The sequence below is a fragment of the Nocardia sp. NPDC088792 genome (assembly GCF_044750615.1).
Taxonomy (GTDB): Bacteria; Actinomycetota; Actinomycetes; order Mycobacteriales; family Mycobacteriaceae; genus Nocardia.
In genome coordinates this window covers 615,137-729,478 of the sequence record NZ_JBIVKC010000001.1, presented here as the reverse complement: position 1 = coordinate 729,478, position 114,342 = coordinate 615,137, and the positions used below count along the sequence as shown (strand labels likewise).

General features: G+C 67.7%; 103 protein-coding genes and 1 pseudogene (1 of these 104 running past the window's edge). 59 read left to right on the top strand and 45 right to left on the bottom strand.

The window, feature by feature from the left end; genetic code table 11:
• The 5 genes from ACIP5Y_RS03565 to trmD all read left to right on the top strand — a co-directional run.
• Window positions 1–602 carry the 3' portion of a hypothetical protein gene (locus ACIP5Y_RS03565; protein ID WP_400347219.1) on the top strand. Its footprint begins 535 nt before the window's first position, so 602 of the gene's 1,137 nt are visible here — the last part of the coding sequence; its start codon lies off the left edge, out of view; it ends in the stop codon at window positions 600–602.
• 190 nt (window positions 603–792) lie between these two features.
• Window positions 793–1,230, top strand: coding sequence for a 30S ribosomal protein S16 (gene rpsP, locus ACIP5Y_RS03560; RefSeq protein ID WP_400347217.1), 438 nt, complete (start codon window positions 793–795; stop codon window positions 1,228–1,230).
• Window positions 1,230–1,472 carry an RNA-binding protein gene (locus ACIP5Y_RS03555; protein WP_067574801.1) on the top strand — a complete coding sequence of 81 codons (243 nt, stop codon included), beginning with the start codon at window positions 1,230–1,232 and terminating at the stop codon, window positions 1,470–1,472. Before rpsP ends, ACIP5Y_RS03555 begins: the two co-directional genes overlap by 1 nt.
• Window positions 1,473–2,009: a ribosome maturation factor RimM gene (rimM, locus tag ACIP5Y_RS03550; protein WP_400347215.1), complete on the top strand. Its 537-nt coding sequence runs from the start codon at window positions 1,473–1,475 to the stop codon at window positions 2,007–2,009. It abuts the gene before it with no gap.
• Between the two features lie 4 nt (window positions 2,010–2,013).
• The gene (gene trmD, locus ACIP5Y_RS03545; RefSeq protein WP_400347214.1) at window positions 2,014–2,697 is read left to right on the top strand and encodes a tRNA (guanosine(37)-N1)-methyltransferase TrmD; all 684 of its coding nucleotides are present in this window, start codon (window positions 2,014–2,016) and stop codon (window positions 2,695–2,697) included.
• A 13-nt stretch (window positions 2,698–2,710) separates the two neighbouring features.
• On the opposite strand, the gene ACIP5Y_RS03540 is transcribed toward trmD, so the two are convergent.
• Window positions 2,711–3,961, bottom strand: coding sequence for a PQQ-binding-like beta-propeller repeat protein (locus tag ACIP5Y_RS03540; RefSeq protein WP_400347213.1), 1,251 nt, complete (start codon window positions 3,959–3,961; stop codon window positions 2,711–2,713).
• Between the two features lie 190 nt (window positions 3,962–4,151).
• Here ACIP5Y_RS03540 and ACIP5Y_RS03535 point away from each other — a divergent pair, with 190 nt between their 5' ends.
• Complete coding sequence (locus ACIP5Y_RS03535; protein WP_400349106.1) at window positions 4,152–6,524, top strand: Tex family protein; 2,373 nt, start codon at window positions 4,152–4,154, stop codon at window positions 6,522–6,524.
• A gap of 329 nt (window positions 6,525–6,853) precedes the next feature.
• On the opposite strand, the gene ACIP5Y_RS03530 is transcribed toward ACIP5Y_RS03535, so the two are convergent.
• Complete coding sequence (locus ACIP5Y_RS03530; RefSeq protein WP_400349104.1) at window positions 6,854–7,213, bottom strand: bleomycin resistance protein; 360 nt, start codon at window positions 7,211–7,213, stop codon at window positions 6,854–6,856.
• 230 nt (window positions 7,214–7,443) lie between these two features.
• Between ACIP5Y_RS03530 and ACIP5Y_RS03525 the strand changes: the two genes are divergently transcribed.
• From ACIP5Y_RS03525 to ACIP5Y_RS03455, 15 genes are all read left to right on the top strand, one after another.
• Entirely contained in the window at window positions 7,444–8,319 is an 876-nt protein-coding gene (locus tag ACIP5Y_RS03525; protein WP_400349102.1) for a hypothetical protein, read from the top strand.
• Window positions 8,320–8,343: 24 nt separating this feature from the next.
• Complete coding sequence (locus ACIP5Y_RS03520) at window positions 8,344–10,023, top strand: alpha-keto acid decarboxylase family protein (RefSeq protein WP_400347211.1); 1,680 nt, start codon at window positions 8,344–8,346, stop codon at window positions 10,021–10,023.
• A 173-nt stretch (window positions 10,024–10,196) separates the two neighbouring features.
• Window positions 10,197–10,538, top strand: a complete 342-nt coding sequence (rplS, locus tag ACIP5Y_RS03515) for a 50S ribosomal protein L19 (protein ID WP_400347209.1) — start codon at window positions 10,197–10,199, stop codon at window positions 10,536–10,538.
• A gap of 72 nt (window positions 10,539–10,610) precedes the next feature.
• Entirely contained in the window at window positions 10,611–11,429 is an 819-nt protein-coding gene (gene lepB / locus ACIP5Y_RS03510) for a signal peptidase I (RefSeq protein ID WP_400347207.1), read from the top strand.
• Window positions 11,430–11,537: 108 nt separating this feature from the next.
• Window positions 11,538–12,221, top strand: a complete 684-nt coding sequence (locus ACIP5Y_RS03505; protein WP_397003692.1) for a ribonuclease HII — start codon at window positions 11,538–11,540, stop codon at window positions 12,219–12,221.
• Window positions 12,222–12,264: 43 nt separating this feature from the next.
• Window positions 12,265–12,570 carry a DUF2469 domain-containing protein gene (locus ACIP5Y_RS03500; protein ID WP_011210678.1) on the top strand — a complete coding sequence of 102 codons (306 nt, stop codon included), beginning with the start codon at window positions 12,265–12,267 and terminating at the stop codon, window positions 12,568–12,570.
• Window positions 12,571–12,656: 86 nt separating this feature from the next.
• Window positions 12,657–13,013: a YraN family protein gene (locus ACIP5Y_RS03495; protein WP_400347203.1), complete on the top strand. Its 357-nt coding sequence runs from the start codon at window positions 12,657–12,659 to the stop codon at window positions 13,011–13,013.
• 1 nt (window position 13,014) lies between these two features.
• Window positions 13,015–14,523: a YifB family Mg chelatase-like AAA ATPase gene (locus tag ACIP5Y_RS03490; RefSeq protein ID WP_400347201.1), complete on the top strand. Its 1,509-nt coding sequence runs from the start codon at window positions 13,015–13,017 to the stop codon at window positions 14,521–14,523.
• Between the two features lie 359 nt (window positions 14,524–14,882).
• Window positions 14,883–16,055 carry a DNA-processing protein DprA gene (gene dprA, locus ACIP5Y_RS03485; RefSeq protein WP_400349100.1) on the top strand — a complete coding sequence of 391 codons (1,173 nt, stop codon included), beginning with the start codon at window positions 14,883–14,885 and terminating at the stop codon, window positions 16,053–16,055.
• A 70-nt stretch (window positions 16,056–16,125) separates the two neighbouring features.
• Window positions 16,126–17,853 carry an amidohydrolase family protein gene (locus ACIP5Y_RS03480; protein WP_400347199.1) on the top strand — a complete coding sequence of 576 codons (1,728 nt, stop codon included), beginning with the start codon at window positions 16,126–16,128 and terminating at the stop codon, window positions 17,851–17,853.
• Window positions 17,854–18,195: 342 nt separating this feature from the next.
• A complete protein-coding gene (locus ACIP5Y_RS03475) occupies window positions 18,196–19,119 on the top strand; it encodes a tyrosine recombinase XerC (RefSeq protein WP_400347197.1) in 924 nt (307 codons plus the stop codon).
• Window positions 19,116–19,931 carry an N-formylglutamate amidohydrolase gene (locus tag ACIP5Y_RS03470; RefSeq protein WP_400347195.1) on the top strand — a complete coding sequence of 272 codons (816 nt, stop codon included), beginning with the start codon at window positions 19,116–19,118 and terminating at the stop codon, window positions 19,929–19,931. Before ACIP5Y_RS03475 ends, ACIP5Y_RS03470 begins: the two co-directional genes overlap by 4 nt.
• Window positions 19,932–20,016: 85 nt before the next feature.
• Window positions 20,017–20,778, top strand: coding sequence for a siderophore-interacting protein (locus tag ACIP5Y_RS03465; protein WP_400347193.1), 762 nt, complete (start codon window positions 20,017–20,019; stop codon window positions 20,776–20,778).
• Window positions 20,670–21,056 carry a MarR family transcriptional regulator gene (locus ACIP5Y_RS03460; RefSeq protein WP_400349098.1) on the top strand — a complete coding sequence of 129 codons (387 nt, stop codon included), beginning with the start codon at window positions 20,670–20,672 and terminating at the stop codon, window positions 21,054–21,056. Before ACIP5Y_RS03465 ends, ACIP5Y_RS03460 begins: the two co-directional genes overlap by 109 nt.
• 62 nt (window positions 21,057–21,118) lie before the next feature.
• The gene (locus ACIP5Y_RS03455; protein ID WP_400347191.1) at window positions 21,119–21,493 is read left to right on the top strand and encodes a hypothetical protein; all 375 of its coding nucleotides are present in this window, start codon (window positions 21,119–21,121) and stop codon (window positions 21,491–21,493) included.
• A 39-nt stretch (window positions 21,494–21,532) separates the two neighbouring features.
• Here the strand turns inward: ACIP5Y_RS03455 and ACIP5Y_RS03450 are convergent, their stop codons facing one another.
• The gene (locus tag ACIP5Y_RS03450) at window positions 21,533–22,048 is read right to left on the bottom strand and encodes a DUF1990 family protein (RefSeq protein WP_400347189.1); all 516 of its coding nucleotides are present in this window, start codon (window positions 22,046–22,048) and stop codon (window positions 21,533–21,535) included.
• An 82-nt stretch (window positions 22,049–22,130) separates the two neighbouring features.
• A complete protein-coding gene (locus ACIP5Y_RS03445; RefSeq protein WP_400347187.1) occupies window positions 22,131–22,628 on the bottom strand; it encodes a M23 family metallopeptidase in 498 nt (165 codons plus the stop codon).
• Between the two features lie 117 nt (window positions 22,629–22,745).
• Between ACIP5Y_RS03445 and ACIP5Y_RS03440 the strand changes: the two genes are divergently transcribed.
• The 4 genes from ACIP5Y_RS03440 to tsf all read left to right on the top strand — a co-directional run bounded on the left by ACIP5Y_RS03440 (window position 22,746) and on the right by tsf (window position 25,521).
• Entirely contained in the window at window positions 22,746–23,093 is a 348-nt protein-coding gene (locus ACIP5Y_RS03440; RefSeq protein ID WP_400347186.1) for a YidH family protein, read from the top strand.
• A 34-nt stretch (window positions 23,094–23,127) separates the two neighbouring features.
• Window positions 23,128–23,460, top strand: a complete 333-nt coding sequence (locus ACIP5Y_RS03435) for a DUF202 domain-containing protein (protein WP_400347185.1) — start codon at window positions 23,128–23,130, stop codon at window positions 23,458–23,460.
• Window positions 23,461–23,694: 234 nt separating this feature from the next.
• Complete coding sequence (rpsB, locus tag ACIP5Y_RS03430; RefSeq protein ID WP_400347184.1) at window positions 23,695–24,588, top strand: 30S ribosomal protein S2; 894 nt, start codon at window positions 23,695–23,697, stop codon at window positions 24,586–24,588.
• Window positions 24,589–24,696: 108 nt separating this feature from the next.
• Window positions 24,697–25,521, top strand: coding sequence for a translation elongation factor Ts (gene tsf / locus ACIP5Y_RS03425; RefSeq protein WP_400347182.1), 825 nt, complete (start codon window positions 24,697–24,699; stop codon window positions 25,519–25,521).
• Between the two features lie 76 nt (window positions 25,522–25,597).
• Here the strand turns inward: tsf and ACIP5Y_RS03420 are convergent, their stop codons facing one another.
• On the bottom strand, window positions 25,598–25,858 hold the full coding sequence (locus ACIP5Y_RS03420) for a hypothetical protein (RefSeq protein ID WP_400347180.1): 261 nt from the start codon (window positions 25,856–25,858) through the stop codon (window positions 25,598–25,600).
• Between the two features lie 329 nt (window positions 25,859–26,187).
• Between ACIP5Y_RS03420 and pyrH the strand changes: the two genes are divergently transcribed.
• The 3 genes from pyrH to ACIP5Y_RS03405 all read left to right on the top strand — a co-directional run bounded on the left by pyrH (window position 26,188) and on the right by ACIP5Y_RS03405 (window position 28,601).
• Window positions 26,188–26,922 carry a UMP kinase gene (pyrH, locus tag ACIP5Y_RS03415; RefSeq protein WP_397002577.1) on the top strand — a complete coding sequence of 245 codons (735 nt, stop codon included), beginning with the start codon at window positions 26,188–26,190 and terminating at the stop codon, window positions 26,920–26,922.
• 39 nt (window positions 26,923–26,961) lie between these two features.
• Window positions 26,962–27,519, top strand: coding sequence for a ribosome recycling factor (frr, locus tag ACIP5Y_RS03410; protein WP_400347178.1), 558 nt, complete (start codon window positions 26,962–26,964; stop codon window positions 27,517–27,519).
• A gap of 122 nt (window positions 27,520–27,641) precedes the next feature.
• Window positions 27,642–28,601 (top strand): phosphatidate cytidylyltransferase, encoded by a 960-nt coding sequence (locus ACIP5Y_RS03405; RefSeq protein WP_400349096.1) that lies wholly within the window; start codon window positions 27,642–27,644, stop codon window positions 28,599–28,601.
• 1 nt (window position 28,602) lies between these two features.
• On the opposite strand, the gene ACIP5Y_RS03400 is transcribed toward ACIP5Y_RS03405, so the two are convergent.
• A complete protein-coding gene (locus ACIP5Y_RS03400; protein ID WP_400347176.1) occupies window positions 28,603–28,917 on the bottom strand; it encodes a lipopolysaccharide assembly LapA domain-containing protein in 315 nt (104 codons plus the stop codon).
• A gap of 154 nt (window positions 28,918–29,071) precedes the next feature.
• Here ACIP5Y_RS03400 and rlmN point away from each other — a divergent pair, with 154 nt between their 5' ends.
• Together rlmN and ACIP5Y_RS03390 are read left to right on the top strand one after the other, a co-directional pair.
• Window positions 29,072–30,184, top strand: coding sequence for a 23S rRNA (adenine(2503)-C(2))-methyltransferase RlmN (gene rlmN / locus ACIP5Y_RS03395; RefSeq protein ID WP_400347175.1), 1,113 nt, complete (start codon window positions 29,072–29,074; stop codon window positions 30,182–30,184).
• 119 nt (window positions 30,185–30,303) lie between these two features.
• A complete protein-coding gene (locus ACIP5Y_RS03390; RefSeq protein ID WP_400347174.1) occupies window positions 30,304–31,392 on the top strand; it encodes an RNA polymerase sigma factor in 1,089 nt (362 codons plus the stop codon).
• A gap of 36 nt (window positions 31,393–31,428) precedes the next feature.
• Here ACIP5Y_RS03390 and ACIP5Y_RS03385 read toward each other — a convergent pair.
• The 3 genes and pseudogenes from ACIP5Y_RS03385 to ACIP5Y_RS03375 form a co-directional block, all read right to left on the bottom strand.
• Window positions 31,429–32,241: pseudogene (locus tag ACIP5Y_RS03385) on the bottom strand (dolichyl-phosphate beta-glucosyltransferase); the annotation flags it as partial.
• A gap of 89 nt (window positions 32,242–32,330) precedes the next feature.
• On the bottom strand, window positions 32,331–32,981 hold the full coding sequence (locus tag ACIP5Y_RS03380) for an SHOCT domain-containing protein (RefSeq protein ID WP_400347173.1): 651 nt from the start codon (window positions 32,979–32,981) through the stop codon (window positions 32,331–32,333).
• A gap of 84 nt (window positions 32,982–33,065) precedes the next feature.
• Window positions 33,066–34,511 (bottom strand): MFS transporter, encoded by a 1,446-nt coding sequence (locus tag ACIP5Y_RS03375; RefSeq protein WP_400347172.1) that lies wholly within the window; start codon window positions 34,509–34,511, stop codon window positions 33,066–33,068.
• 39 nt (window positions 34,512–34,550) lie between these two features.
• Here ACIP5Y_RS03375 and ACIP5Y_RS03370 point away from each other — a divergent pair, with 39 nt between their 5' ends.
• From ACIP5Y_RS03370 to ACIP5Y_RS03360, 3 genes are all read left to right on the top strand, one after another.
• Window positions 34,551–35,579, top strand: a complete 1,029-nt coding sequence (locus tag ACIP5Y_RS03370; protein ID WP_400347171.1) for an Lrp/AsnC family transcriptional regulator — start codon at window positions 34,551–34,553, stop codon at window positions 35,577–35,579.
• A 67-nt stretch (window positions 35,580–35,646) separates the two neighbouring features.
• A complete protein-coding gene (locus ACIP5Y_RS03365) occupies window positions 35,647–35,871 on the top strand; it encodes a hypothetical protein (protein ID WP_400347169.1) in 225 nt (74 codons plus the stop codon).
• Window positions 35,872–35,944: 73 nt separating this feature from the next.
• The gene (locus tag ACIP5Y_RS03360) at window positions 35,945–36,604 is read left to right on the top strand and encodes a vancomycin high temperature exclusion protein (RefSeq protein WP_400347167.1); all 660 of its coding nucleotides are present in this window, start codon (window positions 35,945–35,947) and stop codon (window positions 36,602–36,604) included.
• Here ACIP5Y_RS03360 and ACIP5Y_RS03355 read toward each other — a convergent pair.
• Genes ACIP5Y_RS03355 through ACIP5Y_RS03335 form a run of 5 tightly spaced genes read right to left on the bottom strand, consistent with a single transcriptional unit; the run spans window position 36,510 to window position 42,433 of the window.
• Window positions 36,510–37,571, bottom strand: a complete 1,062-nt coding sequence (locus tag ACIP5Y_RS03355; protein WP_400347166.1) for an ABC transporter ATP-binding protein — start codon at window positions 37,569–37,571, stop codon at window positions 36,510–36,512. The two genes, ACIP5Y_RS03360 and ACIP5Y_RS03355, sit on opposite strands and share 95 nt — an antisense overlap.
• Window positions 37,561–38,649, bottom strand: coding sequence for an ABC transporter ATP-binding protein (locus tag ACIP5Y_RS03350; protein WP_400347164.1), 1,089 nt, complete (start codon window positions 38,647–38,649; stop codon window positions 37,561–37,563). Before ACIP5Y_RS03350 ends, ACIP5Y_RS03355 begins: the two co-directional genes overlap by 11 nt.
• A complete protein-coding gene (locus ACIP5Y_RS03345; protein ID WP_400347163.1) occupies window positions 38,646–39,656 on the bottom strand; it encodes an ABC transporter permease in 1,011 nt (336 codons plus the stop codon). The genes ACIP5Y_RS03350 and ACIP5Y_RS03345 overlap by 4 nt, the downstream gene beginning before the upstream one ends.
• Window positions 39,657–39,663: 7 nt before the next feature.
• A complete protein-coding gene (locus ACIP5Y_RS03340; protein WP_400347161.1) occupies window positions 39,664–41,403 on the bottom strand; it encodes an ABC transporter substrate-binding protein in 1,740 nt (579 codons plus the stop codon).
• 49 nt (window positions 41,404–41,452) lie between these two features.
• Window positions 41,453–42,433, bottom strand: a complete 981-nt coding sequence (locus ACIP5Y_RS03335) for an ABC transporter permease (RefSeq protein WP_400347160.1) — start codon at window positions 42,431–42,433, stop codon at window positions 41,453–41,455.
• Window positions 42,434–42,719: 286 nt separating this feature from the next.
• On the opposite strand from ACIP5Y_RS03335, the gene ACIP5Y_RS03330 reads away from it, so the two are divergent.
• Window positions 42,720–43,586 (top strand): LLM class F420-dependent oxidoreductase, encoded by an 867-nt coding sequence (locus tag ACIP5Y_RS03330; RefSeq protein ID WP_400347158.1) that lies wholly within the window; start codon window positions 42,720–42,722, stop codon window positions 43,584–43,586.
• 80 nt (window positions 43,587–43,666) lie between these two features.
• On the opposite strand, the gene ACIP5Y_RS03325 is transcribed toward ACIP5Y_RS03330, so the two are convergent.
• Complete coding sequence (locus ACIP5Y_RS03325) at window positions 43,667–47,173, bottom strand: serine hydrolase (protein WP_400347157.1); 3,507 nt, start codon at window positions 47,171–47,173, stop codon at window positions 43,667–43,669.
• Window positions 47,174–47,378: 205 nt separating this feature from the next.
• Here ACIP5Y_RS03325 and ACIP5Y_RS03320 point away from each other — a divergent pair, with 205 nt between their 5' ends.
• On the top strand, window positions 47,379–48,626 hold the full coding sequence (locus ACIP5Y_RS03320) for an NAD(P)/FAD-dependent oxidoreductase (RefSeq protein ID WP_400347155.1): 1,248 nt from the start codon (window positions 47,379–47,381) through the stop codon (window positions 48,624–48,626).
• A gap of 53 nt (window positions 48,627–48,679) precedes the next feature.
• Here ACIP5Y_RS03320 and ACIP5Y_RS03315 read toward each other — a convergent pair whose 3' ends face one another.
• Complete coding sequence (locus ACIP5Y_RS03315; protein ID WP_400347153.1) at window positions 48,680–49,618, bottom strand: serine hydrolase; 939 nt, start codon at window positions 49,616–49,618, stop codon at window positions 48,680–48,682.
• A 167-nt stretch (window positions 49,619–49,785) separates the two neighbouring features.
• On the opposite strand from ACIP5Y_RS03315, the gene ACIP5Y_RS03310 reads away from it, so the two are divergent.
• Entirely contained in the window at window positions 49,786–51,489 is a 1,704-nt protein-coding gene (locus ACIP5Y_RS03310) for an MFS transporter (protein ID WP_400347151.1), read from the top strand.
• Here ACIP5Y_RS03310 and ACIP5Y_RS03305 read toward each other — a convergent pair.
• Both ACIP5Y_RS03305 and ACIP5Y_RS03300 read right to left on the bottom strand, forming a co-directional pair.
• Window positions 51,392–53,077, bottom strand: coding sequence for a helix-turn-helix domain-containing protein (locus ACIP5Y_RS03305; protein WP_400347149.1), 1,686 nt, complete (start codon window positions 53,075–53,077; stop codon window positions 51,392–51,394). The two genes, ACIP5Y_RS03310 and ACIP5Y_RS03305, sit on opposite strands and share 98 nt — an antisense overlap.
• On the bottom strand, window positions 53,074–53,748 hold the full coding sequence (locus ACIP5Y_RS03300) for a TetR/AcrR family transcriptional regulator (RefSeq protein WP_400347147.1): 675 nt from the start codon (window positions 53,746–53,748) through the stop codon (window positions 53,074–53,076). Before ACIP5Y_RS03300 ends, ACIP5Y_RS03305 begins: the two co-directional genes overlap by 4 nt.
• A gap of 139 nt (window positions 53,749–53,887) precedes the next feature.
• On the opposite strand from ACIP5Y_RS03300, the gene ACIP5Y_RS03295 reads away from it, so the two are divergent.
• Both ACIP5Y_RS03295 and ACIP5Y_RS03290 read left to right on the top strand, forming a co-directional pair.
• A complete protein-coding gene (locus ACIP5Y_RS03295; protein WP_400347145.1) occupies window positions 53,888–55,039 on the top strand; it encodes a low temperature requirement protein A in 1,152 nt (383 codons plus the stop codon).
• Between the two features lie 10 nt (window positions 55,040–55,049).
• A complete protein-coding gene (locus ACIP5Y_RS03290; RefSeq protein WP_400347143.1) occupies window positions 55,050–55,694 on the top strand; it encodes a DedA family protein in 645 nt (214 codons plus the stop codon).
• Here ACIP5Y_RS03290 and ACIP5Y_RS03285 read toward each other — a convergent pair.
• Window positions 55,682–56,608: an MBL fold metallo-hydrolase gene (locus ACIP5Y_RS03285; RefSeq protein ID WP_400347141.1), complete on the bottom strand. Its 927-nt coding sequence runs from the start codon at window positions 56,606–56,608 to the stop codon at window positions 55,682–55,684. The two genes, ACIP5Y_RS03290 and ACIP5Y_RS03285, sit on opposite strands and share 13 nt — an antisense overlap.
• Before the next feature lie 112 nt (window positions 56,609–56,720).
• Between ACIP5Y_RS03285 and ACIP5Y_RS03280 the strand changes: the two genes are divergently transcribed.
• Window positions 56,721–57,584, top strand: a complete 864-nt coding sequence (locus ACIP5Y_RS03280) for a LysR substrate-binding domain-containing protein (RefSeq protein WP_400347139.1) — start codon at window positions 56,721–56,723, stop codon at window positions 57,582–57,584.
• On the opposite strand, the gene ACIP5Y_RS03275 is transcribed toward ACIP5Y_RS03280, so the two are convergent.
• Entirely contained in the window at window positions 57,581–58,939 is a 1,359-nt protein-coding gene (locus ACIP5Y_RS03275) for a nucleobase:cation symporter-2 family protein (protein WP_400347137.1), read from the bottom strand. The two genes, ACIP5Y_RS03280 and ACIP5Y_RS03275, sit on opposite strands and share 4 nt — an antisense overlap.
• A 232-nt stretch (window positions 58,940–59,171) precedes the next feature.
• Window positions 59,172–59,609, bottom strand: coding sequence for a hypothetical protein (locus ACIP5Y_RS03270; RefSeq protein WP_400347135.1), 438 nt, complete (start codon window positions 59,607–59,609; stop codon window positions 59,172–59,174).
• A gap of 132 nt (window positions 59,610–59,741) precedes the next feature.
• Between ACIP5Y_RS03270 and ACIP5Y_RS03265 the strand changes: the two genes are divergently transcribed.
• Both ACIP5Y_RS03265 and ACIP5Y_RS03260 read left to right on the top strand, forming a co-directional pair.
• The gene (locus ACIP5Y_RS03265; RefSeq protein ID WP_400347134.1) at window positions 59,742–60,152 is read left to right on the top strand and encodes a MarR family winged helix-turn-helix transcriptional regulator; all 411 of its coding nucleotides are present in this window, start codon (window positions 59,742–59,744) and stop codon (window positions 60,150–60,152) included.
• Between the two features lie 49 nt (window positions 60,153–60,201).
• Window positions 60,202–60,783 (top strand): TetR family transcriptional regulator, encoded by a 582-nt coding sequence (locus ACIP5Y_RS03260; protein WP_400347132.1) that lies wholly within the window; start codon window positions 60,202–60,204, stop codon window positions 60,781–60,783.
• A gap of 13 nt (window positions 60,784–60,796) precedes the next feature.
• Here ACIP5Y_RS03260 and ACIP5Y_RS03255 read toward each other — a convergent pair whose 3' ends face one another.
• Window positions 60,797–63,022, bottom strand: a complete 2,226-nt coding sequence (locus ACIP5Y_RS03255) for an MMPL family transporter (protein WP_400347130.1) — start codon at window positions 63,020–63,022, stop codon at window positions 60,797–60,799.
• Window positions 63,023–63,137: 115 nt separating this feature from the next.
• Between ACIP5Y_RS03255 and ACIP5Y_RS03250 the strand changes: the two genes are divergently transcribed.
• From ACIP5Y_RS03250 to ACIP5Y_RS03225, 6 genes are all read left to right on the top strand, one after another.
• On the top strand, window positions 63,138–63,833 hold the full coding sequence (locus ACIP5Y_RS03250; RefSeq protein WP_400347128.1) for a TetR/AcrR family transcriptional regulator: 696 nt from the start codon (window positions 63,138–63,140) through the stop codon (window positions 63,831–63,833).
• 136 nt (window positions 63,834–63,969) lie between these two features.
• Entirely contained in the window at window positions 63,970–65,649 is a 1,680-nt protein-coding gene (locus ACIP5Y_RS03245) for a metallophosphoesterase (RefSeq protein WP_400347126.1), read from the top strand.
• A gap of 166 nt (window positions 65,650–65,815) precedes the next feature.
• On the top strand, window positions 65,816–67,090 hold the full coding sequence (locus ACIP5Y_RS03240) for a lipase family protein (RefSeq protein ID WP_400349095.1): 1,275 nt from the start codon (window positions 65,816–65,818) through the stop codon (window positions 67,088–67,090).
• A gap of 149 nt (window positions 67,091–67,239) precedes the next feature.
• Complete coding sequence (locus tag ACIP5Y_RS03235; RefSeq protein WP_400349093.1) at window positions 67,240–68,196, top strand: cytochrome c oxidase assembly protein; 957 nt, start codon at window positions 67,240–67,242, stop codon at window positions 68,194–68,196.
• 200 nt (window positions 68,197–68,396) lie between these two features.
• Window positions 68,397–69,071 carry a hypothetical protein gene (locus ACIP5Y_RS03230; RefSeq protein ID WP_400347124.1) on the top strand — a complete coding sequence of 225 codons (675 nt, stop codon included), beginning with the start codon at window positions 68,397–68,399 and terminating at the stop codon, window positions 69,069–69,071.
• Window positions 69,072–69,336: 265 nt separating this feature from the next.
• Window positions 69,337–70,014, top strand: a complete 678-nt coding sequence (locus ACIP5Y_RS03225) for a hypothetical protein (protein WP_400347122.1) — start codon at window positions 69,337–69,339, stop codon at window positions 70,012–70,014.
• Between the two features lie 97 nt (window positions 70,015–70,111).
• Here the strand turns inward: ACIP5Y_RS03225 and ACIP5Y_RS03220 are convergent, their stop codons facing one another.
• Window positions 70,112–70,396, bottom strand: a complete 285-nt coding sequence (locus tag ACIP5Y_RS03220; RefSeq protein ID WP_400347120.1) for a DUF2631 domain-containing protein — start codon at window positions 70,394–70,396, stop codon at window positions 70,112–70,114.
• Between the two features lie 129 nt (window positions 70,397–70,525).
• Here ACIP5Y_RS03220 and dxr point away from each other — a divergent pair, with 129 nt between their 5' ends.
• A complete protein-coding gene (gene dxr / locus ACIP5Y_RS03215) occupies window positions 70,526–71,665 on the top strand; it encodes a 1-deoxy-D-xylulose-5-phosphate reductoisomerase (RefSeq protein WP_400347118.1) in 1,140 nt (379 codons plus the stop codon).
• Window positions 71,666–71,687: 22 nt separating this feature from the next.
• The gene (locus ACIP5Y_RS03210; RefSeq protein ID WP_400347116.1) at window positions 71,688–72,902 is read left to right on the top strand and encodes a M50 family metallopeptidase; all 1,215 of its coding nucleotides are present in this window, start codon (window positions 71,688–71,690) and stop codon (window positions 72,900–72,902) included.
• Here the strand turns inward: ACIP5Y_RS03210 and ACIP5Y_RS03205 are convergent.
• Window positions 72,877–73,575, bottom strand: a complete 699-nt coding sequence (locus tag ACIP5Y_RS03205; protein ID WP_400347114.1) for an endonuclease V — start codon at window positions 73,573–73,575, stop codon at window positions 72,877–72,879. The two genes, ACIP5Y_RS03210 and ACIP5Y_RS03205, sit on opposite strands and share 26 nt — an antisense overlap.
• A gap of 207 nt (window positions 73,576–73,782) precedes the next feature.
• Here ACIP5Y_RS03205 and ispG point away from each other — a divergent pair, with 207 nt between their 5' ends.
• The 3 genes from ispG to ACIP5Y_RS03190 all read left to right on the top strand — a co-directional run bounded on the left by ispG (window position 73,783) and on the right by ACIP5Y_RS03190 (window position 77,750).
• Window positions 73,783–74,916 carry a flavodoxin-dependent (E)-4-hydroxy-3-methylbut-2-enyl-diphosphate synthase gene (ispG, locus tag ACIP5Y_RS03200; RefSeq protein ID WP_400349091.1) on the top strand — a complete coding sequence of 378 codons (1,134 nt, stop codon included), beginning with the start codon at window positions 73,783–73,785 and terminating at the stop codon, window positions 74,914–74,916.
• A 68-nt stretch (window positions 74,917–74,984) separates the two neighbouring features.
• Complete coding sequence (locus tag ACIP5Y_RS03195) at window positions 74,985–75,848, top strand: GNAT family N-acetyltransferase (protein ID WP_400347112.1); 864 nt, start codon at window positions 74,985–74,987, stop codon at window positions 75,846–75,848.
• A 114-nt stretch (window positions 75,849–75,962) separates the two neighbouring features.
• On the top strand, window positions 75,963–77,750 hold the full coding sequence (locus ACIP5Y_RS03190) for a penicillin-binding transpeptidase domain-containing protein (RefSeq protein WP_400347110.1): 1,788 nt from the start codon (window positions 75,963–75,965) through the stop codon (window positions 77,748–77,750).
• Window positions 77,751–77,778: 28 nt separating this feature from the next.
• Here the strand turns inward: ACIP5Y_RS03190 and ACIP5Y_RS03185 are convergent, their stop codons facing one another.
• The 8 genes from ACIP5Y_RS03185 to ACIP5Y_RS03150 form a co-directional block, all read right to left on the bottom strand.
• Window positions 77,779–77,988 carry a hypothetical protein gene (locus tag ACIP5Y_RS03185; RefSeq protein WP_400347108.1) on the bottom strand — a complete coding sequence of 70 codons (210 nt, stop codon included), beginning with the start codon at window positions 77,986–77,988 and terminating at the stop codon, window positions 77,779–77,781.
• A gap of 208 nt (window positions 77,989–78,196) precedes the next feature.
• On the bottom strand, window positions 78,197–78,709 hold the full coding sequence (locus ACIP5Y_RS03180) for a peroxynitrite isomerase (RefSeq protein WP_397002481.1): 513 nt from the start codon (window positions 78,707–78,709) through the stop codon (window positions 78,197–78,199).
• 98 nt (window positions 78,710–78,807) lie between these two features.
• Window positions 78,808–79,629 carry an ABC transporter permease gene (locus ACIP5Y_RS03175; RefSeq protein WP_400347106.1) on the bottom strand — a complete coding sequence of 274 codons (822 nt, stop codon included), beginning with the start codon at window positions 79,627–79,629 and terminating at the stop codon, window positions 78,808–78,810.
• Window positions 79,629–80,462, bottom strand: coding sequence for an ABC transporter permease (locus ACIP5Y_RS03170; protein ID WP_400347104.1), 834 nt, complete (start codon window positions 80,460–80,462; stop codon window positions 79,629–79,631). The genes ACIP5Y_RS03175 and ACIP5Y_RS03170 overlap by 1 nt, the downstream gene beginning before the upstream one ends.
• A gap of 46 nt (window positions 80,463–80,508) precedes the next feature.
• Window positions 80,509–81,585, bottom strand: a complete 1,077-nt coding sequence (locus ACIP5Y_RS03165) for an ATP-binding cassette domain-containing protein (RefSeq protein WP_400349089.1) — start codon at window positions 81,583–81,585, stop codon at window positions 80,509–80,511.
• Window positions 81,586–81,617: 32 nt separating this feature from the next.
• A complete protein-coding gene (locus ACIP5Y_RS03160) occupies window positions 81,618–95,282 on the bottom strand; it encodes an amino acid adenylation domain-containing protein (protein WP_400347103.1) in 13,665 nt (4,554 codons plus the stop codon).
• A gap of 36 nt (window positions 95,283–95,318) precedes the next feature.
• Window positions 95,319–95,690 carry an AMP-binding protein gene (locus tag ACIP5Y_RS03155; RefSeq protein WP_400347102.1) on the bottom strand — a complete coding sequence of 124 codons (372 nt, stop codon included), beginning with the start codon at window positions 95,688–95,690 and terminating at the stop codon, window positions 95,319–95,321.
• 186 nt (window positions 95,691–95,876) lie between these two features.
• Window positions 95,877–96,740, bottom strand: a complete 864-nt coding sequence (locus ACIP5Y_RS03150) for a helix-turn-helix domain-containing protein (RefSeq protein WP_400347101.1) — start codon at window positions 96,738–96,740, stop codon at window positions 95,877–95,879.
• Between the two features lie 262 nt (window positions 96,741–97,002).
• Between ACIP5Y_RS03150 and ACIP5Y_RS03145 the strand changes: the two genes are divergently transcribed.
• From ACIP5Y_RS03145 to mraY, 3 genes are all read left to right on the top strand, one after another.
• Window positions 97,003–97,362, top strand: a complete 360-nt coding sequence (locus tag ACIP5Y_RS03145) for a DUF4254 domain-containing protein (RefSeq protein WP_397003680.1) — start codon at window positions 97,003–97,005, stop codon at window positions 97,360–97,362.
• Window positions 97,363–97,680: 318 nt separating this feature from the next.
• Entirely contained in the window at window positions 97,681–98,055 is a 375-nt protein-coding gene (locus ACIP5Y_RS03140) for a hypothetical protein (protein WP_400347099.1), read from the top strand.
• A 183-nt stretch (window positions 98,056–98,238) separates the two neighbouring features.
• Window positions 98,239–99,315: a phospho-N-acetylmuramoyl-pentapeptide-transferase gene (mraY, locus tag ACIP5Y_RS03135; protein WP_400349087.1), complete on the top strand. Its 1,077-nt coding sequence runs from the start codon at window positions 98,239–98,241 to the stop codon at window positions 99,313–99,315.
• 7 nt (window positions 99,316–99,322) lie between these two features.
• Here mraY and ACIP5Y_RS03130 read toward each other — a convergent pair whose 3' ends face one another.
• A complete protein-coding gene (locus ACIP5Y_RS03130; protein ID WP_400347097.1) occupies window positions 99,323–100,294 on the bottom strand; it encodes an alpha/beta hydrolase family protein in 972 nt (323 codons plus the stop codon).
• Between the two features lie 46 nt (window positions 100,295–100,340).
• Window positions 100,341–101,240, bottom strand: a complete 900-nt coding sequence (locus tag ACIP5Y_RS03125) for an alpha/beta fold hydrolase (RefSeq protein WP_400347095.1) — start codon at window positions 101,238–101,240, stop codon at window positions 100,341–100,343.
• Window positions 101,241–101,304: 64 nt separating this feature from the next.
• Between ACIP5Y_RS03125 and ACIP5Y_RS03120 the strand changes: the two genes are divergently transcribed.
• The gene (locus ACIP5Y_RS03120) at window positions 101,305–101,952 is read left to right on the top strand and encodes a CGNR zinc finger domain-containing protein (RefSeq protein ID WP_400347093.1); all 648 of its coding nucleotides are present in this window, start codon (window positions 101,305–101,307) and stop codon (window positions 101,950–101,952) included.
• A gap of 10 nt (window positions 101,953–101,962) precedes the next feature.
• Here ACIP5Y_RS03120 and ACIP5Y_RS03115 read toward each other — a convergent pair whose 3' ends face one another.
• The 10 genes from ACIP5Y_RS03115 to ACIP5Y_RS03070 form a co-directional block, all read right to left on the bottom strand.
• A complete protein-coding gene (locus tag ACIP5Y_RS03115; RefSeq protein ID WP_400347091.1) occupies window positions 101,963–102,130 on the bottom strand; it encodes a hypothetical protein in 168 nt (55 codons plus the stop codon).
• Window positions 102,131–102,142: 12 nt separating this feature from the next.
• Entirely contained in the window at window positions 102,143–102,964 is an 822-nt protein-coding gene (locus tag ACIP5Y_RS03110) for a MerR family transcriptional regulator (RefSeq protein ID WP_400347090.1), read from the bottom strand.
• A 26-nt stretch (window positions 102,965–102,990) separates the two neighbouring features.
• Complete coding sequence (locus ACIP5Y_RS03105) at window positions 102,991–103,482, bottom strand: VOC family protein (RefSeq protein ID WP_400347088.1); 492 nt, start codon at window positions 103,480–103,482, stop codon at window positions 102,991–102,993.
• 96 nt (window positions 103,483–103,578) lie between these two features.
• Window positions 103,579–104,376 (bottom strand): ABC transporter permease, encoded by a 798-nt coding sequence (locus tag ACIP5Y_RS03100; RefSeq protein ID WP_400347086.1) that lies wholly within the window; start codon window positions 104,374–104,376, stop codon window positions 103,579–103,581.
• A gap of 3 nt (window positions 104,377–104,379) precedes the next feature.
• A complete protein-coding gene (locus ACIP5Y_RS03095) occupies window positions 104,380–105,273 on the bottom strand; it encodes a 2-aminoethylphosphonate ABC transporter permease subunit (RefSeq protein ID WP_400347084.1) in 894 nt (297 codons plus the stop codon).
• Entirely contained in the window at window positions 105,270–105,488 is a 219-nt protein-coding gene (locus ACIP5Y_RS03090; protein WP_400347082.1) for a hypothetical protein, read from the bottom strand. The genes ACIP5Y_RS03095 and ACIP5Y_RS03090 overlap by 4 nt, the downstream gene beginning before the upstream one ends.
• Window positions 105,485–106,669: an ABC transporter ATP-binding protein gene (locus ACIP5Y_RS03085; protein WP_400347080.1), complete on the bottom strand. Its 1,185-nt coding sequence runs from the start codon at window positions 106,667–106,669 to the stop codon at window positions 105,485–105,487. The genes ACIP5Y_RS03090 and ACIP5Y_RS03085 overlap by 4 nt, the downstream gene beginning before the upstream one ends.
• A gap of 23 nt (window positions 106,670–106,692) precedes the next feature.
• Window positions 106,693–107,763 carry a 2-aminoethylphosphonate ABC transporter substrate-binding protein gene (locus ACIP5Y_RS03080; protein ID WP_400347078.1) on the bottom strand — a complete coding sequence of 357 codons (1,071 nt, stop codon included), beginning with the start codon at window positions 107,761–107,763 and terminating at the stop codon, window positions 106,693–106,695.
• An 83-nt stretch (window positions 107,764–107,846) separates the two neighbouring features.
• Window positions 107,847–108,536: a phosphonatase-like hydrolase gene (locus tag ACIP5Y_RS03075; RefSeq protein ID WP_400347077.1), complete on the bottom strand. Its 690-nt coding sequence runs from the start codon at window positions 108,534–108,536 to the stop codon at window positions 107,847–107,849.
• Between the two features lie 53 nt (window positions 108,537–108,589).
• On the bottom strand, window positions 108,590–109,705 hold the full coding sequence (locus ACIP5Y_RS03070) for a TIGR03364 family FAD-dependent oxidoreductase (RefSeq protein ID WP_400347076.1): 1,116 nt from the start codon (window positions 109,703–109,705) through the stop codon (window positions 108,590–108,592).
• 178 nt (window positions 109,706–109,883) lie between these two features.
• On the opposite strand from ACIP5Y_RS03070, the gene ACIP5Y_RS03065 reads away from it, so the two are divergent.
• Window positions 109,884–110,594, top strand: coding sequence for a GntR family transcriptional regulator (locus tag ACIP5Y_RS03065; RefSeq protein ID WP_400349085.1), 711 nt, complete (start codon window positions 109,884–109,886; stop codon window positions 110,592–110,594).
• Window positions 110,595–110,646: 52 nt separating this feature from the next.
• Here ACIP5Y_RS03065 and ACIP5Y_RS03060 read toward each other — a convergent pair whose 3' ends face one another.
• Window positions 110,647–111,843: an alpha/beta fold hydrolase gene (locus tag ACIP5Y_RS03060; protein WP_400347074.1), complete on the bottom strand. Its 1,197-nt coding sequence runs from the start codon at window positions 111,841–111,843 to the stop codon at window positions 110,647–110,649.
• A 111-nt stretch (window positions 111,844–111,954) separates the two neighbouring features.
• Here ACIP5Y_RS03060 and ACIP5Y_RS03055 point away from each other — a divergent pair, with 111 nt between their 5' ends.
• Together ACIP5Y_RS03055 and ACIP5Y_RS03050 are read left to right on the top strand one after the other, a co-directional pair.
• Window positions 111,955–112,563: a TetR/AcrR family transcriptional regulator gene (locus ACIP5Y_RS03055; RefSeq protein ID WP_400347073.1), complete on the top strand. Its 609-nt coding sequence runs from the start codon at window positions 111,955–111,957 to the stop codon at window positions 112,561–112,563.
• Window positions 112,564–112,626: 63 nt separating this feature from the next.
• A complete protein-coding gene (locus ACIP5Y_RS03050; RefSeq protein WP_400347071.1) occupies window positions 112,627–114,030 on the top strand; it encodes an HNH endonuclease signature motif containing protein in 1,404 nt (467 codons plus the stop codon).
• The last annotated feature ends 312 nt before the right edge of the window (window positions 114,031–114,342 follow it).

The following is a 114,342-nucleotide window of genomic DNA, read 5'->3' as shown; positions in this document are numbered from 1 at the left end:
AGCCCGAGAAGGTGGTGGCCATCGAGATACACACCAAGGTTCCGGCACAGCAGTCCTGCCAGGACCAGCCGACCGCCCGCTCGGCGTTCGCGCAGTCTTCCCTGGGCGGCCGGGCGGTTGTCGTCTGCACCGTCAGCACCGATCCGCTGTCGATTCACAATGCGAAGGTCGGCGACTGCGCGGACGGGAAGAGCTCGAAGACGATTCCGTGCACCGATGCGAAGGCCGATCAGCGAGTGCTGTCGGTGCATGTGCTGAATCGGACGCCCGCCCGGCCCGAATGCCCGGACGATATGGGCGCGTCGGGTTCTTTCACGACCAGCAACCAGAACACCGATCTGGTGTTGCTGCTCTGCACCGGCCCCGCCGACCCGAACAGTTCGCACTATGCGGTGGTCGGCGACTGCATCGGCGAGAACGATCGGAACAGCAGCTCGGCCGCGGCCACCTTCCGGGTCGACTGCGGTGACCCCAGGGCTGTCTATCAGGTCGTCGACCGGCATGATTCCGATGACAACTCGTGCCCGGCCGGCGCCGGCGCGTCGCTCACCTATCCGCCGGGAGTGACCACCGGTTCCACGGTCTGCCTGCGTCGCCGATGACGCCGGATCGAGGCGATTTCATCCGGCGGTAGGGGCTCTGGCAGAATGAACGACCGTCCTCGTCCGAGGACAGTGTCAGCCCGTCTCCGGTTACGTACCGCGCGGCGGTCACAGCACTCGACGCAAAACCGGGCCCGCCGCGAGCGGGTCGCCGAATTGCGACCGTGACCAAATCAGGAAGGCACAGCTCATGGCTGTTCGTATCAAGCTGACCCGCATGGGTAAGATCCGCAACCCGCAGTACCGCATCGTCGTCGCCGACGCCCGCACCCGTCGTGACGGCCGCGCGATCGAGTCGATCGGCCTGTACCACCCGAAGGAAGAGCCCTCGCTCATCCAGATCGATTCCGAGCGCGCCCAGTACTGGCTGGGTGTCGGCGCGCAGCCGACCGAGCCGGTGCAGCGTCTGCTGGAGATCACCGGTGACTGGCAGAAGTTCAAGGGCCTGCCGGGCGCCGAGGGCACCCTGAAGGTGAAGGCTCCGAAGCCCACCAAGCTGGACCTGTTCAACGCCGCGCTGGCCGCCGCCGACAACGAGCCCGTTGCCGAGGCCGTCACCCCGAAGAAGAAGGCCGCCAAGAAGGACGAGGCCACCGAGGCCGAGGCCACCACCGAGGCTGCCGAGTAATGACCGCCGTTGTCGCCGATGCCGTCGAGCACCTGGTGCGCGGCATCGTCGCCAATCCCGACGACGTCCACGTCGAGCTGATCACCAGCCGTCGTGGCCGGACCGTCGAGGTGCATGTGCACCCGGACGATCTGGGCAAGGTGATCGGGCGCGGTGGTCGTACCGCGACCGCGCTGCGCACGCTGGTCGCCGGGATCGGCGGTAAGGGCATTCGCGTCGACGTGGTCGACACGGATCAATAGATGGAACTCGTCGTCGGGCGGGTCGCCAAGTCGCACGGTGTGCGCGGCGAACTCGTCGTAGATGTCCGCACCGACGAGCCGGAACTGCGGTTCGCGCCCGGCAGCACCCTGAAGGGGAAGCTGCCGCGCGCGAAGCAGACGCAGGAATTCGAAGTGGAGTCGGCCCGGGAGCACTCGGGCCGGCTTCTGCTGCGTCTGGACGGCGTCGAGGACCGCACGGCCGCGGATGCGTTGCGCGGCATGCTGTTCGTCGTCGATACCGCGGATCTGCCGCCGTCGGAGGATCCGGACGAGTACTACGATCACGAACTCGAGGGGCTGCGCGTCGAACTCGGCGACGGCACTCTCGTGGGCACGGTGCGGGAAGTCCTGCATTCCGCTGCGGGCGAACTGCTTTCGATCACGGCCGGGGACGCGTTCCCGCCCGCCGGCCGAGAACTCCTGGTGCCCTTCGTGAACGCCATGGTGCCGACGGTGTCCCTTGCCGACGGTCTCATCGTCATCGATCCGCCCGAGGGTCTGCTGGATCCGGAGTAGCGCGATGCGTATCGACGTAATCACCATCTTCCCCGAATACCTGGAGCCCCTCCGAACGGCCTTGCTGGGCAAGGCCATCGACAAGGGCCTGCTCGAGGTCGACGTGCACGACCTGCGCCGCTGGACGCACGACGTGCACAAAGCAGTGGACGACACCCCGTACGGGGGCGGCCCCGGCATGGTCATGAAACCGACCGTGTGGGGTGACGCCCTCGACGAGGTGTGCCCGGACGACGCCCTGCTGGTGGTGCCCACCCCGGCGGGCGTGCCGTTCACCCAGGCGACCGCCCAACGATGGTCCGCCGAGCAGCACATCGTGTTCGCCTGCGGCCGCTACGAGGGCATCGATCAGCGCGTCTTCGACGACGCCGCCCGGCGCGTGCGCGTCGAAGAGGTCAGCATCGGCGACTATGTCCTCATCGGCGGTGAGGCCGCCGTACTGGTCATGACCGAGGCGTTCGTCCGCCTGATCCCCGGCGTCCTCGGCAATCAGCAATCCCACGAACAGGATTCGTTCTCCGACGGACTACTCGAAGGACCGTCGTATACCCGCCCGGTCTCCTGGCGTGGCCTCGACGTGCCCGAAATCCTGTTGTCCGGCAACCACGCCAAGATCGCGGCCTGGCGGCACGAGCAGTCGCTGGAACGCACCGCCGAGCGCCGACCGGACCTGCTGCCGGAAAACTAGATTCCGCGCGGGATCAGGAACCGGCCGGAATCGTGGCGTAGGTGTTGTTCGGTCCGGCGACCAGCACTCCCCAGGGCGCCGGGTACACCTGTATGTGAGTGATGTCCAAATCCATGGTGAGAGCGGGCTTCTCACCTGCCGCCGTCGGCCCGGGCCCGATCACGACGGTGCGTTTTCCGGTGCGCGGGTCATAGGCGAGCAGCCAGGCCTGGTAGTCCGAGGACCGGGTCAGCACCGCGAGGATGGCATTGCCGCCGCTGGTCATGAGCGGTTGGATCGCCGCCTGCTTCGGATCGAGCGGAACGGTCCAGCGCGTACCGCCATCGGGTTCGAGCAGCCGCATCTCCTTGTCGTCGGCCAGGGTGGAACTGTCCAGGACGAGCGTCGATCCGTCGGGCTGCGGAATGCGAAGTTCCTTGTCCGAGCTGGTCTTCCGGCTGCCGAGGGAGTGCCCGTCGGTCATGTCGATGGTTTCGATCGTGTCACCGGACACCACGATGGCCTTCTGCCCGGGGCCGCGCCGGAAACTACCTTTCTCCGGTACCTCGCGATGCCAGGCGGTGGCGCCGGTCGCACGGTCGAGGCCGCCGATGACGAAGTGGCCGTCGGGTGCGGCACACCGGAACACGTCGACCCCCGGTCGTTCGGTGTCGTCGAGGGCGCTCGGTCGCTCGGTCAGGCCTACGGCGTCGGTATCGAACAGTGCCGGAAGATCTTTCGCCAGCGGTGTCGCGCACCCGAGGGTGGCGGGGTCGACGCTCCAGCGCCGCTCGCCGGTGCGCGGATCGCTGTGCACGAATTGTCCGGTGGAATCGTCCGCCTCGAACCACTGCGCGGCCGGTGTGCTCCACATCTGCAGCCCGGTCTGCGAGTCGTAGGCGGTCAGGCCCGGATTGTCCTTCCACCCGACCAGGAGGACGCGCCCGGAGTCCAGCACCTGGATCTTGTCCGGGTCCACGGGGGTGACCGGCGACTTGATCCACCAAAGCTTCAGCCCGGTATGGCTGTCCACGCCGAAGACATCCCCGTTGGCCACGGTGTACACCCCGCCGGCCAGCATCCCGAACGTTTCGTTCGCTTCGAGGGACAGCGTCTTCGCCGCGGTGAGGTTCAGATTCGGGACGCTGGTGTCGCCGGCCGCGGAAGCCGAATCGTGGGATCCGCATCCGACCGCCCCGACCAGCACGGTTGTCGCGAGGACGGTGCGGGCGGCGGTCGCGAGCCCGCGACGCGGAAGGTGTTGGCCCGGAGTCGGGATCGGCACCAGGCGATCCTGCCATCGGTGGCGTGCGGTGGCCGCCCCGGCTCGCCGGGCAGGCGACGGTGACCGAATCGTTCGTGGGCCTTGCAACGAGTGTCGCCGGGCGGCGGTAGTGTCTGCGGGCGTGACGACAGCCTCCGAAACCGTCAGCGCAGAGACCACTGGTGCCGAGAGCACCGTCCGCCTTGCCAGCATCGGCCGGCGCATCGCCGACGAGCTGAGCGTGGGGGAGGGGCAGGTGCGTGCCGCCGTCGAACTCCTGGATGGCGGGTCGACCGTGCCGTTCATCGCCCGCTACCGCAAGGAGGTCACCGGCGGGCTCGACGACGCGCAGCTACGTACCCTCGACGAGCGACTGCACTACCTGCGGGAACTCGACGAGCGCCGGACGTCGATCATCGAATCCATTCGCGGCCAGGGCAAATTGGAGCCCGAGCTGCACGCCTCGATCATGCTCGCCGAGACCAAGGCCCGGCTCGAGGATATCTACCTGCCCTTCAAGCCCAAGCGCCGCACCAAGGCCCAGATCGCGCGCGAGGCCGGGCACGAGCCCGTGGCCGACGCGCTGCTGAACGACCCTGCCACCGATCCCGCCCAGTACGACGCCGAACAGCTGGACGGCGCCCGCGCCATCCTGGTCGAGCGTTTCGCCGAGGACGCCGACCTGGTCGGTGAACTGCGCGAACTCATGTGGGAGCGCGGCCAGGTCACCTCCACGGTGCGCGCCGGCAAGGAAGAGGCGGGCGCGAAGTTCGCCGACTACTTCGAATTCAACGAGCCGTTCAGCAAGCTGCCCTCGCACCGGATCCTGGCGCTGCTGCGCGGTGAGAAGGAAGAGGTGCTCACCGTGCACCTCGAACCCGACACCGAAGAGCCCGAAGAGGGTCAGCGCTCGATCTACGAGGGCCGCATCGCCATCAAGTTCGGCATTGCCGAGCAGGGCCGCGCCGCCGACGGCTGGCTGCTGGACACCGTGCGCTGGGCGTGGCGCACCAAGCTGCAGGTGAGCCTCGGCATCGATACCCGAATGCGGTTGCGGCAGTCCGCCGAACGCGACGCCGTCGACGTGTTCGCGGCCAACCTGCGCGACCTGCTGCTGGCCGCGCCGGCCGGTACCCGCACCACCATGGGCCTGGACCCGGGCTACCGGACCGGTGTGAAGGTGGCGATCGTGGACGCGACGGGTAAGGCGGTGGCCACCGAGGTCATCTACCCGCACAAGCCGCAGGGGCAGACCGAGAAGTCGCTCGCCGTGCTGGCCGCACTGGTCGCCCGGTTCAATGTGGACCTCATCGCCATCGGCAACGGCACCGCCTCCCGCGAAACCGATGCGCTTGCCACCGAGCTCATTTCACGCATTCCGGAGAAGAAGCCCACCAAGATCGTGGTCTCCGAGGCGGGCGCGTCGGTGTACTCGGCCTCCGCGTACGCCTCCGCCGAACTGCCGGATATGGACGTGTCGCTGCGCGGCGCGGTCTCCATCGCCCGCCGCCTGCAGGACCCGCTCGCCGAACTGGTGAAGATCGACCCCAAGTCCATCGGCGTCGGCCAGTACCAGCACGATGTCTCCGAAACCCTGCTGGCCCGCTCGCTGGGCGCGGTTGTCGAGGACGCCGTGAACGCGGTCGGCGTCGATGTCAACATCGCCTCGGTCCCGCTGCTGTCGCGGGTCTCGGGCATCTCCAATTCGATCGCGGAAAGCATTGTGGCGCACCGCGATGCCAACGGCCCGTTCCGCAGCCGCGCCGGCCTCAAGGACGTCCCGCGCCTGGGCCCCAAGGCCTTCGAGCAGTGCGCCGGCTTCCTGCGCATCCGCGAGGGCGACGACCCGCTGGACACCTCCGGCGTGCACCCCGAGGCGTACCCCGTGGTGCGGCGCATCCTCGACGCCAGCGGCAAGGGCATCAAGGAGATCATCGGCAACACCTCCGCCCTGCGCGCCCTGCGTCCCGCGGACTTCACCGATGAACAGTTCGGTGTCCCCACCGTCACCGACATCATCGCCGAACTCGAGAAGCCCGGCCGTGACCCGCGCCCCGAATTCAAGACCGCCGAATTCGCCGCGGGCATCGAGAAAGTCGCCGACCTGCAGCCCGGCATGGTCCTCGAAGGCGTCGTCACCAATGTCGCCGCCTTCGGCGCCTTCGTCGACATCGGCGTCCACCAGGACGGCCTGGTCCACGTCTCCGCCATGTCCCACAACTTCGTCAAGGACCCGCGCGAAGTCGTGAAATCCGGCGACGTCGTCAAGGTCAAGGTCCTCGAGGTCGACATCCCGCGCCAGCGCATCGGCCTCTCCCTCCGTCTCGACGACGAGCCCGGCACCGGCAAACCCGAACGCGGCGAAGGCCGCCCGCGCGGCAACCAGGGCGGCCAGCGCCAGGGTGGCCAGGGCGGCGGCCAGCGCCAGGGCGCCCAGGGCGCCAACCGCCAAGGTGGCCAGGGCGGCAATCGCCAAGGCGGCCAAGGTGGTCAGGGCGGCAACCGCAACCAGGGCAACCGCAACCAGTCCGCCCCCAGCGGTTCCATGGCCGACGCGCTCCGCCGCGCCGGTTTCGGCAAGTAGCGATCGCTCGAACAAAGAAAGATCCCGGCGCGCATAGCGCACCGACCATCCACCCGTGAAACCGCCGGGCGGCCCGCCCAACTCGCGAGCCGCCCGGCTTCACATCCGCGTCACCCCCGCCCACTTCACCGCGAGAGGGAACTGGTGGTGGCCGCTACTCGCCAAATGCCGCAACCATTTCCCGGTGATCGCATGTCCAACACTGCGAGTCGCCGGGATACGGGTTATTACCGGACGTCTGTAGGCGGTTTCGGGCCGGTGGCGGCGTCTGGTCTGTCGTGCGAGGTCGCAACATCGGCCGACCGCAGCGTCATTGGCTGCCGCCGCGGCTATTTCGGTAGTGGGGAGCCGACTCGGTGCAGGGTGCCGTCGGGGTCTACGTAGCCGAATTCGCGGAGGCCGTAGTCGGCGTCGACGGGGGCGACGAGGCGGCCGGGGAGGTCGGCGCGCGCCCATTCTTCGTACACCGCATCGGCATCGGAGACGTACAGGTAGACGGCGGCGCCGGAGCGGAGGGGGTCGTGTTCGGCCCATTCGGTGAGGTGTAGCGAGACCGCGCCGCGTTCGGCGAATCCGTAGCGGGCGTCGCCTTCGTAGGCGTGCGCCTCGAATCCGAGCCGCCGGTAGCGTTCCAGTGCTGCGTCCAGGTCCAGCACCGGGATTACCGGTGCGACGCTCTCGAACTCGATGTCGTCCGCCATGAGGACTCCGTTCGGTCGATGGCAGAGGCTGCTTCGTGCCCGCGACCCTACTCGTGAATTCCTGCCGGTAGCCGACCCGCTGCCTGCGGTTCATCCCGCTGACGGTGTCGCGGCGCACAATGGCGCTGGACGGGGTCGAGCTCGATGAGGACTGGCGTGGGTAGCGTGGCTGGAGTTGGTTACCGCAGGGCGAACCTGGAGACGACTGAGACATGCATATACGCCGATGGTGGGAAGACGTCGTGATCGGACACGGTCGTTTGCCTTTGGCGTGCTTGCTGCTCGGTTTCATCGTCGGGTTCATCCTGATCCGGATCAGTGTGCGGCTCATCCGGAAGCAGGTGCGCTGGTGGCCGGGCAATCTGCGCGCCGGTGATGTGCACATTCACCACATGGTCTTCGGCGTGATCCTGGTGCTGACCTCCGGTGTGGGATTCGTCACGCTGTATCAGAGCCCGGTGGGAGTGATCGCGGCCGTCGCGGCGGTGTTCGGCGTCGGCGCCGCGCTGGTGCTCGACGAGTTCGCGCTCATCTACTACCTGCGCGACGTGTACTGGGAAGAGCAGGGCCGTACCTCGGTGGACGCCGTGTTCGTGGCGGTCGCGGTGACGGGGTTGCTGCTGATGGGTTTCCATCCGCTGTGGTTGCTGGACATCAGTAATGTGCGTGACATCCGCAGTGATCCGAATGTCCCGGAGCGGGTCTTCACGATCCTGTTCGCGCTGGTGAATCTGACGCTGGCGGCGATCGTGATCGCCAAGGGGAAGATCTGGACCGGTCTGTTCGGCATGTTCTTCCTGCCGCTGCTGGTGGTCGGCGCGCTGCGCCTGAGCCGTCCGGGCGCGCCCTGGGCGCGCTGGCGATACGCGAACCGCCGCGGGCTCATGCGCCGCGCGATCATCCGGGAGCGCCGCTACCGGCGGCCGGTGATCCGCGCCAAGATCTTCGTGCAGGACCTGGTGGCCGGTAAACCCGATGTGGCGCACGTCCGCCGGGCCGCCGAGGCCGAGCTGGTGCGCACGGTCGTCCCGGCGCCGCCCGCGCCGCCGTCGGAACACCCCCTGCTGTTTAGTAGCCGAAAGGTTGCTGACTGACGGCGGGCGTGCCAGGGTTGACCCATGGGCTACGTTGTCGGCGACTATCTGCTCGATCGGCTCCACGAACTCGGCGTCACCGAAATATTCGGTGTACCAGGCGATTTCAACCTCGAATTCCTCGACCACACCGTGGCGCACGAGGGCATCCGCTGGATCGGCAGCGCCAATGAGCTGAACGCCGGCTACTCCGCCGACGGGTATGCCAGGCTGCGCGGCATCGGCGCCGTCGTCACCACCTACGGAGTCGGCGAACTCAGCGCCGTCAATGCCATCGCGGGCAGCTACGCCGAACACGTGCCCGTGGTGCACATCGTCGGCGTGCCCGCCAAGGACATCCAGGCCAATCACCGCGTCATCCACCACACCCTCGGCGACGGCGACTTCCACCACTTCCGGCGGATCGCGGCCGAAGTCACCTGCGCGCAGGCCGACCTCGGCGCGGCGGACGCCTGCCAGGAGATCGACCGGGTACTGAATTCGGTTCGCGTACACCGGCGTCCGGGCTACCTCATGCTGGCCACCGACACCGCACGCGTCGAAGTGTCCCCGCCGACGACGCCCCTCGCCCCGCCGCCCGACTTCAGCAGCGCGGGCGCCCGCGCTGCCTTCGAAGTGGATGCCCGCGAATTCCTCGCCGGCAAGCAGGTGACCGTGCTCGCCGACATCTTCGTCAACCGGGTGGGCGCGACCGACCTGCTGCGCACGCTCGTCGACAGCCGCCGGCTGCCGCACGCCACCCTGGCGTGGGGTAAGACCGTGGTGGACGAGTCGGCCCCCAATTTCCTCGGCATCTACGCGGGCGCTGCCTCCCCGCCCGCGCTCCGGGCCGCGATCGAGGACGCCGAGCGCCTGGTGACGATCGGCGTCCAGTACACCGACAGCATCACCGCGGGCTTCAGTCAGCGCATCGACTCGCGCCGCACCATCGATATCGGCCCGGAACGGGCCGTCATCGGCGGGATCGACGCCTACGCGCCGCTCTCCCTCACCGCGGCGCTGGAGATCCTCACCGAGATCGCAGGCGAATTCGCCGATCCCACGCCGGTTCCCGCGGCAGCCGCTACTACTGCCGGTGGCGCCGCCGCTGACCCCCTGATCGATGACCTCGCCCTCACTCAAGCCACCCTCTGGCCGCTCGTCGCCGACGCTCTGGGCAATAACAATGTGGTTGTCGCAGATCAGGGTTCGGCGTTCTTCGGCCTGGCCACCCTGCACCTCCCCGCCGGCATCACCTTCCTGGGGCAACCGTTGTGGGGTTCCATCGGCTACGCCCTCCCGGCTGCCCTCGGTGCGGGTCTGGCCTGCCCCGACCGTCGTGCGGTCCTGGTGATCGGCGACGGCGCGGCCCAGCTCTCCATCCAAGAACTCGGCACCTGGATCCGTGAACGGCTCACCGGCGTGATCATCCTGGTCGACAACAACGGCTACGCCATCGAACGAGCCATCCATGGCCCTGCCGCCCCCTACAACGACATCGCCCCCTGGCGCTGGCCGGAACTTCCGCACGCCTTCGGCGGCGACCGCCACTCGGTCCTGACCATGCGCGCCGCTACGATCGGCGAGCTGAAACAATGCCTGCGGGCGGCCGAAGAGGCTCCCGACAAACTGGTCTTCCTACAGGTAGTGACCGGCACCACGGACTACCCACCGCTGGTCGCCGACATCGCCGCGGCGCTCACGCGAGCGAATACTCGCACTTAGGGGTCGATTAACAGCGGCCCGGGGCGATCTGGCACAATGCTCAGGTTGCTTGGGGCGCGCTGTGCATGCGCCCGGGCACCGCCCAATTATCCGGAGCACGAACCGGTCGAGCACTCGCATCAGCGACGTGGCCACCAGGTTCCTCTGTTCTTGCGAACTCCAAAAGGACGGAAATGAACACCCTCGACTTCGTCGATGCAAACTCGCTGCGCAATGACATCCCGGACTTCCGCCCGGGTGACACGGTCAACGTGCACGTGAAGGTTATCGAAGGCAACAAAGAGCGCGTCCAGGTCTTCAAGGGCGTCGTGATCCGCCGGCAGAACGGTGGCGTCCGCGAGACCTTCACCGTGCGCAAGGTGTCGTTCGGTGTCGGCGTGGAGCGCACCTTCCCGGTGCACAGCCCCAACCTCGACAAGATCGAGGTCGTGACCCGCGGTGACGTGCGTCGCGCCAAGCTGTACTACCTGCGCGACCTGCGCGGCAAGGCCGCCAAGATCAAGGAAAAGCGCTGATATAGCTTCTCCGAGAACGCCGAGTAGCCCGGCACCGCATGCTTCTTCGCGGTGCCGGGCTACTCTGTTCCGGTGACAGACGAGAGTGAGTCGGTGACAGTGTCCGGGCCCGGCGACGACGGGACGGATGCGCCGAAGTTGTCGAGGAAGGACCGGAGGAAGGGCGGCGCCAAGAAGCAGCGGCCGTTCTGGCAGGAACTGCCGATGCTGATCGGCTTCGCGGCGATCATCGTCGCACTGCTGGTGACCTTCATCGGACGGCCGTATGTCATTCCCTCCCAGTCCATGGAACCGACGCTGCACGGCTGCTCGGGCTGCACCGGTGACCGGATCTACGTGGAGAAGCTGAGCTACTACTTCGGTGATCCGAAGCCGGGCGACGTGGTGGTTTTCGTCGGGCCGACCGACGACTGGAACAAGCACTACAAGTCGATCCGCTCGTCCAACACCGTGGTGCGCGGTGTGCAGAACGTGCTGTCCTGGTTCGGCCTGGTGCCGCCGGACGAGAACGACCTGGTGAAGCGGGTGATCGCCACGGGTGGTCAGACCGTGAAATGCTGTGACGCGCAGGGGCGCATCCTCGTCCAGGACAGTCCGAACGGGCCCTGGAAGCCGCTCGATGAGCCGTACGTGAAGTTCAACAGCCCGTTCAACCCCGCGCAGCCGGATGTGCCGTTCAATGCGGGCGGTCGCGCCTTCGGTCCGGTCACGGTGCCGAACGGCAATCTGTGGGTGATGGGTGACAACCGCGCCGAGTCCGCGGACTCCCGCTACCACATGAAGGACGAGCTGCAGGGCACGGTTCCGGTGAAGGACGTGCGCGGTAAGGCCGTCTTCAAGATCTGGCCGCCGAGCCGGATCGGTCCGGTGCGGGCACAGGACCCGCAGTAGTACCGAGCGCTGCGGGATAATCGACCGGTGGGGAATACGGCGAGCGGTGCCACCCGAGTCAAACCCGGCGTAAGCCGGAAAGATCGCGGTGGCAAGAAGATTCAGCGGATCGAACGCGGTGAGTGGCCGCCGCGCGTGGTCATGCGCCCGGCCGGTGGCCTGCGCACCCTGGAGGCCGCGTTGATCCGCAGCGGGCTGGGCCCGGTGGCGGGCGTGGACGAGGCGGGTCGCGGTTGCGCGGCCGGGCCACTGGTGGTGGCTGCTTGTTTGCTACCGCCGAAGGCGTACACCTCGCTGGCGGGTCTCAATGACTCGAAGAAGCTCAGCGAGAACGTTCGCGAGGAGCTTTTCCCGATCATCAAACGGCTGGCCCTGGCCTACCGGGTGGTCGTGATCCCGGCCTGGGAGATCGACGCCATCGGCATTCACGTGGCCAATATCGAGGGCATGCGGCGGGCGGTGGCCGGGCTGGATCCGGTGCCCGGTTACGTGCTCACGGACGGCTTCCGGGTGCCGGGTATCCCGGTGCCGTCACTGCCGGTGATCGGCGGTGATGCGTCCGCGGCGTGTATCGCCGCGGCCAGCGTGCTGGCCAAGGTGACCCGGGACCGGATGATGGTCGAACTGGACACGCAGCTTCCCGGCTACGGGTTCGCCGCCCACAAGGGCTACAACACCCCCGAACACAACGACGCGCTACAGCGACTGGGCATCACCAGTGAGCATCGCCGGTCGTGGCGAAACGTCCGGGAGACCGGCCGAGTGGCTACCGACACCGCGTATGCGGGATGATGTCTCTACACGCAGTGTGGCGATAAGGAGGACGTTCCACCCGATGAGCGCCGAGGACCTCGAGAAGTACGAAACCGAGATGGAGTTGTCCCTGTACCGGGAGTACAAGGACATCGTCGGTCAATTCTCGTACGTGGTGGAGACCGAGCGCCGCTTCTACCTCGCCAATTCCGTCGAGCTGCGCCCGCAGAACGCCGATGGCGAGGTCTACTTCGAGGTGCGGATGTCGGATGCATGGGTGTGGGACATGTACCGGCCCGCACGCTTCGTGAAGCACGTTCGAGTCATCACCTTCAAGGATGTCAATATCGAGGAGCTGGAGAAGCCCGACCTGCGGCTTCCCGAGTAGTACACAGGCTCCACGCTATCCACAGGCCGGCCGTTTCCCCAGGTCGGCAGGGCCGGGCCCGGGCGGGGTCCGGTCATGCTGGCTGAATGGCACAGCATCTCGCGCTCGGAGCGCACGGGGAGGAACTGGCGGCGCGGTTTCTGCGCGACGCCGGGATGGAGATCGTCGCCCGCAACTGGCGCTGCCGGTACGGCGAACTGGACCTGATAGTCCGCGATGGTGACGTCACGGTCTTCGTCGAGGTGAAGACGCGCAGCAGCCTCGTCTGCGGCCAGCCCGCGGAGGCTGTCACCTATCTCAAGCAGCAGCGCATCCGCCGCCTGGCGCTCGTCTGGCTGCACGAGCAGCCGGGTCCGTGGCTGCACGTCCGCTTCGACGTGATCTCGGTGCTGATCCGCCGTGCTCGCGAGCCGGAGATCCGCCATTTGCAGGCGGTGTTCTGAAATGCCTTTGGGGAGAGCATTTTCCGTCGCCGTGAGCGGCGTGGAGGGGCAACTGGTCGAGATCGAGGCCGATATCGGCCAGGGGTTGCCTTCGGTTCACCTGGTGGGGCGGCCCGATACGACCTTGCAGGAATCCCGCGATCGGGTGCGGGCCGCGGTCGCCAATACGGGGGAGAAGTGGCCTGATGGCCGCGTGATTCTGGCCCTGTCTCCGGCCACCCTGCCGAAAGTCGGAAGCGTTTATGACCTGGCTCTGGCTGCTGCCGTGCTCGATGCGGCCGGTGTGATCCCGTCGCGTCGCCTGGCCGATGCGGTGCTGCTGGGTGAACTGGCCCTGGACGGACGCGTACGGCGTGTGCGCGGCATCCTGCCTGCTGTGCTGGCGGCCCGGACCGCCGGACGGCGCACCGTCGTGGTGCCCGCCGCCGCGCTGCCCGAGGCCGGTCTGGTCGACGGCATCCGGGTACTCGGCGCGGCAACCCTGTCCGCGCTGGTGGATTGGCTGCGCGGCGGTGCGGAACTCACGCTGCCGGAGGCGGTTCCGCCGCAGGTTCGCCCGCCCATCGGCGACCTGAGCGAGGTCGTCGGCCAGGACGAAGCCCGCTGGGCGCTGGAGGTCGCCGCCGCCGGCGGCCACCACCTGCTGCTCACCGGCCCGCCCGGAATCGGCAAAACCATGCTGGCGCAACGACTTCCGGGCCTCCTCCCGCAGCTGCGCGAATGTGATTCGCTGGAGGTGACAGCCATCCACTCGGTAGCGGGCACCCTCTCGGATGACCATCCCTTGATCACCGCGCCGCCCTTCGTGGCCCCACACCATTCGACCTCCGTCGCGGCCATGGTCGGCGGCGGCTCGGGTTCGGCCCGCCCCGGCGCGGTCAGCCGAGCCCACCGCGGCGTCCTGTTCCTCGACGAATGCGCCGAGATCTCGGCGAAGGTCCTCGAGGCCCTCCGAACTCCTTTGGAGGAGGGCGAGATCCGCATAGCCCGCCGCGACGGCGTGGCCCGCTACCCTGCCCGATTCCAACTCGTGCTCGCCGCCAACCCTTGCCCTTGCGCCCCCGCCCGCGATATCGACTGCATCTGCGCCCCACTGGCCCGCCGCCGCTACCTCGGTAAACTCTCCGGCCCTCTGATGGACCGCATAGACCTGACAGTCCAAATGCATTCCCAAGCGGCGGGCGCTTTCAGCGGCGACGAAGTCGAATCCAGCGAAGTGGTCCGAGCCCGGGTCTCGGCGGCGCGTACCGCCGCCGCCCAACGCTGGTCCACCCTCAACATGTCCACCAATGCCGAAGTCCCCGGCCACGTTCTCCGCCAACAGTTCCGCCTCCCCAAAGAGGCTCTGGCCCCGGTGGAATCCGCCCTCCGTCACGGCCGCATGTCCGCCCGCGGCGCCGACAGGGCAATCCGCGTCGCCTGGACTGTCTGCGACTTGCGCGGCGGCGATCTCCCCTCCGCTCAAGATGTCCTGCAGGCCTTGAACTTCCGTCAGCGAGGTAGCGCATGACCACCCGGCAGCCGGGAGTCCCCGGCACACAACAGGATTCGTGCCCCAGCGGCGCGCAATCGATGATGGACGGTGTCTCCGCCCCGGCCCCGATCACCCCGGCGGCTGAGCGTGAAGCGTCGATCCCGATGCCAGGAGAGGCGATCGCGGGCGTCGATGGGTCGCGGCGAAATCTGCGGCATCCCGTGCCCGATAGTGACGAGTCCCCGTCGCCGCCGGATCGGGTAGCGGAGGCATCCATGCGCGGCGCAGTCGCCGGGTCGGCGTCGGCGCCGCGTGAGCTGCCGAGCGCGCTGGGTGTGGACGGTCGGCCGGAGCTCGCCGTGGATGATTCGGGCCGGGACTTGGTCAGCCCCGAGCTGGGGCAGTGTTTTGGGGCCGGGGCGGATGTGCGGCGGCTGGCGTGGGTCTATCTGTCGCGGGTGGTGGAGGGGCCTTGTGCGGCGTTGTCGGCGTTGATCGATTCGGTGGGAGTGGTGGAGGCGGCTCGGGCGGTGCGGGAGTGTGCGTTGCCGGAGGCGTTGCGGGGGGCTACCGAGTTGCGGCGTGGAATCGACCGGGCCGAAAGGGATTTGGCGCATATCGAGCGGTTGGGTGGGCGGGTGATTACGCCGGATGATGCGGAGTGGCCGGCGTGGCGGTTGCTGGGGCTGGGGCAGTTGGATTCGAAGAAGGATGAGGCGGCCGCTGTGCCGTTGGTGTTGTGGGTGCGGGGGCAGCGTTCGCTGCTCGAGTGCACCGAGCGGGCCGTCGCCGTGGTGGGGGCGCGGTGTAGTACCGGGTACGGGAACCATGCCACCGGGGAGATCGCGGGAGAGTTGGCTGTCAGGGGATGGACGATCGTGTCCGGGGCGGCATTCGGGATCGACGGGATGGCGCATCGGGCTGCTTTGGCCGTCGGTGGGCTGACGATCGCAGTGCTCGCGTGTGGACCGGACCGGCCCTATCCGGTGCAGCACGATCGGCTGCTGGCCGAGATCGCGGACGCCGGGTTGGTCGTAACCGAGTACGCGCCGGGCACTTCTGTGCGGAAGCACTACTTTCTGGCGCGAAACCGGCTCATCGCCGCGCTGGCGGATGGGGTCGTGGTGGTGGAGGCAGGGGCGCGGAGCGGCGCCCGCAATACCGTGAAATGGGCTCGGCGCCTGGGCCGTCCGGCATTGGCGGTGCCGGGACCGATCACATCGGCTTCGTCCGTGGGTTGCCACCGGATGATCCGGGAAGGGGAGGCGTTTCTGGTCACCAGCGCCGAGGAAGTGCTGGATGAGGCCGGGCCGCTGCGGCTTTCCCTGCCGGGCGTGGTGCCGTCGGCCCCCGACGAGAACCTCACCGGGGATGAGGCGCGGATCTGGGCCGCGCTGCCGGCGGTGGGGTCGAGACTGCCGCGTTCGCTGGCCGATGGCTCCGGTCTCACATTGCCCGTCACCCGCGCGACTTTGACGTCGCTGGAGCTCGCGGGGCTGGTGGCCTGCGATGAGAACGGCTGGTATCGCGTGGCGCAACACGGTCAGGAGGTGCGGATGAAGGCTTGACCGGCGGGCCGAATAGCAGAACACTCGAGGTAGGCAACTCAATACACGAATGTATCGAATGGGGTCCGTGATGACCGAGTACGACGTAGTGATCCGGGGCGGCATGGTGTTCGACGGCAGCGGTGCGGCACCGGTCGCGGCCGATGTCGGCGTGCGGGACGGGAAGGTCGCCGCGATCGCGCCGGGGCTGCCCGACGGTGTGCGCACGATCGATGCGGCCGGGCGGTGGGTGATTCCCGGAATCCTCGACGTGCATACGCATTACGACGCCGAAGCCCTGGTGGCGCCCGGTCTCGGGGAATCCGTCCGGCACGGTGTGACCTCCGTGGTGCTCGGCAACTGCTCACTGTCGACGGTGTATTCGGGCGCCGAGGATTGCGCGGATATGTTCTCGCGGGTGGAGGCGTTGCCCTGGGACATCGTGCACGGCGCCATCAAGGAATCGAAGACCTGGCAGGATCCGGCGGGGTATGCGGCGGCGCTGGCGTCGCGGCCGCTGGGGGCGAATGTGGCCGCGTTCATCGGGCATTCGGATATTCGCGCCACGGTGATGGGGCTGGGGCGTTCGGTGGATGCGCAGGCCCGACCGACCGATACCGAGCTGGCTGCCATGCGCCGGATGCTCACCGCCGCATTGGATGCGGGTTTCGTCGGCCTGTCCACGATTCGCAGTTCGTTCTCCAAACTGGAGGGCACGCGTTTCCCGGCCCGGCAGCTGCCGTCGACCTATGCCACCTGGCGTGAATACCGCCGTCTGAACAAGATTCTGCGCAAGCGCGGCCGGGTGCATCAGAGCACGCCGAATCTGGCCATGCCCGCCGAGGTCGCGCTGTATCTCGCGCAGAGCGTCGGGTCGCTGTTCCGTCGTCCGCTCAAGACCACACTCATCGCGGCGGCCGATGTGAAGGCCGATCGCCGTGCATCTTGGGCGGCGACCTTCGCCGCGACTCTTGCGAACCGGTTCGGTGGCGATTTCCGCTGGCAGCATCTGCCGGTGCCGTTCGAGGTCTACGCCGATGGCGTGGATCTGGTGGTGTTCGAGGAGTTCGGTTCCGGTGCAGCGGCATTGAACGTCCGCGATGAAATGGAGCGTGGCAAGCTACTGGCCGACGAGTCCTATCGCCGCCGCTTCCGCAAGGATGTGGCCAAGCGTTTCGGCCCGCGGGTGTGGCATCGCGATCTGTACGACGCCGAGATCGTGGCCTGCCCCGATGCGTCGGTGGTGGGCAAGTCGTTCGGCGCGGTCGCCGACGAACGCGGGATCGAACCCGCCGATGCTCTGCTCGATCTGGCGGTGGAGCACGGTTCGAAACTCCGCTGGCGCACCACGATCGCCAATGACCGCGACGATGTCCTCGACCGCCTGCAGCAATCCCCGGTGGTACAGGTCGGTTTCGCCGATTCCGGCGCCCACCTGCGCAATATGGCCTTCTACAACTTCGGCGTCCGCCTGCTGGAACGCGTCCACCACCGCGGTTTCATGCCCATCGAAACCGCGGTCCACCGCCTGACCGGCGAACTCGCCGACTGGTACGGCCTCGACGCCGGCTACCTCCGCCCCGGCCACCGCGCCGATATCGCCGTCATCGACCCCACCGGCTTCGACGGCGCCAGTTCCGCCTACGCCGAGGCCCCCTTCCCCGCCGGCGGCAGCCCCCAGCGCATGGTCAACCGCAACGACCGCGCCGTCACCGCCACCCTCGTCAACGGCCACATCGTCTACGCCGAAGGCGAATTCGCCGAGGGCTTCGGCACCACTCTCCACGCCGGCACCTTCCTACGCGCCGGAGATCGCTGACGGATCGATACGTGCACCAAGCGGGCGCGCTGGGCGCGGCGCCTACGGGAGCATGCGGGCGCTGCGGAGAGCACACCGTCGCATTGTGGACCGACACGGCGGCAAAACCGTATGCGGTGGCAGACGTCCCGCCGAAACCGCATGCGGTGGCAGAGGTCCCGCGGAAACCGCATGCGGTGGCGGACGTCCCGCCGGCGAGGTCCCCAGGGGCCGCGCTGCGGGCCTCCCGCAATCGTGGTTACCGCTGATTCGGTGGGAGGATCGCGGAGGTGTGGCGGATTCGGCTCGGTGCGGGCGGCGCGGGGGCTTGCGTTCCCGGGGGTGGGCGGTGAACGTGGGGGGATGCGTGAACTGCCCGAGGATCTGGAGGCGTTGCTGACCGAGTACGGGCGGCATTTGCGGCTGGGGCGGAATCGGTCGGAGCATACGGTGCGGGCATACGTGGGGGATGCACGCGGATTGCTGGAGCATTTGCTGGGCCGGGGCGCGGATTCGGGTGTGGGGGAGGTGGATCTGGCGTTGTTGCGGTCGTGGCTGGCGGAGCAAGCGGCGGGCGGCGCGGCGCGGACGACCATGGCGCGGCGGGCCTCGTCGGCGCGCACCTTCACGGCGTGGCTGACGCACACCGGGCGGCTGGCGGCGGATCCGGGGCCGCGGCTGGGGTCGGCGCGGGCGCATCGGGTGTTGCCGTCGGTGCTGGGGAAGGAGCAGGCCAAGGCGGCCATGGAGGCGGCGGAATCCGGTGCGGCGCAGCGTGATCCGATGGCCGTCCGGGATCGGCTGATCGTGGAGATGTTGTATGCCACCGGGATCCGGGTGAGCGAGCTGTGCGGGCTCGATATCGAGGATGTGGATCGGGAACGGCGGCTGGTGCGGGTGCTGGGCAAGGGCAACAAGGAGCGGGCCGTGCCGTTCGGCGGTCCGGCCGAAGGGGCACTGGAGGATTGGCTGCGCCACGGGCGGCCCGCCTTCGCGACCGCGGGCTCTGGGCGGGCGCTGTTGCTCGGCCGCCGCGGCGGCCGCCTCGATCAACGTCAGGCCAGAACCGTTGTGCACGAGGTGGTCTCGGCGATTCCGGGAGCGCCCGATATGGGTCCGCACGGATTCCGTCACACCGCCGCGACGCATCTGCTGGAGGGCGGCGCGGATCTGCGTGTGGTGCAGGAGATTCTGGGCCACGCGAGCATGGCGACCACGCAGCTCTATACGCATGTATCCATCGAGCGCCTCAAGAAGGTCCACGATCAGGCCCATCCCCGCGCATGAACCGACTGCCGCAACCCCGCGATGCTGACGAGGCCGAGTCCTATGCGGTGGTGCCCGGGTCTCCTGAATCGCCGGTCATCCTGCATGTTCCGCATTCGTCGCGGGAGATACCCGGCGTAGTCCGTGCGGACATCCTGCTCGACGACGCCGCCCTGGAGCATGAGCTCGATCTCATCACGGACGGCCATACGGCGCTGATCGCCGACGTTGCCGCCTCGCTGTCCCGGGTTCGCCCGTGGCAGTTCGTGAATCGGCTGTCCCGCCTGGTCGTCGACCCCGAGCGGTTTCCCGACGAGCGGGAGGAGATGCTCGCGGTCGGTATGGGCGCGGTCTACACGTCCACTACGCACCGCGAGGCCTTGCGCCCGCCGGACTTCGATCCGAAGCCGCTGCTGGAGCGCTACTTTCACCCGTACGCGCAGGCCATGACGGCTGCGGTCGCCGACCGCCTGGCGGCGACCGGCCGCGCGATCATCCTCGACGTGCACTCCTATCCGACTGTCCGGCTGCCCTACGAACTACACGGTGACGGCCCCCGTCCGCCGATCTGCCTGGGCGCGGACGCCTTCCACACGCCGACCGCATTGCTGGCCCGCGCCACGGAGGTTTTCGGCGATTTCGGTGGAGTAGGTGTGAATTCTCCGTTCGTGGGTACCTATGTGCCGTTGGATTTCTACGGCAGCGATGCGCGGGTGGCGGCGCTGATGGTGGAGATCCGCCGCGACACCTACATGGCCGAGCCCGGTGGCCCGCCCGGTCCGGGAATGACGGGACCGGCCGCGGCGTTGGCAGCACTCATTACCGACATCTAGTAGTTGACGTCATATTTTGGTGTATCGACGACCTATCGGGGTTCTGCTAGTGTCACTTAGGTAATCCTAATTACGGAGGTGGCTCTTGGCACGCTCGCGCACGACCCTCACGGTTCAGCACACGATTCGGCTCACCGATCACCTGATCCGCGTACACCTGGGCGGACCCGGCTTCGCGTCCTTCCACCCGAACGAATTCACCGACGCCTACGTCAAGCTGGTCTTCCCCGGAGCCGACGGCGAAACGGTGCGCACCTACACCGTGCGCTCGGTCGACCAGGCCGCCCAGGAGATCGCCATCGACTTCGTCTACCACGGTGACGAGGGCGTGGCCGGTCCTTGGGCCGCGGCCGCGGAACCCGGCGACACCATCGAGCTGATGGGTCCGGGCGGCGCCTATGCCCCGCGCGCCGACGCCGACTGGTACCTGCTGGCCGGTGACGAATCCGCGCTCCCGGCCATCGCGGCAGCCTGCGCGGCGCTCCCCTCCGATGCGGTCGGCAGTGTCTTCGTCGAAATCGAGGGTCCCGCCGACGAACTCGCCTTCGTCCACCCCGAGGGTGTCGACCTCACCTGGGTGCACCGCGGCGACACCGCCCCCGGCCAGCTGCTGGCCGCGGCCGTCCGTTCCGAACCCTGGCGCGACGGCCGGGTCCACGTCTTCATCCACGGCGAAGCCGAAGCCGTCATGCACAACCTCCGCCCCTACATCCGCAAGGACCACGGCGTCCCCGCCGACTGGGCCTCCATCTCCGGCTACTGGCGTCGCGGCCGCACCGAAGAAGGCTTCCGCCGCTGGAAGTCCGAGCTCGCCGAAGCCGAAAACGCCGCTCCCGCAGCCGTTTAGCCCCACCGATACGAGCGGGCCGCTCGCGGGCGTTCAGCCCACCGATACGAGAAGGCGGCTCCCGCCGCGCTCCGCTCAGGTCTGTCGGCGGCCGACGAGAAGGCCCTCGACCTGCCCCCCCGGGGACCGGGCCGCTCACTGTCGGTGAACTGGCCCGGCGCGCCGGACTTGCTGCCGACACCTCCACCTATGTGCTGGATCGGCTGGTGCAGAAGGGATTCGTGCGCCGCAGCAAAAGATCCGGAGGGCGGTCGCAAAGTTCTGGCCGCGGCCGATGAAGGGCCGATCGCCTGCGAAAAATCATCGACGCCGGCCGTTCGCGGCCGTAGCGTCCATGATCATGACGACCGACCCGGCGAACGGAACCCTGCCCCTGCGTGACCGATTGCGTGCCGACCTCCCGCGCGCGATGAAGGCCCGCGACCGCGACGCCACCAAGGCCCTCCGCTCGGCCCTCGGCGCCATCGACAATGCCGAGGCGGTCGACGCCTCCGACGTGCAGGCGGGCGCCATCGAATCCAGCGCCGTCGGCCTGGGTACCGCCGAACGCGCCCGCCGTCACCTCACCGAATCCGACATCGAATCCATCGTCCGCACGGAAATCGCCGAACGCCTCACCGCCGCAAAAGAATACGAGTCCCTCGCCGGTGGCGCCGACCGCGCAGCCACCCTCCGCGCCGAAGCCGCCGCCCTCACCGCCCACCTCGACAGCTGAAGATGATGGGGCCTGGTTCACCGAGTCGGCCCACCGGGTTCAGCGGGGGCGGATGGCGTTGATGTAGCGAGCGGCGAACCAGCGTTGGATGAGGCGGACGATCGGGCCGCCCAGGCGGGTGTACCAGGCGCCGGGGTTGGAGAAGGCGGCGACGACGCCATGGACGGAGTCGTCGGCGGGGTCGTATTCGACGGCGAAGAGCTCCTCACCGCTTTCGGGGTGGCCGGGAAGGGTGCCGTAGGCGAAGCCGCGGCGGTTCGGTTCGTCGAGGACGTAGACGACTCGGCAAGGGGCGTTGATGCCGATGGGGCCGAGGCCGAGGCGGACGGTCAGTTGGGTGCCGGGCTCGGCGGTGGGAGTGCTCGCATGCTGGAAGATCCCGGTGGCCTTCTGCATTTCGTAGCCGAGGATCCGATTGCCTGCGGCCTCGAACAGTGTCCGTCCGGCGCCGATGCGGCGGCGGAGGCGGAAATGGTCGTAGCCAGGGGGAAATTCGCCCTTGGTCGCGCCGGGATCCGGGTAGGAGAACGGGACGGTGGCTGGCTCGTGCGACATGCCTCGATCCTTGCTCGTGCGGGATGGACTGGATAGGACCGGATTCACTCTCGGCCGTCTCGACTCGGCGGCCCAGGTCTCGTCAGGGCGGGTCTACGGGCTTCAAGCGGAGCGGGCCGTGGTGGAGGAGGCCCAACGGATTCAGGTATTCGCGGCCGCGGCGTAGGCCCCAGTGGAGGCAGGCGGGGGCGGGGCAGCCCGGGTGGCCGGGCTCGAGGGTGCCCAGTGGTTCGCCGCGATTTACTCTGCGGCCCAAGGGGATCGAGGCGGTTACCGGTTCGTAGGTGGTGCGGAGTCCGCCTGCGTGGTCGACGGAGACCACGGGCTTGCCTGCGACCGTGCCGGCGTAGACGACGATGCCGTCGCCTGCGCTGAGTACGGATTGCTTGGGGGTTGCGGCCAGATCTACACCACGGTGGCCGGGGAGCCAGTCGTGGTCGGGGTTGTCGAAGGCGCGCACTACTGCGGGCCGCGGCTGTAGCGGCCAGTCGAAATCTCCGGCGGGTGCGGCCAGGGCGGTCCCGGCCGCGAACACCGGACCGAGCAGGAGGGCGACCACTATCGAGATGACCGGGCGCATATACCCAGATTGCGCTTGCCGAGGCTTAGCCGGGATACCGTTGTCGGCGATTGTGGATGGATTTCCCGATTGTGAACAGCGTTGCTGTCAGTCCAGCCCGGTAGGAGTACACCGCGCATGACCGCCCCGGAAACCGAAGAGCCGCAGCTCGATTACCGTTTCACCCTCGCCAACGAGCGCACCTTCCTGGCCTGGATGCGGACCGCGCTCGGCCTGCTCGCGGGCGGTGTGGCGGTGCACGAGCTGGTGCGCCCCTTCCGGCATCACGGGGTGCGCACGGCCGTCGGCATGGCATGCATCGTGCTGGCGGTGATCATCGCGGTCGGCGCGTACGGCCGCTGGCGGAAGGTGCAGGCGGCCATGGAGAGCGGTGGCGTGCTGCCGCGCACGGTGATGGTGCCCATCCTCGCCTTCGGTATCGCGGTCATCGCGGCGCTGGCGAGCATCGGCCTTTTGATGTCGTGACCGGGATCACCCCGCGGCTGATCGGGCGCCGCCGATGACCGAGAGCAAGGAGGCCGGCCTGGCCGCCGAGCGCACCTCGCTCGCCTGGCGCCGCACCGCCATCGGCGCCATGGCCAATCTGGTGCTCTTCATGAAAGTCGCCTTCAAGAGCGATTTCTGGCCCGTGACCGTTCTCGCTTTCGTCGCGATCGCGTCGCTGGCCGTGGTGACGATGGTCTGTATAGGGCGCAGCCGTGTGCTGCATTCACATCGAAAAGGCAACTGGAGCAATGGCCGCCGCGCAATTACCGCCATGTCCGGGGCCATCGGATGCGTCGTCGTGACGGCATTCGTCATTTCGATCGCATACGCGCTGTCCCTGCCGTGACCTGCCGGTAAGCACCCGGGTTTCCCTGCTCGGAGGACCCGATTTCGGTATGGGGGACCTGCTGCGTAAACTGGGTCAGCGGTTTGCGTGAGCGCGAACCGACTTCGCGCGCCCGCTTCGAGGGTCGTCGGCTGGTCCCCTGAGCATTTGCCAGAGGGTTCCGGTGGCCGCGGGCGCCAGGGCAGGGATCGCCGATCCCTGTGTCAACCAGCAACGAGAGGAAGTTACGGAGCCATGGCTGTCGTAACAATGAAGCAGCTGCTCGACAGCGGCGCGCACTTCGGTCATCAGACCCGCCGGTGGAACCCGAAGATGAAGCGTTTCATCTTCACCGACCGCAACGGCATCTACATCATCGATCTGCAGCAGACGCTGACCTACATCGACAAGGCCTACGAGTTCGTCAAGGAGACCGTTGCCCACGGCGGCACCGTCCTCTTCGTCGGTACCAAGAAGCAGGCCCAGGAGTCGATCGCCGCAGAGGCGACCCGTGTCGGCATGCCCTACGTGAACCAGCGCTGGCTGGGCGGCATGCTCACCAACTTCTCGACCGTGCACAAGCGGCTGCAGCGCCTGAAGGAGCTGGAGTCGATGGAGCAGACCGGCGGTTTCGAGGGTCGCACCAAGAAGGAAATCCTCATGCTGACGCGTGAGAAGAACAAGCTGGAGCGCACCCTGGGCGGCATCCGGGACATGGCCAAGGTGCCCTCGGCCATCTGGGTTGTCGACACCAACAAGGAGCACATCGCCGTCGGTGAGGCTCGCAAGCTGAACATCCCGGTCATCGCGATCCTGGACACCAACTGCGATCCCGACCTGGTCGACTACCCGATCCCGGGTAACGACGACGCGATCCGTTCGGCCGCGCTGCTGACCAAGGTCGTGGCGTCCGCTGTCGCCGAGGGTGTGCAGGCCCGTGCCGCGCGTGCCACCGGCGATGCGAAGCCCGAGGCCGGCGCCGGCGAGCCGCTCGCCGAGTGGGAGCAGGAGCTGCTGTCCCAGGCCGCCCCGGCTGCCGAGGCCCCCGCCGAGGCTGCTGCCGAGGCCACCGCGGAGCCCGTCGTGGAGACCGCTGCCGAGGCGGAGCTGAAGGAAGACCCGGCCACCAAGACCCCGGCCGACTTCTGATCCACCCGCCGCGAGGCAATGTTCACCTTGCCGACCGTTGTCGTTCGATGACGGTCGGCATGGTGTGACCACCACAGACTTTCACTCACAAAGGGAGGCTCGCCCGAGATGGCGAACTACACCGCCGCCGATGTGAAGCGGCTCCGCGAGCTCACCGGCTCCGGAATGATGGACTGCAAGAAGGCGCTCGAGGAGAACGCGGGCGACTTCGACAAGGCCGTCGAGTTCCTGCGCATCAAGGGCGCCAAGGATGTCGGCAAGCGCGCTGAGCGCTCGACCGCCGAGGGCCTGGTCGCCGCGCAGGACGGCGTCATGATCGAGATCAACTCCGAGACCGACTTCGTCGCCAAGAACGCGGAGTTCCAGGAGCTGGCGAACAGCATCGTGGCCGCGGCCGCGAAGGCCCGCCCGGCGGATCTGGATGCGCTCAAGGCCGTCGACCTGGGTGGTAAGACCGCCGACCAGGCCGTGCAGGAGCTGGCCGCCAAGATCGGCGAGAAGCTCGAGCTGCGTCGTGCCGTGTCCTTCGAGGGCCCGGTCGCCACCTACCTGCACAAGCGTGCCACCGACCTGCCGCCCGCCGTCGGCGTGCTGGTCGAGTACAAGGGCGAGGGTGAGGGCGCCGCTGACGCCGCTCGCGCCGCCGGCATGCAGGTCGCGGCCCTCAAGGCCAAGTACCTGACTCGCGAGGATGTCCCGGCCGAGGTCGTCGCGAAGGAGCGCGAGATCGCCGAGGCCACCGCGAAGGAAGAGGGCAAGCCCGAGGCTGCCCTGCCGAAGATCGTCGAGGGTCGCGTGAACGGCTTCTACAAGGACGTGGTCCTGCTGGAGCAGTCGTCGGTCACCGACAGCAAGAAGACCGTGAAGGCGCAGCTGGACGAGGCCGGTGTCACCGTGACCCGTTTCGCTCGCTTCGAGGTCGGCCAGGCGTAATCGCCTGCACAGTCGAAAAGGCCCCTCGCCCATCGGATTCCGATGCGCGGGGGGCTTTTGCGTGGGGCGGGGTCGGTCAGAGGCCGGCGGGGAGGCTGCCGGACGACAGGGAGGTGAGCAGGCCGCCGGGGGACAGGCCGCCGGGGTTGTTGCCGGGGATCGGGCTGGTGAGCAGGTTCGAGCTGCCGGTGCCCGGGGTGGTGGCGATGTCGGCCGGGCCGTTGGCGGGGGTGAGGGGGATTTCGGCGGCCGCGGTTCCGGCTGCGCCGAGCAGTCCGGCTGCGCTGAGGGCGAGGGTGGCGAGCCCGGTGCGGACCGCTCGGTTCTTCGTGATCATGGGCCCGAATACTATTTGAAATGCATTTATTTCAGTAGGGATTGGGGCAACCGATTTCCCCGGCCGTAACCGATCCGGACGGTAACAGCTCTGTCGTCGCGGCGAGACGCTTTTCGTGACGCGACGGCGCGATCACGCCGGTCTCGAAGGCGGACCAGGGTTTACGGTCGGAATGCGGCGAATTCGTGAGGTGAACAGAGGGGCGGGTCGAGGGCTCGAGCCCGCGTGGTGCAGGATAGACAAAGTTTGTTGCCGTCCCGTGCGATCCGATGGCCGGGATGGTCTTTTCCTGTGCGTGCACACGCTCACTGCCGAGGACAAGGAGACCGATGACGGACCCCGATACGGCGCCCGACCGCAAGGGCTATCGCCGAGTGCTCCTCAAGCTGGGTGGCGAAATGTTCGGCGGCGGACGCGTCGGCCTCGACCCCGATGTGGTGCAGACCGTCGCCGAGCAGATCGCGGAGGTCGTCGAGGACGGTGTCCAGGTCGCGGTCGTGATCGGCGGCGGCAATTTCTTCCGCGGCGCCGAGCTCGAGGAGCGCGGCATGGAACGCGCGCGCTCGGACTATATGGGCATGCTCGGCACCGTGATGAATTCGCTTGCGCTGCAGGACTTCCTGCAGAAGCAGGGCATCGACACCCGAGTACAGACCGCCATCACCATGGGGCAGGTCGCGGAACCGTACCTGCCGCTGCGTGCGAAGCGGCATCTGGAGAAGGGCCGCGTCGTGATCTTCGGCGCGGGGATGGGCATGCCCTACTTCTCCACCGATACCACCGCGGCGCAGCGCGCCCTGGAGATCGGTGCGGAGGTGGTGCTCATGGCGAAGGCCGTGGACGGTGTCTTCACCGCCGATCCGCGGGAGGACCCGACCGCCACCATGTACACGGAGGTCACGCACAAGGAGGTGCTGGAGCGCGGGCTGAAGGTCGCCGACGCCACCGCATTCAGCCTCTGTATGGACAACCAGATGCCCATGTTGGTGTTCAATCTGTTGACAAAGGGCAACATTGCCCGTGCCGTCGCCGGTGAGAAGATCGGCACGCTGGTCCGGTCGTGACCGCGACGACAAGAACGATGACGCAGTGGAGGAATCGCCGTGATTGAAGAAGCGCTCTTCGACGCCGAGGAAAAGTTCGAGAAGGCCGTCTCGGTGGTGAAGGATGACCTGGGCACGCTCCGGACGGGTCGCGCGAATCCGGGCATGTTCTCCCGGGTGGTCGTGGACTACTACGGTGTGCCGACGCCGATCACCCAGATGGCCTCCATCACGGTGCCCGAGGCGCGGCTGCTGGTCATCAAGCCGTACGACGCGGCGCAGTTGACGCCGATTCAGACCGCGATCCGTAATTCGGATCTCGGGGTGAACCCGACCGACAATGGCGACATCATCCGGGTGAGCGTGCCGCAGCTCACCGAGGAGCGCCGCCGCGACATGGTGAAGCAGGCCAAGTCGAAGGGCGAGGACGCCAAGATCGCGATCCGCAATGTGCGCCGCAAGGCCATGGAGGAGCTGGGTCGCATCCAGAAGGACGGCGAGGCGGGCGAGGACGAGGTCGGCCGCGCCGAGAAGGAACTGGACAAGACCACGGCAAAGTACGTCGCGCAGGTCGACGAACTGGTGAAGCACAAGGAAGCTGAACTGCTCGAGGTCTAGGACGGTCGGCGGCGCCGGCCGGGGGTAGGGACGAACGGACGATCAAGGTGAGCGACGGGACAATCGTGGCCGAAGAAACAGCCGCCGCCGGCAATGCGACGCCGCCCGATACGGGTGGCGCCATGCCCGATTCAGGGGTGGTTGTGCCCGATTCGAATGCGGCTGGGGCTGATTCGACCCTGCCGGGACCCGGTTCGGGTGCGGCGGGGCCGATTTCGGGTCCTGCGGGGCAGGACGCGGGCCGTAATGGTGCGCAGGCGCCCGCCTCCAAGGCCGGGCGGAATCTGCCGGCGGCGCTGGCGGTCGGGTTCGCCTTGGGGTTGTCCCTGATCGCGATCCTGTTGTGGGCGCCGAAGGTGCTGATCGGCGTGATCGCGGTGGCGATCGCGGTGGCGACCTGGGAGGTCGCCAAGCGGCTGCGCGAAGCCGATGTCCTGGTGCCGCGGATTCCGCTGCTGGTGGGCGGGCAGGCGATCATCTGGCTGGCGTGGCCGTCGGGGCCGCAAGGTGTGCTGGGGGCGTTCGGGGCGACGGCGCTGAGCGTCATGATCTGGCGGCTGTTCGATCACGGTCTGTCGGCGACGCCGCGAAACTATTTGCGCGATACCGCGATTGCGATCTTCACGCTGTCCTGGATTCCGTTGCTGGCCGCGTTCGCGGTGCTCATGCTGCTGGAGCACGACGGCAATCTGCGGGTGCTGACCTTCATGATTCTGGTGGTCTGCTCGGATGTGGGTGGCTATGTGGCGGGGGTGCTGTTCGGTAAGCATCCGATGGTGCCGCACATCAGCCCGAAGAAGTCCTGGGAGGGCTTCGGCGGTTCGCTGGTGTTCTGCGTGATCGGTGGTCTGCTGACGGTGACGCTGCTGCTGCAGGCGAATTCGATGATCGGTGTGCTGCTGGGTGTGGCGCTGGTGCTGGTGGCGACCTCGGGTGACCTGATCGAATCGCAGGTCAAGCGGGAGTTGGGCATCAAGGACATGGGGACGTTGCTGCCCGGGCACGGCGGCATCATGGATCGGCTGGACTCCATGCTGCCGTCGGCCTTCGTGGCGTGGCTGGTGCTGACGGCCCTGCTCTGAGCTACTTCGCCTTCTTGGCGGCCCGTCGGAGTTGCAGGATGCGGTAGCCGCCCACCAGGGCGGTTACCAATGCGCCCATGATGACGGCCAGCAGCACGAGCACCCCGATGGGCAGGTTCCACTGCCAGGTGAACATCTGGACGTGGGCCTGCTCCAGGTTCTGCAGGATGAAGACCAGTACGACGATGCCGAGTATTGCGGCGGCCACGAGACCGACCCAGGCGTAGCCCGCGCGGGTCTTCAGTACCCCTTGGCCCTTGTGCTTGGTGTCCTTGCCCGGGGTCGGTTCCGCCCCGGAGGCTGGTACGGCGGTCATAGCTCGATCATTGCCTATTGCTGTGACCGGTGCACGTATCTAGCCACTTATCTGCGGTATGTCTGATCTGCCGTGTGTTTGCGGGCCGAATGTGACCAGCGCATCGCCCCCCGCCGCTCCGCGCACCGCTTCCGGATGGAACACTGGAAGGGTTATGACTGCCGCCCCTTTGCCCCTGGTTTTCGATGCCCCGCGCCGCGGTATGCCGCCGCGCCATCTTGCCGACCTCGACGCCGCCGAGCGTCGCGCGGTCGTGGAGGAGCTGGGTCTGCCGAAGTTCCGGGCGGATCAGATCGCGCGGCAGTACTACGGCCGGCTGGTGGCCGACCCTCAGCAGATGACCGACCTGCCCGAGGGTCTGCGCGCCAAGGTGGGTGAGGCGCTCTTCCCGCGGCTCCTTACCGAAGTCCGCCACATCGAGTGCGACGAAGGCACCACCCGTAAGTCTCTGTGGCGAGCCAATGACGGCACCCTGCTCGAGTCCGTTCTCATGCGCTACTCGGATCGCAACACCCTGTGCATCTCCAGCCAGGCCGGCTGCGGTATGGCCTGCCCCTTCTGCGCCACCGGCCAGGGCGGCCTCAACCGCAACCTCTCGACGGCCGAAATCGTCGACCAGGTCCGTGCCGCGGCCGCGGCCCTGCGCGATGGTGTGGTGGCGGGCGGGCCCGGCCGGCTCTCCAACATCGTCTTCATGGGTATGGGTGAGCCGCTGGCCAACTACAAGCGCGTGGTGAACGCGGTCCGCCGCATCACGTCCCCCGCCCCGGACGGCCTGGGTATCTCCCAGCGCAATGTCGTGGTGTCGACCGTCGGCCTGGCTCCGGCGATTCGCAAGCTGGCCGACGAGGACCTGTCGGTGACCCTGGCTGTCTCCCTGCATACTCCGGATGATGAGCTGCGAGACACTTTGGTTCCGGTGAACAATCGCTGGCCGGTCTCCGAAGTCCTCGATGCCGCACGGTATTACGCCGACAAGTCCGGGCGCCGAGTCTCCATCGAATACGCCTTGATCCGCGATATCAACGACCAGCCGTGGCGGGCCGACATGCTGGGCCAGAAGCTGCACAAGGCCCTCGGTTCCCGAGTCCACGTAAACCTCATCCCACTGAACCCGACCCCGGGCAGCAAATGGGACGCCAGCCCGAAACCCGTTGAGCGTGAGTTCGTCCGCCGGGTCGAGGCCCAGGGTGTGCCGTGCACGGTCCGTGACACTCGCGGCCAGGAAATCGCCGCCGCCTGCGGCCAACTAGCCGCCGAGGGCTGAGGTTCGCGCCCGGCAAGTAGACTGGGCTGTGGCGCCGGCGATAGCTGAGCCCTTTCCAGGCCTCTCTGCGGTCGAATTTTCACATCGCGATGCCGCCCGACTCTCTCGAAGGGGCGAATGTGGCAACTACCGTTGGAGGGGACGAGCACTCGGCTCTCGAAACCACTGCCGATGAGGCGGAGCATGCCGTCGATCCGGCGGAGCAAGCCGACGGTTCCGAGGGGGATCACTGGGACGAGAGCGAGTCCCCGGCACTGCGCCGGGCACGTAAGGAAGCCGAGCTCACCGCCGGCGGGGATTCGACGCGGGCGTATTTGAAGCAGATCGGCCGGGTGCCCCTGCTCTCCGCGGACGAAGAGGTCGATTTGGCGATTCGGATCGAGGTCGGGCTTTTCGCGGCGGAGAAGCTGCGGATCGAGTCCGAGGCGCCGTCGGGCCTCACCGCTGTGCGCCGCCGCGACCTGGCCTGGGTCGTCCGGGACGGTGTCAATGCGAAGAGTCATCTGCTCGAGGCGAATCTGCGCCTGGTGGTCTCGATCGCCAAGCGGTACACGGGGCGCGGTATGGCTTTTCTCGACTTGATCCAGGAGGGCAATCTGGGTCTGGTGCGCGCGGTCGAAAAGTTCGACTACAGCAAGGGATTCAAGTTCTCGACCTATGCGACCTGGTGGATTCGCCAGGCCATCACCCGCGCTATGGCCGATCAGGCTCGTACCATTCGCATCCCCGTGCACATGGTGGAGATCATCAACAAGCTCGGGCGCGTCCAGCGCGAGCTGCTGCAGGAACTCGGCCGGGAGGCCACGCCCGAAGAGCTGGCCAAGGAATTGGACATCACCAGCGCGAAGGTTCTCGAGATTCGGCAGTACGCCCGGGAACCGATCTCGCTGGACCAGACGATCGGCGACGAGGGCGACAGCAACTTCGGTGATTTCATCGAGGACTCCGAGGCTGTCGTCGCGGTCGAGGCGGTGGCCTTCATCCTGTTGCAGGAGCAATTGCAGTCGGTGCTCGAAACCCTCACCGAGCGGGAGGCGGGCGTGGTGCGGATGCGATACGGCCTGGGTGACGGCCAGCCCCGGACCCTCGACGATATCGGAAAGGTCTACGGCGTCACGCGCGAGCGGATCCGCCAGATCGAGTCGAAGACGATGTCGAAGCTGCGTCATCCCTCGCGCGCCCAGTCGCTGCAGGGCTATCTCGAGTAGCTTGCCGGGAGTCCGTCAGGCGGCCATGTCGCCGGTCAGTGGTGCGCGGCCGATGGTGGTGCGCAGGGTGTCGAGGGGGAGGGTGCCGTCGGCCATCGAGCGGCGCAGGCGGTGGATGCCCTGTAGGTCCTTGCGGATGGTGTCGGCGATGTCGACGCGGCTGTCGGGGTCGTCGATCCAGTCGACGGGGACCTCGTGGATGCGCAGTCCGGCGCGCTGGCCGATCACGAGTAGTTCGGTGTCGAAGAACCATTCGTTGTCGTGCACGAGGGGGAGGACGCGCCGGCCGACGTCGGTGCGCATTGCCTTGAATCCGCATTGTGCGTCCGAGAATGAGGCGTGCAGCGACATCTTCAGGATCTTGTTGTAGCTACGCGAGATGAATTCGCGCTTCGGCCCGCGCACGACCCGCGACCTACGATCCAACCGGGTGCCGATGGCGAGATCGGAGTGTCCCGACACCAGCGGGGCGACCAGTGGTAGCAGGCCGTTGAGATCGGTGGACAGATCGACGTCCATATAGGCGACCACCTCGGCATCGGAAGCCAGCCAGGCAGTGCGCAACGCCCGCCCGCGCCCCTTCTGCTCGAGGTGCAGGACCCGCGCATTGTCGTATTCCTCGGCCATCAATTCCGCGACCTGCAAGGTGCAGTCGGTACTCGCATTGTCCGCGATCGTGATCCGAGCGCTGAACGGGAAACCCGCGTTCAGATACTCGTTCAACCGATGCACGGTCGCCCCGAGATCCCGCTCCTCGTTGTAGACCGGGATCACGATATCGAGAATCGGTGCAACCCTGGAGATTTCGTCCTGCTGCGCCGCTCGGGGCGTGGTCACGATCTGCGTCATACCAACTACTCTGACGCGCCCCCTTGCCACGGAGCTGTATGCGCCCTGTGAGGTTGCTGCGTGCGTCTTCGTCCGGCGGGCGACCATGGTCAGTTGCCGAGGAGGCGGGCTTTTTCTGCGGCGAATTCGGTGGCGGTGAGGGAGCCTTCGCGGTAGAGGCGGGCCAGTTCGGTCAGTTGGTGGATGCGGTCGGATTCGGTGGGGTCGGGTTGGGGGCGCCAATGTTGTTGGGGCGCATCGACTTGTAGGGAATGGGGTGTGGGGGTGGGTTGGGTGGGGGCGATGGTTACTCGTTTGCGGTTGTGGGGGGCTGCGTAGATTTCGACTGTTTGGCCTTCTCGGATGGTGCTGGTGGTTATGCGGCAGGTGGTTTCGTAGGGGTGGTGGCCGGGGAGGGTTACTCGGAGGCGGTAGCGGTAGACCATTTTGCCGAAGCGGCCTATGTCGGGGGCGCCGCCGATCATGGTGTTGGTTTCGTGGGCGGAGAGGACTACCGCGGTGCCGTGGATGCCGCGTTTGAGGAGGCGTTTGTCGTTGTTGCCCATGGCTGCCTGGGCGAGGTACATGCCGTAGACGAAGGGGCCCCACCAGACGACGACTATGACAAAGGCCGAGAGGGCGATTTTCGCGGGGTGGGGGAGGCCGGGGATCTGGTTGATGCCGAGGATGGCCGGTAGGAAGGCTACGGACATTACGACGAAGAGGGTCCAGGAAATCACGGAGAGTTTGCCGACGGTCATGGCATTACCACCTGAGGAGAGGGCGGTCGTGCGGCCGCTGGGGATATTGTCACCCGCGCAGCGGCCGCCCTCACCGTCGTTGGCTCAGATGTCTGCCAGCTGTGCTGGAGGTTTGTTGGATTCGTCGGGTTCTTGTGCGGTCTTTCGCCGAATGAGCAGCGGAACCAGGATTGCCCCCAGGAGGCCGATCGTCCCGCTGACCGCGAGGGAGAATCGAACTCCGGTCGCGGCGGCATGACTGGTGAAAAGGCCGCCGAGCGTGGCGATGCCGAGCGTGAAGCTGAGCTGTTGCGCGGTATTGAGTGCGCCGGTTGCCATTCCGGCGCGTTGCCACGGGACCGCGGCCACCGCGGTGGAGTTGAGGGTGGCGGTGGCCAGTCCGACGCCCGCTCCGACCAGGAGGAATCCGGGAATCAGTGCGGCCCAGCCGGCGCCATCGTGGACCAGCAGTGCACCGATGACGCCACCGAGGCCGACCGCGGCGAGCCCGCCGCCGATGATCCGGCCGGGCCGGTCACCGTGCAGATACCGGCCGAGGCCGCCGGATACCAGAAATGCCATGAGAGACAACGGAAGTCCGACCGCGCCGGCGGCGATCGGGCTCAGTCCCAGCACCGACTGCATCCAGATCTGGGTGTACATCAGCGCGGTGAACGCCGCGAAGAACAGGATCGCACCCGCGATGAGCACACCGATGAACGACCGATCCCGCAGTAGGCCGAGATCGAAAACCGGCTGTTCCGAGCGACTTTCGACGAGTACGAACACCGCCAGCGCGGCCGCGGACCCGAGCAGCGCCCACCGGGTGACCGCATCCGACCAGCCGTGCTCGTCAGCGCGAATGAGCGCATAGGTCGCCGAGGCGGCGCTCGCGGTGAAAACCGTCATGCCGGCAAGGTCGATCCGCCCACGCCGGGTGCGCTCGCCATCGGCGAGCACCCACACGCACAGCGTCATCGCGACCACGCTGCACGGCAGATTGACGAAGAAGATCCAGCGCCAGGATGCGATTTCGGTGAGCAGGCCGCCGAGGATCGGCCCGATGGCCGAGGACGCTCCCGCGACCGCGCCCCACATACCGTAGGCCGTGCCGCGGTCACGTCCGGAGTAGGCGCTGTTCAACAGGGCGAATGTGGTGCAGGACATGGTGGCCGCCCCGGCGCCCTGCACGATGCGGGCGCCGATGAGCACCTGCGGATTCGGCGCTATTCCGCAGACCAGTGAGGCCGTCGCGAACAGTGCCAGTCCGGCGAGGTAGATGCGCCGATGTCCGATCAGGTCGGCGATCGAGCCCGCGCCGAGCATGAGCGCGGCCATGGCCAGGGCATAGCCGTCGACGACCCATTGCAGTGCGCCGAACGATGCCTTCAGATCGGTCCGCATGTCCGGTAGCGCGACGTTCACGATTGTCACGTCGATCAGCAGCATGAAGGTGCCCAGACACACCGTCAGCAGCGGTAACCATTTACGCAATGCCGTTGTCCTCTCGAAGCGGATGTCAGGCGTCGAGTATCGGAACAGCGGCCGCATCCGATCTCCCGGAAGCGATTTCGGCGTAAATTTCCTCCTGTGACAGCGACTTCAATGCGAGAAGCGGGCATTCTGGACCTGCTGGATACGCGGATCGTGCATGCGCTGCAACTGGATCCCCGTATTCCGTTCAGTCGTATCGCCGCCGAGTTGGGTGTCGCGGAGCAGACGGTCGCTCGCCGCTACCGGCGCATGCGGCGGGACGGCATCATCCGGGTGATCGGCGCCGTCGATGCCCGCGCGCTCGGTGAGAACGACTGGATCGTCCGCCTGCACTGCCGTCCCGACGGTGCGCTGCAAGTGGCCGAGGCGCTGGCTGAGCGGGATGACGCGGCCTGGATCAGTATTGCGGCGGCGGGGGCCGAGATCGTCTTTTCATTGCATCCGCGCAGCGAACATGATCGTGACGATTTGCTGGTGAAGCGGTTGCAGCGCAGTGCCCCGGTGCACGACATCGCCGCGGCGATGATCCTGCATCGATTCGTGCGTCGAGATGTCATCGACTGGCGTGGTCGGCAGTATCTTGCGGGCGGTGAATCACACTCCGTGGCAGGTGAATACGACGAGGCGGACCTGCGGTTGCGCGCGGAGGATCGGGTGCTGCTCGAGCACTTGGCGCGTGACGGCCGGACTAGCTATGCGATGCTGGCTCGGTCGGCCGGGATGAGCATCGGCCGGGTGATTCGCCGTATCGCGGCGCTGCGGGCGGGTGGCATCCTCTACTTCGATCTCGATATAGCCGCTGTCGCAGCGGGTTCCGGAACCGCCGCTTTCCTGTGGTTGCGGGTGGACCCGGCTCGGCTGGAATCCATCGGCCGCGCGATCACCGAGCATGACGAAACCTTGTACGCGGCGGCGATAACCGGGTCGTTCAATATCTTCGCGGTATTGGCTGCCGACAATACGAACGCGCTGTACCGGTATGTGACCACCAAAATGTCTGTGCTGGAGGGGATTCACGGCTTCGAGCTGTCGCCGGTGCTGCAGCGCTTGAAGCATGCCGGTGCCCGGACGACCGGCGGCAGATTGGCGCACCCGAGACCGCTATCGCCGTCACGGCCACGCTGACGATGCTCAGGATATTCGCACCTGGGCGGGGGACGGTCGGTACTGTCGATAGTCATGGCGGAGTCGGATGCCGGTGTCGGTGCGGGTGCTCGGTGAGCCGCCGTTCGCCTTCGATTCGTTCTTCTGGCCGGTGGGCGTCTTCGACGGCGCGCTGGAGCGGGCCGGTCTCACCGGGGTCACCCGGCAGCGGACGGTCGTGCCGGAGGATGATCGCGGCGCCGAGTTCTGGGCTACCCTCGCGCGGAGCCCCAGCTTCGCGGTCTTCACTGCTGAGCGGGCGACTGATCGATAGACGGGGCGGCGACAGTCTGACGGGTCGAAGCCGACTGAAATCCGTGTCGGGGTCGACTGGAATAGTTGGGCCGATGGACCGACTGGAGTCGCGGGGCGGCTGGGCGCGGAGGCTGTTCGGGGCCGGTGTCGCGCTGGCCGGGGGAGTAATGACGATCCTGGTGGGGGCGAACCTCCGGCTGTGGATGACGGCGACCGGGCGCTTGTTCGAGGTTGCGGCCGCGCCGGTGGTTCTGGTGGTGATCGTGCCGGGCGCGAAGGTCGGGCCGGACGGGGCGCCCATGGCGTATCTGCGGGGGCGGCTCGATGTCGCGATCGAGTTGCTGGCGGCGGGGAAGGCGCGCGAGGTTCTGATTTCCGGTGCCGCGCGGGGGGATTCGGGGGATGAGATCGCCTCGATGAGAACGTATCTGGTGGATCGGGGGGTCGATCCGGCGTGCATTCGGTCGGATGGGGAGGGTGTGTCGACGCGGGCGACTTGTGATCGGGCGCGGAGCGTTTTCGGCATCGACCGGGCCGCCGTCGTCACGCAGCGGCAGCATCGGGTGCGGGCGGTTGCGTTGGGACGGGCGGCGGGGATCGATGCTGTCGGTGTCACCGCGTATTGTGATTGTCGTCGAAGGACGTTGGTGCGCAATACTATTCGTGAGTGGCTGGCTGGACCGAAAGCGGTAGCGGGGTTGATCCGGCGGGGAGGTTTTCGGGGAAGTGGCAGGCGACCTGGTGGCCGTTGAAGTCGAGGATCGGGGGGTCGATTTCGCCGCAGATGTCCTGGGCTTTCCAGCAGCGGGTGTGGAAGCGGCAGGCGGCTGGGGGGTTCAGGGGGCTGGGGACGTCGCCGGTGAGGCGGATGCGGTCGCGTTCGGTGCGGCCCTTGGGGTCCGGGATCGGGACCGCCGAGAGCAGCGCGACGGTGTAGGGGTGCATGGGGTGGGCGTAGAGGTCGTCGCGGGCCGCGCGTTCGACGATGCTGCCGAGGTACATGACGGCGATCTGGTCGCTGATGTGTTTGATGACGGCGAGATCGTGGGCGATCACGATGTAGGTGAGGTCGAATTCGTCTTGCAGGTCCTCGAGCAGGTTGATGATCTGGGCCTGTACCGAGACGTCGAGGGCGGAGACCGGCTCGTCGGCGACGATCAGTTTGGGTTGTAGCGCGAGGGTGCGGGCGACGCCGATGCGCTGGCGCTGGCCGCCGGAGAATTCGTGCGGATATCGGTTGTAGTGCTCGGGACTCAGGCCGACGAGTTCGAGTAGTTCCTGTACGCGTGTCTTGCGTTCGTCGGGTGTGGCGGTGCCCTGTACCCGCATCGGGGCGCCGATGATGGCGCCCACGGTCTTTCGCGGGTTGAGTGAGGAATACGGGTCCTGGAAGATCATCTGGATATCGCGGCGCAGTGGTCGTAGCCGCCGCTGGGAGAGCTTGGTGATGTCCTGCCCGTCGAAGACGATCGAGCCGGCGGTGGGGTCCTCCAGGCGCAGGATGAGTCGTCCGGTAGTTGTTTTGCCGCAACCGGATTCGCCCACCAGGCCCAGGGTCTGCCCGCGGCGCACGGTCAGGTCCACGCCGTCGACGGCCTTGACCGCGCCGACCGTATGCCGCAGGATCACCCCTTTGGTCACCGGGAAATGCTTGCGCAGCCCGGTGACCTCCAGCAGTGGCGCGTCCTCGGGCCGCGGGTTGTCGAGTTCATTGGTCACTGTCGTTCCGCTCGCTCGTGACGAGTGCCGGTTTCGGCGAAATGACCGGCAGGATCTCCTCGTTCCAGATGTCCGTGCGCTGTGCCACGGTCAGGTGGCAGGCGGCCGTATGTTCCGCGCCGACTTCGCGCATGGCCGGTATCTCGGTGGGGCACTGCCCATTCGTGCGTTCCGGATAGGCGCAGCGCGGATGGAATGCGCATCCGCTCGGTACGTTGATCAGGCTGGGTGGCGTGCCCTTGATCGGTAGCAGCCGATCGGATGCGCCGCTGTCCAGTCGTGGCATCGAGGTGAGCATGCCCCAGGTGTAGGGGTGGGCGGGTGCGTGGAAGAGCGTGTCGACATCGGCGTATTCGACGGCCTTCCCGGCGTACATGACCAGTACGTCGTCGGCGATTTCGGCGACCACGCCGAGATCGTGGGTGATGATGACGACCGCGGAGTCGAACTCGCGCTGCAGGTCTCGGATCAGGTCGAGGATCTGGGCCTGCACGGTCACGTCGAGGGCGGTGGTCGGTTCGTCGGCGATCAGCAGTTCCGGATTGCAGGACAGGGCCATGGCGATCATGGCGCGTTGCCGCATGCCGCCGGAGAACTGGTGCGGGTATTCGTCCACCCGGCGTTGCGGTTGCGGGATGCCGACGCGGCCGAGCAGGTCGATCGCTTGTTGCCGGGCCTGCTGTTTGGTGACGTCGTTGTGCAGCCGGTAGGCCTCGATGATCTGTTTGCCGATGGTGAAGTAGGGATTCAGGGCGGTGAGCGGGTCCTGGAAGATCATCGCCATCTTGCATCCGCGCATGCGCCGCACCTCCTCCGCCGGCGCGGAGGCGATGTCGACGCCGTCGAGCATTACTTCCCCGGAGACGAGGGTGCGGCGCCGATCGTGCAGGCCGAGCAGTCCCAGGCTGGTGACGGTCTTGCCCGAGCCGGATTCGCCGACGATGCCGAGGGTGCGTCCGCGGTCGAGCTGGAACGACACCCCGTCGACCGCCTTGACGACGCCGTCGTCGGTGGGGAATTGAATGCGCAGATCCCGCACGCGCAGAAAGGGTTCGGTGGTCCTGCCTCCGGTGCTCATGCCAGCCTCACCCTCGGATCGATGACCGCGTACCCGATGTCGACGATCGTGTTCGCCACCACGATGAAGAATGCCGCGAACAAGGTCACCCCCAGCACGACCGGCAGATCGCTCTGCTGGATGCCCTGAATGGTGAGCTGCCCCAGCCCTTGCATGGAGAAGGCCACTTCGGTCAGCACCGCGCCGCCGAGCAGCAGCCCCAGATCCATGCCGAAGATGGAGACGATCGGCGTGAGCGTCCCGCGCAGCGCGTGCCGCAGCACCACGGTGCGTTCGGGCAGCCCCTTGGCGCGGGCGGTGCGGATGTAGTCCTCGTTCATCGTCTCCAACATGCCCGCACGCGTGAGCCGGGTGTACAGGGCGCCGTAGGTGAATGCGGTGGTGATCCACGGCAGTATCAGGTTCTCCACCCATTGCAGGGGATCGGTGGTGAGGTCGACGTACTGGTCGGACGGCAGCAGGTGCAGGGTGTTGACGAACAGGGCCAGCGCCAGCAGGCCGGTGAGGAACACCGGCAGTGACACTCCGACCAGGGAGATGGTCATGGCGACCCGATCGAACACGGTCCCCTTGCGCAGCGCCGAGATCACCCCGGTAGCCACCCCGCCCAGCAGCCACAGCACGGCGGCGCCGCCCGCGATGGACAGGGTGACCGGCGCCCGATTCAGCAGCAGCTCCCACACCGGCGTGGAAGTGCGCCACGAGTACCCGAAACACGGTGCCGCGCAATGGATGCTGTAGGAGCCGCCGTTGTAGTCACGCCCGACCACGAGCCCCTTGACGAACTCCAGGTACTGCACCGGCAGCGGCCGATCCAGCCCCAGCTGCACGATGATCCCGTGCAGCACATCGGGTGTCGGCTCCCGCCCCGCGTAGCGCGCGGCGAGAGCATTGGTGGAGACGCCCGCCAGCTTGGGCAGTCCGAAGAAGATCAGGAATGCCACCAGCGTGGTGATCAGCAGGACCAGTACCGCGAACAGTATCCGGCGGATGACGAATCGCAGCACGGCGCAATCACTTCAACCCGAGTTGGGTGTAGTCGTACATGCCGTAGCCGTACTGGATATGGACGTTGGTGAGGTTGTCCGGCCGGTAGATCAGCGATTTGCTGTTGATCAGCGGAATGATGGTGGCGTCCTGCATGACGGCGTCGTCGATCTGCCGGTAGACCGCGGCGCGGTCCGGGATCGCGGACAGTCCGACCACCTTGTTGAACAGCGCCGTCACGGCCGGGTTGGTCTCTTCTTCGAAGTTGTAGTTGCCCGACTGGGTGATGGCCTGCGGGTCGGTGGTCGCGAAGAGGAAGCCGTAGCCGGTCGGGAAGTCGGCCTGCCAGCCCGACAGCATGATGCCCAGGTGATTCTGATGGACGGAGGCCGGCGCCCCGAGGACGGTCGGCAGGTCCTGTGACGGGTAACCGAACAGGTTGGTCTGGATACCGACCCGCGCGAGCGCGGCCTGGACGGCCACTGCCGCGTCCTTCTCCTTCGGCCGGTCGGAGCGGAAGGCGAGGGAGGTGGTGAACCCGGCGGGTGAACCGCACTGGGCCAGTTCGTTCTTGGCGGCATTGAGGTCGCCGGTGTTGTCCGGTCCGTTCGGGTAGGTGTTGGTGGTGTTGCTGTCGATCCAGGGCGGCAGGAAGTCGGTGGCGATACTGCCGCCGACCGCGCCGCCGTAGGCGTCCTGCACGGTGGTCTTGTCGACCGCGTATTCGATTGCCTTGCGGCAGTGGACATTCGGAATGATTGTACTGTTGATTCCGGCATACCATTCGAACCCGCTCAGCGGATCATCCGCATGCGTTTTCAAGGTGGGCGTGGACAGGATCCTGGCCCGCGCGTCCGAGGACACACCGGTGCCTGCGAGGTCTACCTGGGCGGAACCGTTGAGCAGGTCGGAGTCGATCGTCGACTGAGTGACATTGGGCCGGAAGATGATCTTGTCGGCCAGCTGTTTCGCCTGCGGGCTGCCCGCCTGCGTCCAGTTCGGATTCTTGACCAGCACCGCCTGCTTACCCGGGTCGTAGCTCTGCAGCATGTACGGGCCGGAGGAGACGTAGTGGTATTCGTAATTGACGCCGCCGTTGGGCCCGGTGTCCGCGTCCGGCGGTACCGGCGGGGTTTCCATGATGACGATATCGTCGAATTCGGCGAACGGCGCCTGCAGATGGAAGACGACGGTGTAGTCGTCGGGCGTGGTGATGCCCTTGAAGTCGTCGAGGTTGGGATCCTTGTACGGCCCCGGATAGTTGTTGGGGTTGGTCAGATACTTCTGGAAGTAGACCGGCCCCTTGTTGAGCACGTCCGGCGCGAAATTACTGCGCGCCACAGCGTATTTGACGTCCTTGGCGGTGATCGGCTCGCCATTGCTGAATTTCAGGCCCTGCCGGATGTGATAGGTCCAGGTGGTGAGATTGTCGCTCGGCGTGCCGAGGTCGGTCGCCAGATCCGGCACGATCTTCGGCACGGTCTGCCCGGGCGTGACGCTGTCGAAGGTCAGCAGCGGCGTGGCGAAGAGCCGGGTGAAATTCTGCGAGTACGCGTAATAGGTATTGCCCGGATCCATCGAGTCGAAGTCCGAGGACATTTCGTAAACGAGTGTTCCCCCTTGATGATCGGAGGAATTGACCACCGAGGTGCTGGCCGCGTCGTAGGTGCCGGAGCCGCTGCCGCTGCTCGCGCCCCCGCAACCCGCCACCACGAGCGCGCCGGCGAAGGTCGCGGCCGCTATGCCCAGTGAGTGTGTTCGTTTCATCGGTTGTGCCCTCATTTCACTTGCACCGAAATTGCGCCCGGCAGCGCGGTTATCGACTTGATCTCGGGTCGAAAGCATCACGCAGGCCGTCGCCGAAGACATTGAAGGCGACGACCGCGATGAGTAGTGCGAGTCCCGGCATGAACACCAGGTTCGGATCGACGCTGTAATGCTCGACGGCGTCGGACAGCATGCCGCCCCAGGTCGGTGTCGGGGGAATGATGCCGACCCCGAGGAAGGACAGGGCGGCTTCGAAGAGGATGTTGATCGGGATCAGCAGCGTCGTGTAGACGAGGATCGGCCCGACCAGGTTCGGCATGATCTCGCGGAAGATGATGTAGCCCGGCCGCGCACCCATGGCGCGGGCGGCGTCGACGAATTCCTGTTCACGCAGCGATAGCACCTGCCCGCGAATGATGCGGCCGGGATAGGCCCAGTTGAAGAATCCGATGACGAAGATCAGCAGGACGACGCGCAGCGTATTGCCGCTCAATCCGAATGCGCTGGTGGGGAATACGCCGACCATGGCAATGGAGAACAGCAGTAGCGGGAAGGCGAGGAAGATATCCATGGCGCGGGCCAGCACGGTATCGACCCAGCCGCCGAAGTATCCGGCGATGACGCCGATTCCGACGCCGAGGATCAGTGACAGCACCGTCGCCAGCGTTCCGATCAGCAGCGAGTACCGCGCGCCGACCACGATGCGCGCCAGTTCGTCCCGCCCGAACGGCACGTCGATGCCCAGCGGATGCGACCCCGAGATGCCGGAGTGGAAAACGCCGTGGATGGGCCGGCTGAGCTCCGGATCCACCAGGCCGGCATGCGCAGTCGTCGGTGAGGCCACCACATAGGGCCCGAAGATCGCGATGAGCACCAGCAGGACGACCACGATGCCGCCGCCGATCGCGACCTTGTCGCGGCGCAGTCGCATCCAGGCGATGCGCCCGGGCGAGCGTCCTTCGATGTGCTCGGCGGTCAATGGGGCTACCACCGACACCTGCGCATCGCTGACTTCGATCGGCGCAACCACGTATCCACCTCCGGCGTCGGACTCGGCTGTTCGTGACAGTCGAGAACCTCGCATACCCGCCCGGCGAGTTTCGCCGAAGGCGCGCAACAACTTTCACGGAGCGACCGGGTGGACCCGGGGCACCGTGTGTGAAAACAGGGTAATCACATTCGGACTGGTACGTACCGCAAACCGTGAATGAGGCGCTTCCGGTAACTAGACAGTTCAACTGTACAGTTACCCTGTCGAGTGTAAACTTGGATGGCTAGGTTCGGCTCGTCGGATGAACGAAAGAGGTTGAACAGCAATGGACTTCGGCATTCACTTCATCGACTTCCTGCCCGGGGACGCGGCCGCGCTGGGGCCGACATTGGCTCGGACGGCGGTGGCCGCGGAGCGCGCGGGGGCGGAAATGTTTACATTGGCCGACCATTTCTTCCAGATGGAGACGGTCGGGCGGGCGGAGGATCCCTTCCTCGAGGGGTATACGAGCCTGGGATTCCTTGCGGGGCAGACCGAGACGATCACCTTGACCATGCTGGTCACCGGCGTGACCTATCGGTATCCGGGATTGCTGGCGAAGATCGTCGGCACGCTGGACGTGCTGTCGCAGGGGCGGTCGATGCTGGGGCTCGGGGCCGCCTGGTACGAGCGGGAGCATCTGGCGCTGGGTGTGCCGTATCCGCCGTTGCGGAATCGGTTCGAGATGCTGGAAGAGACGCTGCGGATCTGCTTGCAGATGTGGAGTGCGGACGACGGGACCTTCGAGGGCAAGCATTACCGGCTGGCGGAGACCATCTGTGAGCCACAGCCGATCCGGCGGCCGCCGATCCTGCTGGGCGGCAGTGGCGAGAAGAAGACACTGCGGCTGGTCGCGCAGTACGCCGATCTCTGGAACACCACCACGCCGCTGGACGAGTTGCCGCACAAGCTCGAGGTGCTGCGGCGGCACTGCGCCGATGTCGGGCGGGATCCGGCCGAGATCCGCGCCTCCGCAGGGCTTTTCGATGATCCGTTCGCTGATCCGGACGCCTACCTGAAGACCGTCGAGAGGTATGCCGAGCTCGGTTTCGGTCTGCTGAACGTCGGGCCGGTGCCCGGCAATCCGGACCCGGTGGGGTGGGTGGAACGGTACGGCGAGCAGATCGCGCCGCGGCTCGCCGAGATCGGCTGATCTGCGAGATCGGCTGATACGAAGGCCCGCACCGCCTTCGAAGGGCGGTGCGGGCCGTTCATCGCCGGGGCCGGGGCGTGTTACTCGGCGGGCTCGGTGTCGTGCCGGAACTTGGCGGCGCGGCCCTGGAGGTGGGCGTATCGCTGTCCGCCGGGCAGCCGGTGGAAGGTGACCGGTGTCCAGCGGTCGCTTCCGGGCAGGTGCACGGCGAACAGATCCTCGGCGACGGGGACCAGGGGCAGTTCGGCTTCGGGTACGAACTCGGCGAGCGTTCCGGTGCCGGCCATCCGCAGGACGAGACCGTCGGCGGTGTCGAATACGTCGAGCCGCTGGCTCTCGCGCTCGTAACGGCCGGTGTAGCGGGCCGCTTCGACCTCGGTCGCCGACGGGGTGGGCCGATACTGTTCCCGGGGCGTGACACCCGCCAGAGCGGCTATCTCGGCGGACAATTCGTCGAACAGGCCGACGGCGACCCCGTTGGTGAGAATGGTGAACGCGAGCTTGTGCTCGGGCAGCACCTGCAGCAGCGCGGTCTGGCCGAGGGTGCCGCCGCTGTGGCCGAACACGCGGTCACCGTTCCAATCGGCGCGCCACCAGCCCAGTCCCCACGAGTCGATCTGCAGGCCGTTCGGCTGCGGAAGCACGAACTGCTCGGACTGCATCTGCCGGACCGAATCGGCCGACAGCAGCCGTTGCCCGTCCGCGGCCACGCCACCGTCGAGGTGCATCTGCGCGAAGGTCAGCACATCGCGGGCGGTCGTGGTGATCAAACCGGCGGGACCGGCGTGGCGGGGGAGGACCCACCGCTTCGCGCGGCCGTGCCCGTCCGGGCCCGGCAGATGCCCGACCGCGGCCCGATACAGCAGGGCTTCCTCGGGCAGGGTCACGGTGTGCCGCAAGCCCAGTGGCTCGAAGACCAGCTCGCGCATGGCCGCGTCCCAGGTCGTGCCGGTCAGCGCCTCGATGACGCGGCCCGCCAGGCTGAATCCGGCATTGCAGTAGGACCAGAGCGTGCCGATCGGGAGGATGCATTCGGTATGCGCCAGCTCGGTGACATACCGTTCGAGGCAGTCGTCGCCGCGTCCGGACTCGTCGCCGAACATGTCGCCGTCGATGCCGCTGGTGTGGGAGAGCAAGTGGCGCATGGTGATTCGGGCGGCGGTATCCGGATCGGACAGCCGCAGCTCCGGCAGTATCTCGGCCAGTGGCGTGTCGAGATCGAGTTTGCCCTGATCCACCAGGCGCATGACGGCGGTGGCGGTCCACACCTTACTGATGGACCCGATCTGGAACAGCGAGTCGACGGTGGTCTCCACCCCGGTCTCGACATTCAGCACACCGTAGGCGGCCTCGATGACCTGGTCGCCGTGTGAAATGGCAAGCGATACACCGGGAATGCCGTGGCGGGAGGCGATCTGTTCGAGCCGTCGCTGCCAGTACCCGGCATCCAAGGGCGCGATGGCGGTGGCCGCCCCGGCCGGACCGTGCGCTCGCGTATGCGCGATCACCCAGTCGATGATGCGGCGGTTGTAGTCGGCGCGATGCGAGGGTTTGCCGTCCAGGATGAAGAGGTGGGTGGCGCCGGGGTATATCACCAGCTCGGCGGGCACGCCGCGATCATGCAGCGCGTTGTACCACTGCTCGGCCTGGCCGAGCGGGCAGCGCACATCGGCCTCGCCGTGCAGAACCAGGGTCGGTGCGGTGACCCGATCCACGTGCGCCAGTGGCGACATGGCCGCGACCTTGGCGGGATCATCCCAATAGGTGGCCCCGAACTCGATGTGGGCGAAGTAATCTCCCGCATCGGAGGTGCCCATGAGGCTCACCAGGTCACTGACCACGCCACCGGTGACCACCGCGGCGAAACGATCGGTGCGGGTCGGCAGCCAGCAGGCCGTATAGCCGCCATAGCTGTAGCCGCACAGGGCGATTCGCGCCGGATCGGCCAGCCCCTCGGCGATCAGCTGATCGATCGGCTCCAGGAAATCGCGCTCATCGGCCACACCCCATCCGCCGACCACGGCCCGCATGAAGGTCTCGCCGTAACCGTCGCTGCCGCGTGGGTTGAGCAGCAGTACCGTCCAGCCGCGGGCGGCGAGGACCTGATGGTAGGCGTGCGTGGTGTCCCACACCGCATTCCAGGCATTGTGCGGTCCGCCGTGCACATCCACCAGCAGCGGTCCGGGGGTCGTCGCGGGGTCGCCGAGCAGCCAGCCGTGCACCTCGGTGCCGTCGGACACGGTGAACACGCGCTCACGGACCGGAACCGGGGTGACATCCGGCAGTGCCGTCGCGGTGTGCGTGGTGAGTACCTCTTCGGCGCCGGTCTCCAGGTCGAGCAGCACGATCTCGCCGAAACTGCCTGCGCCCGCGACGGTGACAGCGGCCTTGTTCGCAGCCGCGGCGACCGACAGGCTCGAGACCAGGCGATCGCCGTCCAGCAGCTTGCGCACACCGGCCTCGTCACGCATATAGAGATGGGTGAACCCGCGGTCACGCGCACAGAACAGCACGCCGCCCGCCGCTATCTGCGGTAGCGCACCCGGATAGCCCGGCGCGCCGGCCATGACATTGCGGTCGAATCCGGCGGTCAGCTCGGAGGTTTCGCCGCCGTCGAGCGGGATCCGCAGCAGCCCGTTATTGCGGACATCGGTGTCGGCGGCGCCGATCGCGACCAGACTGTCACCATCCGCACCCCAGATGACCGCCGCCACAGCACCTTTGGCGGACCCGGCCTGCTCGGGGACGATACGGGTACCGCCGGCGTCCACGACCCGCGCCGCAGCCGCGGCGACATCGGCATCGTCCGAGATGGAGTCGGCGAAAGCCAGCCGTTCACCGTCCGCCGACCAGGCCGGCGTCCCGGCATAGAAGTCGCCGTCGGTCACCTGCCGTACCGACCGGTCGGCGAGATCGAGTACGAACACCTGCGACCGCATACCGCGCAACATGCCGCTGCCGTCGAGCTTGTAATGCCGTCGATCGATGTGAATCGGTGCGGCCGCAGCGCTACTCGACGACTCGCCACGGGGTGACGCCGCGTTCCCCTCGGTGGTCCGGCCCGCCGACGCTGCGGCGTTCACCGGCTCGGCGTTGCCGCGCGAGGCCGAACCGCTCGCTGTTACGGCGGTACCGTCCGACGCCCTGACCTTCGCAGCCGCGGCGGCGACTGTTGCCGGCCGGCCGATCGGCGCCGTGCTGTCGACTGCCGCGGCGAATGCGATTCGCGTCCCGTCCGGGCTCCAGACCGGAAGTCCCGCGCCCAGTGGCAGTTCGGTCAGTTGTTCGGGCTCGCCGCCGTCGGCGGGTAGCAGCCAGAGCTGTGCGGGACCGTTGCCGGCGCGGAGGAATGCGATCGAGCGGCCGTCCGGGGACCAGCGTGGATCGGTATCGGCGACGCCGCGGGTCAAGCGGGTCGGTTCGCCGCCCGGCCGGACCTGCCACAGCGCCCGATTGTCCCGGTCGGCGTCACGATCCACGGTGCGCAGCACGTACACCACGCGACTGCCGTCGGGGGCGATCGCCGGATCCGACGGCAGCGCGACCCGGTCCAGGTCGGCGAGATCCAGTGGTCGAGAATTCGTCACGTCTTGCTCCTTCTCTGCTCTGTTTCTCCATGGTGCGGGCGGGAATTCGGGCCGGCCTCGTAGCCGGCCATGAACCGCCGGGCCCGGATTCGTGCGCCGCTACGAGGTGCGCCGCCCGCACCGGCTCGATGCTCTAGATGCCGATACCGCGCCGGAACGCCTCCGGCGCCGGGATATTCGGTCTGACGGGTTGGAAGGGAGTGCTATGTCCGGAACACGGGTGCCCGAACGGGTCGTGGTGGTCGGGGCCGGGATTGTCGGCCTGTCGTGTGCGTGGTCGCTGCAGGAGCACGGTGTCGAGGTGGAGGTGCTGGACAAGGCGCATCCGGGCGCGGGTGCGTCCTGGGGTAATGCCGGCTATCTGACACCGTCGCTGACGGTACCGCTGCCCGAGCCGTCCCTGTTGCGCTACGGGATTCGAGCCGTCCTCGACCCGCGCTCACCGGTCCGGCTGCCGCCGAGCGCGGACCCCGAACTCGCCCGCTTCCTGTTGCGCATGATCCGGCATTGCACCGGGGCGCGCTGGGCGCGGGCGATGGCGATCTACCGCGAGTTGAACGCGCAGATATTCACCTCGTTCGACCGGCAGTGGGACGGCGGCGTACCGGTGCGCACCGCGGAGACCGATGTGATCGCCGCGTACACCGACGCGCATCAGGCCGCCGGGCTGCTGCACGAGTTCGAAGGCATCGTGGCCAGTGGGCAGGAGGTGGACATGCGCATGCTGACCGGCGATCAGGTCCGTGCGCTCAGACCCCAGCTGTCCGGCCGGATCGATTGCGGCGTACGGATTCTCGGTCAGCGTTACCTGGATCCGGTCGCCTACCTCGCCGCACTGGCCGACAGCGTCCGCGCCCGCGGTGCGAAGCTCACCGAGGACGCCGCGGTCACCGCGGTGGAGCGGCGCGCGGGGAAGGTGATCGTCAGTGCCGGGGACACCCGGCTCGAAGCGGATGCGGTCGTCCTCGCCAATGGCGCCTGGCTGCCGGAACTCGCCCGGCCGCACGGCGTCCGGATGCCCCAGTACGGCGGCCGCGGCTACAGCTGCAGCGTGGCAGTGACCGAGCCATTGCGCGGCCCGCTGTACTTCCCGGCCACCCGGGCCGCACTGACCCCGCGCGGTGACCGCATCCGGGTGGTCGGCGTGATGGAATTCCAGCGTCCCGGCGCCCCGCTGAACCGGGCCCGCATCGAGACGACCCTGCGCGCCATCCGCCCCCTGCTGGATGGAGTGGACTGGGCCGATGTACGCGAAGAATGGGTCGGCGCACGCCCATTGACCGCCGATGGCCTGCCACTCATCGGCGCCACCGCCACCGAGGGCGTCTTCATCGCGGGCGGCCACGGCATGTGGGGCGTCACCCTCGGCCCGCTGACCGGGCACCTGCTGGCCGAACTCATGTGCACCGGAACGCGTCCCCGCGAACTCGCCGCCCTCGATCCATTGCGGTGATCATCGATCCCGGCCGCCGCACTCGCCTTGCCGTGGCGCGGCCGGGCATGCGATCAGGCCGTGACCGATTCGTCTCGCAGAGCAGACACGGCGAGACGGGCGGCCTCACCGATCGCGGCGTCGATGGCGGGTGCGCGGTGCGCCGGGGTATCAGCGACAGTGAAAACTGCCACCGCGTAACGCTTTTCGTCAGGGAAGGTGAGGACGCCCGCCTCGTTCCGGATGTAGGGCAGGGTGCCGGTCTTGGCGCCGATCATCACCTCATCGCCGAAACCGGAGGAGATCCGGTGCGGCCAGATCTGCTGATGCATGATCGTGCGCACCTGCTCGCACGCCGCCGCGGGGCCCGCGGTGTCCTGCCAGATCGCCGACAGCAGGGTGGTGGTCTCGCGCGGCGTGCTCGCGGTGGTGCGGGTCGGATCGCACACCGTCAGCGCGCGGAACTGCTCGGGAGTCGCTGCCGCGAACAGCTTGTGGATATCGGCGGGATCGATGCCGGGATGGTGCGCGGAGAGGTCTTCGGTCATGGTGGCGAACAGGTCCTCGCAGCCGCCGATGATCCGGGTGCGCCGCAGGCCGAGTTCGGCGAGGACGGTCCGTACGGCGGCCACACCGACCCGGCGCAGCAGCACATCGGTGGCGGCATTGTCGCTCATGGTCAAGGCGAAGAGAGCCAGGTCCCGCCAGCTCATTTCGACATCGTCGGCGCATCCGGCGGTGCCGATGCCGCCGATCCGATCCCGGCCGGTCACCCGGGTACGTTCGGCGGGATCCAGCGTGCCCGCGGCCACCTGGCGGGCATAGGTGAGCACGACGGGGATCTTGAACACCGAGGCGAGTACCACCGGGTCGTCGGCGTCCAGTCCGAGCTCACGGTCGCCGTCCACTTCCCGGGCGTGCAGGTAGCCGCGGGCGCCGGCCGCCCGGAACACCTCGGCGATAAGCCTTCCGGTCGTGATCGAGCTGTCGTCGTCGCGGAGTGTGCTGGTCATGGGGCTCCTTCGAAGTCGTCGAGTGCCTCCCATGGTGCGGCCGGGCGGCGGCCCTGCCCTCGTGGCCGATGACGAACCGATAGCCCGGCATTCGTGCTTTTCGACGAGGGCGGGCAGGTCCTTCGCCGCGATGCTCGAAAGCGCTGCCGACAGTGAGGAGACCGGTCATGAATCGACCCGGCACAGCGAAATCCGGTGCGCCCCTGAGCGCTTGGCTGACCCTGGTGGCTGTGGCCGTCGGCACCCTGGTGGTGCTCATCGACGGGACGGCGGTCATGGTCGCCATGCCCGCCATCGCGGAGGATCTGCATGCGAGCCCGGCCGGTATTCAATGGGTCGGCAACGGGCAGCTGCTGGCGCTCGCCGGGCTGACCATCCCGGCGGGAACCATTGCCGACCGGATCGGCCGGAAGCGGGCATTCCTGCTGGGTGTCGGCGGATTCGCGCTGTGCTCACTGCTGTGCGGGCTCGCACCCTCGATCGGCCCGCTGATCGCCGCGCGCGTGCTGCAAGGCGCCTTCGGGGCGCTGTTGATGCCTGCCGGATTGGCGGCGATCAGAGCGGCATTTCCGGAACGGCGGTTGCCGGCGGCGGTGGGCGTCATGGGGTCGGTGGCCGCGGTGGCGTCGGCGGGCGGGCCGCTGCTCGGCGGATTGCTTGTCCAGCACGGCAATTGGCGGTGGACGTTCTTCGTCAATGTGCCGTTCGGCATTGTGGGTGTGGCCGTAGCTGTATGGGTGATGACCGAATCCGCGGTGCGTGAGTACAAGCGTATGGACCTGGCCGGCGCTGCCTCGTCGACGATCGCGATCGTCGCGATCGTCTGGGCGATCACCGCGGCGCAGGATCGCGGCTGGAATTCCGCGCGGACCATCGGCCTGGGTATTGCCGGTGTACTCGCACTCGCGACGTTCCTGATGGTGGAACGCCGCGTCCGGAATCCCATGGTGCCCTTGGGGTTATTCCGCAACCGTTCGTTCACGGCCGGTCTCGCGCTGCTGACCCTGACGGTGTCCGTACTGTCGGCGGTCATCTTCTATCTGATGTTCTTCCTCCAAGGCGTGCAGGGCAGGAATGAGACCGCGGCCGCGCTGGCACTGCTCCCGCTGACCGCGGTGTATGCCGTGTCACCGCTGATCGGCGGGGTACTGGTGCAAAAGGCCGGCGCCAGAACCACACTCGTGGTGGGCGCGGTGTGCAATGCGGTCGCGATGATGCTGATGCTGCGCCTCACCGTCGATTCCGGATTCGCGACCTTGGCGCCGCCGCTGGCGCTGATCGGAGTCGGGGTCGGTTTCCTGCTGGTCGGTTCGGTCGATGCCGTCCTCGCCGGGACGCCCGTCGACAAGGCGGGCGTCACCGCCGGTGTGAAGGAATCCGCTCAGCAGCTGGGCGGCACGCTCGGCGTCGCCATCTCGGGGACGGTGCTCATGACGCTGGTCGGCGCACGGTTCCCCGCCGCCGCCCGGCACGCCCTCGCCGATACACCGGCCGCCGGGCTGGCCGACGACCGGGTCCTGCAACAACAAGCGGCCCTCGGATTTCCGGCCGCGTCGCAACAAGCGCTGGGCCGCAGCCTGGAACGCTCGGGCACCGCGCCCGAGCAGGCACGCCACCTGGTGGGCGCGGTCACCGAGGTGGCGCACCGCACCTTCACCGACAGCCTCCACATCGTCTACGGCGCCGGCATCTGCGTGGCCGTACTCGCGGCCCTGCTCGCACTCCTGGTGCGCGACAACACCTCCCGCGCCGCCGAGGCCGGAGGGGCGGGCGTCAGTGTGAGCGGGCCGGTTCCGCGGCCGAGCGGGAGCGGTGCAGCCGGTGCAGACGGAGGTCTATCTGGGCCTCGAAGCGGGCGTCCGGGTCGGTGAGGTCCAGGCCGCCCACCTCGCAGAGGCGGGTCAGGCGATAGCGGAAGGTGTTGGGGTGGACGTGGACCGCGTTGGCGGCCTTGGTGATGTCGCCGAAGGCCTCCAGGTAGGCGGCGAGGGTGCCGGTCAGGTCGCCTCGGTGCTCGGCGTCGTAGTGGAGGAGGCGGGCCACCGCGTCGCCGTAGGGGCGGTCGTCGCGTTCGGCGGCTTCGGCGAGGCAGGCCAGCATGAGGTCGGGGCGTACCGATCGGACTGTCGCGACACGGTTTCCGTGGCCGCGCTCGCGCAGGATGCGGAGTACGCAGTCGGCGTCGGTTCGCGAGCGGATGATGTCGCCGGGCTCGCGTACGGCGCGGCCGATGCCGATATGCAGGACGATGCGAGCGCCCATTCGCTCCAGGAAATCGGTGGCGACCCGCTGGGCGGTCGACTCGCCGTCGCACGACTCGGGGAGGGGGAGCAGGCCGTAGACCATTTCGCCGAGCATGGTGGCGGCCGCGGAGGGATGCAGGGCGCTGAGGTGCAGGGCGAGTGCGTCTGCGACGCGGCGGATTTCGGCGGCGCGGGCGACCTCATCGCAGTCCTCGCGGGGATCGAGTTCGAGTGCGAGGACGCAGACCGATCTGCCGCCGATGCCCAGCCGCCGCGCGGTGTCCGCGGGATTACCGGTCTGCTCGAGCAGACGGGTGACCAGTTCGGCTCGCGGGCGGGTGCCGGCCGTCCTACCGGCGCGGTCCCGCAGCAGATGCAGCGCAACGATTTTGGTCGCCTCGACGAACGCGCGCCGGCGATGCTCGGTCAACGGTTCGGACACCACAGCCCACAGCGATCCGAGCACTTCCTCACCGGCGCGCACGGCAATCGCGGTGCGCGGCTTGGAACTTTCGGTGAGCGCGGGGATGTAGACCGGCTCCCGGCTGCGGTAGAGCTCGCGGAACACGCCCTGCTCCAGCAACAACCGCTGATAATGCTCGGGCACCTGCCGGCCGAGCACCGTCTGGACCCGGCTCTCATCGGTCCGATCCTGCCCGCCGGAGAAGGCGAGCACCCGCGACGACCTGTCCTCGATCGTGATGGGCGCGTCGAGCAGCGCGCCGATCGCATTCGCCAGCTGGAACAGATCACCGGTGGGATATTCGGTGACCGCGTCACCGCGATCGGGTAGATCGATCAGCGTGCGCAACAGGAATACCAGCTGCTCCCACGAGGTGGCCCGGCTGACCTCCAGCACCGTGATCCCGGCCGCGTCCGCCGCCTGCCGGACGGCCTCGTCCATCGGAGCCTTGAGCAGCAATGCCGCGGCCCCGCGCCGCCGGAGTTCCGTGAGAAGCGTGGTGGCGGTGGCGGAATCGGTGACACCGACCCCGAGTAGCAGTCCGTCCGCGGCGACGTCGACGCCGTCGGCCGGATCGTAGATCGACACCGATCCGACCGGACGGTCGATCGTGACCGGGCCCGCCACCCGCCGCAGCAGCGTACTGCCCAGTGCATCGATGATCCGGCTCAGCCGAGGGCGGGGGAGCTCACTCATGGCCTCACCGTGCCCCGCCGCCGTTACGTCCGCAATGGTGGCAGCCTCACCGATCATGTCCAGCCTCCCGGCCCGGTGAGCGGCGCGGTCAGCAGCTCGAGCCCGGCCTCGAAAACCTCGTCCGCCGAGGGCGGATGGGCCAGCAGCGGCGCGAACTGCCGCAGCGCCGGGAACCGATCCCGCGGCAGCGTGGCGAGCACGGTGCCGGCCTCGGCCCAGTAGACCGGATCCTGCTCGAGGCGTTCCGCTTCCGTATCGCACAGCGCGCACCCGAGGACGAACCTGCCGAAAACCGCCAGCAGATTTGTCGCCCGGCGATCATCGGCCCCGTGCGCGAGCAGGATCGAGCACAGCCGTTCGTTGATCCGGAGCTGACCCGGAATCGGCACATTGGCCGGATTCAACAGGTGCAGGCCCGGATACCGGCGCAGCAGCCGGTAATACGCGCGCATGAGCTGCCTCGCCGCCTCGGCGGGCGGTAACCCCGCCGGCGGCAACTCGATCCGCGTCAGCAGCCGATCCAGCACTGCCAGCAGCAGGGCGTTCTTGTCCTGGAAATGCCGATACAACGACATGGGATTGACCTGCAACGCATCCGCCACCGCGCGCATGGTCACCGCGTCGAGCCCGCGCTCGTCCAGGACCTCCGTCGCGGCGTCGACGATCCGATCCCGGTTCAGGGTTCCGCGTGGCGTCTGCCGCTTCGAAGTCGCACTCCCGCTGACCATTCCGCCTCCTCGGGCAGCACCGATATCGACGTAGCATACAACGTATACTTCAGGCTTCGCAGGCACTTTCGGCGAAACTCATTGCGCACCTTGCCGCTAGAGTGAATTCCCGGACAGTCGGCTGGACAGGGATTCGCGAGTGACAGAACCTCGGCACGAGGTGCACGATCGGGCCACGTGGGCCGAACTCTTCTTCGATCTGGTGCTCGTCTTCGCGGTGACCCAGGCCGCGCATCTGCCGGTGGCGCAACCGGGTTGGGCCGCCGTCGGGCGAACGGTCCTGCTACTGGCCATCATGTGGTGGTCGTGGGTCGGCACCGTCCTGGCCGTACACGGCGTCGAGGATTCGGACCGGCAGCGGTTCTTCCTCTTCGCCTGCGGACTGTGCGCATTCGTCATGGCGATCACCGCCCCACAGGTATTCACCGGCCACGGTCAGCCGATGCTCTTCGCGGTGGCGCACTTGCTGTTGCGGCTGCTGCTGTGGCAAACCGTCCGCCGCAAAGGCGCGTACGCGCACGCCGGCGCCTTCGGTAGCCTGCTCAGTCCCTACACCATCAGCCTCGTCAGCGCGCTACTGCTGATCGCCGCCGCGGCGGGCCCGCCCGGCCGGGTACGCGACATCCTCTGGATCGCCGCCGTCGCCCTCGCCTTCATCGGCCCGGCCCTCCTCGCCCGCCGCCTGAGCCGCGTCCAGTTCGGCGCCACCCACCTCCCCGAACGCTTCGGCACCTTCGTCATCATCGCCCTGGGTGAAATGCTCGCCTCGGTCGGCGCGCAAGCAGCCGGCGCCCACCTCGGCATCCTGTCCTGGACCAGCGTGATCCTGATCTTCCTACTCGCCTTCGGCCTGTGGTGGCTCTACTTCGCCTACGGCTTCTCCGCAGTGGAACATTCACTGCGCACCAACCAGGTCCGCGGCACCGTGGTCCGGGACGTCCTCAGCTACGGCCACCTGCTCCTGGTAATCGGCCTGGTCCTGGTAGCGGTAGGCGCCAACACCATGGTCGGCAACCCCACCGCCCCACCCCACGGCGTCCCCGGCTACCTCCTCCCCCTCGGCGCAACCCTCTTCGTCACCGCCTTCTGCTGGACCCGCTGGCGCATGTTCGGCGCCCCCACCACAGGCCGAACCACCGTCGCCCTCCTCCTCGCAGCCCTCACCCCCACCACCCCCTACCTCCCCCAACTGGCAACCCTCACCACCATCACCACAATCATCCTCACCCTCAACGCCTACGAACACTGGATGGTCGCCACCGGCCGGCCCCTCCCGCTGATTCATCGGTAGCGTGTGAGCCATGAACGGGTTGCTGCACCGGATTCTGGATATTGCGCCGGTCTGGGTGTATCTGGTTGTCACGTTGCTGGTGTTTGCCGAGGATGCGGTGTTCATCGGGTTTGTGATACCCGGGGAGACGGCGGCGGTGATCGGTGGGGTGGCGGCCAGTCAAGGGCACGTGGAGCTTTGGCTGATGATCGTGCTCGTGGTGGCGGCGGCCATTGTGGGGGACAGCGTCGGGTATGAGGTGGGGAAGCATCTGGGGACGCGGGTGCTGCAGTTGTCGCTGCTGGAAAGGCATCGGGGGCGGCTGGATCGGGCTCAGGGGTATCTGGCTCGGCGCGGGGGGTGGGCGGTGTTCCTGGGGCGGTTCACCGCGTTCTTCCGGGCTGTGATGCCGGCACTGGCGGGGACCTCGCGCATGCCCTACCGGCGGTTCCTGGTATTCAATGCTTCGGGTGGAATCATTTGGGGCACAACGTTCGTGGTGCTCGGGTTCGTTGCCGGGCAGTCGTATGAAGCCGTCGCCAAGACCGTGGGGCGGGATATAGCCATCGGGGTCGCGGTCATCGTGGTCCTGGCGCTGGTCGTGTGGAAGGTGCGGGAGGGGCGGCGCGAGCGGAAGATCGAAAACGAGTACGAGGCCGCTCATCACGCCGAGTGATCGCCGGCATGGTCGTGCTCGTAGCAGAGGCAGCGGACGCCGGGGGCGATCCATTCGCGGCCTGCCCAATCGGGGCGGCGGGTCAGGAGGACGGCGGTCACCTCCTCGATGATCGTGGCCTCGGGCATGGACGAGTCACGGCGGAGCCAGGTTTCGTCGCGCAGTAGCCGGAGGTAGTCGCGGACATCGGCGAGCAGGTCCGGGCCGCCGATATCGCCGTGGCCGGGGACCACCGTGCTCGCTGATTCCGCAGCCAGGCGGCTCATCAAGGACAGCCAGCGCAGGCCGGAGACATCGGTATCGTGCGGCGGGAACCAAGGGAAGATCGCGAACTGATGGGACTCCACCAGATCGCCCGTGAAGAGCACGCCGGCGTCGGGGACCCGGATGATCTGGTCGCCCATGGTGTGCGCCTGGCCGGTGGCCCGGAGCCGCACGATGCGGCCGCCGAGGTCGAGGTCGAAATCCTTGTCGTAGACGACATCCGGTTGTGTGAGCCGGACGCCCTCGAGGCGACGGGCGACCGTATCGCCGAGTCCGGCGAACATGTCGAGATAGCCGGGGCCACGGTTCTTCATGTCGGCCGCCTGCGCGCTGTTGATCAGATAGGTGGCGGCGCCGGCGAAAGTCTGTGCGCCGAAGGCGTGTTCGGGGTGGAAGTGGGTTGTCGTCAGGTACAGGCGGCGACCGGCCGCGTACTCGGTGGCAAAGGCCAGGACGGTCTCCGCATTGGCCGGGCCGATACCGGTATCTACGACGAGCACCGCTTCCCGGCCGCCGATCACGCCGATATTCGGCACCAGAGGCCGGCGGCCATCGGCAAGGACCACCAGGTCCGCGGCGACCTCGCGCACCTCATCGAGGCTCACCACGGGATCCGGAAGCTCCTGCGGGGGCAGATCGGCTGTTGTCACGTTGTTCTCCTTCGGCGCGGTCCAGGCTGTGCTTTCACCCTGCGCCGCAGGGTCCCCGGCCGTCCAAGTCCGATTCTCTGCAGCCGATACCGGCCCGGTATCGTCGCCGGTGATGGAACTGCGGACGCTGCGCTACTTCGTGGCCGTGGCCGAGGAACTGCACTTCGGCCGCGCGGCCGCACGGCTGCACATGACCCAGCCGCCACTCAGCCGCGCCATCCGGCAGCTCGAAACCGAGCTGGGATGTGAACTCCTGCAACGTTCCCCGACGGGAGTGGCGCTCACCCCCGCGGGCATATCGCTGTACAAGGATGCGCGGGCCCTGCTGGCGCAGGCGGATCAGGCGCGCGCCCGGGCCGTCGCCGCCGCGGGCGCCGCGGTGCTCACCCTCGGCACCCTCGCCGACAGCGCGGAACAAGCGGGCGCGACGCTGGCCGCCACCTTCCGGGAACGCCATCCCGGCGTGGAGATTCGCGTACACGAAGCCGACTTCACCGATCCCACAGCGGGTTTGCGCTCGGGAGCTGCCGACATCGCCTTGACCCGAACACCTTTCGACCGGACCGGCCTGACCGTACGGGTACTGCGCTCCGACCCGATCGGAGTGGTCCTGCGGGTGGACGACCCGCTGGCGACCCGCACCAGCGTGCGGCTCGGCGAGCTGGCCGACCGTCCCTGGTTCCGGCTACCAGACGACACCGACAGCGCCTGGCGCGGCTTCTGGATGCCGCTCGGCAGCAGGAACACCGACGGCCCCGTGGTCCGCACCATCCACGAATGCGTGCAAGCGGTGCTGTGGAACGGCACCATCGGACTGACCATGGTCGGCCACCGCATGCCGCCCGGACTCACGGTCATTCCCGTATCGGACATGCCATCCAGCGATCTGGTACTCGCCTGGAATTCGGCCGACGGCAATCCTCTGGTCCGTTCCTTCGCCAATATTGCCGGAACCCTCTATCGCGCAAGGACTTAAGAGGTTTCCGCGATCGGCTCGGCCGCCGAGCCTCGCAGGCGGAACACCTGGTACAGCACGATCGAGCACAGGCAACCGGCGCTGATACCCGAACCCATGATGGTCGCCACCGGCCCCGGCAGACCGGCATAGAACGCGGGCGCCACGGTCGGCGTCATACCGACGAACAGCGATACACCCACGATCAGAGAATTGACCGGATCACCGAGATCGGCCTTGGCCAAGGTCCGGATACCGCCCGCCGCAACGGTTCCGAACAACACCAGCCCCGCACCGCCCAGCACCGGCTTCGGCACCAGCTCCACCACACTGCTCGCCACCGGAAAGAAGCCCAGCAGCACCAGCAGCGCACCACTCATCGCCACGATGTAGCGGCTGTACATGCGGCACAACGCGACCAGCCCGACATTCTGCGCGAAGGCGCTACAGGCCAGCCCGCCCAGCGCCGCACTCACCACGGTGCCGATACCGACCGACCGCAGTCCATCGGCGAGCGTCCGCTCCTCGGCGGGCCGGTCCACGATCTCGCCCAGCGCCATCATGGTCGCGGTGCTCTCGGTCATCACCACCAGCATGGCGATCCCCATCGACACGATCGCGCCGATCGCGAAATGCGGTGCGCCGAAATGGAACGGCGGCACGAACCCGACCGCGGCGGCGTGGTGGAGCGGCGAGGTGTCCACCAAACCCAGCGGCCAGGCAATGAGCGACCCGACCAGCAACCCGATCAGCAACGCCAGCTGCCGGGCGAAACCACGCAGGAAACGATGCGCCAGCAACACCACCACCAGCGTCGCCGCGGCGGCCGCCAGATTCTTCATCGGCACACTCGACGAACCGTCGGCGCCCTCACCCGTGCCGTGGATCCAGCCCAGCGTGACCGGCAGCAGCGACAGGCCGATCAGGGTGATCACGGTGCCGCCCACCACCGGCGGGAAGAACCGCCGCAGCTTCGAAAAGTACGGCGCCGCAAGCGTTGCCAGCACACCCACCACCAGCGTCGCACCGTAGACGGTGGGTAGCGCATCGGCGGGCGTCGTCGTCTTCACGATGGCCAGCGTCGGCGCGACGACCGCGAACGAGGCCCCGCACATGAGCGGCAGCCGCGACCCGAACCGCCACCAGCCCAAGGCCTGCAACAAGGTCGCGAGCCCGGCGCTGAACAGCCCGGCCGTAATGAGCAGCCCCTGGTCTTTCGGTCCGAGCCCGACCGCGGCGCCGATGATCAGCGGCGGCGCCACCACGCCGGCCAGCATCGCGGCGATGTGCTGCAGGCCGCCTGCGACGAGTTGCCAGGGGCGGGGCAACTCGTCGACCGGATGTCGTTCGAGGGCTGCAGGCTGCGCGTGGATCATGCGAGACTCTCCGCTTCGATAACAATTCTCGAGATACGGAACGTGAATTCCGCATCGCAAAAACGTAAGAGCGGTCACACAGGCATGTCAATCCGCATACCTGGATCCGGAGGATATATATCTGTCTACCGATAGCTTCTCCCGCCCCTTGCGGCGGCAGCGGTAGCGGACGGGTACGCTGCCGCGCCCGAGCGCCGTCGGCGACGACATCCCGGACGCATCCGAGCGGAACCTACGCGGGGACGATGGTCGCCACGATGGTGTGGATTTCGTGATCCTGGATCACGAAGGTCTCGGTGATATCCACCGTCATGAGCCGGATACCGAGCACGCCGGAGTCGAGCAGATAGCGGGCCGTCACCACATCGCCGTCCTCGGACATCCGGATATCCCGGATGTTCTGGATGACCGAGTACTGCACGCCGGTATCGAGATCATGGGTCAACTGCGGCCCGGAAGTGCCGGTCTGCAACCCCGCCTCGACCCGGGTCGCGTCCGGCGCGAACGGCACCGCGCTCGCATCGTGGCTGAGCAGGGCGTCGATGTAGGCGCGGGCGATCGCCTCACGCGGGGTATCCGCCGGATTCGGTGCGGCGGCGGCGATTCCGGACCCGATATCGAGGGCCGCCGCGACCACCGCCGAGACAACTGCAACCCGTTTCATTTTCATCGGCACAGATTGGCCTGAAACCCGGCGTGGCGCAAGCGGTTCCCGCGTCAACCTGTGACCGGAGCGCTCCGCGGCGGCCTGATATCAGGCTGCTTATATCAATAAGCTGATTGCCTGGGATATGCTCGGCCCGTGGAACCCTCGTTGCAGCAGGTCGGGCAGGCGGTCAAACGGCTGCAATGGCGTCATCATCGGGAAGCGAATCGGCGGCTCGCGGATATCGGGCTGTCCATCGCGCAGTGGGATGTACTGCGGAATCTGCACGAGCATCCCGAGGCCTCACTGCATGCGCTGGCGGAGCTGACCTTTCAAACCGATCAGTCGATGGGCACGCTGGCCGCGCGCATGATCGACCGCGGTCTGCTCGAACGGGTCGCCGGGCCCGGCCGGGCCGTCCGGCACCGCCCGACCGCCGAAGGGGAACGCGTCCGTCGCGAGGGGGAGGCGATGATGGCCGACGTGCTGCGCGATACCGTCGGCCTGCTCGGCGCGGGGGAGCGGGCGACGCTCTACCGGCTGCTGACGGCGGCTGCGGGCGAATAGCGCGGCACACCACTGGGAAGTCAACGTCTGTTGGCCTACAATTGTTGGCATGACCGATGAGCCTGCCCCGCGCCGCTCCGACGCCACCCGCGCGGCGATTCTCGAAGCCGCCCGCCGCCGCTTCGCCGAGGACGGCTTCCGGAAGGCCACCATCCGCGCCATCGCCGCCGACGCGGGCATCGACCCCTCCATGGTCATGCGCTACTACGGCAACAAGGACGGCCTCTTCCTCGCCGCCGTCGACATCCGGCTCGACCTCCCCGATCTCGGTGCGGCCGAACCCGATACGCTCGGCGAGCTGCTCCTCCGCCGCTTCCTCGAACTCTGGGAACGGCCACCCAGCAACGAAATCCTGCTGACCATGCTGCGCTCCGCCGTCACCGACGAAACCTTCACCCAGCGCGCCCGGCAACTCTTCGCCGACCAGGTCGCCCCCGCCGTCCTGCGCATCGGCGACCCCGCCGACGCCCCCCGCCGCGCCGGCCTCATCGCCACCCAGATCCTCGGCCTGGCCCTCTGCCGCTACATCCTCCGCCTCCCCCCGGTGGTAGCCCTCACCCAAGAGCAAGTGATCGCCGAAATCGCCCCGACCATCCAGCACTACCTCACCTCGAAACCCCCACAGCCGTAGGCACTCCCGGGAATCAGGCGGAAACCAATTCCTTCGGGCGCTGCTCGGGCGCTTCTTCTTGCGTGCCTTCGATATTCACCCTCGGCAGGATCGCGTCCAGCTTGCGGGGTAGCCGCCAGGCGTGGCGGCCCAGTAGGGCCAGTATTGCCGGGACCAGCGTCAAGCGCACCGCGAAGGCATCGATCAGTACGCCGGCCGCCAAGGCGAAGGCGATGGGTTTGATCAGGGCATCGTCGGTCGGGACGAAGGAGGCGAAGACGACGACCATGATGGTGGCCGCTGCGGTCACCACGCGCGCGTTGTGGCGGGTGCCTTCGATGATCGAGGCTGCCGGGTCGCCGGTCCGCGCCCACTGTTCGCGGATGCCGGATACCAGGAATACCTCGTAGTCCATGGCGAGGCCGAACAGGACGCCGACCAGGATGATCGGCAGGAAACTCACCACGGGACCCAGGTGGGAGACGCCGAACAGGTCTGCGGCCCAACCCCATTGGAAGACGGCCACGGTCGTGCCCAGGGCGGCCGCGACCGACAGCAGGAAGGTGAGTGCGGCCTTCACCGGCACCGCGATCGAGCGGAATACCACGATCAGCAACAGCAGACTGAGGCCGACCACGATTCCAAGGAAGGGGATCAGTGATGCCGAAAGACGTTGCGAGACATCGATGGTGACAGCGGTATCGCCGGTGACCGCCACCCGGGCGCCGGGAACCGAACCTGGAATATCGCCGCGAATCGCATGCACCAGATCGGCCGTCTGCTGCGTCTCCGGAGCGGTCGACGGCACCACCATGACTATCGACCGGCCTGGCGTCGCCGTCGCCTGGGGCGGCGCAACCAATGCGACATTCGGCAGCTTCCGCACCGACGCCGCCACCGACTGCGCCGCCTGCGCGCCACCGTCCACCACCACGACCAGTGGACCGTTGAACCCGGGCCCGAACTTCTCGGCAACGGTGTCGTAGGCCTCCCGCTGCCCGCTTCCGATCGCGGCAGAACCATTGTCGGGCAATGCCATTCGCAGCGCACCGACGGGCGCGGCGAGCACCGCCAGCAACGCGACCACGCCCAGCACGGTAACCATCGGCCGCTTGGTGACCAATCGAGCCCAGCGTGCACCCATAACCTCGGAGCCTGCGGCGGTGCTGTTGGAGCCTGCGGCGGTGCTGTTCGAGGCTGTGGCAATGCCGTTCGAGGTCGTGGCCGTGGCGCGCCGATGTGCGCGCGATCCCACGCGCGGCGTCAGCCGCTCACCGGCGAATCCGGCCAGGGCGGGCAGCAGGGTGGTGGCCACGGCGACGGCGACCAGCACCGCACCCGAGGCGGCCAGGCCCATGACCGTCAAGAACGGTATCCCGATCACGCTGAGCGCGGCCAAGGCGATGATCACGGTCGCGCCCGCGAACACCACCGCACCGCCGGCGGTCGCATTCGCTTGTGCCGCAGACTCTCTCGGTGTGAGTCCGGCGGCCAGCTGTGATCGGTGCCGGGACAGGATGAACAATGTGTAGTCGATGCCGACGGCCAGGCCCAGCATGAGCGCCAGCGTCAGCGCGGTCGAGGACACCGAGACCACCGAACTCAGGGTGAGCAGTCCGCCCACGGTGATGCCGACGCCGAAAACGGCCGACAGCAAAGGCATTCCAGCGGCCAGCAGCGAACCGAAAGTAATGAACAGCACCAGCACCGCCACCGCCAGGCCGATGCCCTCGGTAATGCCCGGATGCATCTGCCCCACGCCGTAAGCGGACCCGCCGACCGACACTTCCAGTCCGGCGTCGCGGGCGGAGGTCGCGGATTGCTCGACGGCGGTGCGCGCCGCATCGGTCACCTGGGAGCGATCACCCGCGAAGTGCACCATCGCCACCGCGGTCCGCTGATCGGCGGAGATGGTGCCCGTCTGCTGCGGTGTGGTGACCCCGGCCGCGCCCGGCGCGGTCCCCGCCACCTCGAGGGTGTGCTGAATGGCCGCCGCATAAGGGGTTTCGGTGATGCGGTGTCCCGGCGGCGCGGTGAACACCAGTTGCGCCGTGGCCCCGGCGGCCTCCGGCGCGGACTTCTCCAGCGTGTCCAGCGCCTGCTGGGATTCGGCTCCGGGCACGGTGAATCGGTCGTCGAGGTGGCCGCCTGCGGTGGCGACGCCGCCGATCAGGGCGATCAGCAGGGCTGTCCATACGGCGAGGACCACGCGGCGGCGCCGGAAGGCGAGATCTCCCAGCCGCCCCAGAAATCCGCTCATCGGCGTCTCCTTCGAATGCGGGCATGAGTGCGAATGCGGGCACGAATGTGGGCAGGTGTGAACTTTATGGGTGTTAACTTGCCATGCAATCTGTACAGGTGTCAACATTGACTTCGTGACCAGCTCCGACGATGCAGCTCAGCGACCGGTTCGCGAGGGTCCCTACCACCACGGCGACCTGCGCAATGCCCTCGTACAGGCCTCCGCGCAACTGGCCGAGATCGGCGGCCCCACCGCCGTCACGGTCCGCGCCGCCGCCCGCGCGGTCGGCGTCACCGCCACCGCCGCCTACCGGCACTTCACCAACCACGAGGAACTCCTCACCGCCGTCTGCGAACAAGCCGTACAGGCCCTGTTCGAAGCCCTCAGCAGCGCCATGGAAAGCGTTCCCCCGCAAGCCGATCCGACCGCCACCGCCATCGCGCGACTGGCCACCGCGGGCCGCGCCTACATCGAATACGCCGACCGCGAGCGCGGACTGTTCCGCACCGCGTTCTGCATCGGCGAGATCGACGTCGAGAAGGACGTGCGCCAGGACCCGATCTTCGCGCTGCTCGCCACCGGCCTCGACGGCCTCGTCGCCGTCGGATTCATGGACCCGCGGCAGCGGCCGGGCGCGGAATTCACCGGCTGGGCCGCCGTGCACGGCCTGGCCGGGCTCATTGTCGACGGCCCGCTCGCCGACGTCTCCGACATCGAACGCGAGGCCGCCATCCGGCACGCGGTCGCGACCGTCCTGCGCGGATTCGCCACCGGCCCGCACGCCGAGCCGTACCGATCCACCGACCCGCACATCGCCCTCGACGCCTGACCCCGACCTTCCGCACGTGAAACGCTCGGCGTTCACCGGTGTGTCGGGTGTCCGTAAGCTGGCGGCGTTTTGATGACGTCGCCGTCGATGTACCGATGACGCCGGCCTACGAACTCACGCTGAGAAGGTTGCCTGGATGCTGAATCCCCCCGGCCTGCTGCCCCGTACGGGCATTCCGGCTCATCTCGCCGCGCACATGACCATGGACGAGCAGTACGACTGGCACCGCGCATTCCTGAAACGACACCGCGTGAGCCGCCGCACCTTCCTGCGCGGCAGCACCGCCGCCGCCATGGCGGCCGGATTCGCCGGCGTCTTCAGCCAGGTCGCCTACGCCGACGACGCACCCCTCGCGGTCGGCGGCCGGCATGTCGGCTTCGGCCCGGATGCGGCCGGCCAGCTGCGCTTTTCGGGTCAGCTGTCCCGAAACCCCGGCTCCGGCAAGGTCTTCCTCGACCATGGCCCCACCCCCGCGCTCGGCGGCACCATCGAAGCCGAGGTGCGCAACCTGGTCACCCAGGTGCCGCGCACCGACGGGGGAGTGCTGGCCGCGGAACAGTTCTACGTGCACGCCCCCGTCGACGGCCTGCCCGGCCGCCTGCCGCACTTCTACCGCTGGCGCACCTCCGACGGCTATGTGGGAGAAGTGGTTTCGGCCAGCACCGCCATGCCCAGCTCCCGCGCCGCCCTGCTGCCGTTCCGGTTCACCATGATGGGCGACCAGGGCATCGACGAAACCCCCAAGCAGCCCGAGGGCATTACCGCCGGCGCTTATCGCAACAAATACGGTCAAGGCGATGCACCCGGCGCCCGCAATATGGAGAACATCCAGCGCCAGATCGTCGCGAACAACCCCGACTTCCACATCCTGGCCGGCGATATCTGCTACGCCGACACCTCGCACGGCGGCGGCCCGGACTGGTTCGTGCCCAACGGCACCGCACCGAACGCGAAGATCGACGCCTACAACCCCTTCACCTGGGACTACTACTTCCAGGCCATCGAGAACAGCGCCGCCCGGGTGCCGTGGATGTTCACCACCGGCAACCACGACATGGAAGCCGTCTACGGCACCCACGGCTACGGCGGCATCATGTCCCGCCTCGATTTGCCCGGCAGCGGCCCCGCCGGTTGCCCCTCGGTGTACTCCTTCACCTACGGGAACGTGGCCATCCTTTCGCTGGACGCCAACGAGGTCAGTTACCAGGTTCAGGCCAACCTCGGCTATTCCGGTGGGGCACAGACCAGTTGGGTCGACCGGACCCTCGGGCAGTACCGCGCCGACCCGAACATCGATTTCATCGTGTGCTTCTTCCACGAATGCGCCTACGCCACCGGCATCGGCGGCGCCAGCGACGGCGGCGTGCGCGGCGCCTGGGCGGACCTGTTCGACAAGCACAAGGTCGACCTCGTGCTGCAGGGCCACAACCACAACTTCGAACGCACCGACCCGATCCGCGGCGGGCAACCAGTCAAACCCGCGCCCGACAATTCGATCGTCTACCCGGACACCGACGGCACGGTCTACTACGTGGTCGGTGGCGGCGGCGCGATACACGGCACCTTCGCGGCCGGCGAAACCTACCGCGGCCACGAGAATCCCGACACCTTCGTGCCCGGCAGCACGCTGTGGGGTTCCGACGGCAAGGACCGGAAGGAAGACGCCGACTGGTCCCGGGTGCGGTACGCGCGCTACTCGTTCATCCGCGTGGATGTGCGGCCCGGCGTCTTCGCCAGCGAGATGGATGTGACCGCCGTCGACGAGAACGGCCAGGAATTCGACAAGGTCACCTACCGGCGGCTGGTGACCCGATAGCAACTCTTGACGGTTCGAAAGAACACGTTCACACTACCAATCGGTAACAGGACAATAGTGTCCGGTTGTGGTCAGCGGGCTCTGACCAGCGTCTTCTCGACGCCCGTGATGGAGGGGAACTCTGGAGTTGAGAAAAACACAAGGACGTGTTCCATTGGCAACCGCTATGGCCGCGTTCGCGCTGGTGACTGCCTCGTCGGCAATCTGCGCACCGCAGGCCGGGGCCGCGCCGGACGCGTTCTACGAATACACCGGCGCCACACCGTTATCCGCGTTCGAACCCGGCACCGTCCTGGATACCCGGACCATTCCGTATCACGTGGCCGGCCTCCCGGCCCCCGTCACCGCGGTCCAGCTGCTCTACCGCACCACCGACGCACAGCAGCGACCCACCGTCAATGTCACCTCCGTACTGGTGCCGCCCGGCGGTAATCCCGCCAAAGCCATTGCCTACCAATCCTTCTACGACTCCCTCAACCCCGAGGACAGTCCCTCCCGCGCCATCGCCGGCGACGTCTCCTTCGGCGGCCTGGTCAACACCTCGGAAACCGCGCTGATCGCACCGTCGCTGGCACAGGGCTATTCGGTGATCGTCGCCGACACCGAGGGCCAGCAGGCCGATTTCGCCGCCGGGCCCGAGTACGGCATGAACACCCTCGACTCGATCCGTGCCGCCACCCACTCGCCCGACACCGGGCTGAACCCGGGCACCCGGATCGGCATGATCGGATACTCGGGCGGCGCCATCGCCACCGACTGGGCCGCGGCCCTCGCACCCAGCTACGCCCCGGACGTCAATGATCAACTGGTCGGTGCGGCCGAGGGCGGCGTGCTGGTCAATCCGGCCCGCAACCTCTCCTACGTCAGCGGCAGTACCGGCTGGTCCGGCGTCGCGGCCATGGCGGTCATCGGCATCGCCCGCTCCTACGATGTCGATTTCGCGCCCTACCTGAACCCGCACGGCGCCCAGATCATCGACAAGCTGCGGTACGCCTCGATCGCCAACGTGCTCTTCCAGTACCCGGGGCTCACCTGGCAGCAACTCGCGAAGCCCGAATACGCCGACCCCAACAGCGTGCCGCCGTTCGTGGACGCCGTCCGCAAGATCGACCTCGGGCTCGCGCCCACCCCGACCATCCCCATGTTCATCGGCCAGGGCGCCAACGGCGTGCTGGAGGGCACCGACGGCGGCAGGCGCGGCATCGGCCCCGGTGACGGTGTCATGGTCGCCGGTGACGTGCGCGCCCTCGCCGACCAGTACTGCGATACCGGCAACCCGGCCATCGAATACCAGCAGTACGACCTGCTCAGCCACGTTCCGGCCATGGCCCCGTGGATGCCGGCGGCCCTGCTCTGGCTCAACGACCGGTTCGCCGGGCAGGCAGCTCCGGGCAACTGCGGCAGCATCGCACCCGGAAATCCCCTCACCCCGGAACTGTGACGAGCCGATCCCGCTGCACCGCAGCATGATTCGCGGGCCGGCACTGCGAACTCGGGCAGTGCCGGCCCACCGGTCCGAGAGGCCCTGCGAGCCGTATGACAGCGCGGCGCATACTAGGTGCCGTGGTACAGATCGAAACACCGCTGCACATGAGCAGTTTGGTGACCTCATGGCGGTGGGACACCTCGACTGTGCTGGTCACCGCGCTGCTCGCCCTCGTCTACGCAGGCTGCTGGGTCAAGGCCCGGCGCAACGGCGCGGAACTGCCCGTCCGGCGGGCCGTCACCTTCGGGGCGGCGGGCCTGGGCGTATGGCTACTGACGGGCATCAGCCTCATCGGCGTCTACTCCGACACCCTGTTCTGGGTGCGCGCGCTGCAGATCCTGCTGCTGCTGTACCTGGTGCCGTTCGCGCTCGCCGCGGGCGCGCCGATGACCGTGCTGCGCGAGGCCCTGCCGCCGCGCGCCCGGGAACGCCTGGACGCGGCCCTGTCCGGGCCCGTCGCGCGGTTCCTCACGTATCCGGCGGTGCCGTCGCTGCTGATCCTGGCGCTGCCGTGGGTGCTGTTGATGTCGCCCTGGCTCAAAGGCGTGCTGCAGCACGGCGGAATCGATGCGTTCACCCGAATCCTGGTGGTGGTCATCGGGTTCCTCTACTTCTATTCGCGCCTGCAGGTCGATCCGACGCCGAAGCATGTGAATCAGGGCTTCTCGCTGCTCATCACGATCGGGGAGTCCATTGCCGACGGCATCCTCGGCATCGTGCTCTGGCTGGGCCCGCTGGTGGGTGGCGGCTACTACGAATCCCTGGGCCGCACCTGGGGGCCCGACCTGCACACGGATCAGACGATCGGCGCGGGCATCCTCTGGCTGCTGGGTGACTTTCTCGGCCTGATCTATTCGCTGGTCGTCATGCGGGCCTGGAATGCGGACGAACGCCGCAAGGCCCGGGAGCTCGATGCGGAACTGGATGCCGAGGAAATGCGCGCGAAGACCGGAAAGGTCGGCGCGCGCAGGGGATTCGCGGTCGAGGAGGATGCGGCGCCGGCAGCCACGGGGCTGTGGTGGGAGAACGATCCGCAATTGCGGGAGCGTTTCCGCCGCTGAGGCTGTGTGGCGCGTCACAAAATCTCGTACTCGGTGATGTCGGCTATTAAAAGAGCTTCTCAGCTACTTTTCAGTAACGAATTGTTGGACACTCGAACAGGGCGGCCGAAGGTGTCCCCCACCTCCGACAATGCGTAGCTTTGCGCCGTACGAAAGTCCTGAGAAGAATGAAGTTCAGCAAATTTGCCGCGACCTCAATCATGGCTATCGCGGCCCTCGGCATCGCCAGCGGAACCTCGCACGCCGATCCCGCCCCGCTGCCGGTGATTCCCGACCTCCTCGGCGGCATCAACCAGGGCATCGCCCAGGTCGCCCCCGGTATCCACTGGAACGCCCACATCGAAGGCGATTCCGTGGTCGTCGACACCGACGCCGGGTCTCTCGACACCGCCGACAATCAGTTCCAGGTACGCGACAACCAGGGCAATGTCGTTGCCGGCTTTCCGATGAGCTACACCCTGGGCGATCTCGAATACCCGATCGACGTCGCCGTCGACGGCCTGCACGCGGTGCTGACGCCCAGTAAGGATCCGGCCGCCGCGCATCCGTCCGGCCTGCTGCACGACGTCGCCAACCAGAAGGCATTCGATGACGCGCTCTCCGCGGCGGCGACGCAGTACGGCATCATCACCGCCATCGGCACCTTGGTCGGCACCATCGTCGGTGCGGTCGGCGGTTGCGCGCTCGGGCTGCTGCCCGGCATGGTCGTGGGCGTCGTCTTCCTCGGCCTGGGCCCGATCGGCGGTTGTATCGCCGGTGCGGTGGCCGGCGGCGCGGTCGGCGGTATGGCGGGTCTGATCATCACCGGTGTGGTCGCCGCGGTGGTCGTCGGTATCGGTTTCTTCAACCGCATCAACGATCCGGCCAATCAGTAGCCGGAAGGTCTAATTTGCCAGTGGGCTGCCCTGCACTGCTCAAGTGTGGGGAAGCCCACTTTTTTGCGTGCTGCATTGTTGCTAGCGGGGGTGATTGAAAGCGTTTTTATTATCTCTTTACTAAAAATATAAGCGAACTTGCGATTCAAGCACGATTAAGCAACATTTCTGCAACATTTGCCGAGGACTCTCTAGGTGGGTGCTCGATGAGGACCTCGCTCCCAAGCAAGGGTTGCTCCCACTGAAGAAAGCGCGAGTTTTTCCGATGAAGTTCAAGAAGTTTGCCGTCACCTCGGCTCTGGCCATCGCTGCTCTGGGTATCACCGCCGGCACCGCCAATGCGGATCCCGCCGCGGCCGGCCCCGGAATCCACTGGAACACCAAGCTCGAGGGTCAGTCGGTGGTCTTGAACACCGACCTCGGTTCACTGGACACCGCCAACGGCCAGTTCGAGGTGCGCGACACCCAGGGCGCTCTGGTCACCTCCTTCCCGCTGAGCGTCGTGACCACCGGCGACAACCTGGCGCACCCGGTCGACGCCCAGATCGACGGCAATACCGCCACCCTCACCCCGGACATGAGCCCGGCCGCCGCCTTCCCGGCGCCCGTCCTGCACGATGTGGCCAGCCAGGCCGATCAGGACTCGGCCTTCTCCGCCGCGGTCAACGAGCTCGGTCTCGCCAGCTCCATCGGCACCCTGATCGGCACCCTGGTCGGTGGCGTCGCGGGCTGCGTCATCGGCGCCGCGGGCGGCGCGGTCCTCGGCGTCGCCATCCTGTCGGTGCCGACCGGCATCGCGGGCTGCGTCGCGGGCGCGGCCATCGGTATCCCGCTGGGCGCCGCCGCGGGTCTGATCATCGCCGGTGTGCCCACCCTCGTCGTGGTCGGCATCCAGCTGGCCCAGCGCCTGAGCGCGCCGGACTCCACCCCCGCGGCTTCCTGAGCCACTGAGCCGGCACACAATTCGGGCCGGATCACCCCTCGGTGATCCGGCCCGAATTACGTTGCGTGGCGGTGCGCCAGGCTGATTCGTGTCTGTCTCAGCGCTGCTTGCGCGACATGATCGAGTCGCGGATCAGCACGAACGCCAGGCCGATCGAGATCAGGATCAGGAAGATGTATCCGACATTGCCCGTACCGGAGTTGCTGCCCTGCTGGTTCTCGAACAGCATCGCGAGCAGGATCACGATGACGACCCAGCCGGCCGTACGAGCGGCACGACGCGATTCGCCGCTCCAACCCCAAGCGGCGGACGGAACCTCGGCGGTGTCGACCTTGGTGACGACAGCTGCGCTGTGCGTGGGTTCCAGTTCCGTGGCGGCCACTTTCGCTCCTTCATGGCTCGAATAGATTACTGAGCCATATGGTGGCATACGACCGTCCGTCGTAGCCAGCAGGGTCGGCGGCGAGGCGGGCCGAAAGCATCCGGGATCCGGTCAGGGGAAAATAGGCACGTGTCCGACATCGTGAGAGTTCTGCTGCTGGGCAGCACCGGTTCCATTGGCACCCAGGCGCTGGAGGTGATCGCCGCCAACCCCGACCGCTTCGAAGTGGTCGGACTGGCCGCGCGCGGCGGCAATACCGAGCTGCTCGCACAGCAGATCGCCGCCACCGGCACCCGGAACGTCGCCGTCGCCGACGCGGCCGCCGCCGCGAAACTCGGTGTGCCGCTGGCCGGTCCGGACGCCGCGACCGAACTGGTCCGGCGCACCGACGCCGACGTGGTGCTCAACGCACTGGTCGGCTCGCTGGGACTGGAACCGACCCTGGCCACCCTGGAATCCGGGCGGCGACTCGCCTTGGCCAACAAGGAATCTCTGGTCGCGGGCGGATCGCTGGTCACGCGCGCGGCCGCACCCGGGCAGATCGTGCCGGTGGACTCCGAACACTCCGCACTCGCGCAATGCCTGCGCGGCGGCCGCGCCGACGAGGTGGCCCGGCTGGTGCTGACCGCCTCGGGCGGACCGTTCCGCGGCTGGACCGCCGACATGCTGGAATCGGTGAATCCGGCCGAGGCCAAGGCACATCCGACCTGGTCCATGGGCCTGATGAACACCCTGAACTCGGCGTCGCTGGTGAACAAGGGCCTCGAACTGATCGAGACGCATCTGCTGTTCGGTGTGCCCTACGACCGCATCGATGTGACCGTGCACCCGCAGTCCATCGTGCACTCCATGGTCACCTTCAATGACGGCTCGACCCTGGCCCAGGCCAGCCCGCCGGATATGAAGCTGCCCATCGCGCTGGCCCTGGGCTGGCCGGACCGGGTGCCCGGCGCGGCCGCGGCCTGCGACTGGTCCACCGCCGCCACCTGGACCTTCGAACCCGTCGACGACGAGGTGTTCCCGGCCATCCGGCTGGCCCGGCAGGCGGGCGAGGCCGGTGGTTGTGTGACCGCGGTCTACAACGCCGCCAACGAGATCGCCGTGCAGGCGTTCCTGGACGGGCACATCCGCTTCCCCGGCATCGTGCGCACGGTGACGCGGGTGGTGGAGTCCGCCGACCGCTGGACCGCGGAACCCGGTAGCTTGGACGAGGTGCTCGCGGCCGATGCGTGGGCGCGAGAAACCGCACGCACACTGGTGCGCGGCTGACAGCAGGAGGAATCGGTACCGCATGGTCTTCGCGATCGGCTTCGTTCTGTTCGCCCTCGGTATCACCGTGTCGGTCGCGCTACACGAGTGCGGGCACATGTGGACTGCGCAGGCCACCGGTATGAAGGTGCGCCGCTACTTCATCGGCTTCGGCCCGAAGGTGTTCTCGTGGCGGCGCGGTGAGACCGAATACGGTCTCAAGGCGCTGCCGCTGGGCGGCTTCTGCGATATCGCGGGCATGACCGCGCTGGACGAGCTGGAACCCGAGGACCTCGACCGGGCCATGTACCGGCAGGCCACCTGGAAGCGCCTGCTGGTCATGTCCGGCGGCATCCTGATGAACTTCATCCTCGGCTTCATTCTCATCGTGATCCTCGCGGTCGGCTGGGGCCTGCCGCGTTTCGACTCCCCGCCCGCCACCCAGCTGGGCGCCATGAGCTGTGTGGCGGACCAGCTGCCGGATCTGAAGTCGAAGACGTGCACGGGTAGCGGGCCGGCCCAGCAGGCGGGCCTGAAGCAGGGCGACATCGTGAAGGCCGTCAATGGCGTTCCGGTCAAGACCTGGGCGGAGTTCAGTGCACAGACCCGCAAGCAGACGGGCACCTTCACCTACACGGTCGAGCGGGCCGGACAGACCCTGAACATCCCGGTCACCCCGGAACTGGCCCTGTCGTACCAGGACGTGAACGGCAAGAAGATCGAGACTCCGCAGGAGGTCGCGAAGGTCGGCGTCGGGCAGGACCAGTACGGCCCGATGCACTACAACATCCTCTCGGCGATCCCCGCGTCCGGGGCGTTCACCGGTCAGATCGGTGTCCGCACGGTCCAGTCCCTGGCCCAGATGCCCGCCAAGGTCGCCGACCTGTGGCATGCGGTCACCGGCGGCGTCCGCGATCCGGAGACCCCGGTCTCGGTCTACGGCGCGAGCCGCATCGGCGGCGAGGCCGCCCAGCACGACGCCTGGCCGCTGTTCATCCTCACCTTGGCGAGCCTGAACTTCTTCCTGGGAGCCTTCAATATCCTGCCGCTGCTCCCGCTCGACGGCGGCCACATGGCCGTGGTGATCTACGAGAAGATCCGCAATGTCTTCCGCGGCCGCAAGGGCCTCGCCCCCGGCGCCCCGGTCGACTACATGAAACTTCTCCCGGCAACCTATGTCGTGGTGGTGATAGGCGGCGCCTACATGGTCCTCACCCTGGTCGCCGACATCGTCAACCCGGTGAAGCTGTTCCCGTAGCGGAGATTTCGCGCAGCAGTTGCCGGCACAGCCGGTCGGCGCGGCGGGTGGTCTCCGGCTGCCGGAATTCCGGTGTCAGCGAAAGCACTCGGTCGCAGGCGGTTTCGATATTGATGAGGTGGCCTACGGAGACGTAGACGGGTTTGACGCCGGTGCGGGTGCGGAGGGCGCGGCCGACCGGGTCGCCGTCGATGGTGATCTCGGACCAGGAGCCGCGGTCGCGGGCCGGTTCCGGGTAGTCGCCCCAGGCGTTCTTGGCCACGCCGACGGTGGGGATGCCGGTGAGGAGGCCGAGGTGGCAGGCGAAGCCGAAGCGGCGGGGGTGGGCACGGCCCTGGCTATCGCAGATCAGGAGATCCGGTGTCAGCGTGAGGGTTTCGAGGGCCCGGGCGGTGGTAGGCAGTTCGCGGAAGGCGAGCAGGCCGGGTACGTAGGGGAAATCGGTGGTGCCGCGGGCGGTGGCGGTCTCCACGGTTTCCAGGGTTTCGGCGTCGAGGACGACTATGGCGGCCACCACGTTGCCGTCTTCGTCATAGGCCGAGTCAAGACCCGCTATCGTGCGGAAACGGGGTGGGCGGGGGTTTTCGGTGATCACCTGGGAGCGGAGACGATCTTGTAGGGCGATGGCCTGCTCGGGCGTGGCAGGCCACGGACTTGTCTTCGCTACCTTCACTTTTCACTCCGTAAACCTTCGCATCACCTGTAACGAATAGTCAGTGTAGGGGCCCTCCGGTGCCGTACCGGACGCTCGGGATGTGTAGCCTTGTCGCCGCCGTCACAGGGCAACCGGTATCCGTGCGTCGGTAAGCTCGGGACCGGAAGGGTGTGAGGACGAACAGGAAGTAGGCAACCGATCGTGAGCAGTGCCATCGCTTTGGGGATGCCGTCCGCACCGGCGGCCGTCCTGGCACCCCGCCGTAAGACCCGCCAGTTGATGGTGGGCAAGGTGGGGGTCGGCAGCGAGTTCCCGATCTCGGTGCAATCCATGACCACCACCAAGACCCATGACATCAACGCCACCCTGCAGCAGATCGCGGAACTGACCGCGTCCGGCTGCGATATCGTGCGCGTGGCCTGCCCGCGTCAGGAAGACGCCGACGCGCTGGCCGCCATCGCCCGCAAGTCCCCGATCCCGGTGATCGCCGACATCCACTTCCAGCCCCGCTACATCTTCGCCGCCATCGACGCGGGCTGCGCCGCGGTCCGGGTCAACCCGGGCAATATCAAGGAATTCGACGGCCGCGTCAAAGAGGTCGCCAAGGCGGCCGGCGACGCGGGCATCCCGATCCGCATCGGCGTGAACGCCGGATCCCTGGACAAGCGGATGATGGACAAGTACGGCAAGGCCACCCCCGAAGCTTTGGTGGAATCCGCGCTGTGGGAGGCGAGCCTGTTCGAGGAGCACGGCTTCGGCAACCTGAAGATCTCGGTCAAGCACAATGACCCGGTCATCATGGTGGAGGCCTACCGGCAACTGGCCGCGCAGTCCGACTACCCCCTGCACCTGGGCGTCACCGAGGCCGGTCCGGCGTTCCAGGGCACCATCAAGTCCGCCACCGCCTTCGGTGCGCTGCTGTCCCAAGGCATCGGCGACACCATCCGCGTCTCGCTGTCGGCGCCGCCGGTCGAGGAGATCAAGGTCGGCGACCAGATCCTGCAATCGCTGAACCTGCGCCCGCGCAAGCTCGAGATCGTGTCCTGCCCGTCGTGTGGCCGCGCCCAGGTCGACGTCTACACCCTCGCCAACGAGGTCTCCGCCGGCCTGGAAGGCATGGAAGTGCCGTTGCGCGTCGCCGTCATGGGCTGCGTGGTGAACGGCCCCGGTGAGGCCCGCGAGGCCGATCTGGGCGTGGCCTCCGGCAACGGCAAGGGCCAGATCTTCGTCAAGGGCGAGGTCATCAAGACCGTCCCCGAACACCTCATCGTGGAAACCCTCATCGAAGAGGCCATGCGCATCGCAGAACAGATGGGCGAGGAAGCCGGCGGCGGCGCGCCGGTCGTCACCGCGGGATAAGTCCTGGTGGCCCACTCGTCCGAGCCGAATGTGCGGCGCGGTTTCACAGTTCGTGGCAGGCTGTGAACGTGCGGAGTGTGCTGGAGCCGACCCGCCGGGCCAGAGCGTCCGGTGCGCGCCTGCTCGCGAACCGCGATCTGACGCAGGTTTTGCGGGTGCTCGACGATGATCCGGTCGCGAGCTGCATGGTGGCTGCGCGCCTGCAGGAGTACGGCCTGGACTCCCGCGGTGTCTACGGGGAACTGTGGAGCCGCGGCGGTCCGGGCGGATCCCTGTGTTTCTCCGGGGCCAATCTGGTGCCTTTGCGTGGCGCGCGGGATGACCTGCGCGCCTTCGCCGATCGTGCGGTGCGCGGTCCGCGGATCTGCTCGTCGGTGGTGGGTCGTCGGGAGCTGGCGTTGCCGCTGTGGGAGCTGCTGGCCGAGCAGTGGGGTCCGGCGCGGGAATTGCGCGCCGATCAGCCGCTGCTGGCGCTGGAACGGACGGCGGGGGTGTCGCCCGATCTCCGGGTGCGCCGGGTCCGCCCGGATGAGATCGAGCGCTATCTGGTGGCCGCGATCGCCATGTTCACCGAGGAGATCGGCGTGGATCCGCGCAGCGGGGACGGTGGCCGCAGCTATCGCCGCCGGGTCACGAACCTGATCGAAACCGGCCGGGCCTGGGCGCGTTTCGAGGACGGCGAGGTGGTCTACAAGGCCGAGGTGGGCGCGATGTCGCGGCGGACCGGCCAGATTCAGGGCGTGTGGGTGCATCCGGAGTTCCGCGGCAAGGGGTACGGCACCGCGGGGACGGCGGCGGTGGCGAATGTGGTGGTGGCCTCGGGCCGGACCGCGAGCCTGTATGTGAACTGCTTCAACGAGGCCGCGCGCCGCTCGTACGCGAAGGTGGGTTTCCGGCAGATCGCGACGTTCGCGACGGTCCTGCTGGATTGACCGGTGTCTGCCTGCCTGTCCGCATTGACCGGTGTCTGTGACTTCTCCCTGAAATCCTTTACGCCCCAGTGTGTCGCCGTGGTTTGCTAGCAGTTGGCTCTAGCATCTGTGCCGATGTCGAAACGGGTGCTCACCATGCTGATCACCGGCGCGGTCTCGGTAGCCGTAGCCGGGTGTACGTCCGCTCCGCAGGGGCCGGCGCAGGTCGCGGACGAATTCGTCTCCGCCTTCGCCCGCCATGATGTGGAGGCCGCCGCGCGGGATACCAGCCTGCCCGAAACCTCCGGTCCCGCACTGGCTTCGGTCTGGGACGGCCTGAAGGCGGAGAAGCTGGTGGCCACGACCGGCGATGCCCGCGTCACCGGCGACACCGCGGTGGTCGACTACACCTACGAATGGCATCTGCCCAAGGATCGGGTGTGGAAGTACGGCGGCCAATTACAGATGGGCCGCAGTGACGGCCGCTGGACGGTGCGCTGGAATTCGGCGGATATCCATCCGCAGCTGGGCAATACGCAGACCATGCAAATGCGGGTGATTCCGGCCCCGCGGGCCCGGGTCAACGAGCGGGCCGGCACCGATGTGCTGGTGCCCGGAGCGGTTTACCGGCTGTCGTTCCAGCCCGCGGCGGCAACGAATCCGAATGCGGTGGCCACCACGCTGGCGAATGCCTTGCAGCCCTTCGATGATCGTTTCACCGCCGATTCGATTCTCCGCAATGCCCGTAAATCCGATGGCGGCTATACCGCCGCGATGCTGTCGGAATGGGAGTACAACCAGGTGAGCGCGGACCTGTTCGGGCTGCCCGGGGTGACTTTCGCCAAGGAATGGGATCTGGTCCCCACCGATCGCCGTTTCGCCCCGGATCTGATGACCCAGGTGCGCAAGACGGTCATCGACGAGGTGGACGGCAAATCGGGCTGGAGCGTCGTGACCGTGAATGCGAACGGCGCCGACACCGATGTGCTGAAAGAGGTGGAGCCGCAGACCTCCCCGTCGTTCTCGCTGAGCATCGATCGCAATGTGCAGAATGCCGCGCAGCGGGCGGTGGACGGCCGCACCGAGCAGTCCATGATGGTGGTGATACAGCCGTCGACGGGCGCACTGCTGGCGATCGCGCAGAACGCGGCGGCGGATAACGATGGGCCGGTGGCGGCTTCGGGCCTGTATCCGCCGGGTTCGACCTTCAAGACGGCGACGGCCGCGGCGGCCATGACCGGCGGTCACGCCAATCCGGATACCACGGTGCCGTGCCCGAGCCGAATCGTGGTGGGGGAGCGCACGATTCCCAATTACGATAACTTCGCCCTCGGTGATGTGGCCATGTCGACGGCGTACGCGCGTTCGTGCAATACCGCTTTCGCGAACGTGGCCTCGGAGCTGGGTGGCGGCGATCTGAAGAAGGCCGCGTCGGCATTGGGTATCGGCCCGGATTACACGGTGGCGGGCCTGCCGACGGTGTCGGGTTCGGTGCCGCAGGACGACGATCTCGTGCAGCGGGCCGAGGACGGTATCGGCCAGGGCAAGGTGCTGGTGAGCCCGTTCGGGCTGGCGCTGGCGGCGGCGACGGTGGCGCACGGTTCGACGCCGGTGCCGTATCTGATCTCGGGTCATCCCACGCAGGTGTCCGGTGATCGTCCGCGGTTGTCGCCGGAGGTGATCAACGGGCTGCGCGAGATGATGCGCAAGGTGGTCACGAGCGGTACGGCCGAGCGGATCGCCGATCAGGGCGAGGTCTACGGCAAGACGGGTGAGGCCGAGGTCGACGGTGGTTCGCACGCGTGGTTCATCGGCTACCGCGGCGATATGGCGTGGGCGACGCTGGTGGTGCGCGGCGGGAGTTCCGACAATGCGGTCGCGGTGACTCGCGACATGCTCACGGCACTACCCGCGGGGTACTGAGTATTCGCGGTATTCGAGATGTTCGCGTTCAGCGGTCGCCGAAGCGGGAGGGCAGCGGGGTGGCGTTCACGCAGGCTGCGGGATGGATTTCCCCGATGGGGTCGGCGACATAGCGCTGCTGTGCCAGGGTTTTCACGGGCGGGCCGGCGGCGGAGGCGTCGCCGAGAACTTCTGTGACGCCTGCTCCGGCGAGAATCATGCCCGCGGTGGTCAACAGCAGAAGGGCTGAACGCTTCATAGGGCGCTCCCTTGTTTGGAGATGAGTTAGTAAACCCGAACGGTCTGTTCCGGATGGCCACTGCTCATTAGTGTTGGCTAACTGTTTGCCAACGAAAGAAACGGTAATCCGTCACCGATGTCCGAGGCAACCCGCAATTGTTCGGCGGTCTCCGCCAAGGAAGAGTAATCTCCAGGTCAGGCCAAGGGTAAGAGCCTGAAGTTCATTTTCAATTGGCCCGCTGCATGGTTGCCGCAAGGTGATGTTGCAGCGGTTGCTCGACCGCGGCCATGCGCAGGGTGTAGTTGAGCGTGTCGCCCGCGACGGTGATGGTCCGGCCCAGCGCGGTGACCGATTTGGCGCTGGTGCTCATGCCGATGGCCGTGGAATCCAGCTCGATCCGCATCCCGTCGTCGTCGGTCACCAGGGTGCCTTCGCAGATCTCGGTGATGCCGGTGGGGTGCGCGAGGATCAATTCCACGCGGTCCTCGGAAATGGCGCGCAGATACCCGGTTTCGCTGTGCATGGGCCGGCCGTCGTCGGCCGCGCGGGTGCGCTGCCGATAGGTGAGGAAGGGCCGCCCGACGTGACCGAAGTGGACTTCCTCGAGGTATTCGAAGTTCTTGATGGTCGGGTACTCGCCCTGCCCGCGGCCGCGCCAGACGCCCAGGAGCGGCGCGAGGTGGGCGATATCCGGATGGGGCGCGATGTCGGGCTGCGGGTCTGGCACGGCGGACAGCATAATGCGCCCGCGCCCGTGGCACCGGCGGACGACGCGCGCAGCGGCCGGTATTTACGGAAAGGGGTCTGGATATCAGGATTCACTCCCGATATCAGGCGTCACTTCCGACTGGCGCGCCGGTAACCCCACGCCGCGGGTACCGCGAACACGACGATCAGCCCGACCGACCAGGCGACGGTCTTCAGCAGCGGCCCGGCCAGCGGCCCGCCCTCGGCGAGCGCGCGCATGGTGTCCACGGCGACCGACATGGGCTGATGCTGCACCACCGGCGAAATCCACTTCGGGTACGCGGCGATCGGCACGAATCCGGTGCTGAAGAACATGAGCAGCGACGACAGCAGCGCGACGCCCTCGACCAGCGTGGATTTGGCGGTGAACACGGCGATGGCGGTGACCATGGTGGCGAAGGCCAGTCCGAACAGCACCGGAATCCACAGGAAGGCGAACGCGGCCAGGGGTCCCTCCCGGAACCGGAAGCCCAGCGCCATGCCGAACAGGATGATGACGACCGTCCCGCAGAAGATGCGGCATCCCTCGGCGAGGATGCGGGCCGCGAGCCCGGAGGCCCGGTGCACGGGCAGCACCCAGAAGCGCGCGAGGATCCCGGCCTCGCGTTCGCGCCCGAGCATGATGCCGCTGGCGACGGTCCCCGACAGCGCGCCGACCAGGGTCACCATGGGCGTGGATCCGTACAGGGCGCTGTGCCCGGAGAATTTCTGGATCTGACTGCCCACCACGATGTCGAGCATGAGCAGCAGCAGGCACGGCACGATCAGCGTCTCCAGCAAGGTGATCGGGTCGCGCACCCAGCGCAGCAGCAGTCGCTGGGTCTGAATCCAGGTGTGCCGCAACAGGGCCGGAATCGAGCTCTCGGGGACGACGATGGTGTCGGCGATATCGGTGCGTTCCAGGGTGGCCATCACGACCTCTTGGTGTTCTGGCGGACGATGAAGAAGAAGGAGACCACGATGATGGCCGCGATCCAGCCCAGCGGCGGACCCATGAGCGCCCAGTTCACGTCACCGGCCCGGCCGCGGGTGTCACCGCCGAGCGCACGTAGCCCGTATGCGAACTGCGAGACCGGCTGATTGCGCACGAAGAACTGCACCCAGTGCGGAAACTGTTGTGCCGGTGCGAGTCCGGTGGAGAGCATGCCGAGGATGAGCGGTGGCAGCACGAGCATCTGGGTGGTGGCTTCCGGGCTGCGGGTGAAGGTGCCGATGGCGTCCGCGCCGAGGCAGAACGCGGTGCCGATGAGCAGTCCCAGCGCCAGGAACCCTAGGGTGTGCGCGGCCCCGCCGTCGAACCGGAAGCCGATGATGTGCGTGCACACCACGGCCGACACCAGTCCGATGGCCAGCCGGAAGATATTGGAGGACATGCGGGCCGCGACGGGTACCAGCGGATGCATGGGCATGGCGTCGAAGCGTTTGTCCAGCCCCGACACCGCGTCGGTGGCGGCGCGGAAGGCGGCGGAGACGGCGGTGAACGCGGCGGCCTGCAGGATGACGATGGGCGTCATGAACTGCCCGTAACTGCTGAAATTCAGTCCGGCGAAGGACATTACGCGGTTGAGCGGTATGTAGAAGCTGGCGGTGAAGGTGGCGGGTGCGAGGATGGCGGTGATGATCTCGCCGGTCTTGACCGAGGGCACGATGAGCCGCGTGGTGAGCACCCACCACTGCGCCAGCGTGGCGGGGGTCGCGCGGACGCTGGTGAGCCAGGCGCTGGTGGTGGTCTCGACGGCGGTCATGGCCGGGCCTCTCTGCCGGGAGCGCGCCTGGCGGCACTGTGAGTGGTCATGATCGGTCCCCCCGATCGGTGAACGGCACTGTGACGCTGAGGGTTCGCTCGTCGCCGGTGAACCGGCCGTCGGGCGCCCGGTGTTTGCCGCCGGAAGCCGCTGCCGCCGTGTTGTTTTCGGCGCGGTGTCCGGTGAGTTCGAGGAACACGTCGTCGAGCGACGGCCGCCGCAGGGCGATGTCGACCAATTCCAGTCCGGCGCTGTCGAGTCGGCGCAGCGCTTCGGCGAGCGTCTTCGAGCCTTCGGGGGCGGGGATGGCGATCCGGTCCGAATCCGCGGTCAGGGCCTGGCGATTGGCGACGGGCAGCAGATCGCCGAGGGCGGCGGCGATGGCGGGCAGGTCTTCCATGCGCAGGGGCACGATCTCGCAGTAGCTGCCGCCGGTGCGGGCCTTGAGTTCGTCGGCGGTGCCGTCGGCGATGACGACGCCGTGGTCGATGACGATGATGCGGTCGCAGAGCGCGTCGGCTTCCTCCAGGTATTGGGTGGTGAGCAGGGTGGTGATGCCGTGTTTGCGGAAGCCGCCGACCAGGTCCCAGACGCCTTGGCGGCTGCGGGGATCGAGTCCGGTGGTGGGTTCGTCGAGGAAGACGACTTCCGGCCGGACGACGAGTCCGCAGGCGATGTCGATGCGCCGCCGCATGCCGCCGGAGTAGGTGCCGACGCGGCGTTTGGCGGCGTCGGTGAGGTCGAATTCGGTGATGAGTTCGTCGGCGCGGGCGCGGGCGGCGCGTTTGCGCAGTCCCATGAGCCGCCCGAACATGACGAGGTTCTCGTAGCCGCTGAGGGCGTCGTCCAGGGCGGCGAACTGTCCGGTGAGCATGATGCTGCGGCGGACGGCGGCGGCGTCGGTGACCACATCGTGCCCGGCGACGCTGGCGCGGCCGCTGTCGGGTGCGATGAGGGTGGAGAGGATATTGACGGTGGTGGTCTTGCCGGCGCCGTTGGGTCCGAGGATGCCCAGTACCTCGCCGGCGGCCGCCTTGAAGGTGATGCCGCGCAGGGCCTGGACGGCGCCGAAGGATTTCTCGACGTCTTCGACGATCACGCCGTCGAGGGTGCTGGTCTGCATATGGGTGTTATCGGTGCTGCCGCTGTCGGTGTTCACGAGGTGGCTCCAGGTTTTGTCCAGTGCTCTCCGAGGCTGTGACTCCAGTGCTCTTCGAGGCTGTGACTCCAGTGCTCTCCGAGCACGCGGGCGATGGCCGCGAGTGCGTGTGGTGCGGTCATGTCGTCGTGGGCGGCGTCGATGTCGTGGTTGGTGATGGTGCCGGTGATCCAGGGCCGCCACCCGGCCGGCCCGAAGATCTCGGGGTTTTCGGTATGCACCGTGGCGCTGAAATACAGTGCGTCGCCGTCGAATACGGGCCGCTGGTACCCGGTGCGGGTGCGGGCGGAGGCATTGTAGGAGGCGGCCATGCGCTCCAGGGTCTGCGCGTCGATCAGGGCCACGCCTCCCATCCGTTCGCGCACCAGGTCGGCGGCCTGTTCGGCGGTGGCTCCGGCGGGGATGTCGGTGATGCCGAAGACGGATCCGAACGCGGCGACGAACGATCCGGCGGTGAGCTTTTCGATGCTGTCACCGTCGAGGTCGGTGCTGTCGGCGTCGAGCAGGGCCAGGGTGCCGATTGCCGCACCGCCGGTGTGGAGCTGGGTGGCGACCGCGTGTGCGATGAGGCCGCCGAAAGACCATCCGAGCAGATGATATGGCCCCTCGGGCTGGATCCTGCGGATTTCCGCGGCGTAGCGGCCGGCGAAGTCGGCAATGCCGAGTGCGTGGGGCGCGCCGGTCAGGTCGGGGGCCTGCAGGCCGTAGATGGGCCGCCCGGGTGGCAGTGCGTCGGCGAGCCCGAGGTAGGGCCAGGCGATGCCGGAGGAGGGGTGGATGCAGAACAGGGGCGGCAGGTCGCCGTCGGCCCGGATGGGCAGGACCACGTCCAGGCCCAGCCCGGGCGCGGAAGCTGTCCGGGCGGAAACCAGTTCGGCTTCCAGACGCCGCTGCCGGAGTTCGGCCATGGCCTGCTGTTCTGCTGCCGCGGCCGGTTCGGCGTCGGGTCCGACGGCGAATTCCGCTGCGGCGGTGAGGGCGTCGGTCCACAGCCGGGCGAGCATGGTGATTTCGTGCTTGGGCAGCAGGGTTTCGGGGAAGGTGAAGGTGGCCTGCAGTCGTTCGCCGACGACGACAGCGTTGATCTCGATTTCGGCCGTGACGGGCACGTCCGCGCATTCGGGGGCGGGCAGGTCGCCGAGTTCGCCGCTGGGCAGCCAGCCGAGGCCCTCCAGCCCGGCCGGAATATCGGCCGTGGCGTAGCGGCCCAGGTAGTTGAAGCCGATGCGTCCGGGCACGCGATCGGGCAATGCCGCGGCGGAGTCGGGGTCGGGGGAGCGGTCGAGGTAGCGCAGCATGCCGTAGCCGATGCCCTTGTCCGGTACGGCCAGCAGTTGGTGTTTGACCGCGCGAATGGCGACGCCCATGCCGGGTCCGCCGGCGAGGGCGTCGCGGGTGTCGATGCCGGGCAGGTCGAGTCGCAGTGGATAGACGGTGGTGAACCAGCCGAGGGTGCGGGACAGGTCCGCGCCCGGAATGATCTCCTGCTGCCGCCCATGGCCTTCCATGCGCAGCAGTACCGACTCGTCGGAGTGCGTGCGCCAGCGCATGATCGCCAGTGCGAGGGTGGCGAGCAGTGCGTCCTCGACGGTCCCGTCGAAGAGCGCCGGGAGGGTGGTGAGCAGTGCGGTGGTGACCTCTTCGGATATCTCGAGGTCGACGGCGCGCACGGTGGGTGCGACGTCGATGTGCGGGTCGAGTTCGCGACGGCCCAGCGGGCGGTCCGGGGTGGCGGCGATATCCCGCCAGTAGTCGAGTTCGGCTCGCCGCGCGGGGGTTCGGGCCGCGTCGCTCAGGGCGTGCGCCCATCGCCGCATCGAGGTGCCGGTCTCCGGCAGTATCGGCGGCGCGCCCGCACTGATCTGGGCCCAGGCGGCGATCAGATCCGGAATCAGGATCCGCCAGGACACCCCGTCGGTCACCAGGTGGTGTGCCACCAGGATCAGTTTCCCGCTCTGCCCGGGCCGGTTCGAGACCGGGTTCAGCCAGACCAGTTGCAGTACGGTCCCGGTGGCCGGGTCGAGCCGGTCGAGCGCGGAATCGAGTTCGGTGACGGCGTATTCGCGCAGTTCCACGGTGTCGGCGGTGTCGTATTCGATGCCGTAGAGCAGGTTGTCGACATCGACGCTGCCCGGTGGCCGGGTCCGCAGCCGCCATTCGCCGTCGATCCGTGCGAGCCGGGCGCGCAGCATGTCGTGCCGGTCCACCACGGCGGTGACGGTGGCGACCAGTCCGGCGCGGTCGATGCCGGGCGGCAGGTCGAGCACCGCGGTCTGCGCGAAACGCCGGTGATCGCCGCCGCGTTCGAGCATCCAGTGCACGATCGGCGTGAGCGGCAGTTCGCCGACCCCGCCGCCGGGCAGTTCGTCGAGGGTGACGGTCGTGCCCGCGGCCTCGGCGAGTTCGGCGAGGGCGGCGACCGTGCGGTGTTCGAACACCTGCAGCGGGGTGATCTCCAGCCCGCGCAGCCGGGCGCGGGATACCAGCTGGATGGCGAGAATACTGTCGCCGCCGAGCGCGAAGAAGGAATCGTGCACACCGACCCGTTCGCGGCCGAGCAGTTCGGCAATGATCTCGGCGAGCACGGTTTCGGCCGGACTGTCGGGTGCTCGATACTCGGTCTCGGCTTCGAACACGGGCTGCGGCAAGGCTTTCCGGTCCAGTTTGCCGACGGCATTGAGCGGGATGGCGTCGAGGACCGTGAGGGCCGACGGCACCATGTACCCGGGCAGCCGATCGGCGGCATGCGCGCGTACCGCGGCGATATCGAGGGCGCGGCCGGTTTCGGGCAGTAGGTAGGCCGCCAGCGCGGTGGCCCCGCCCGGTCCCGGAACACCCAGGGTGACAGCGAATTCCACGCCGTCGGCCGCCGACAGCGCCGCGTCGATCTCGCCGAGTTCGATGCGCTGGCCGCGCACCTTGACCTGGAAGTCGGTGCGTCCCAGGTATTCCAGCCGGGGCGCGGTGAGCGCTCCGGCCCAGCGCACCAGATCGCCGGTGCGATAGAGCCGCCGGCCGGGCTGCCCGGACGGGTCGGCCACGAACCGCGCGGCAGTCAGGCCGGGGCGCCGGTGGTAGCCGCGAGCCAGGGCGGGTCCGGTCAGGTACAGCTCACCGGCCACCCCCATGGGCGCGGGCCGCAGCCGGTCGTCCAGCACCAGGGCTGCGGCACCCCGGATGGGTGCGCCGATGGTGACCGGCTGTGCGGGCCGCAGCGGCTCGGAAGCCGTTGCCCAGATGGTGAATTCGGTCGGGCCGTAGAGGTTGATGAGCGTGCGCCCGGGAGCCCAGCGCGCCACCGGATCGGGCCCGATGGCTTCGCCCGCCACGGCCAGCACCCGCACGCTGGACACGGCCGCCGGATCCATGGTGGCCAGCGCCGAAGGCGTGATCACCAGATGCGTGACACCCTGTGCCGCAATGAGATCCGAGAGTGCCTCGCCGCCGAACACATCGGGCGGTGCGACGACGGCGGTGCCGCCGCTGCCGAAGGCCAACAGCGCCTCGAAGGCGGAAGCATCGAAACTCGGTGAGGCGACCTGCAGTACACGGCAGTGCTCACCGAGCGCGAGCAGTTCCCGCTGCGCCCGGACCAGATCGGCGATCCCGCGATGCGAGACCGCGACGCCCTTCGGCGTACCGGTGGACCCCGAGGTGTAGATCAGCCAGGCCGGCTGATCCGGATGCGCCCGCCCGGGCCGCCCGCGCCGGATTCGGGCGCGCGGCTGCGGCTGCCGCCCCGCGTCGAGCTGCAGCCACTGAATGGTGTCCGGCAGCAGCGCCCGATGCGTGGCGGTGGTCAGTCCGAGCACCGCGCCGGAGTCGGACAGCATGTGGTCGATACGGTCGAGCGGATGACGCGGGTCGATGGGCAGGAAGGTCGCCCCGGCGCGAGCACACGCCCAGATGGCGGTGAGCAGTTCCGTGCCACGCGACAGTGCCAGGGCCACCACGGTTTCCGCTCCGGCTCCGGCCGCGGCGAGCTGGGTGGACAGCCGTTCCGATGCGGCATCGAGGTCGCGATAGGACGTGGCGCGCCCGTCGGCGATGATGGCCGGGCACAGCGGGTGCGCGGCCGCGGCGGCGTCGAAAACCTCTGCGAGGGTGTTGACATCGCTGTAGGCGCTGATGCTCCCCGGCCCGCGCACGGGCACCAGGGCGGCGCGTTCGGCCGCATCCATCAGGTCTATATCGGAGACCCGGATATCCGGATCGGCGGTCACAATGGCGAGCACCCGCAGCCACCTGGTCAGTAGCAGCGTGACCGTGGATTCATCGAACAGGTCGGTGGCATAGGTGAGTGTCCCGTCCAGCCCCGCCCCCGATTCCCCTTCGCGCAGATCGAAGCTGAGATCGAACTGCGAGGTATCCCGTACCACCGGTTCGAGGTCCACACGCAGCCCCGGGAAGTCGATGCTGGGCGCGGTGAAGTTCTGCAACGACAGCGACACCTGGAACAGCGGATGCTGCGCCGTCGACCGCGCCGGATCCACCACCTGCACCAACCGCTCGAACGGCACCTCCGCATGCGCGAAGGCCTCGAGATCGGTGGCCCGCACGGACGCGAGGAATTCCCGGAACCCACTGTCCGGCCGCACGATCGTGCGCAGGGCGAGGGTATTCACGAACATGCCGACGAGCTCGTCCAGCGCGGCGTCCCCGCGTCCGGCAACAGCGGTGCCGATCAGCACATCCGGCGTCCCCGCCAGCCGCGACAGCAGCACCGCCAGCGCCGCGTGCACGGTCATGAACAGACTGCCCCCGGTCTGCGCCGCCAATTCCGTGAGCGCCCGATGCAATTCCGGCTCGACCGTGAACGCGAGATCCGCACTCCGCATACTCTGCACCGCGGGCCGCGGCCGATCCGCCGGCAGCTCGAGCACATCCGGCGTGGCCTTCAGCCGCTCACTCCAATACCGAATCTGCTGCGCCGCAGCCGATTCCGGATCTTGTTCGTCCCCCAGTAGCTCCCGCTGCCACAGCGCGTAATCGGCATACTGCACCGGCAGACCGGGCCGCGCAGTATCCACGGCGGCGCTCCGTGCGAGATAAGCCGCCACCAGGTCGGCCGCCAGCGGCGCCATGGACGCCCCATCCGCGCTGATGTGATGAACGACGAGCACCACAACGTGGACGGCGGTGCCACCGCTGCCGGCGCCGCCGGCCGCCCCCACCAGGGCGGTTGCGGGTCGTGTAGCCACGCCGGGCGCGATCCGCAGGCCGGGCTCGGCCGCAGCGTGATTCGCGGGCTCTGCCGCAAGGTGATCCGCGGGTGCTGCTGCAGTGTGGTCGGCGGGCTCTGCCGCAAGGTGATCCGCGGGTGCTGCCGCAGTGTGGTCGGCGGACTGTGCCGCAAAGTGATCCGCGGATGTTGTCGCGGCGCGGTCTTGGATGTGCGCCACTCCTACGCGCAGCGGCGATTCGCGGGTGAGGTCGAAGCCGGTGCCGGTGAGTTCGTCGATCCAGCGGCGCAGCGGTGCACCGTCCTCGGTCTCGGTGTGCCGGATATGGGGTGCGGCGGTCTCTGTGCCGACCACGACCTGGCGGGGGCCTTCGGTGTCGGCCGGGTAGATGGTGCGCAAGGCTTCGTGGCGGGCGACCACATCGGTCACGGCCTGTTCCAATGCGGTGCGGTCGAGTTCGCCGGTTATGCGCAGGGCGACTGTGATGTTGTAGGCCGCCGATGTGGGGTCGAGGCGGTTCAGCACCCAGATGCGTTGCTGGGCAGGGGAGAGTGGGATGCGGTCGGGACGGATGCGGGGTGCGAGGGCCGGACGGCCGGAGAGGTCGCCCGCCGGGACGACGCGACTTGCGAGCTGGGCCACGGTCGGTGCGTCGAACAGGTCGCGCAACGCGATCGTCGCACCCAGTGCGGCGTTCACGCGTGCGACCACCTTGGTGGCGCTGAGCGAGTTGCCGCCGAGTTCGAAGAAGGAACGGTCGATGCTCACCCGGTCCGTGCCGATGACCTCGGCGAACACCTGCGCGACCGCGGTCTCCACCGGTGTGCGCGGGGCCAGATATCGTTCCCGCAGACTTTCGAAATCCGGTGCGGGCAGCGCATTCCGGTCCAGTTTGCCGACCGGCGTGAGTGGCACCTCGTCGAGTTCGATCAGGTAGCTGGGCACCATATAGCCGGGCAGTGCCGCGGCTACGCGGGTGCGCAGCAGTTCGGTGTCGAGTGCATGGCCCGGCGCCGCAACGACATACGACACCAGGACGGTCTGTCCGCCGGGTCCGGGCGTGCCGATGGTGGCGGCGTAGTCGACCTGTTCGTCGGCGGCCAGCACGGCGTCGATCTCGCCGAGTTCGATGCGCAGGCCGCGGATCTTGACCTGGAAGTCGCTGCGTCCCTGGTATTCCAGCTCCCACTGCGCCCCGTCGGCGGTCTTGACCTCGACCCACCGCACCATATCGCCGGTGCGGTACATGCGCGCGCCATCGGCCTCGTACGGATTGGCGACGAAACGCGTTGCGGTGAGCCCGAATCGGTTGAAGTAGCCGCGTGCCAGGGCCGGCCCGCTCAGATAGAGCTCGCCGGTGATGCCGACCGGCGCCGGCCGCAGCCAGGTATCCAGGACCATGGCGCCCGCGCCGCGGATGGGTGCGCCGATGGTGATCGGGTCTCCGGCGCGCAGTTCCCCGGGCCCGGTGGCCCATACGCTGAATTCGGTGGGCCCGTAGAGGTTCACCATGCGCCGCCCGCGCGACCAGGCGGCTACCAGTTCGGGTCCGGCGGCTTCACCGGCGACGGACAGGCAGCGCAGGTCTTCGAGCCCGTCGGGATTCATGGTGGCGAGTACCGACGGTGTGATGACGGCGTGCGTGATGCGCTCGGTGCGCAGCAGTTCTTCGAGTTCGCTGCCGCCGTACACCTCCGGTGGTGACAGTACGAGGCGTCCGCCGGAGCCGTGTGCCATGAGCAGTTCGTGTACGGAGGCGTCGAAGCTCGGCGAGGCGACCTGCAGGGCGCTGGCCGTGGCGTCCAGGTCGAGCAGACTCTGCTGGGAGGCGGCCAGATTGGCGAGTCCGCGATGGCTGAGCAGTACGGCCTTGGGTTTACCCGTGGACCCGGACGTGTAGATGAGGTACGCGACCTGGGCCAGGTCGATGGGCCCGCCGCGTTCGGTGTCGGTGATGGGTGCGTCGGAGACGGTCATGACGCGCCGGATGGTGGCGAGGTCGTCGAGCAGCAGCCAGTCGATGCTGCCGGGCAGTGTCTCGCCGACCTCGCAGACGGTCACGCCGATGGGTGCGCGGGAGTCGGTGAGGATGTGCTCGATGCGTTCCACCGGATAGTTGGGGTCCAGTGGCAGGAACGCGGCTCCGGTCTTGGCCAAGGCCCAGACGGCGACCACGGATTCGACGGATCGCGTCAAGGCCAGCACCACGAATACTTCCGGGCCGACTCCCCGGCGCAGCAGTACCCGTGCGAACCGGTTGGACCAGGCGTCGAGGTCCCGATAGGTCATGGTGAGACTGCCGGCGGTGACGGCGACCGCGTCGGGATTCACCCGTGCTCCGGCGGCGAGAATCTCGGGCAGGGTCCGCATGGGCACGGGTTCGCCGCCGTGCACGGGCAGCAGGGCGCGGCGTTCGGTGGTATCGCAATGCTGCAGCCGGGCAACCAGCCGGTCCGGCCGCGCCGCAAGCTGTTCCAGCAGGTATACGAATCGCTCCAGCAGTCGCCGCGCGCCCGCCTCGGGCAGCTGATCGGCCATGAACTTGACGCTGATCCGCAGGCTTTCGGCGCCGTCCGGCGCGCGCTGCGGAATCACCATGAGGTTCAACGGGTACGGCGTGGCATCGGTGCCGGATACGTCGAGTATCCGCATGCCCGCGATATCCAGTGCCTGCGAGAGGCTTTCGCGGTCGATGGGGTAGGACTCGAAGACGGTCAGGGTGTCGAACAGTTCGGGCAGTCCGACGGCCCGGTGGATGGCGGCCAGCCCGATATGTTGATGGTCGAGCAGTCGCGCCTGTTCGGTCTGCACCCGTGCCAGCAGTTCGGTCACGCGTTCACCGGGTTCCAGCCGGATCCGCACGGGGAGCGTATTGATGAACAGCCCGACCATGTCCTCGATGCCGGCCAGTTGCGGCGGCCGCCCGGAGACGGTGCCGCCGAAGACCACGTCGGTGCGTCCGGTGAGCATGGCCAGCACCAGCGCCCAGGCCGTTTGCACGGCGGTGTTCACGGTCGCACCCGCGGCGCGGACGGTGGTTTCCAGCCGGGCGAGTGCGGCCGCGGTGAAATCGGCGGAGACCATGCCGGATTCGGTGGAGTCGATATCGGCCAGCGTGGGCACGGCGCGGGTGGGTCCGTCGACCCCGGCGAGTGCCTCGGTCCATGCGGTCATGGACGCGGCATCGTCCTGTTCGCCGAGCCAGCCCAGGAACTCGCGATAGGAATGCGCCGGTCCGGTGGGTACCGCCTGCCCGATACTGGCGGCGAGGTATCCGGCGAGCAGTTCCCGCACCACCAGCGGCGTGGACCAGCCGTCCAGCACCAGATGGTGATTCGCCATGAGCAGCGTGTAGGTCTCGGTCTCGGTGCGGATCAGGGTGAAGCGCAGCAGCGGCGGGCGGGTGAGATCGAACCGGGTGCCGGCATCGACCGCCACCAGCCGGGCCATCTCCCGCTGTCGTTCGGCAGGGTCCGGGATGGTGCTGAGATCGATGTCCTGCCAGGGTATTTCGGCGGTGTCGAGCACCAATTGCGCGGGCCCGTCCGGGGTTTCGGCGAAGGCGACCCGCAGCACCTGGTGCCGGTCCAGCAGCGCCTGTGCGGCGGTGCGGAGCCGGGCCGCGTCCACTCGTCCGGCCAGTGACAGCTGCGTCTGCACGGTGTATCCGTCGGCGGTGTCGGTGTCGTAGCGGGCGTGGAACAGCAGGCCGTATTGCAGTGGTGAGAGCGGCCACACGTCGGTGAGGCCGGGATATTCGCGTTCCCATTCCTCGATCTGTTGCTGCCGTACGGGAATCAGCGGGAAGTCGGAGGGTGTGTGCCCGCCGGTCCCGCCCGCCCGGGCATGCGTGGTGAGCGCGGTGAGCGCATCGGCCCACAGGTCGGCGAATCGCCGCACCTGGCCGCTGCCCAGCAGCCGCGAGGCGTAGGCCCAGGTCACCTCGAGTCCCGAGTCGGTGTGGAAGGCATTGATGTCGAGCGCCGCCGCGAGCGGTGCGCTGTCATCGTGGGTGGCGGTGAATCGCCTTGGCAGCCAAGGCGTTTCCGTGCTGTCGGGCTGGTCCGAGCCGGCGCCGGTGCGGCCGAGATAGTTGAAGCTCAACTGTGGCGCGGGCGCCCCGGCCAGCGCTGCCCCGGTATCCGGATCGAGGTAGCGCAGCATGCCGAAGCCGACACCCTTGTCCGGTATGGTCCGCAACTGCTCCTTCACGGCCTTGAGCGCCGCCCCGGCCGCCGGTCCCGCCGCGTAGGCGTCGTCGAGGTCGATTCCGGTGAGGTCCAGCGCAACCGGGTACACGCTGGTGAACCAGCCGGCCGTGCGCGACACATCGGCTCCGGGCAGGATCGATTCCTCCCGGCCGTGGCCTTCCAGCGTGAGCAGGGTCCGCGCGGTTTCCCGTGCCCGGCTGGAGGCGAGCGCGAGCGCGGTGAGCAGGACATCGTCGGGCCCGCAGTGGAAGCGCTCGGTGACCAGTTCCAGTGCCGCCGAGGCCGTTGCCGCGTCGATGGTGGTCCGCACCTGCGCCATGGTCTCCGCGGTGTCCGCCCCCGGATCCAGCGCCCGCGACCCGAGCAGCGGATCCGGCGTCGTCAGGATCCGTTGCCACAGCGGCAGTTCCGCGGCCCGACCACCCGCCCCGGCGAGCTGCCCGTGCGCCCACCGCCGGAACGAGGTCCCGACCGGCGCGAGCGTCCCGCCCGCCCACGCGGTAGCCAAGTCCGGCAGCAGAATCCGCCACGACACCCCGTCGGTGACCAGGTGATGCAGCACGATCCACAGCAGCGGGCCACTGTCCTCGCGCTCGAGCAGCACGAACCGCGCCATGATCCCGGCGGCCGGGTCGAGCAGATCGGCGGCCCGCTGCAGCGCCCGCTCCGCGTCGCCGGTCCCGGCGGGCACGATCTCGATCAACGCCGCCGCCTCCACCGAACCGGGGCCGGCAACCCGCCATTCCCATTGCGCGGCAAGGCCCGTCGCCGGCGGAGTCGTGGGGACGTTGCCCGCGTCGGGTGAGTTGCCTGCGCCGGCTGAGTTGCCCGCGCTGGCTGAGTTGCCTGCGCCGGGTGAGCTGCCCTTGGCGGCCGACTCGCCTACGCCGCCTGGGCCGACCGCCCCTGGAGTTTTGGTTCCGGCGTCCGGATCTGCGTCGGGCCGGCGGGTCAAGGTGCTGCGGAGCAGGTCGTGCCGATCCAGCAGCGTCTGGACGGCTACGGGCAGGCGGTCACGGTCGATGTCCCGGGGGAGGGGGATGAGTGCTGCCTGGGCGAAACGTGGCCAGGTGTGGCCTTGTTCGAGCATGGCGTGGACGATCGGGGTGAGGGGGACGATGCCTACCGGGCCGCCCGGGAGTTCCTGTATGGCGGGGGTGGTGGCTTCGGTGGCGACGGCGGCCAGTGCGGCGACGGTCTTGTGCTCGAACACGTCTCGGGCGCGCAGGCCGAGTCCGGCGGTTTTGGCGCGCGCCACCAGCTGGATGGCGACGATACTGTCGCCGCCGAGGGCGAAGAAGTTGTCGTCGGCGCTCACCTCGTCGAGGCCGAGGACCTCGGCGAAGATGCCCGCGAGCACTCGTTCGTGCGGGGTGGCCGGTGCCCGGCCGGCGCGGGCGCGGGCGGCGAAGTCGGGTGCGGGCAGTGCGCGGCGATCCACTTTGCCGGTGGGTGTCAGCGGCATGGTCTTCAGGACCATGATCACCGACGGCACCATATGCGCCGGAAGCCGCTGCGCCACGGTCGCCTTCACGGCCTCCGGATCGAGTGCGGGATCCTCCGCGGATATATAGGACACGAGGGCGGTCGCGCCGCCGGGTGTGGTCGCACCGACCGTGATGGCCATCTGCACGCCGGGGTGCCGCGCGACGGCCGCGTCCACCTCGCCGAGTTCGATGCGGAAGCCGCGCACCTTCACCTGGGTGTCGCCGCGGCCGAGGTACTCCAGTTCCATGCGCCCATTGCGCCGCCGCCACCGCACCAGGTCGCCGGTGCGGTACATGCGGTCGCCGTCCGCGAACGGATCGGCGACGAACCGCTCGGCGGTGAAGCCGATGCGCTGATGGTAGCCGCGCGCCAGACCGGGCCCGCTCAAATACAATTCGCCGGTCACGCCGGGCGGCACCGGCCGCAGCCAGGGATCGAGCACGACCGCGGCCATGCCGCGGGCGGGTGCGCCGATCGTGATCGGATCGGCGGGGGACAGGGGTGTGCTCAGGGTCGCGGTGACGGTCGCCTCGGTGGGCCCGTACCCATTGATGACGCAGCGCCCGGCCCAGCGGGCCGGAAGGTCGGGTGGGCAGGCGTCGCCGCCGACCACCACGGTGCGCAGCCGCGGCAGCGTCTCGGGCTCCAGCGAACCGGCCACGGCGGGAGTGACATTCAGATGGGTGACCTCGAGCGCACGCAGCACCCGCGCCAGGTCCTCACCGGCGTAGGCGGCGGGCGGCACCACGGCGACGGTCGCGCCGACGGCGAGGGCCACCAGCAGTTCCTCCACCGAGATGTCGAAACTCGGCGAGACCGCATGCGCCACTATCGCATCCGCGCCGACGCCGAAGGCAGCACCGGAGCCGGTGGCAAGATCGGCGAGTCCACGATGGGTGACGCCGACGCCTTTGGGCAGACCGGTGGAGCCGGAGGTGTAGATGAGGTACGCGAGCTGATCGATCAGCACCGGCGACAGACGATCGGCGTCGGTGATCGGCGCGGAATCGGCTGCGGTAAGCGCGTTTTCGGTCTCCGGGTCGTCGACGACCAGCCACTGCACCCGATCCGGCAACGCGGCCCGGGATGCGGCCACGGTGACGCCCGCGACCACACCGCTGTCGGCGATCATGTGCTGGATGCGGTCGACCGGATACCCGGGATCGATGGGCACGAACGCGGCCCCGGTCTGCGCCACGGCACACATGGCCAGCACCGATTCCGCCGAGCGCGGAATCGAGATGGCCACCGCCCGTTCGGGTCCCGCGCCGAGCTCGATCAGTATCCGGGCCAGCCTGTTGCTGTACTCGGTGAGTTCCCGATACGTGTAGACGGTCCCGTCCGCCCGCATGGCGATGGCGGCCGGCATCTTCTCCGCACCGGCCCGGAGGATGTCGGGCAGCGTGCGCGCCGTCCCGCCGCGCCGCCCGCGCGCGGGTGCGAGTTCCGTCCGTTCCTCCGCCGTGATCGTGGTGAGCCCGGTCAGCCGGGCCCCCGCGCCCGCCGCCAGGAATCGGTGCAGGAATTCGAGGAACCGCGCGTGCAGCTGCGCGAGCTCCTTGTCCCCGTACCGGTTCGGGTTGGCCTGGAAGTCGATATGGGTGCGTTCCCCGCCGATCCCCGGGTACACATTGACGAACAGATCGTCGATGAGCCCCGAGGTGAGTACGTGCAGCCGCCCGGTCACCCCGCCCAGCCGGATGCGGGTGTCGGCGAGCATGAGGTTGACGGTCGGCCCGAACCCCGCGACATCGTCCATGGACCGCCCGAGGTCGCGAATGATGTCCTCTTGCCGGTATCGCTGCCGGCGCAGCGCCGCGGTGAGTTCCCCTTGGGTGCCGCGCACGAGATCGCCGACCGTCGCGTCGGCGGCCGGGTGCAGGCGCAGGGGGACGACATTGGCGACCATGCCGCCGGAGCGGCGCAGGGCGGCGGTGGTGCGCCCGGAGACGGGCAGGCTCAGCACGATCTCGCCGCCGCCGGTCATGGCGCTGACGAAGGCGGCGAAGGCGGCGACCACGACGGGTGCGGGGCTGGTGGACATTTCGGTGGTGAGCGCGTCGAGCAGCGCGGCGGTCTCGGTGCTCAGGGCGCCGCTGCGCAGTCGCGGGTGGGCGTCGACCGCCCCGGTGCGCGCGCCGAGCTGCTTCGGCTCGGCCATGCCCGCCAGGTGCTGCCGCCAGTATTCCCGGTCGGCCTGCAGCTTGTCCGAATTGCGGTATGCCACATCGGCTTCGGCGATGGTCTGCAGCGGTTCGGCCTTGCCCGCGGGGATTTCGTCCCCGCTGATGGCGGCATTGTAGATTTCGCCGGTGCGCTGCAACATGGTCAGCGCGCCGACGCCGTCGAGCAGGATGTGGTGCAGCCGCGAATACCAGTACCAGCGTTCGGGTGCCACGCGCAGCATGGCGACCATGCACAGGCGGTCGCGGGTGAGGTCCAGGGGTGCGGTGTATTCCGCGCGCATCCACGCCTGGGCGGCGGCCTCCGGGTCGGGGGCGCCGGTCAGGTCGATGGTTTCGATGTGGTCGTCGAGTCCGGTGTCGACGAGTTGCGAGGGCAGTTCATCGATTTCGAGCAGCCGCAGGTAGCCGGTGCCGAATTCGCGTCCGGCGCGGCGGGCGGCGTCGGCGAGTAGGTCGACGTCGACCGCGCCGGAGAATTCGACGTACTGGGCGATGGAGATCGGGGTGTCACCGGCCAGCTGCTGGGCGAACCAGATTCCGCGCTGGGCGGCGGAGAGTGCGAAGGAGCCGGCGGGTGTGGAGCTGAAAACCATGCTGAAACATCCTGCGAGCTGGTGAGATTCGACGGGTCAGGAGGCCTTTCGCACCCGGTGCAGTTCGGCGTCGGTGAGCGGCGCGTCGGAACCGGTGAGGTATTGCCGCAGAGTGGAGCGCTCGTCGAGCACCAGCCAGCGGCTCGGATCCGTGAGCCGGGCGAGACCCGCCTTGGTGGTGATGCCGAAATCGGCGCGGGCGGAGTTGGTTTCAGTGGCGAAGGGTACCGGGGTGGCGCCGGTCTTGGTGATGGCCAGCCGGGAGACGATGGACTCGAGCCGAGGTGTATCCGCGATCACGATCCGGGTGCCGGGGCGGGCCCCGAGCTGCAACAGCATGCGCGCCAGGCGATTGCTCCAGCGATCCAGCTCCGCGGCGGTCAGCTCGCAGTCGGCAGCGGTCGCCACGACACGGTTTGCAGGCGATTCGACCGGCTTGCACATCGAACATCATCCTCTCGGAGGAACGGCTTCGTGGGAGTGTTGAAGATGTCTTCAACTGTCGCCGTTCGAGGCGGTGTGGGACACCGACCCCAGTGCTGCCGGGTTTTGCTCCGAGGGTGATCAATTCCCCATCAAGGGTGGGTATTGCGGTCAGCTGTCGAGATCTTCCATGGCCGAGGAGATCATGTTCATGGAGTCGCGGGGGCTCAGCGCCATGGCGCGCAGCTGATCGAACATGACGCCGTAGCGGCGGACCTCCGGATGACCTTCGATCAGTTCGTCACTGGCGATGCCTTCGACGTAGACGAGCTCCGGATCGGCCGGGTCGGGGAAGTCGAGCAGCGTGAAGGAGCCGAGCATGCCGGGGTGGGCGCCGGCGTCGAAGGGCAGGATCTGCAGGATGACATTCCGCTTCTCGGTGTGATCGAGCAAGCGCTGCAGCTGTTCCCGCATGATCTCCGGTCCGCCGATGACGCGGCGGATGACGGCCTCGTCGAGGACCACCCACAGTTCGAGCGGGTCGTCCTTGGTGAGGACGTTGGCGCGTTCCTGGCGGGCCCGGATGCGTTGCTCGATAACCTGATCCGAGACCTTGGGCATGGTGGTCTGGTACACCGCGTTCGCGTACACCTCGGTCTGTAAGAGGCCCGGGACGTAGGTGGACTGGAAGAACCGCGCCGAGAGCGCCTCGGCTTCGAAGTTGATGTACGCGCCGTAGACCTCGGAGACGGCATCCTCGAAGGAGCGGGCCATACCGGGCCGGAGCGCATCCACCAGCAACTGCAAGGCATCTGAACGCTGGGGCTCACCGATGTTGTAGAGGTCCAGCATGGCGGTCAGGGTGCGGCGCTGCGGCCTGGCCTGAGCCGTCTCGATCCGGTACAGCGTGGTGACGTTGATGCCGGTCTTCGTGCTGACCACCTCTTTGCTGAGGCCCGCGGTTTCGCGCATCTCGTGGAGCATCGCCGCGAGCCTGCGCAAACGGACGGTAAGCACGGTGCGCTTGCCTGCCATGACAACCCTTTCGCCTTGCGCACTTCCTAGAACGCAGTATTGCGTTCTTGCATTTGTAAGAGCATGATCCAGCTAGCCTATTCGTGTACAGCCGATCCGATGACCGGTATAGCTGAATCCGGAGACCAATCATGTTGGTGCGATTAGTGATGCTGTCGGGTGCATGGGGAGAGTTCAGATGACCACGTCCATAGCCGGCGTGCTGCCGACGGCTCCGCAATTGCTCTGTGCCTTCCAGGGGCGCCGTTTCCAAGATCGAGTTCTGTTGCGATCGGCGCACGCCCTTGCGGAGTTACACGAGCGGCGAGCCGAAGTGCGGGATGCCATGCTGATCACCGAGATCGATTGCCGCCGCGGTGAACTGGTTGACGATATCAATGATTGGGTGGAGCAGGAACTGCCGCAACATCGCAACGGGACTGCGCTACACACCGAAAGTCTGGGTGCCGTAGTGGATCGTATGGCCCGGAGCTGGGTGGAAGCCAATCAGGTGATCGATCACGAGGGTGCGGCCAGTGATAACACCCATAAACACTGGTACCATCTGGCCGAACTGGTTGACGGCTACACTGATCTCGTAATCGACGTGGCCGGTGGTCGTCGCCGTTTACCAGAACAATGATTCCAAATGCATTGACACAATTGATGCATTGCTACAGAGTCATTTGTCGCCAGCGGTGACGTCAATCGAGTGCGGCTGTCGGACCAATAGCCCGCTCGAACCCTGAGACGTTGCCCGCCTCAAAGACGGCGGGCGCAACGGGGCCCCCGCCCGGCGTGCCGCGTGGTCGACTGGCGCGGCACGCCCCGCCACACAACCCTTCGGTTTTCTTTTCCGGGGTGCCCCATTTGTGAAATTTAGCTTATCCAAAAGTGTTTCACTGCTGTTTCACTTATCCGCTTATCCACTTCTGCACTTCGAATGAACGGAGTCCTTGGCATGTCCGCGGGGGAGATCACGGCGAACGACCTCTACCGGCAGGCGCTGGGCGGCACCTTCCGGCTGGCCGAACCGGTCGCCCGCAAGTGTGCCGCGAACTTCCTGCGCTTCGCCGATGCCCTGGACGCACAGATCGACTCCTCCCACCGCGTCCACGCACTCACCGGCTTCGGCGGCTTCGACTCCGCCCGCCAGCTACAACACGGCTTCGAATCCAAGGCCGGGCAACTCACCGAAGCCCTGACCGGACTACAGGATTCGGCCCTGCGCATGGCGGCCGCCTACCTGCTGGCCGCCGGCCTGATCCGGGAATCCGATGATTCCCATTCCCGCGCCCTGCTCGCGGCGAGCGCGGGCCTGGAGCCCCCGGGCTGATCCCTCCCCGGGGAAAACAGTTGGGCCGGCATCGGTTTCGATGCCGGCCCGACTGCTGTCGCCCCGGTTTCTCCTCCCGACGGCCGTGATCACGTAGTCGTGGTGTGGGCGTGGGGGTTTGGTTAGCATCGAAATCACGTGACGTGTGTTGCGTGTGTGACCGCTGTGAGCATTGGGGGGATCGTGCGGCAGATCATGGTGGCGGGGATCGTGGGAGTGGCGGTGGCGATCATCCTGACACCACTGCTGGTCAAGCTATTCGGCGAGAGGTCCCCGGCCCGGGACAACCGGGGCGCCGGGCCGCTGGGATACGCGGCGGAACGCGGGACGCCCACGCTGGGCGGAGTGGCCGTCATCGCGGGCATGTGGGCGGGGTACCTGGTGGCGCATCTCGTCCGAAGTCCCGGCGGCAGTGTGGGGTTGAGCGCCTCCGGACTGCTGGTGCTCGGCTTGAGCACGACGTGCGGTGCGGTGGGGTTCGCGGACGACTTCGTGAAACTGCGCGAGGGCCGGAACTCGGGGGTCACCGGCGGCGGGAAGTTCTTCGGTCAAGTGGTGGCAGCCGGCGTGTTCGCCCTGCTCGTCCTGCACTTTCCGGACGGGAACGGCTTCACCCCGGGCAGCCGGAAGCTCTCGTACGTGCGTGACATTCCGATCATGTCCCTGTGGGTCGGGGCGTTCGTCGTGCTGGTGTGCTTCCTGGTGGTGGCCTGGTCCAGCGCGGTGACCATCAGCGACGGACTGGACGGCCTGGCCGCCGGTTCGATGGCCATGACGCTGGGCGCCTATGTGCTGGTGACGTTCTGGCAGTACGCGCACTCCTGCGCGATCAAGCCGGTACCCGGCTGCTACGACGTGCGCGACCCACTCGACCTGGCCCTGGTCTGCGCGGCCGGGGCCGGCGCGTGCATCGGATTCCTCTGGTGGAACGCGGCTCCCGCCAAGATCGTCATGGGCGAGACCGGCTCGCTCGCCATGGGCGGACTACTCGCGGGACTGTCCGTCACCACCCGCACCGAACTGCTGATGGCGGTCATCGGCGCGCTGTTCGTGGCCGAACTGGCCTCGGTCGTCCTGCAGGTGGCGGTCTTCCGCACCGCGCATCTGCGACTCTTCCGGATGGCCCCGTTTCACCACCATTTCGAATTCTCCGGCTGGGCCGAAACCGCCATCGTCATCCGATTCTGGCTGCTGGCAGCCCTTTCCGGCGCCATCGGGCTCATGCTCTTCTACGCGGAACACCTGCCCTCGCGCAGCTAGCCGACGGTCAGTTGCGCTCCAGCCAGGACACGATGGCGGCCACGGTCTCCGGATCCAGCTCGACGTCGGCGGCGTTGTAGCGGGCCACGACCTCGGCCTGAGTCAGCTCCGCGCGTGGCCGGGGCTCGTACTTCAGCACGTGATTCGCGTTCTCCGGGAACAGGAACGACACATGCTCGCGGCCCTTCGCCGCCTGCTGCAGCACCTCACCGTCGGCCTGCCAGTCCACCTGCAGATCCTTCTTACCGATCACGACCAGCACCGGCGCGCTCACCCGCCCGAGTGGCGCCGCCGCATCCGCCGTCCACAACTCGCGGGCGAACGGCAGATTGGCCGGACTCTCCAGCGACCGCAGCAGATTCACCACGCCCTCGGGCAGCGCGGGATCCGGCGCCACCGGCTCACCGGCCAGGAACCGCGCGATCGACGCGTCGTACAGCCCGAGCAGCTCCGTCCCGCCGGGCACGGCCGCCGCCTGCGCGGCCAGCTGCGACCGGCTCACATCCCCGACATTGCGTCCCGGCGGACCGGTGAGCACCAGCCCGGCGAAGGCCGGGCGGTCATCGCTCAGCGCGTAGTTCAGGACATGCAGCGTGCCTTCACTATTGCCCAGCCCGAAGATGCGATCCGCACGCACATAGTCCTCACCGGCCAGGACCTGCACCGCACCCGCGAGCTCATCGAGGTGACTCTGCATGCTCAGCTTGCCGATCAACAGCGGAATGGTCTCCCGCACATGCGGCCCCGATGCCCGCTTGTCGTATCGCACCGAGGCGATCCCGGCCTGCGCCAGCGCCTCCGCCAGCAACTTCGCACTCCCATTGTTCCCCGGCAACAGCGGCGAATCCCAGTCCCGATCGGTGGGTCCGCTCCCGGCCACGAACGCCACCCCCGGGAAAGGCCCCGCACTCTCCGGCCGCACCACCGTCCCGTAGACGGTGGTCTCACCGAGCGTCCAGCTCACCTCGCGACTCTGCACGCCCGAATCGTACGCGCAGGTCACCTGATTCTCGGCTGCTGATTGCTCAGAGCGCCAGGAAGTTTCGGATTGCGTCGGCGATCTCGCCGGCGTGTGTTTCCAGTGCGAAGTGACCGGTATCGAGGAACCGCACTTCGGCCTTGGGCAGATCGCGCCGGAAGGCCTCGGCCCCGGCGGGCAGGAAGTACGGATCGTGCTTCCCCCAGATGGCGAGGAACGGTGGCTGATGCTTCCGGAAGTACTCCTGGAACGCCGGGTAGAGCGCCACATTGCTCTGATAGTCGCCGAACAGATCCAGCTGGATCTCGTCCGCGCCCGGTCGTTGCAGGTAGAAGACGTCGAGCGAATAGCCGTCGGGTGACACGGAATCCGTATCGCGGACGCCGTGCGTGTACTGCCAGACAGTGCTGTCGAGGGTGAGCAGCGTCCGCAGCGCCAGGCGATTGGCCTCCGACGGATCCTGCCAGTACGCGCGGATCGGATTCCACCCGTCGCTCAACCCCTCTTCATAGGCGTTGCCGTTCTGCGAAATGATCCCCGTGATCCGCTCCGGATGGGCGAGCGCGAGCCGGAATCCGGTCGGCGCACCGTAGTCGAACACGTAGACCGCGTACCGATCGAACCCGACCACCTCGGTGAACCGGTCGATGACGCTTGCGAGATTGTCGAACGTGTAGCCGAATTCGTCCCGGCCGGGCAAGTCTGACTGCCCGAATCCGGGCAGGTCCGGCGCAACGATGTGAAAGCGGTCCGCCAGCTTCGGAATCAGGTCGCGGAACATATGGCCTGCACTCGGAAACCCGTGCAGCAGAAGCAGCTTCGGCCTCCCCGGCTGCCCTGCCTCGCGATAGAAAACCTTGAAGCCGTCGACATCGGCACGGCGGTAGGTCGTAGCAGTCATGATCACGCTTTCGGAGTCGATATTGATGTAACCGCTCTGCGGCATGCAAGAAGGTTACGAACGATCGATGTAACTTGTCAACGGCAGTTTCAGCGGTTACCGTTCGGTCATGATCGATCCGGACCCAGCGCAGACCGGGGGGCACCATCAGGGACCCGCGTTGCTCCTGGCCGATGCGTCGGGCCTCGACTTCCTGAACTCGATCGCGACGCCGGTGGACGAACCCGTCGACTGGATTGCCGATGGCGAGGGCTTACTGCGTTGGCTCGAACAGGCCGCGATGGTGCCGCAGGCTGCACTGGATGCGTTCCGCTCGAGCGCGGAGCCGGCCGCCCTCGACGCTGTCGCGGCCGAGGCGCGCGAGTTGCGTGAATGGTTCAGAGGTTTCGTGCAGGCGCGGAAGGGGCGGCCGCTGACCAGCGCGGATCCGGCAGAGCTGGATCGTTTGAATGTTCTGCTGCGCCAGGACGATCGGTTCGAGGAGATCGTGTCCGGCGGTGGAGCGCTCCGGTTGCGCTCGAATCGGCGGTGGTCGTCACCGCGATCGCTGCTGCTGCCGATCGCCGAAGCCATGGCGAAACTGGCGTGCGAAGAGGACTTCACGTATGTGAAGGCCTGCGAGGGCCTGCGCTGCACGCTGATGTTCGCCGATCACACCCGCGGACACGCGCGCCGCTGGTGCAGCATGGCGCTCTGCGGGAACCGCGCGAAGGTGGCGGCGCACCGGCAGCGGCTCAAGGACCGCGAGCGGCGGTAGGGCGGGGCGGCTACGAGCCTTTCAGGAACCGCAGGTAGAAGCCGCCGAACACCAGGACGATGCCGACGTTCACCAATAGCCGCGCCCAGAAGTGATGCCTGAAGACCACGATGTCCAGGCCGACGATGAGGGCCACCATCGCGACGATGTAGAGCACCAGGATCGCCTGTCTTCCCATGCGCTCTTTCTACTACTCCCAGGTTGCCGATTGGGGATCTATGCCGTGAGTTCGAGCATTCGCGTCGATAATGGCGCGGAACCAGTCGGCGAGGCCGGGTTCGAGGGAGTTGTAGTAGTCGGCGTAGCCGGGTTCGCCGGTGAACTTGCGGCCGAGGCAGACCTGCATGGCGAGGGTGCAGTCGAAGTAGCGGGACATGAGGGCGCGGTGCCGGTCGGCCAGGGTATCGGCGGCGGGCGAGCCGGGCGGCACGCCGTTGCGGAGGGCGGTGGCGAGATCAGCGTTGAGGGTTTCGGTTTCGGTGGCGACGGCCTGCCAGTCGGCGGGGGTGAGGTCGGAGACGCGGTCGGTGTACTGTGCCCATTGGGCTGTTCCGCCCCAACGGGTTTCGGCCTCCTCGACCCATTCGGGCCGCCAGTCGGCGCCGAAGATCTCGGCCTGCTGCTCGGCGGTCAATCGGATGCCGGTGGCGGTGGCCTCCAGCATGCGGTCGACCGCGGTCACCATCTGCTCCAGATGCGAAATGCGTTGCGCCAGTTCGGCTCGCTGGGTGCGCAGGTGGCGGCGGGCATCGATGGCGGGATCGTCGAGCAGGCGGGCGATCTCCGCGAGCGGGAAGCCGAGCTCCTTGTAGACGAGGACACGATGGACACGGGCGATGTCCTCAGGGGAGTAGACGCGGTACCCGGCGTGGGTGCGGTCGCTGGGCTGGACCAGGCCGATGAGATCCCAATGATGCAGGGTGCGGACGCTGATGCCGACCAGCGCCGCCGCCCGGCCGACGGTCAGGCCGTCGGCCGGGGCGGGATCGCCGATGCCGGGGGAGTGCGTCATCGGCTCAGTATCGTGCAGCGCGGAACTCACGCGCGGGGCACCTCGAAGCCCACCGCGCGCAACCGGTCGGCGGCGGCGCTGTCCGGATCCAGCGGCCGGGCCGCGGTCAGGACCACACGGGCGTTCTCGGGCGTGACGATGGTCAGTTCCACCGAATTCCACGGCTTCTCCTCGGGGCCCGAGGTGCAGCCGGGGACGAGACGTTCGCAGCGCGCCGCCACCTCGTCGAGCTGATTCAGGACGCTCGCGAAGCTGATCGCCATGGCAGCCGGCACGGCCGCGGGCTCGCCGGGCACCAGCAGCACATCCTGGAATGCCCACCGCCGCAGATGGGTGAGCTGCCCGGGAATGGTGAAGAGGTCGATGAATCCGAGCCCCGCCAGCCAGAAGTCGCGGGAAGCGGCGAGGTCGGCGGTCGGGATCGTCACGAACTGCGGCATGCCGTAGAACTGGCGGTAGACATCGGGCGCGGTCGCGTCGAGCGCGGGAAAGGGCACCGGGCTGAGGTATTCGGTCATGTCCCGATCGTCGGGGCTGACGCTACGTGAGGGTCAAATGCGCCGCACGGGGCTGACCGCACCCCTCGCGTGCGGCCAACCCCGTGCGGACAGCCGTCAGCGCAGTGCTGCCCGGCCTTTGAGACGGCCGAGGACCACCAGGGCGATGAGAGTCACCAGCACCAGCAGCGTGGTACTGGCCGCGGCGTCGAAGACCTCGCCGCGATCCGTCTCGGCGAAGATGGTGACGGGGAGGGTCTTCCACGTCGCCGGATAGACCATGATGGTCGCGCCGAGTTCGCCCATGGACAGGGCGATCGCCAGACCCGCCGCCGCACCCAGGGCAGGGAGCAGCAGCGGCAGAGTGATCCGGAACAGGACACGGACCGGGCCGGCACCCAGTGATTCCGCGGCCTGTCGATAGCCGGGGTCGAGTCGGTCCAAGGCAGCGGACACGCCACTGAAGGCGTAGGCCAGCACCAGCACCGTATGGGCAAGAATGACAATCCATTTGGTCCCGCCGAGCAGCAGCGGGCGTTCATTGAAGGCGATGAGCACGCCCAGGCCGATGGCCACGGACGGCACCGCCACCGGCACGTGGAAGACCGCATCGGTGATGCGCCGTAACCACTGTGGGGCCTCTCGCGCGGCCAGCGCCGCCCAGGTGCCGAGCACCAGCGCGAAAAGCCCGGCCAGCAGCGCGGTCTGCAAACTCACGGACAGACTCGCCGACTCCTCACCGGACAACGCCCGGTCGAAGTTGGCGAACCCGAGATGCGACGGCAGCGGCCCGTCCCACCGCCCGGCCAGTGCCGCCGCCACCACGGTGGCAATGGGCGCCACGAACACGATGGTCACGACCGCGGCGAACGCGGCCAGCACGGTGATCCGCCCGCGGCGGGTCCACACCAGCATGGCTCAGCTCTCCTTTCGAGCACTGGTCAAGCGGCCGAACAGCAGCCGATAGCCGAGGTACAGCGTCAGCGACAACAGCACCTGCACCGTGGCCAGCACCGCCGCACCCGGCAGATCGAACGTCACGATGCCGCGCGTATAGATCAGCGCCGGCAGCGTGATCACGCCCTTCGCGCCGGTGAACAACACGATGCCGAACTCGTTGAGCGTCAACAGCAGCGTGAGACTGCCACCGGCCGCCAGCGCCGGCCACGCCTCCGGCATGACCACCTGCCGCAGCACCCGCCACGGCGAAGCCCCCAGACTCGACGCCACATCCAGCTGCTCCCGCGGCAGTTGCGCGAACGCCGCCAGCAGCGGCCGCACCACGAACGGCGTGAAAAACGTGGTCTCCGCGAGGATTACGCCCCACGGCGTGGACAAGAAGTTCAGGGTGGGCGTCTTGTCCCCGCTGATCTTCATGATGAGCGCGTTCACCGCACCGGCCGTGCCGTACAGAAAGGTGAACGCCAGCGTCACCAGGAACGACGGCAAGGTCAGTACCGAATCGATGAGCCGCCCCACCAGCTGCGACCCCGGAAACGGCACGAACGCCAGCACGATCGCCAGGAAAGTGCCCAGCACCAGACACCCGATGGTCGAACTCACCGCAATGGATACGGTGCGCCACAACGCATTCCGGAACGATTCCTCGGCCAGCACCCTGGACCAGGTGGCTCCGCCGCGACCGTCGGCGGTCTTGGTGGACTCCAGCAGCACCCGCACAATCGGATACACCGCGATGAACAACACCACCAGCACCGGCGGCAGTGTCCACACGATCGGCCGCCACACCGTGCGCGGGCCGCGAGTCTCAGGAGCTGGTGCGGCAGCGGAAGATTCGAGTAAGGCGGTCATGCTCGCCCCCGAAACCGGTCTGCGGTGATGCGGGCGTGGGCTATGGCAAGGTTACCGCGGGCGGAACAGGGATTGCCGCCGTGGCTGTCCGCAATGTCACCGCGGGCGGTAGCGAGGTTGCCGCCGTGGCCGTCGGCGATGTCACCGCGTGCTGTGCTGGCGCCGACGAGGGTTGCAGCGGGTACCGCGGCGGCGGTATGGGTTGTGGCGCTCATGCCCGTACCTCGGATCCGTCTGCAGCAGAGGCGGTTCCGATGGCGGGCGGCACCAGGACACCCGCCGGATCCGCGAACCGCACACCCACCTTGTCGCCGATGGCGAGCGGGCTGTGCCCGGCCACGTCGGCGGTGACCTCGGCCGGGATGCCGTCGATATCCAGGTGCAGGCGGGTCGAAGCGCCCTTCCACACGCTGGTGACCACGGTGCCGCGCAGCGCATCCCGCTCGGCGAGGGGCACGATCCGCACCGTGTGCGGCCGGACCACCAGCGCCGCATCGGCATTGGGCACCCAGTCCGGGCGACCCACGCTGGGCGGGGGCGCGTCGGCGCGGAGCGTGTGCTCGCCGACACTGACCAGCGCTGCGGTGCCGGTCACGTGATTCACGGTGCAGGGCAGCAGATTCGCGCCGCCGAGGAAGGAGGCGGTGAATTCGGTGGACGGCTGCCGCCACAGATTCTGCGCGGTGTCGATATCCACCAGCCGCGCATCCCGCATGACGGCGATCCGGTCGGCCAGCGCCAGCGCCTCCGACTGATCGTGCGTCACATACAGCATCGCCGTGTCCGGCAGGGCCTTTCGCAGCTGCTGGAGTTCGCCGAGCATGTTCTGCCGCAGCTGCGCGTCCAGCGCCGCCAGCGGTTCGTCCAGCAGCAGCACCTTGGGCCGGATGGCCAGCGCCCGCGCGATGGCGACCCGCTGCTGCTGGCCGCCGGACAGTTCGCGCGGCAGTCGTTTGGCGTACGCGCTCATCCCGACCATGTCGAGCGCTTCGGTGACGCGTGCCCCGATCTCATTGCGCGGCACCCGATGCGCCTCGAGCCCGAAGGCGACATTGTTGTGCACCCGCATGTGCGGGAAGAGCGCGTACGACTGCACCACCACCCCGATGCCACGCTTGGCAGGGGAGAGGTCGGTGACATCGCGTCCGGCCAGCCGCACCGCACCCGAGGTGGGCCGGACGAATCCGGCCAGCGCCTTGAGCGCGGTGGACTTGCCGGAACCACTGGGCCCGAGCAGTGCAACCGTCTCCCCCGCGGCGACCCGCAGGTTGAAATCGGCCAGTGCGACAGTGCTTTTCCGGCCGCGACCGTAGGTGACACCGACCCGGTCGAACACGATGGCGGGTTCGGCGGCGGTGGCCGCGGCCGCCGTGGAGGTCGTCGCAGGGGAGGACATGGTTGCTCCTGGGCTCGGTGGGATTAGCTGCCGGTGGCCTTCGAGTACGCCGCGACATCGGTGTCGAGGTCGTCGACGACCTTGTTCCAGTCGGGGTGCACCACGGTCACGTTCTTGATCACCTGCGCCGGGGACGGGCCGTTACCGGTCGCGGGGGCATCGGCCAGCTCCTGGCGGGCCGGCACCGCGAAGGCGTCCGGCAGCGTCTTCTGCGCATCGGCCGACAGCATGAAGTCCATCAGCTTCTTACCGGCGTCCGAGTGCGGCGCACCCTTGGCCAGGCCCATCGCGTACGGCAGCGCGACGGTCGACTGCTTGCCGTCATTGCCGGCCGGGAAGAACACGTTGAACTTGGAGCCGTCCTTGACCGAGGCGAGGTTCATCTGCACATCGCCATTGGCGACGAGCAGTTCACCCTTGTCCACCTTCGGCTGCAGCTTGCCGGTCGAGGCCGACGGGCCGACATTGTTGGCCTGCAGCTTGCCCAGGTAATCCAGCGCGCCCTGCTTGCCGTACAGCTGCTGCAGCAGCACCAGCACGGCGGTGCCGTCACCGGCCTGGCCGGGAGTCGAATACTGCAGCTTGCCCTTGTAATCGGGCTTCAGCAGGTCGTCCCAGGTCACCTTGGCGGTGCTGACATTCACGGACGGGTTGGCGATCCAGCACAGGTAATTGCCCGCGACGGTGACCCAATTGCCGTCCGCGGCCTTGTCGGTGGCGGCGACCGAACTGAAATCGACGCCGCTGGCCTGCAGCAGCCCCGACTTGTCGGCCTTCTGGATGAACGGCGGCAGCGTGACGACGATATCGGCCTGCGGGTTGGACTGTTCCTTCTCGACCCGGCTCACGACCTCGCCGGAGCCCGCCTCCACATAGTTGACGGCAATACCGGTCTGGTCCTTGAACTTCGCGAACAGCGGCTTGTACCAGTCGCCGAGACCGTCCGCGGAGTAAACGGTGACGGTCTTGCCGCCGCTGGAGTCGGTGCCCGTGCCGCCACAGGCGGTGAGGCTGAACGCGACCGCGGCCGCCGAGGTCAGGACGAGCGCGGTGCGAGCGATGCTGCGTGCGAGGCGGTTGTTCGTATTACGCACGGTGACTGCAACTTTCAGTTCGTGGGAGCTGGGATCGAAGGGACAGGGGAGATCCCGCCTGGCCGGCGGAAAGCTGGAGCGGATCAGCCGCGCTCGGCCAGCAGCAGCTGGGCGAATTCGGCGACACTCGGCACGACGTGCGTGGCGCCCGCGGCGCGCAGCTGTTCTTCGTCGTGCGCCCCGGTGAGCGTGCCCGCGACGATCCGCGCGCCCGCCGCCAGCCCGGTGGCGATATCACTTGCGGTATCACCGAGCACCGCAACTCGATCCACGGCGTCGACCTCGAGCCGCAGCAGGGCGGTGAGCACCATGTCCGGGTAGGGGCGGCCACGCCCGGCGTCCGAAGGGGCCAGGGTGAGGTCGGCAATGTCGTTCCAGCCCAGCGCGTTCAGCAGCTTGTCCTGCGTCTCCCGGCTGAAACCGGTGGTCAGCGCCACCTTGATACCGGCGGCCCGCAGCGCGGAGATGGCCTCGGCGGCACCGGGAATCGGGGTGATGCCGGAGTCGGCGAGCTGCGCGTAAGCCGCCTCGAAGGCATGGTTGGCGGCCTGGGCACGGTCCTCATCGTCACCGAGCAGGGCCCGGAAGACGACGATCTTGGACTGGCCCATGGTGTCGATCACGTACTGCCGGGCCGCTTCGCGTTCGGGTCCTTCGAGCGGGATCCCGGCCGCGGTGGCCGCCTGCTCGAAGGCCGCGACGACGAGCCCGTCATCCGCGACGGTGGTGCCGGCCATATCGAGGACGGCCAGGTCGATCTGCTTGTCGGACAAGATGTCTGTTCCTATCTGTCGGCAGTGCAGGCGTGTGGTTCGGAGATTCGAGCTCAGAGATTCAGGAGGTCGGCGGTTTCCTCGCCGAGCGCCGGGCCGAGGGTCATGCCGCGACCGCCCGGTCCGGTGATGACCCAGACATTGTCGGAAGCCTGTGCGCGCGTGACGATCACGCCCGGATCGATGGACTGGCTGTACACGCCCGCCCAGCGCCGTACGACGGTCGGCAGTTTGCGGCCGAGCAGTTCCTCGGCGACGGCGGTGAGGTGCTCGTAGGGCGCCTCGTCCACGTCGAAGGCGAACGGCTCCTCGTATTCGTGGGTGTCGCCGATGGTGAGGCCGCCGTGCAGGCGCTGCACGCACAGCAGCTGCATCTTGTGCTGTGCGGCCGTGAACGGCTGCGCCTCTTCACGATTGAGGCGGTCCAGCTCGGCTCCGGCGAAGGCCGGGTAGTAGCGGAAGCTGTCGCCGTCGGCGACGGCGGTGGTGAGGGCTTCGCCCAGCGGCGCGGTCTGCATCATCTGCAACCGCACCCGCCGCACCGGAATATTGCCCACCAGTTCACGAGTCAGGCCGGAGTGGGCCGCGCCCGGGCAGACCAGCACGAGATCGCCCTCGTGGCGACGCCCGCGGTCGTCGACGACGGTGGTGCCGGTGATGGCGCGCGCCTCGGTGCCGCCGAAGAAGGTGTAGCGGTCGCTGGCCTCCATGTACCGGCGCAGCGCGGGCAGCGCCTGCCGGGATTCCACGGCGGCGTCGGCCGAGCAGTGCAGCCCGGCAATGAATTTGCCGCGCAGCGCGGGGTTCACGGCCCGGACCCGCTCCGGATCGAGCAGTTCGAAGCCGCGTTCGGCGGCCGACGCGTGTGCGACGGCGGCCTCGGCGACGGCGAGTTCGTTCTCGGTGCGGACCAGGGTGATGGAGCCCGCGGGCCGGAACCCGACGCCCGGTACCTTGCCGCCGATCTCCTCCCAGAGTTGCCGGGAGCGCAGCGTGATCTCCAGTTCGTTCGCGCTGCGCCCGGATACCCACACCAATCCGAAGTTGCGGACGGTGGCGCCGCGCGCCTCGACCTCCCGCTCCAGGTGGATCACTTCGTGACCGCGTCCGATCGCGGCCAGGGCGTGGGCTGTGCCGAGTATGCCGCCTCCGATGATGACCAATCGCATGCCGACCATCGTGGGCAATGGTCTAGACCTACGGGTGTTTCGTATGGAAACGCCAGGTTAAAATTTGGTATAGACCAATCTCGGGTACGCTGAGGGCATGGACACAACGGAGATCACCGGGGTGGGGACTCGGCGCGGTACGGACACCGCGCTGAGTGAATTGTCCAGCGTGGGCGATATTTCCGAATTCAGCCGCATGCCGAAGTCGTACCGCGTGCGCACGGAACTCGAATCCCTGCTCGCCGAACTACACGAAGGCGACCAACTACCCTCGGAACGCGACCTGGCCGTCCGCTGCGGCGTCGCCCGCGAGACAGTACGCCAGGCCCTGCGAGAACTACTGGTGGAAGGCCGGATCCGCCGCAAGGGCCGCGGCACCGTCGTCTCCCGCCCCAAGATGGTGCAGCCACTGTCCCTGCGCTCCTATACCGAAGGAGCGTTGAAATTCGGCCGCACCCCCGGCCGCCTCCTCGTCAGCTGGACCGATATCCCCGCAGACGCCGACCTCGCCCGCGACCTCGCCGTCGCGCCCGGCGACCTGGTCATGCACCTGGAACGCGTACTGCTGGCGGACGGCGAACGCATCGGCCTGGAGAGCACCTGGATGCCGTTGCCGCGCTTCGCCTTCCTGCGCGACACCTACGACCCCTCGACCTCGCTGTACACCGCCACCCGCGGCAGCGGCGTCGTCTACGTCTCGGCCACCGAACGCATCGAAACCATGTTGGCCTCGCCTCGGGAAGCGGCTCTGCTGGAATGCACCACGGCCCTGCCGATGCTGCTGCTGCACCGCCGCAGTATCGACGCCGAGGGCATCCCCATCGAACGTGTGCGGTCGCTGTACCGCGGCGACCGCATCGCGTTCCAGGCCACCCTGCGCGACTACTAGGCGGCGTCTCCCTTGTGCCCGGCGCTGTTTCGCGTGCGCCGGGCAGTGCCGATCATGCGGTGAGCGCGTCCAGCCAATCGAAGATGCGCTGGTGGGTCAGCAGCATCGCGCCCGCGTGGCAGTGCTCGCCGGCGCCCTCCGCCTCGGTGCCGGTGATCAGATCCTTCTTGCAGGTGAGGGCCTCGTACACCCGGGGCGCCTCACCCTTGAAGAACAGGTCGTTCTCGGCATCGAGAACCAGTGTGGGGCACTGGATTCCGGTGATCACATCGGCGAGCGTGTAGGCGGCCGTGCGACGGATATAGTCGGCAGGGGAGGCCGCGCCGAAGGTCCACACGCCATTGCGCATCGCCCAGCGGGTAGTGGTGTTTACCGCCATGATCAACCCGGCCACATTGTTCGCCTCCTCGTCGCGACCGGCCGCGATCCACTCCGCCAGGAAAGGCGGCATGATCCGGGTGTGCGCGGCGTGGTAGTCGAACAGCCCGTCATTGAGGATCAACGCCTGGACGCGGTGTTCGAACGCGGCCGCGCGGGAGGTCAGGTAACCGCCGAGGCTGTAGCCGTACAACGAGATTCGCGCCGCATCCACCTCCGGCAGCGTGAGCGCGAAGTCCACGACCGGCGTGATCACCGCCTCCCAATCCGGGCGGAACGGCAGACCCTGTTCCCGGATCACCGCGCCCTGACCCGGACCGTCGAAGGCGAGCACGTGGTAGCCGCGCGCCAATGCGCCTGCGGCGAGCGCGAAATACGCCTCCTCCAAGGTGGAGTCGAACCCGCTGTTGAAGATGATGGTCGGCCGTGGCGCACCCGAATCGTCGGCCAGGAACAGGTAACCCGGCAGCGTGGTGTCCTCGTAAGGGATCGCGACCGAGCGGACCGGGGTATCCATGAGTTCCGCTGCCTGCGCGAAGGTTTCGCGGGACAGGCGGGACAGTTCCTGAGCCTTCGGATCGTGGGCCGGATCGTCACGCAGGTAGAACTCGGCGGTCCGGTAGTAGTTCGAGGCGCGCAGCAGCGCCTCCCGGGCACTCACCCGCCGGCCCGCGCTCGCGCTGGAATTGGCGATGGCGTGCACGCGGCGAGCGGTCGCCTCCCACTCGCGCACCCAGGCGGCCTCGTCGCCCTCGGGAATGCGGTTCGCGGTGGAGATCACCTCGCCGAGATCCGCGCCCGCATAGCTGGCGAATCCCGCGGCGCGCAGGGCCTCGTAGGAGAAAGAGTCGTCGTCGAACAGGAACTTCATGACCGTGACCTCTCGATTTACGTCGATACGACACCGTTTCGTCGTACGAGAAGAACGGTAGCCGAGCCCACGTCGAAACGCAACCGTATCGACGTTGGTAGAGTGCTCGGCATGAGCGAGGAATCCGGCCCGCGCACCCGCAAACCCGCAGGCGCCGCCGTCATGCAACCCCAGGTGACCGCCGCCATCCGCATGGCGGCCTTCGAGGAACTGGCCGAAGTCGGCTACGGCAAACTCTCCATGGAAGCCGTGGCTCGCCGTGCGGGCGTCAGTAAGCCGACCCTCTACCGCCGCTGGTCCACCAAGGAAGAACTGGTCATCGCTCTCGTCACGGAAGTTGCCATCGACTCCGCCGAGCCTCCCGACACCGGATCCCTCCGCGGCGACCTACGCAGCTTCCTCGCCAATGCCGCCACCGGAATGTCGAATCCCCTTGCCTCCCGGATCATTCCGGACCTCCTGGCTCAGGCTGTCCGTTCTCCGGCCCTCGCCGTCGCGCTCCAATCCGGCGTAGGTCAGCAACGCCGAGCGCGAGCTGCCCAGATACTCACCCGCGCCATCGGGCGTGGCGAGCTCCCTGAAACCCTGAATCTCGAACTGGCCCTGGACTTCATGCTTGCCCCGCTCTTCTGGCGCGCCCTCCTGGGCGGCGATCCCACCGACGGTGGCTATCTCGACGAACTGACCAGTATGGTGCTGTCGGCCTATGGTGCTATCTGAAAAGACTTGCATCACAATGGATTTCCTATAGATCGAATGTGTGTTCGATAGTAGAATTGTGCTATGACCACCGGGGGAATCCTCGCCACCGACGACGCCACCGCAGCTTTCACCGCTGCGGTCGACGCCCTCGGTGAGCTGAACCCGGTCCGGTTGACCGACGCTCAACTCACTCAGGCTCTGCGTGAGATCGAAAGCGACAAGCGCCGTTTGGCGACCGTCGAGCATCGCTTGATCATCGAGATCGAACAGCGCAACATCCCCGAAAAGGTCGGCGCGAAAACTACTGCCCGCTACCTCGGGGAAGTTCTGCGCCTGTCCAATGCCGACGCCTGCGCTCGCGTGAACGCCGCCAAAGTACTGAGCCCGCGCCAGGTCTCCGGTGAAGTCCTCGAACCACTGTTGCCGTGCACTGCCGCCGGGCAAGCGGCCGGGCAGATCTCGGCCGATCATGCGAGCCGGATCGCGAAGATCGTGCATCGCATCCCGGCCAGTGTCCCTGTCGCGCAGAAGGAATCGGCCGAAGCCCAGCTTGCCGAGTACGCACGTACCGGCTGGCCCGATGATCTGCCGAAACTCGGCGACCGCATCCTCGGCTTCCTCGACCCCGATGGTGTGCTCGTCGACGACAAGGACCGCCAGCGCATGCGCGAACTCACCATCGGCAAGCAGCGAGTGGACGGCATGTCCCCGATCCGTGGTGAACTCACTCCCGAGCTGCGTGCCCTGCTGGATCCGGTACTGGCGAAGCTGGCCCGCCCCGGCGTCTGCAACCCCGAAGACGCTGAAAGCCCCTGGGCCGGTGAGGATTCCGTCTCGTCCGAGGTGCTCGAGGCGTGCGCCAAGCGCGACACTCGTAGTGCCGGGCAGCGTAATCACGATGCGCTCGTGGCGTTGCTGCGTCCGGAAATGGGCCCGGCCAACCTCGGGCAGCATCGCGGCCTGCCGGTGAGCACGATCGTCACCATGACTGTTGCCGAGCTCGAAGCCGCCGCCGGTGTGGTCACCACTGCCTCGGGCGGGCGGATCTCGGTACCGCAAGCATTGAAACTGGCCGAACAATCGATCCCCTGGCTGGCGGTGTTCAACCAGAAGGGCATGCCCTTGCATCTGGGCCGGGGTACTCGGCTGGCCAATGCTGCCCAACGGCTGGCGCTGATCGCCTCCGAACGTGGCTGCACCCGCCCCGGTTGTGACGCTCCCGCCACCCTGTGTCAGGTCCACCACGTCACCGAATGGGCCGCGGGTGGTCCTACCGATATCGAGAATCTAACGCTGGCTTGCGATACCTGCCACGCTCGTGTTCATGACGGGCCGGGTGGCTGGAAAACCGTGAAATTGGGCCAGAATTCGCCGTGGCCCGGGCGTACCGGGTGGATTGCGCCTGCCCATATCGACCCCAGTGGCACCCCGCGAGTCAACCACCGTCACCACGCCAAAGAAATGCTCGACAATTCAGCGGCGTGAAGGACCAAACCAAAAGACAAGAGACAAGAGACAAAGATGAAAAGCCGGAAGTGTGGTGGCGTCGCCTGCCCTACCGGACCTGGGCTGACGCCGGGCCGGGAGCCGTAACCCGGCGATCCCAGCCCACGGACCGCACGCATCACCTTTCAAAGACCAACAACCACAAGACAAAAGCCGCGTTCCCTGTGTGGGTTTGGTTCTTGTCTCGAGAAGGTGATGCGTGCAGTCCGTGGGCCGGAACCGAGGATCACGGCTCCCAACTGGGCGTCAGCCCCAGTCCGGCAGGGCAGACGACCCAGCCACACTTCCGGC

Excerpts from the sequence above, each read along its gene's own strand:
- ACIP5Y_RS03380 (WP_400347173.1), bottom strand. The coding sequence starts at position 32,981 with ATGACCGTCGGCAAACTCTCCGTGATTTCCTGGACCCTCTTCGTCGTA.
- rimM (WP_400347215.1), top strand. The coding sequence starts at position 1,473 with ATGGAACTCGTCGTCGGGCGGGTCGCCAAGTCGCACGGTGTGCGCGGC.
- ACIP5Y_RS03085 (WP_400347080.1), bottom strand. The coding sequence starts at position 106,669 with ATGTCCTCCCCTGCGACGACCTCCACGGCGGCCGCGGCCACCGCCGCC.
- ACIP5Y_RS03445 (WP_400347187.1), bottom strand. The coding sequence starts at position 22,628 with ATGCGCCCGGTCATCTCGATAGTGGTCGCCCTCCTGCTCGGTCCGGTG.
- ACIP5Y_RS03365 (WP_400347169.1), top strand. The coding sequence starts at position 35,647 with ATGCCGGTGTCGGTGCGGGTGCTCGGTGAGCCGCCGTTCGCCTTCGAT.
- ACIP5Y_RS03315 (WP_400347153.1), bottom strand. The coding sequence starts at position 49,618 with ATGACCAGCACACTCCGCGACGACGACAGCTCGATCACGACCGGAAGG.
- ACIP5Y_RS03290 (WP_400347143.1), top strand. The coding sequence starts at position 55,050 with ATGAACGGGTTGCTGCACCGGATTCTGGATATTGCGCCGGTCTGGGTG.
- ACIP5Y_RS03165 (WP_400349089.1), bottom strand. The coding sequence starts at position 81,585 with ATGCAGACCAGCACCCTCGACGGCGTGATCGTCGAAGACGTCGAGAAA.
- ACIP5Y_RS03400 (WP_400347176.1), bottom strand. The coding sequence starts at position 28,917 with ATGACCGCCGTACCAGCCTCCGGGGCGGAACCGACCCCGGGCAAGGAC.
- ACIP5Y_RS03435 (WP_400347185.1), top strand. The coding sequence starts at position 23,128 with ATGACCGAGAGCAAGGAGGCCGGCCTGGCCGCCGAGCGCACCTCGCTC.
- ACIP5Y_RS03125 (WP_400347095.1), bottom strand. The coding sequence starts at position 101,240 with ATGCCGCAGAGCGGTTACATCAATATCGACTCCGAAAGCGTGATCATG.
- ACIP5Y_RS03245 (WP_400347126.1), top strand. The coding sequence starts at position 63,970 with ATGCTGAATCCCCCCGGCCTGCTGCCCCGTACGGGCATTCCGGCTCAT.
- ACIP5Y_RS03050 (WP_400347071.1), top strand. The coding sequence starts at position 112,627 with ATGACCACCGGGGGAATCCTCGCCACCGACGACGCCACCGCAGCTTTC.
- ACIP5Y_RS03280 (WP_400347139.1), top strand. The coding sequence starts at position 56,721 with ATGGAACTGCGGACGCTGCGCTACTTCGTGGCCGTGGCCGAGGAACTG.
- ACIP5Y_RS03470 (WP_400347195.1), top strand. The coding sequence starts at position 19,116 with ATGAACCGACTGCCGCAACCCCGCGATGCTGACGAGGCCGAGTCCTAT.
- ACIP5Y_RS03455 (WP_400347191.1), top strand. The coding sequence starts at position 21,119 with ATGACGACCGACCCGGCGAACGGAACCCTGCCCCTGCGTGACCGATTG.
- ACIP5Y_RS03115 (WP_400347091.1), bottom strand. The coding sequence starts at position 102,130 with ATGGGAAGACAGGCGATCCTGGTGCTCTACATCGTCGCGATGGTGGCC.
- ACIP5Y_RS03440 (WP_400347186.1), top strand. The coding sequence starts at position 22,746 with ATGACCGCCCCGGAAACCGAAGAGCCGCAGCTCGATTACCGTTTCACC.
- ACIP5Y_RS03105 (WP_400347088.1), bottom strand. The coding sequence starts at position 103,482 with ATGACCGAATACCTCAGCCCGGTGCCCTTTCCCGCGCTCGACGCGACC.
- ACIP5Y_RS03160 (WP_400347103.1), bottom strand. The coding sequence starts at position 95,282 with ATGGTTTTCAGCTCCACACCCGCCGGCTCCTTCGCACTCTCCGCCGCC.
- ACIP5Y_RS03190 (WP_400347110.1), top strand. The coding sequence starts at position 75,963 with ATGTCGAAACGGGTGCTCACCATGCTGATCACCGGCGCGGTCTCGGTA.
- ACIP5Y_RS03520 (WP_400347211.1), top strand. The coding sequence starts at position 8,344 with ATGGGCTACGTTGTCGGCGACTATCTGCTCGATCGGCTCCACGAACTC.
- ACIP5Y_RS03060 (WP_400347074.1), bottom strand. The coding sequence starts at position 111,843 with ATGAAGTTCCTGTTCGACGACGACTCTTTCTCCTACGAGGCCCTGCGC.
- pyrH (WP_397002577.1), top strand. The coding sequence starts at position 26,188 with ATGACGGACCCCGATACGGCGCCCGACCGCAAGGGCTATCGCCGAGTG.
- ACIP5Y_RS03405 (WP_400349096.1), top strand. The coding sequence starts at position 27,642 with ATGCCCGATTCAGGGGTGGTTGTGCCCGATTCGAATGCGGCTGGGGCT.
- rpsB (WP_400347184.1), top strand. The coding sequence starts at position 23,695 with ATGGCTGTCGTAACAATGAAGCAGCTGCTCGACAGCGGCGCGCACTTC.
- ACIP5Y_RS03450 (WP_400347189.1), bottom strand. The coding sequence starts at position 22,048 with ATGTCGCACGAGCCAGCCACCGTCCCGTTCTCCTACCCGGATCCCGGC.
- ACIP5Y_RS03260 (WP_400347132.1), top strand. The coding sequence starts at position 60,202 with ATGACCGATGAGCCTGCCCCGCGCCGCTCCGACGCCACCCGCGCGGCG.
- rpsP (WP_400347217.1), top strand. The coding sequence starts at position 793 with ATGGCTGTTCGTATCAAGCTGACCCGCATGGGTAAGATCCGCAACCCG.
- ACIP5Y_RS03420 (WP_400347180.1), bottom strand. The coding sequence starts at position 25,858 with ATGATCACGAAGAACCGAGCGGTCCGCACCGGGCTCGCCACCCTCGCC.
- ACIP5Y_RS03360 (WP_400347167.1), top strand. The coding sequence starts at position 35,945 with ATGGACCGACTGGAGTCGCGGGGCGGCTGGGCGCGGAGGCTGTTCGGG.
- ACIP5Y_RS03310 (WP_400347151.1), top strand. The coding sequence starts at position 49,786 with ATGAATCGACCCGGCACAGCGAAATCCGGTGCGCCCCTGAGCGCTTGG.
- ACIP5Y_RS03150 (WP_400347101.1), bottom strand. The coding sequence starts at position 96,740 with ATGGCAGGCAAGCGCACCGTGCTTACCGTCCGTTTGCGCAGGCTCGCG.
- ACIP5Y_RS03230 (WP_400347124.1), top strand. The coding sequence starts at position 68,397 with ATGGCTATCGCGGCCCTCGGCATCGCCAGCGGAACCTCGCACGCCGAT.
- ACIP5Y_RS03110 (WP_400347090.1), bottom strand. The coding sequence starts at position 102,964 with ATGACGCACTCCCCCGGCATCGGCGATCCCGCCCCGGCCGACGGCCTG.
- ACIP5Y_RS03055 (WP_400347073.1), top strand. The coding sequence starts at position 111,955 with ATGAGCGAGGAATCCGGCCCGCGCACCCGCAAACCCGCAGGCGCCGCC.
- ACIP5Y_RS03270 (WP_400347135.1), bottom strand. The coding sequence starts at position 59,609 with ATGAAAATGAAACGGGTTGCAGTTGTCTCGGCGGTGGTCGCGGCGGCC.
- ACIP5Y_RS03330 (WP_400347158.1), top strand. The coding sequence starts at position 42,720 with ATGGACTTCGGCATTCACTTCATCGACTTCCTGCCCGGGGACGCGGCC.
- ACIP5Y_RS03170 (WP_400347104.1), bottom strand. The coding sequence starts at position 80,462 with ATGACCGCCGTCGAGACCACCACCAGCGCCTGGCTCACCAGCGTCCGC.
- ACIP5Y_RS03175 (WP_400347106.1), bottom strand. The coding sequence starts at position 79,629 with ATGGCCACCCTGGAACGCACCGATATCGCCGACACCATCGTCGTCCCC.
- ACIP5Y_RS03255 (WP_400347130.1), bottom strand. The coding sequence starts at position 63,022 with ATGAGCGGATTTCTGGGGCGGCTGGGAGATCTCGCCTTCCGGCGCCGC.
- ACIP5Y_RS03235 (WP_400349093.1), top strand. The coding sequence starts at position 67,240 with ATGAGCAGTTTGGTGACCTCATGGCGGTGGGACACCTCGACTGTGCTG.
- rlmN (WP_400347175.1), top strand. The coding sequence starts at position 29,072 with ATGACTGCCGCCCCTTTGCCCCTGGTTTTCGATGCCCCGCGCCGCGGT.
- ACIP5Y_RS03375 (WP_400347172.1), bottom strand. The coding sequence starts at position 34,511 with ATGCGGCCGCTGTTCCGATACTCGACGCCTGACATCCGCTTCGAGAGG.
- ACIP5Y_RS03090 (WP_400347082.1), bottom strand. The coding sequence starts at position 105,488 with ATGAGCGCCACAACCCATACCGCCGCCGCGGTACCCGCTGCAACCCTC.
- ACIP5Y_RS03555 (WP_067574801.1), top strand. The coding sequence starts at position 1,230 with ATGACCGCCGTTGTCGCCGATGCCGTCGAGCACCTGGTGCGCGGCATC.
- ACIP5Y_RS03275 (WP_400347137.1), bottom strand. The coding sequence starts at position 58,939 with ATGATCCACGCGCAGCCTGCAGCCCTCGAACGACATCCGGTCGACGAG.
- trmD (WP_400347214.1), top strand. The coding sequence starts at position 2,014 with ATGCGTATCGACGTAATCACCATCTTCCCCGAATACCTGGAGCCCCTC.
- ispG (WP_400349091.1), top strand. The coding sequence starts at position 73,783 with ATGCCGTCCGCACCGGCGGCCGTCCTGGCACCCCGCCGTAAGACCCGC.
- ACIP5Y_RS03500 (WP_011210678.1), top strand. The coding sequence starts at position 12,265 with ATGAGCGCCGAGGACCTCGAGAAGTACGAAACCGAGATGGAGTTGTCC.
- rplS (WP_400347209.1), top strand. The coding sequence starts at position 10,197 with ATGAACACCCTCGACTTCGTCGATGCAAACTCGCTGCGCAATGACATC.
- tsf (WP_400347182.1), top strand. The coding sequence starts at position 24,697 with ATGGCGAACTACACCGCCGCCGATGTGAAGCGGCTCCGCGAGCTCACC.
- ACIP5Y_RS03120 (WP_400347093.1), top strand. The coding sequence starts at position 101,305 with ATGATCGATCCGGACCCAGCGCAGACCGGGGGGCACCATCAGGGACCC.
- ACIP5Y_RS03210 (WP_400347116.1), top strand. The coding sequence starts at position 71,688 with ATGGTCTTCGCGATCGGCTTCGTTCTGTTCGCCCTCGGTATCACCGTG.
- ACIP5Y_RS03495 (WP_400347203.1), top strand. The coding sequence starts at position 12,657 with ATGGCACAGCATCTCGCGCTCGGAGCGCACGGGGAGGAACTGGCGGCG.
- ACIP5Y_RS03340 (WP_400347161.1), bottom strand. The coding sequence starts at position 41,403 with ATGAAACGAACACACTCACTGGGCATAGCGGCCGCGACCTTCGCCGGC.
- ACIP5Y_RS03300 (WP_400347147.1), bottom strand. The coding sequence starts at position 53,748 with ATGGTCAGCGGGAGTGCGACTTCGAAGCGGCAGACGCCACGCGGAACC.
- ACIP5Y_RS03305 (WP_400347149.1), bottom strand. The coding sequence starts at position 53,077 with ATGATCGGTGAGGCTGCCACCATTGCGGACGTAACGGCGGCGGGGCAC.
- ACIP5Y_RS03070 (WP_400347076.1), bottom strand. The coding sequence starts at position 109,705 with ATGCGATTGGTCATCATCGGAGGCGGCATACTCGGCACAGCCCACGCC.
- ACIP5Y_RS03100 (WP_400347086.1), bottom strand. The coding sequence starts at position 104,376 with ATGCTGGTGTGGACCCGCCGCGGGCGGATCACCGTGCTGGCCGCGTTC.
- ACIP5Y_RS03480 (WP_400347199.1), top strand. The coding sequence starts at position 16,126 with ATGACCGAGTACGACGTAGTGATCCGGGGCGGCATGGTGTTCGACGGC.
- ACIP5Y_RS03320 (WP_400347155.1), top strand. The coding sequence starts at position 47,379 with ATGTCCGGAACACGGGTGCCCGAACGGGTCGTGGTGGTCGGGGCCGGG.
- ACIP5Y_RS03185 (WP_400347108.1), bottom strand. The coding sequence starts at position 77,988 with ATGAAGCGTTCAGCCCTTCTGCTGTTGACCACCGCGGGCATGATTCTC.
- ACIP5Y_RS03140 (WP_400347099.1), top strand. The coding sequence starts at position 97,681 with ATGTCCGCGGGGGAGATCACGGCGAACGACCTCTACCGGCAGGCGCTG.
- ACIP5Y_RS03490 (WP_400347201.1), top strand. The coding sequence starts at position 13,015 with ATGCCTTTGGGGAGAGCATTTTCCGTCGCCGTGAGCGGCGTGGAGGGG.
- ACIP5Y_RS03240 (WP_400349095.1), top strand. The coding sequence starts at position 65,816 with ATGGCCGCGTTCGCGCTGGTGACTGCCTCGTCGGCAATCTGCGCACCG.
- ACIP5Y_RS03350 (WP_400347164.1), bottom strand. The coding sequence starts at position 38,649 with ATGAGCACCGGAGGCAGGACCACCGAACCCTTTCTGCGCGTGCGGGAT.
- ACIP5Y_RS03475 (WP_400347197.1), top strand. The coding sequence starts at position 18,196 with ATGCGTGAACTGCCCGAGGATCTGGAGGCGTTGCTGACCGAGTACGGG.
- ACIP5Y_RS03095 (WP_400347084.1), bottom strand. The coding sequence starts at position 105,273 with ATGACCGCCTTACTCGAATCTTCCGCTGCCGCACCAGCTCCTGAGACT.
- ACIP5Y_RS03225 (WP_400347122.1), top strand. The coding sequence starts at position 69,337 with ATGAAGTTCAAGAAGTTTGCCGTCACCTCGGCTCTGGCCATCGCTGCT.
- ACIP5Y_RS03180 (WP_397002481.1), bottom strand. The coding sequence starts at position 78,709 with ATGCTGTCCGCCGTGCCAGACCCGCAGCCCGACATCGCGCCCCATCCG.